The 115,343-nt window shown below is 62.3% G+C and carries 97 protein-coding genes (2 of these 97 only partly in view); 49 read left to right on the plus strand and 48 right to left on the minus strand.

The window, feature by feature from the left end; genetic code table 11:
- From ACEN42_RS25280 to ACEN42_RS25290, 3 genes are all read right to left on the minus strand, one after another.
- Window positions 1–23, minus strand: partial view of an amino acid permease gene (locus ACEN42_RS25280; protein ID WP_374191207.1) — the start only. Its footprint begins 1,384 nt before the window's first position; 23 of the gene's 1,407 nt are visible here — the first part of the coding sequence; its start codon is at window positions 21–23; its stop codon lies off the left edge, out of view.
- Window positions 24–89: 66 nt separating this feature from the next.
- Window positions 90–437 (minus strand): cupin domain-containing protein, encoded by a 348-nt coding sequence (locus tag ACEN42_RS25285; protein ID WP_371884718.1) that lies wholly within the window; start codon window positions 435–437, stop codon window positions 90–92.
- A 14-nt stretch (window positions 438–451) separates the two neighbouring features.
- Window positions 452–1,816: an NAD(P)/FAD-dependent oxidoreductase gene (locus ACEN42_RS25290; protein WP_371884719.1), complete on the minus strand. Its 1,365-nt coding sequence runs from the start codon at window positions 1,814–1,816 to the stop codon at window positions 452–454.
- Window positions 1,817–2,147: 331 nt separating this feature from the next.
- On the opposite strand from ACEN42_RS25290, the gene ACEN42_RS25295 reads away from it, so the two are divergent.
- Both ACEN42_RS25295 and ACEN42_RS25300 read left to right on the plus strand, forming a co-directional pair.
- Window positions 2,148–4,523: a penicillin-binding protein 1A gene (locus ACEN42_RS25295; protein ID WP_371884720.1), complete on the plus strand. Its 2,376-nt coding sequence runs from the start codon at window positions 2,148–2,150 to the stop codon at window positions 4,521–4,523.
- Between the two features lie 286 nt (window positions 4,524–4,809).
- A complete protein-coding gene (locus ACEN42_RS25300) occupies window positions 4,810–6,021 on the plus strand; it encodes a GDSL-type esterase/lipase family protein (RefSeq protein WP_238212427.1) in 1,212 nt (403 codons plus the stop codon).
- A gap of 70 nt (window positions 6,022–6,091) precedes the next feature.
- On the opposite strand, the gene ACEN42_RS25305 is transcribed toward ACEN42_RS25300, so the two are convergent.
- Entirely contained in the window at window positions 6,092–7,300 is a 1,209-nt protein-coding gene (locus tag ACEN42_RS25305) for a hypothetical protein (RefSeq protein ID WP_371884721.1), read from the minus strand.
- Between the two features lie 1,093 nt (window positions 7,301–8,393).
- Here ACEN42_RS25305 and ACEN42_RS25310 point away from each other — a divergent pair.
- Both ACEN42_RS25310 and murJ read left to right on the plus strand, forming a co-directional pair.
- On the plus strand, window positions 8,394–8,957 hold the full coding sequence (locus tag ACEN42_RS25310) for a serine O-acetyltransferase (protein WP_187606933.1): 564 nt from the start codon (window positions 8,394–8,396) through the stop codon (window positions 8,955–8,957).
- A 209-nt stretch (window positions 8,958–9,166) separates the two neighbouring features.
- Entirely contained in the window at window positions 9,167–10,552 is a 1,386-nt protein-coding gene (murJ, locus tag ACEN42_RS25315) for a murein biosynthesis integral membrane protein MurJ (protein WP_371884722.1), read from the plus strand.
- A gap of 49 nt (window positions 10,553–10,601) precedes the next feature.
- Here murJ and ACEN42_RS25320 read toward each other — a convergent pair whose 3' ends face one another.
- The 10 genes from ACEN42_RS25320 to ACEN42_RS25365 all read right to left on the minus strand — a co-directional run bounded on the left by ACEN42_RS25320 (window position 10,602) and on the right by ACEN42_RS25365 (window position 24,167).
- The gene (locus ACEN42_RS25320) at window positions 10,602–12,536 is read right to left on the minus strand and encodes an acyltransferase family protein (protein ID WP_371884723.1); all 1,935 of its coding nucleotides are present in this window, start codon (window positions 12,534–12,536) and stop codon (window positions 10,602–10,604) included.
- Between the two features lie 123 nt (window positions 12,537–12,659).
- Complete coding sequence (locus tag ACEN42_RS25325) at window positions 12,660–13,670, minus strand: polysaccharide deacetylase family protein (protein WP_371884724.1); 1,011 nt, start codon at window positions 13,668–13,670, stop codon at window positions 12,660–12,662.
- A 5-nt stretch (window positions 13,671–13,675) separates the two neighbouring features.
- On the minus strand, window positions 13,676–14,758 hold the full coding sequence (locus tag ACEN42_RS25330) for a hypothetical protein (protein ID WP_238212433.1): 1,083 nt from the start codon (window positions 14,756–14,758) through the stop codon (window positions 13,676–13,678).
- A gap of 47 nt (window positions 14,759–14,805) precedes the next feature.
- The gene (locus tag ACEN42_RS25335) at window positions 14,806–15,825 is read right to left on the minus strand and encodes a hypothetical protein (RefSeq protein ID WP_371884725.1); all 1,020 of its coding nucleotides are present in this window, start codon (window positions 15,823–15,825) and stop codon (window positions 14,806–14,808) included.
- Window positions 15,825–16,988: a glycosyltransferase family 4 protein gene (locus tag ACEN42_RS25340; protein ID WP_371884726.1), complete on the minus strand. Its 1,164-nt coding sequence runs from the start codon at window positions 16,986–16,988 to the stop codon at window positions 15,825–15,827. The genes ACEN42_RS25335 and ACEN42_RS25340 overlap by 1 nt, the downstream gene beginning before the upstream one ends.
- Window positions 16,989–16,998: 10 nt before the next feature.
- Window positions 16,999–18,165 carry a glycosyltransferase family 4 protein gene (locus tag ACEN42_RS25345; RefSeq protein WP_371884727.1) on the minus strand — a complete coding sequence of 389 codons (1,167 nt, stop codon included), beginning with the start codon at window positions 18,163–18,165 and terminating at the stop codon, window positions 16,999–17,001.
- Window positions 18,162–19,235, minus strand: coding sequence for an SDR family oxidoreductase (locus ACEN42_RS25350; RefSeq protein WP_187606940.1), 1,074 nt, complete (start codon window positions 19,233–19,235; stop codon window positions 18,162–18,164). Before ACEN42_RS25350 ends, ACEN42_RS25345 begins: the two co-directional genes overlap by 4 nt.
- Window positions 19,228–20,439 carry a glycosyltransferase family 4 protein gene (locus tag ACEN42_RS25355; RefSeq protein WP_250486440.1) on the minus strand — a complete coding sequence of 404 codons (1,212 nt, stop codon included), beginning with the start codon at window positions 20,437–20,439 and terminating at the stop codon, window positions 19,228–19,230. The genes ACEN42_RS25350 and ACEN42_RS25355 overlap by 8 nt, the downstream gene beginning before the upstream one ends.
- Window positions 20,440–20,554: 115 nt before the next feature.
- Window positions 20,555–21,832 (minus strand): Vi polysaccharide biosynthesis UDP-N-acetylglucosamine C-6 dehydrogenase TviB, encoded by a 1,278-nt coding sequence (gene tviB / locus ACEN42_RS25360; RefSeq protein WP_371884728.1) that lies wholly within the window; start codon window positions 21,830–21,832, stop codon window positions 20,555–20,557.
- Between the two features lie 94 nt (window positions 21,833–21,926).
- Complete coding sequence (locus ACEN42_RS25365; RefSeq protein WP_371884729.1) at window positions 21,927–24,167, minus strand: polysaccharide biosynthesis tyrosine autokinase; 2,241 nt, start codon at window positions 24,165–24,167, stop codon at window positions 21,927–21,929.
- A gap of 782 nt (window positions 24,168–24,949) precedes the next feature.
- Between ACEN42_RS25365 and ACEN42_RS25370 the strand changes: the two genes are divergently transcribed.
- Complete coding sequence (locus ACEN42_RS25370) at window positions 24,950–26,080, plus strand: glycosyltransferase (RefSeq protein WP_371884730.1); 1,131 nt, start codon at window positions 24,950–24,952, stop codon at window positions 26,078–26,080.
- 436 nt (window positions 26,081–26,516) lie between these two features.
- Here ACEN42_RS25370 and asnB read toward each other — a convergent pair whose 3' ends face one another.
- From asnB to ACEN42_RS25410, 8 genes are all read right to left on the minus strand, one after another.
- Window positions 26,517–28,538, minus strand: a complete 2,022-nt coding sequence (gene asnB / locus ACEN42_RS25375) for an asparagine synthase (glutamine-hydrolyzing) (RefSeq protein WP_371884731.1) — start codon at window positions 28,536–28,538, stop codon at window positions 26,517–26,519.
- Window positions 28,539–28,584: 46 nt separating this feature from the next.
- Window positions 28,585–29,718 carry a glycosyltransferase family 4 protein gene (locus ACEN42_RS25380; RefSeq protein WP_371884732.1) on the minus strand — a complete coding sequence of 378 codons (1,134 nt, stop codon included), beginning with the start codon at window positions 29,716–29,718 and terminating at the stop codon, window positions 28,585–28,587.
- A gap of 271 nt (window positions 29,719–29,989) precedes the next feature.
- Window positions 29,990–31,330: a hypothetical protein gene (locus ACEN42_RS25385; protein WP_238294869.1), complete on the minus strand. Its 1,341-nt coding sequence runs from the start codon at window positions 31,328–31,330 to the stop codon at window positions 29,990–29,992.
- 331 nt (window positions 31,331–31,661) lie between these two features.
- Window positions 31,662–31,850, minus strand: a complete 189-nt coding sequence (locus tag ACEN42_RS25390; protein ID WP_187606947.1) for a hypothetical protein — start codon at window positions 31,848–31,850, stop codon at window positions 31,662–31,664.
- A 459-nt stretch (window positions 31,851–32,309) separates the two neighbouring features.
- Window positions 32,310–32,438, minus strand: a complete 129-nt coding sequence (locus ACEN42_RS25395; RefSeq protein ID WP_255503871.1) for a hypothetical protein — start codon at window positions 32,436–32,438, stop codon at window positions 32,310–32,312.
- Window positions 32,439–32,646: 208 nt separating this feature from the next.
- A complete protein-coding gene (locus ACEN42_RS25400) occupies window positions 32,647–33,162 on the minus strand; it encodes an NUDIX domain-containing protein (RefSeq protein WP_371884733.1) in 516 nt (171 codons plus the stop codon).
- Window positions 33,163–33,426: 264 nt separating this feature from the next.
- Window positions 33,427–35,535 carry a phosphocholine-specific phospholipase C gene (locus tag ACEN42_RS25405; RefSeq protein WP_371884734.1) on the minus strand — a complete coding sequence of 703 codons (2,109 nt, stop codon included), beginning with the start codon at window positions 35,533–35,535 and terminating at the stop codon, window positions 33,427–33,429.
- A gap of 29 nt (window positions 35,536–35,564) precedes the next feature.
- Window positions 35,565–35,834, minus strand: a complete 270-nt coding sequence (locus tag ACEN42_RS25410) for a hypothetical protein (protein ID WP_371884735.1) — start codon at window positions 35,832–35,834, stop codon at window positions 35,565–35,567.
- 134 nt (window positions 35,835–35,968) lie between these two features.
- Here ACEN42_RS25410 and ACEN42_RS25415 point away from each other — a divergent pair, with 134 nt between their 5' ends.
- Window positions 35,969–37,237, plus strand: coding sequence for a YbfB/YjiJ family MFS transporter (locus ACEN42_RS25415; protein WP_371884736.1), 1,269 nt, complete (start codon window positions 35,969–35,971; stop codon window positions 37,235–37,237).
- Window positions 37,238–37,286: 49 nt separating this feature from the next.
- Here the strand turns inward: ACEN42_RS25415 and ACEN42_RS25420 are convergent, their stop codons facing one another.
- On the minus strand, window positions 37,287–38,693 hold the full coding sequence (locus ACEN42_RS25420) for a replication initiation protein (RefSeq protein ID WP_371884737.1): 1,407 nt from the start codon (window positions 38,691–38,693) through the stop codon (window positions 37,287–37,289).
- A 645-nt stretch (window positions 38,694–39,338) separates the two neighbouring features.
- On the opposite strand from ACEN42_RS25420, the gene ACEN42_RS25425 reads away from it, so the two are divergent.
- From ACEN42_RS25425 to ACEN42_RS25435, 3 genes are all read left to right on the plus strand, one after another.
- Complete coding sequence (locus ACEN42_RS25425) at window positions 39,339–40,550, plus strand: AAA family ATPase (RefSeq protein ID WP_371884738.1); 1,212 nt, start codon at window positions 39,339–39,341, stop codon at window positions 40,548–40,550.
- Window positions 40,547–41,524 (plus strand): ParB/RepB/Spo0J family partition protein, encoded by a 978-nt coding sequence (locus ACEN42_RS25430; protein ID WP_250486434.1) that lies wholly within the window; start codon window positions 40,547–40,549, stop codon window positions 41,522–41,524. Before ACEN42_RS25425 ends, ACEN42_RS25430 begins: the two co-directional genes overlap by 4 nt.
- 1,353 nt (window positions 41,525–42,877) lie before the next feature.
- Window positions 42,878–44,956, plus strand: a complete 2,079-nt coding sequence (locus tag ACEN42_RS25435; RefSeq protein ID WP_371884739.1) for a TonB-dependent receptor — start codon at window positions 42,878–42,880, stop codon at window positions 44,954–44,956.
- Between the two features lie 21 nt (window positions 44,957–44,977).
- On the opposite strand, the gene ACEN42_RS25440 is transcribed toward ACEN42_RS25435, so the two are convergent.
- Both ACEN42_RS25440 and ACEN42_RS25445 read right to left on the minus strand, forming a co-directional pair.
- The gene (locus ACEN42_RS25440) at window positions 44,978–45,451 is read right to left on the minus strand and encodes a hypothetical protein (RefSeq protein WP_371884740.1); all 474 of its coding nucleotides are present in this window, start codon (window positions 45,449–45,451) and stop codon (window positions 44,978–44,980) included.
- Window positions 45,452–45,479: 28 nt separating this feature from the next.
- Window positions 45,480–45,947 carry a zinc-finger-containing protein gene (locus tag ACEN42_RS25445; protein ID WP_187607133.1) on the minus strand — a complete coding sequence of 156 codons (468 nt, stop codon included), beginning with the start codon at window positions 45,945–45,947 and terminating at the stop codon, window positions 45,480–45,482.
- A gap of 426 nt (window positions 45,948–46,373) precedes the next feature.
- Here ACEN42_RS25445 and ACEN42_RS25450 point away from each other — a divergent pair, with 426 nt between their 5' ends.
- From ACEN42_RS25450 to ACEN42_RS25470, 5 genes are all read left to right on the plus strand, one after another.
- The gene (locus tag ACEN42_RS25450) at window positions 46,374–46,595 is read left to right on the plus strand and encodes a hypothetical protein (RefSeq protein ID WP_374191208.1); all 222 of its coding nucleotides are present in this window, start codon (window positions 46,374–46,376) and stop codon (window positions 46,593–46,595) included.
- A 377-nt stretch (window positions 46,596–46,972) separates the two neighbouring features.
- On the plus strand, window positions 46,973–47,377 hold the full coding sequence (locus ACEN42_RS25455) for a hypothetical protein (RefSeq protein WP_371884742.1): 405 nt from the start codon (window positions 46,973–46,975) through the stop codon (window positions 47,375–47,377).
- Window positions 47,378–47,386: 9 nt separating this feature from the next.
- Window positions 47,387–47,752: a cytochrome c gene (locus tag ACEN42_RS25460; protein WP_371884743.1), complete on the plus strand. Its 366-nt coding sequence runs from the start codon at window positions 47,387–47,389 to the stop codon at window positions 47,750–47,752.
- 59 nt (window positions 47,753–47,811) lie between these two features.
- Window positions 47,812–48,861, plus strand: coding sequence for a catalase (locus tag ACEN42_RS25465; RefSeq protein ID WP_371884744.1), 1,050 nt, complete (start codon window positions 47,812–47,814; stop codon window positions 48,859–48,861).
- Window positions 48,862–48,979: 118 nt separating this feature from the next.
- Window positions 48,980–49,900 (plus strand): AEC family transporter, encoded by a 921-nt coding sequence (locus ACEN42_RS25470; protein ID WP_238216943.1) that lies wholly within the window; start codon window positions 48,980–48,982, stop codon window positions 49,898–49,900.
- A 7-nt stretch (window positions 49,901–49,907) separates the two neighbouring features.
- Here the strand turns inward: ACEN42_RS25470 and ACEN42_RS25475 are convergent, their stop codons facing one another.
- Window positions 49,908–50,873, minus strand: coding sequence for a LysR family transcriptional regulator (locus ACEN42_RS25475; RefSeq protein WP_371884745.1), 966 nt, complete (start codon window positions 50,871–50,873; stop codon window positions 49,908–49,910).
- 20 nt (window positions 50,874–50,893) lie between these two features.
- Complete coding sequence (locus ACEN42_RS25480; RefSeq protein WP_371884746.1) at window positions 50,894–51,739, minus strand: helix-turn-helix domain-containing protein; 846 nt, start codon at window positions 51,737–51,739, stop codon at window positions 50,894–50,896.
- Between the two features lie 334 nt (window positions 51,740–52,073).
- Here ACEN42_RS25480 and ACEN42_RS25485 point away from each other — a divergent pair, with 334 nt between their 5' ends.
- From ACEN42_RS25485 to ACEN42_RS25530, 10 genes are all read left to right on the plus strand, one after another.
- Complete coding sequence (locus tag ACEN42_RS25485) at window positions 52,074–52,928, plus strand: transporter (protein ID WP_371884747.1); 855 nt, start codon at window positions 52,074–52,076, stop codon at window positions 52,926–52,928.
- 25 nt (window positions 52,929–52,953) lie between these two features.
- A complete protein-coding gene (locus tag ACEN42_RS25490) occupies window positions 52,954–54,678 on the plus strand; it encodes an FAD-dependent oxidoreductase (protein ID WP_371884748.1) in 1,725 nt (574 codons plus the stop codon).
- Window positions 54,675–55,052, plus strand: a complete 378-nt coding sequence (locus ACEN42_RS25495) for a cytochrome c family protein (RefSeq protein WP_371884749.1) — start codon at window positions 54,675–54,677, stop codon at window positions 55,050–55,052. Before ACEN42_RS25490 ends, ACEN42_RS25495 begins: the two co-directional genes overlap by 4 nt.
- A gap of 23 nt (window positions 55,053–55,075) precedes the next feature.
- Window positions 55,076–55,522 (plus strand): nuclear transport factor 2 family protein, encoded by a 447-nt coding sequence (locus ACEN42_RS25500; protein WP_371884750.1) that lies wholly within the window; start codon window positions 55,076–55,078, stop codon window positions 55,520–55,522.
- Between the two features lie 137 nt (window positions 55,523–55,659).
- Window positions 55,660–56,151, plus strand: coding sequence for a hydroxyquinol 1,2-dioxygenase (locus tag ACEN42_RS25505; protein ID WP_238216954.1), 492 nt, complete (start codon window positions 55,660–55,662; stop codon window positions 56,149–56,151).
- A gap of 44 nt (window positions 56,152–56,195) precedes the next feature.
- Complete coding sequence (locus tag ACEN42_RS25510; protein ID WP_062261360.1) at window positions 56,196–57,191, plus strand: hypothetical protein; 996 nt, start codon at window positions 56,196–56,198, stop codon at window positions 57,189–57,191.
- An 87-nt stretch (window positions 57,192–57,278) separates the two neighbouring features.
- Window positions 57,279–58,742, plus strand: coding sequence for an aldehyde dehydrogenase family protein (locus ACEN42_RS25515; RefSeq protein WP_035500291.1), 1,464 nt, complete (start codon window positions 57,279–57,281; stop codon window positions 58,740–58,742).
- A gap of 14 nt (window positions 58,743–58,756) precedes the next feature.
- Window positions 58,757–59,812 carry a maleylacetate reductase gene (locus tag ACEN42_RS25520; RefSeq protein WP_371884751.1) on the plus strand — a complete coding sequence of 352 codons (1,056 nt, stop codon included), beginning with the start codon at window positions 58,757–58,759 and terminating at the stop codon, window positions 59,810–59,812.
- Entirely contained in the window at window positions 59,809–60,627 is an 819-nt protein-coding gene (locus tag ACEN42_RS25525) for an intradiol ring-cleavage dioxygenase (protein WP_371884752.1), read from the plus strand. Before ACEN42_RS25520 ends, ACEN42_RS25525 begins: the two co-directional genes overlap by 4 nt.
- Window positions 60,624–60,959, plus strand: a complete 336-nt coding sequence (locus ACEN42_RS25530; protein ID WP_238294852.1) for a Rieske 2Fe-2S domain-containing protein — start codon at window positions 60,624–60,626, stop codon at window positions 60,957–60,959. The genes ACEN42_RS25525 and ACEN42_RS25530 overlap by 4 nt, the downstream gene beginning before the upstream one ends.
- Here the strand turns inward: ACEN42_RS25530 and ACEN42_RS25535 are convergent.
- The 5 genes from ACEN42_RS25535 to ACEN42_RS25555 form a co-directional block, all read right to left on the minus strand.
- Entirely contained in the window at window positions 60,952–62,217 is a 1,266-nt protein-coding gene (locus tag ACEN42_RS25535) for a hypothetical protein (protein ID WP_371884753.1), read from the minus strand. The genes ACEN42_RS25530 and ACEN42_RS25535 overlap by 8 nt on opposite strands.
- A 300-nt stretch (window positions 62,218–62,517) precedes the next feature.
- Window positions 62,518–63,261, minus strand: a complete 744-nt coding sequence (locus tag ACEN42_RS25540) for a FadR/GntR family transcriptional regulator (protein WP_187606967.1) — start codon at window positions 63,259–63,261, stop codon at window positions 62,518–62,520.
- A 19-nt stretch (window positions 63,262–63,280) separates the two neighbouring features.
- On the minus strand, window positions 63,281–64,087 hold the full coding sequence (locus ACEN42_RS25545; RefSeq protein ID WP_051626770.1) for an ATP-binding cassette domain-containing protein: 807 nt from the start codon (window positions 64,085–64,087) through the stop codon (window positions 63,281–63,283).
- On the minus strand, window positions 64,087–65,097 hold the full coding sequence (locus ACEN42_RS25550; RefSeq protein ID WP_371884754.1) for an ABC transporter permease: 1,011 nt from the start codon (window positions 65,095–65,097) through the stop codon (window positions 64,087–64,089). Before ACEN42_RS25550 ends, ACEN42_RS25545 begins: the two co-directional genes overlap by 1 nt.
- The gene (locus ACEN42_RS25555; protein WP_187606969.1) at window positions 65,097–66,203 is read right to left on the minus strand and encodes a sugar ABC transporter substrate-binding protein; all 1,107 of its coding nucleotides are present in this window, start codon (window positions 66,201–66,203) and stop codon (window positions 65,097–65,099) included. The genes ACEN42_RS25550 and ACEN42_RS25555 overlap by 1 nt, the downstream gene beginning before the upstream one ends.
- A gap of 329 nt (window positions 66,204–66,532) precedes the next feature.
- On the opposite strand from ACEN42_RS25555, the gene ACEN42_RS25560 reads away from it, so the two are divergent.
- Window positions 66,533–68,275, plus strand: a complete 1,743-nt coding sequence (locus ACEN42_RS25560) for an IlvD/Edd family dehydratase (protein WP_238216978.1) — start codon at window positions 66,533–66,535, stop codon at window positions 68,273–68,275.
- Between the two features lie 4 nt (window positions 68,276–68,279).
- On the opposite strand, the gene ACEN42_RS25565 is transcribed toward ACEN42_RS25560, so the two are convergent.
- The gene (locus tag ACEN42_RS25565) at window positions 68,280–69,203 is read right to left on the minus strand and encodes a DMT family transporter (RefSeq protein ID WP_187606971.1); all 924 of its coding nucleotides are present in this window, start codon (window positions 69,201–69,203) and stop codon (window positions 68,280–68,282) included.
- 116 nt (window positions 69,204–69,319) lie between these two features.
- On the opposite strand from ACEN42_RS25565, the gene ACEN42_RS25570 reads away from it, so the two are divergent.
- The 7 genes from ACEN42_RS25570 to ACEN42_RS25600 all read left to right on the plus strand — a co-directional run bounded on the left by ACEN42_RS25570 (window position 69,320) and on the right by ACEN42_RS25600 (window position 75,501).
- A complete protein-coding gene (locus ACEN42_RS25570) occupies window positions 69,320–70,180 on the plus strand; it encodes a class I SAM-dependent methyltransferase (protein WP_371884755.1) in 861 nt (286 codons plus the stop codon).
- Window positions 70,181–70,187: 7 nt separating this feature from the next.
- The gene (locus tag ACEN42_RS25575; RefSeq protein WP_371884756.1) at window positions 70,188–70,655 is read left to right on the plus strand and encodes a cupin domain-containing protein; all 468 of its coding nucleotides are present in this window, start codon (window positions 70,188–70,190) and stop codon (window positions 70,653–70,655) included.
- Between the two features lie 11 nt (window positions 70,656–70,666).
- Window positions 70,667–72,229, plus strand: coding sequence for an FAD-dependent oxidoreductase (locus tag ACEN42_RS25580; RefSeq protein WP_371884757.1), 1,563 nt, complete (start codon window positions 70,667–70,669; stop codon window positions 72,227–72,229).
- Window positions 72,230–72,351: 122 nt separating this feature from the next.
- Window positions 72,352–72,750, plus strand: coding sequence for a VOC family protein (locus ACEN42_RS25585; protein WP_187606975.1), 399 nt, complete (start codon window positions 72,352–72,354; stop codon window positions 72,748–72,750).
- 61 nt (window positions 72,751–72,811) lie between these two features.
- Window positions 72,812–73,462 carry a twin-arginine translocation signal domain-containing protein gene (locus tag ACEN42_RS25590; protein WP_187606976.1) on the plus strand — a complete coding sequence of 217 codons (651 nt, stop codon included), beginning with the start codon at window positions 72,812–72,814 and terminating at the stop codon, window positions 73,460–73,462.
- 36 nt (window positions 73,463–73,498) lie between these two features.
- Window positions 73,499–75,082, plus strand: a complete 1,584-nt coding sequence (locus tag ACEN42_RS25595) for a GMC family oxidoreductase (RefSeq protein WP_371884758.1) — start codon at window positions 73,499–73,501, stop codon at window positions 75,080–75,082.
- A gap of 89 nt (window positions 75,083–75,171) precedes the next feature.
- A complete protein-coding gene (locus ACEN42_RS25600; protein ID WP_035500266.1) occupies window positions 75,172–75,501 on the plus strand; it encodes a ribbon-helix-helix domain-containing protein in 330 nt (109 codons plus the stop codon).
- A gap of 46 nt (window positions 75,502–75,547) precedes the next feature.
- On the opposite strand, the gene ACEN42_RS25605 is transcribed toward ACEN42_RS25600, so the two are convergent.
- A complete protein-coding gene (locus tag ACEN42_RS25605) occupies window positions 75,548–76,276 on the minus strand; it encodes a class I SAM-dependent methyltransferase (protein ID WP_371884759.1) in 729 nt (242 codons plus the stop codon).
- A 111-nt stretch (window positions 76,277–76,387) separates the two neighbouring features.
- On the opposite strand from ACEN42_RS25605, the gene ACEN42_RS25610 reads away from it, so the two are divergent.
- On the plus strand, window positions 76,388–77,449 hold the full coding sequence (locus tag ACEN42_RS25610) for a catalase family peroxidase (protein WP_238294844.1): 1,062 nt from the start codon (window positions 76,388–76,390) through the stop codon (window positions 77,447–77,449).
- Window positions 77,446–77,979 carry a cytochrome b gene (locus ACEN42_RS25615; protein WP_309883089.1) on the plus strand — a complete coding sequence of 178 codons (534 nt, stop codon included), beginning with the start codon at window positions 77,446–77,448 and terminating at the stop codon, window positions 77,977–77,979. The genes ACEN42_RS25610 and ACEN42_RS25615 overlap by 4 nt, the downstream gene beginning before the upstream one ends.
- Window positions 77,980–77,989: 10 nt before the next feature.
- On the opposite strand, the gene ACEN42_RS25620 is transcribed toward ACEN42_RS25615, so the two are convergent.
- The 8 genes from ACEN42_RS25620 to ACEN42_RS25655 form a co-directional block, all read right to left on the minus strand.
- Window positions 77,990–79,507, minus strand: coding sequence for a PLP-dependent aminotransferase family protein (locus ACEN42_RS25620; RefSeq protein ID WP_187606981.1), 1,518 nt, complete (start codon window positions 79,505–79,507; stop codon window positions 77,990–77,992).
- A 129-nt stretch (window positions 79,508–79,636) separates the two neighbouring features.
- A complete protein-coding gene (locus tag ACEN42_RS25625) occupies window positions 79,637–80,950 on the minus strand; it encodes an MFS transporter (RefSeq protein WP_238216996.1) in 1,314 nt (437 codons plus the stop codon).
- Window positions 80,951–80,981: 31 nt separating this feature from the next.
- On the minus strand, window positions 80,982–82,655 hold the full coding sequence (locus tag ACEN42_RS25630; RefSeq protein WP_371884760.1) for a GMC family oxidoreductase: 1,674 nt from the start codon (window positions 82,653–82,655) through the stop codon (window positions 80,982–80,984).
- Between the two features lie 209 nt (window positions 82,656–82,864).
- The gene (locus tag ACEN42_RS25635; protein WP_250486411.1) at window positions 82,865–83,689 is read right to left on the minus strand and encodes an IclR family transcriptional regulator; all 825 of its coding nucleotides are present in this window, start codon (window positions 83,687–83,689) and stop codon (window positions 82,865–82,867) included.
- A gap of 9 nt (window positions 83,690–83,698) precedes the next feature.
- Window positions 83,699–84,712, minus strand: a complete 1,014-nt coding sequence (gene pta, locus ACEN42_RS25640) for a phosphate acetyltransferase (RefSeq protein ID WP_371884761.1) — start codon at window positions 84,710–84,712, stop codon at window positions 83,699–83,701.
- Between the two features lie 63 nt (window positions 84,713–84,775).
- On the minus strand, window positions 84,776–86,542 hold the full coding sequence (gene xsc / locus ACEN42_RS25645) for a sulfoacetaldehyde acetyltransferase (protein WP_374191212.1): 1,767 nt from the start codon (window positions 86,540–86,542) through the stop codon (window positions 84,776–84,778).
- A 281-nt stretch (window positions 86,543–86,823) separates the two neighbouring features.
- Window positions 86,824–87,672 carry an IclR family transcriptional regulator gene (locus ACEN42_RS25650; protein ID WP_371884763.1) on the minus strand — a complete coding sequence of 283 codons (849 nt, stop codon included), beginning with the start codon at window positions 87,670–87,672 and terminating at the stop codon, window positions 86,824–86,826.
- A gap of 113 nt (window positions 87,673–87,785) precedes the next feature.
- Window positions 87,786–88,541: an IclR family transcriptional regulator gene (locus ACEN42_RS25655; protein ID WP_187607137.1), complete on the minus strand. Its 756-nt coding sequence runs from the start codon at window positions 88,539–88,541 to the stop codon at window positions 87,786–87,788.
- A gap of 153 nt (window positions 88,542–88,694) precedes the next feature.
- On the opposite strand from ACEN42_RS25655, the gene ACEN42_RS25660 reads away from it, so the two are divergent.
- Both ACEN42_RS25660 and ACEN42_RS25665 read left to right on the plus strand, forming a co-directional pair.
- Window positions 88,695–89,681: an AAA family ATPase gene (locus ACEN42_RS25660; RefSeq protein ID WP_250486408.1), complete on the plus strand. Its 987-nt coding sequence runs from the start codon at window positions 88,695–88,697 to the stop codon at window positions 89,679–89,681.
- Window positions 89,678–91,411, plus strand: coding sequence for a cobaltochelatase CobT-related protein (locus ACEN42_RS25665; protein ID WP_371884764.1), 1,734 nt, complete (start codon window positions 89,678–89,680; stop codon window positions 91,409–91,411). Before ACEN42_RS25660 ends, ACEN42_RS25665 begins: the two co-directional genes overlap by 4 nt.
- On the opposite strand, the gene ACEN42_RS25670 is transcribed toward ACEN42_RS25665, so the two are convergent.
- Genes ACEN42_RS25670 through ACEN42_RS25685 form a run of 4 tightly spaced genes read right to left on the minus strand, consistent with a single transcriptional unit; the run spans window position 91,358 to window position 95,573 of the window.
- The gene (locus tag ACEN42_RS25670) at window positions 91,358–92,302 is read right to left on the minus strand and encodes a GTP-binding protein (protein WP_371884765.1); all 945 of its coding nucleotides are present in this window, start codon (window positions 92,300–92,302) and stop codon (window positions 91,358–91,360) included. The two genes, ACEN42_RS25665 and ACEN42_RS25670, sit on opposite strands and share 54 nt — an antisense overlap.
- Window positions 92,299–93,951 (minus strand): amidohydrolase, encoded by a 1,653-nt coding sequence (locus tag ACEN42_RS25675; protein ID WP_371884766.1) that lies wholly within the window; start codon window positions 93,949–93,951, stop codon window positions 92,299–92,301. The genes ACEN42_RS25670 and ACEN42_RS25675 overlap by 4 nt, the downstream gene beginning before the upstream one ends.
- Window positions 93,948–95,351, minus strand: coding sequence for a sodium:solute symporter (locus ACEN42_RS25680; protein ID WP_371884767.1), 1,404 nt, complete (start codon window positions 95,349–95,351; stop codon window positions 93,948–93,950). The genes ACEN42_RS25675 and ACEN42_RS25680 overlap by 4 nt, the downstream gene beginning before the upstream one ends.
- Before the next feature lie 12 nt (window positions 95,352–95,363).
- Window positions 95,364–95,573: a DUF3311 domain-containing protein gene (locus tag ACEN42_RS25685; RefSeq protein WP_106856302.1), complete on the minus strand. Its 210-nt coding sequence runs from the start codon at window positions 95,571–95,573 to the stop codon at window positions 95,364–95,366.
- A gap of 243 nt (window positions 95,574–95,816) precedes the next feature.
- Between ACEN42_RS25685 and ACEN42_RS25690 the strand changes: the two genes are divergently transcribed.
- From ACEN42_RS25690 to ACEN42_RS25700, 3 genes are all read left to right on the plus strand, one after another.
- Window positions 95,817–97,250, plus strand: coding sequence for an FAD-binding oxidoreductase (locus ACEN42_RS25690; RefSeq protein ID WP_035500242.1), 1,434 nt, complete (start codon window positions 95,817–95,819; stop codon window positions 97,248–97,250).
- 40 nt (window positions 97,251–97,290) lie between these two features.
- Window positions 97,291–97,680, plus strand: coding sequence for a nuclear transport factor 2 family protein (locus ACEN42_RS25695; RefSeq protein WP_035500240.1), 390 nt, complete (start codon window positions 97,291–97,293; stop codon window positions 97,678–97,680).
- Window positions 97,681–97,784: 104 nt separating this feature from the next.
- Window positions 97,785–99,224, plus strand: coding sequence for an amino acid permease (locus ACEN42_RS25700; RefSeq protein ID WP_035500237.1), 1,440 nt, complete (start codon window positions 97,785–97,787; stop codon window positions 99,222–99,224).
- 43 nt (window positions 99,225–99,267) lie between these two features.
- Here ACEN42_RS25700 and ACEN42_RS25705 read toward each other — a convergent pair whose 3' ends face one another.
- The gene (locus tag ACEN42_RS25705) at window positions 99,268–100,029 is read right to left on the minus strand and encodes an IclR family transcriptional regulator (protein ID WP_035500235.1); all 762 of its coding nucleotides are present in this window, start codon (window positions 100,027–100,029) and stop codon (window positions 99,268–99,270) included.
- A 211-nt stretch (window positions 100,030–100,240) separates the two neighbouring features.
- Between ACEN42_RS25705 and ACEN42_RS25710 the strand changes: the two genes are divergently transcribed.
- From ACEN42_RS25710 to ACEN42_RS25720, 3 genes are all read left to right on the plus strand, one after another.
- On the plus strand, window positions 100,241–101,704 hold the full coding sequence (locus ACEN42_RS25710; RefSeq protein ID WP_371884768.1) for an acylating sulfoacetaldehyde dehydrogenase: 1,464 nt from the start codon (window positions 100,241–100,243) through the stop codon (window positions 101,702–101,704).
- Complete coding sequence (locus ACEN42_RS25715; RefSeq protein ID WP_371884769.1) at window positions 101,701–103,335, plus strand: AMP-binding protein; 1,635 nt, start codon at window positions 101,701–101,703, stop codon at window positions 103,333–103,335. Before ACEN42_RS25710 ends, ACEN42_RS25715 begins: the two co-directional genes overlap by 4 nt.
- A 61-nt stretch (window positions 103,336–103,396) precedes the next feature.
- Window positions 103,397–104,737, plus strand: a complete 1,341-nt coding sequence (locus ACEN42_RS25720) for an MFS transporter (RefSeq protein WP_371884770.1) — start codon at window positions 103,397–103,399, stop codon at window positions 104,735–104,737.
- A gap of 319 nt (window positions 104,738–105,056) precedes the next feature.
- On the opposite strand, the gene ACEN42_RS25725 is transcribed toward ACEN42_RS25720, so the two are convergent.
- Window positions 105,057–105,284: a hypothetical protein gene (locus ACEN42_RS25725; protein WP_371884771.1), complete on the minus strand. Its 228-nt coding sequence runs from the start codon at window positions 105,282–105,284 to the stop codon at window positions 105,057–105,059.
- 287 nt (window positions 105,285–105,571) lie between these two features.
- Between ACEN42_RS25725 and tssF the strand changes: the two genes are divergently transcribed.
- From tssF to ACEN42_RS25760, 7 genes are all read left to right on the plus strand, one after another.
- A complete protein-coding gene (gene tssF / locus ACEN42_RS25730) occupies window positions 105,572–107,500 on the plus strand; it encodes a type VI secretion system baseplate subunit TssF (protein ID WP_371884772.1) in 1,929 nt (642 codons plus the stop codon).
- Complete coding sequence (locus ACEN42_RS25735; protein ID WP_371884773.1) at window positions 107,464–110,325, plus strand: type VI secretion system Vgr family protein; 2,862 nt, start codon at window positions 107,464–107,466, stop codon at window positions 110,323–110,325. Before tssF ends, ACEN42_RS25735 begins: the two co-directional genes overlap by 37 nt.
- A gap of 17 nt (window positions 110,326–110,342) precedes the next feature.
- On the plus strand, window positions 110,343–112,223 hold the full coding sequence (locus ACEN42_RS25740) for a phosphatidylserine/phosphatidylglycerophosphate/cardiolipin synthase family protein (protein WP_371884774.1): 1,881 nt from the start codon (window positions 110,343–110,345) through the stop codon (window positions 112,221–112,223).
- Window positions 112,224–112,225: 2 nt separating this feature from the next.
- Window positions 112,226–113,872, plus strand: coding sequence for a tetratricopeptide repeat protein (locus tag ACEN42_RS25745; RefSeq protein WP_371884775.1), 1,647 nt, complete (start codon window positions 112,226–112,228; stop codon window positions 113,870–113,872).
- Between the two features lie 149 nt (window positions 113,873–114,021).
- Window positions 114,022–114,441: an IS66 family insertion sequence element accessory protein TnpA gene (locus ACEN42_RS25750; protein ID WP_371882815.1), complete on the plus strand. Its 420-nt coding sequence runs from the start codon at window positions 114,022–114,024 to the stop codon at window positions 114,439–114,441.
- A gap of 44 nt (window positions 114,442–114,485) precedes the next feature.
- Complete coding sequence (gene tnpB / locus ACEN42_RS25755; RefSeq protein ID WP_371882816.1) at window positions 114,486–114,782, plus strand: IS66 family insertion sequence element accessory protein TnpB; 297 nt, start codon at window positions 114,486–114,488, stop codon at window positions 114,780–114,782.
- Between the two features lie 63 nt (window positions 114,783–114,845).
- Window positions 114,846–115,343, plus strand: the 5' end (the start) of a protein-coding gene (locus ACEN42_RS25760; protein ID WP_371882817.1) for an IS66 family transposase. Its footprint extends 1,026 nt past the window's final position; the window shows 498 of its 1,524 coding nt (coding positions 1–498); its start codon is at window positions 114,846–114,848; its stop codon lies beyond the right edge, outside the window.

Below are 115,343 nucleotides of genomic sequence, written 5' to 3' on the forward strand. Positions count from 1 at the left end.
GTTCCGTCATGGGAGTTAGACATGGTGTCTCCTTTTGTACTTCTAAATAACTGCGTTTCAAACCGATGCGTTGCCGATCGCCTTTGAAATCAGTCGATGATCAAATAGGATTTTCGGATGTCGTCGCGGATATCCCAGATTCCATTGCAGTTCGCAGGAAAATAGACACTGTCCCCCGCGCGCAACTCGATTGGCGCCTGGTCGTCCGGCGTGAAGAAGCAATGGCCGGCAAGAATATGGCTGAACTCGCGCTTCGTGACTTGCCGACGCCACACTCCACGGCTGCACTCCCAAACGCCGAATGCAACCCCCTCCTCCTCTGAACGCCCATCGTGCGCGGTTCTCGTTCGGGACACTGGGTCGCCAATGGGCGCGGCAACGTCCACCCAAGGTGAAAAGCGCGTGCTGTCTTTATATCGGTAAACAACGGGCTTCATATATTTCGACATCCTTATGATTTATCTTCCAATCCGGACGGGGCAAGCTTTGCCAGCGCGACGTCGAACGTCCTTGGCACCGCGCCCGCCGCTTCCCGGCATTCCTTTCTGCGCACCGCGCCGCGTACCAGCGACCCGCCGATGTATTTGATCGGCTCCGGCGGGAACGTCCGCGCCCGGCGCCCGACGAGCGCGCAGCCGCTCCATTCGTCTTTTCGCTCAAGCGCAAGACTGGCGAGAATCCTTCCGCCAATCCGGCTGGGTCCGACGCCATTACCGCTCCAGCCGACGCCATAGTGAATATGCTGCGTGCCGGAGAGCGTGCCGAACACCGGCAAGCTGTCGTAGGTTCGATCGATCGGTCCGGACCACCTGTGCGTGACGCGCACCCCGGCAAGCATCGGGTAGGTACGCCGGAAGTCCTGCTCCGTCATCGAACAACTCTCGGCGTGGTGGCTGAACGTTTCGTCGATAATCCCGCCTCTGGAGAGCGCCCCGGTTCCCTTGCCGAAGGCAATGCGCCCGTCACGAGTCGTCCGGTAGTAGTTCACCATCAGTTGCGAATCGGTGATCGCCTCGCCTCCCGTCCAGCCGATCGAACGCAGTTGTTCCGGGATCGGCTCGGTCACGACGATGGAACTGTTAACCGGCACGATCAAGCGTGCGATCTCGGGAATGGCCGTCGCCCATGCATTCGTTGCCAGTACAACGGCGTTCGCGCGCACCTGAGCTTTGTCGGTGCGCACGACGGACGGACAATCGCGGCTGATTTCCAGAACGGGCGTGTTCTCATAAATGCGGATGCCGCGTTTCAATGCGAGCCTGCGCATGCCTCGAACCAGCGCCGCTGGCTGTACGGTGCCATTGCTGCGCTCGAATACGCCGGCCCGATGAATACCGGAGCCCGTTCTGCGAGCGACTTCCTCTGAAGCGACCTGTTCGAAGGGACGCACGCCCAGTTTTGCGCAGGCCTCGACCGTCGCGGTCCACGAGTCGCCCTGCGCTTGCGAGGTCGACGTCCACAGCCAGCCGGCGCGCCGGAAATGCGCATCGATAGCGTGCTGCTCGCAAAAATCTCCGAGTTCCTCGATCGCACGCTCTGACGCACGGGCCAAAAACAGCGCCTGCTCGACATCCATGAACGCCAGCAGCGACGCGATTTTCGGCCACCACGACATCACGAAACCGCCGTTACGCCCGGACGCGCCGCCGCCGCAAACGTCACGCTCGAGCACGACGACCTTTGCCGCCGGACTCAGCTCGCGAATGGTCAGCGCCGTCCAGAGCCCGACGAACCCACCGCCCACAACGACGACATCGGCGTCCTCGGATGTGGACAGCGGCGCGGCCACGTCCAACTGCGGCTCGGCATCGAGCATCCAGAAGCTTCGTTGGAGAGACGTGATCTCCCGCCGCGAAGAGGTCGAAACTTTCATAACACCCTTAGTAATTTGTGTTTTTCCCGAGAGGACCGCAGACCGGCCCGATCCTTCTCGAACAAAAAGGCTACATGTTTTCTGTAGAACAGGACAATAGGGAAATGTTTGCGCTGAGAGAATCAGGGTTTTCCCGCGAGCGATCACGCCAGCGTAGCCGTGACGCATCGCGAGGCGCCCGCACGCCGTCACCCCGATGACAAATTTGCGAAAGACCTGCTGAAAAATTACGCTACGATTCAGGGTTTTCCATGTCCGGGCATCCCGTTTCTTTGTGACCGCGTCTGATTTCAAAGCCCTGGCCAAGGCGATTCTGGCTCGCCTCGCGTCGCGGCTGCGTCCGCATCTGCGGCCGCGCACGCTGCTTCTGCTGCCTGCCCTCTTCCTGCTCTACGTGCTGGTGCTGATTCCGTTCACGCCCGGTATCCGCGATATCCGTAAGGCAAAGGTCGACCAGCCCGCGCAGATCTATTCCGCCGATGGCAAGCTGCTCGCGGAGTTCAAGCCGACGCATCGCGAATGGGTGAGCCTCAAGGAAATCTCGCCGCAAGTGATCGACGCGCTCATCGCGACGGAAGACCGGCGTTTCTATCAGCATCACGGGATCGATTTCAGGCGCACCGCGGGCGCGGCGCTGCATACGTTCTCGGGCGACCGCCAGGGCGGCTCGACGCTCACGCAGCAGCTCGCGCGCAATCTGTATCCCGAGGAAATCGGCCGCTCGCAGACGCTCACGCGCAAGCTGAAGGAAGCGATCACCGCGTTCAAGATCGAAGCGCTCTATTCGAAGGACGAGATTCTCGAAACCTATCTGAACACGGTGCCGTTCCTCTACAACGCGTACGGCATCGAAATGGCCGCGCGCACTTACTTCGACAAATCCGCGGGCCAGCTCGACGTGCTCGAGAGCGCGACGCTCATCGGCATGTTGAAGGGCAACAGCTATTACAACCCGGTGATCAATCCCGAGCGCGCGCTCGACCGGCGCAACATCGTGCTCGGGCAGATGGTGAAGTTCGGCCACTTGCAAGCGGCGAAGCTCGACGCGCTCAAGAAGCGTCCGCTGCGCATCGACTTCGAGCGGCAGACGGAAGAACCCGGCCGCGCGCCGCACTTCGCGCAGCAGTTGCGCAAGTGGCTGATCGGCTGGGCCGACGACAACGACTACAACATCTATTCGGATGGCCTCGTCGTGCGCACGACCATCGATTCGCGTCTGCAGACGATGGCGACGAACGCGCTCGCGCTACAGGGCAATCAGTTGCAATCGATCGCGAATGCGGCGTGGGGCGCAGGGCGAGGACAAGGCGGTTGCGCGAACACGAACGCGGATCTCGCGCACGCGTTCATCCGCGAGACGGATCAGTATCGCGCGCTGCGCACGAGCGGCGCGAACGATGCCGATGCCCTCAAAAAATTCGGCTCGGACGGCGCGTTCATGCAGGCGCTGTGCGAAAACAAGACGCGCGTGCAGGCCGCGTTCCTCGCGCTCGATCCGCGCAACGGCCAGATCAAGGCGTGGGTCGGCAGCCGCGATTTCACGCAGGACCCGTTCGATCACGTCGCGCAGGCGCGCCGCCAGCCTGGCTCGACGTTCAAGCCCTTCGTCTACGGCGCGGCGTTCGAGCGGGGCGCGAAGCCGACCGACACGTTCATCGATCAGGCCGTGGAGATTCCGGTGCGCGGCGCCGAAACCTGGCGTCCGACCGACGATTCGCCGCCCTCCGGCCGCCCCGTGAGTCTGCGCGACGGCATCGCCTATTCGAAGAACCGCATCACCGCGCAACTGATGGAACAGGTCGGGCCCGGACGCGTCGCGCGGCTCGCACGCGACATGGGCGTGCGCGACAGTCATCTCGATGTGGTGCCGTCGCTCGCGCTCGGCACGAGCCCGGTCACGTTGAAGGAGATGGTGTCGGCATACGGCACCATCGCCAATGACGGTAGTTATATAGAGCCGCTGCTCGTCTCGCGCATCGAGAACAAGGACGGCGACGTGCTCGCGCAGTTCGAGAGCGCGCCCGAACGCGCGCTGTCCGTTGATGCGACGCGCAAGCTCGTCGATGTGATGCGCGACGTGATCAACCGCGGCACCGGCACGGCGATCCGCACGCGCTTCGGCATTCGCGCGGACGTCGCGGGCAAGACCGGCACGACGCAGGACAACGCGGACGGCTGGTTCATCCTGATGCATCCGCAACTCGTCGCGGGCGCGTGGGTCGGCTTCAACGACAGCCGCATCACGCTGCGCAGCGACTACTGGGGACAAGGCGCGCACAGCGCACTGCCGATCGTCGGCGATTTCGTGCAGCGCTCGTTGCGTTCGCATCTGATCGACGCACGCGCGCGCTTCGACACGCAGGAAACGCCGGGCCTATGGCAGACGATGACCACCCGCGTGCGGACCTGGTTCGACGAAACGTTCTCGAAAGCGCCGAAGCCGGGCAAGCCGAAGACCGCGCAGACGGCGGCGCAGCCTCCGGCGCGCACGAAGCGCGCGCCTTCGGAGCCGGTGGCCGAAGTGACCGAAGAGACGCCGCAACCGCCGGTGTTCACGACGATGCCGCCGATCCTGCCATCGCTGAACGAAAGCGCGAGCGACACGGCGGCGGCATCGGCGCCCGAGACCGCGTCCGGCGCGCAGCAATAACGCCCGGCGGGCGTCGACCGAAGCCGGTTAGTTGCGGCGCAATCGTTTCAAAATCGCCCTTCCGCCCTTATGCGCGGTCGCGCACAGAGCATGCGCGGAAATGGTGCTTCGATGCATCAAGGCGAAACAAGTCCACCGAAGATTTCGCCGCCACAATGGCGCGCTGTGGCCACACGCGCCAGCCAAACAGGAACGGAAACCTGGCCTTCCAGGGTTTCCCGCTCCACGGACGTCCCCATGTCACGCGATACGTCCTTTCTATGTCCGGCTGGTTTCGGAGAACGAGTTGAACAAGCAATTTCCCCGCGTCAAGCGAGCCCTCGTGGCCACCGCGCTCGCCCTGCCGCTTTCGTCGTCCAGTTTTGCCCAGAGCATCAGCGCGACCCTGCCGTGGACCGGCACGTGGAGCACCGCGCCGATGGCCACGCGCGACGGCGGCTTCAATAATCAGACGATCCGGCAGATCGTGCACACGAGCATCGGCGGGACCGCCGTCGGCGTGCAGTTCTCGAATCTGTATGGCAGCGATCCGCTCGTGATCGGCGATGTGCGTGTCGCGCTACGGGCGAGCGGCCAGCGCACCGTGCCCGGCACCGACAAGGCCGTCACCTTCGACGGGCAGCCCTTCGTCACGATCCCGCCGGGCCGCGTGATGATGAGCGATCCGGTCGCGTTTCAGGTGCCGGCGCTCACGGATATCGTCGTCAGCGCCTATCTGCCGCAGCAGACGCCGAGCGGAACGACCGGTCACGTGGACGCGCTTCAGGACGTGTACATCGCACCCGGCGACGTCAGCGCCGACCCGAACTTCACGGGCGGCGTCGTCAACGCACTCGGCGAGCAGTCTTATTACTACCTCACCGACGTCGTCGTGCAAAACGCCAGTGCGACGGGCGCCGTCGTCGCGTTCGGCGCATCGATCACAGAAGGCGTCGCGTCGCAGCCGAACACCAACGGCCGCTGGTCGAACCTGCTCGCCGCGCGCCTGCAGCAAGCCGGCATGACGGTCGGCGTGCTCAATCAGGGCATTTCCGGCAACGACTTCTTCACGAACGGTTCGGGCGAGGCCGGTCTTACGCGCTTCCAGCGCGACGTGCTCGACCAGTACAACGTGAAGTGGGTGATCATTTCCGACGACGCGGTCAACAATCTGATCGGTGGCGCGCCGCCGACAGCGGCCCGTCTGAACAGCGCGTTCAGCGAGCTCGCGCAGAGCGCGCACGCGGCGGGCGTCGGCGTGATCTGCTCGACGCTCACGCCGTTCGAGGGCGTGTCGTCGTGGACGCCGGACATCGAAGCGACGCGCGCAGCGGTCAACGCGTTCGTCGCCAGCGCCGACAGCGGCTGCGACGCCGTGCTCGATCAGGCCGCCGCGATCGGCGATCCTTCCAATCCGCCCGTCATGCTCGGCGCGTACGACAGCGGCGACAACCTGCATCCGAATCAGGCCGGGATGCAGGCCATCGCCAATTCCGTGAATCTGGGCTGGTTCAAGTAGGCGGCGCGAAAACGCAAAAACGCCATGCGAAAGATGCTCCTTTCGCATGGCGTTGTTCTTTCGCCGTCGATTACGACTTGACGATCGTCGGGTTCTGCACGTTGATGCGCGGACCCGCGTTGTCCCACTGCTCGACGATCAGCGGGTACTTCCACTTCGGATTCGTGCTGCTGATCTGGCCGTTCACGATGTAGCCATCGAGCGACAGACCCTGAACCGCGAACGAACCGCCCGGGCTCGTCGTGTCGACGTGGTTGTTGATCGCGATCGTGACCGTCTTGCTGATCGGACCCGGCAGCGAGCCTAACCACACGTTGATGCCGCCGCCCTTGCAGTTCGCCGTCGTCGGGCTGTTGATCGTGATGCTCTTGAACACGGCCGAGTTGTCGTTCGGTTCGAAATCGAGACCGCACGCCGGCGCCGTGCCGTTGATGTTCTGCCACACCGGGCTGTTGAACGTGATCGTGTCGCCCGAGATGATCGACACGCCCTGGCGACGGCAGCCGTCGGCCTTGTGGTTGTCGACCGTCAGGTTGTACGTCGGCGTGTTCTTCTTGGTCTGGCTATCGTTGATGTAGATGCCGTCGCCCCACGTGTTGATCGTGGTCGGCGCGACCAGATGCACGTTCGTCGCGCCCATGATCGTGAAGCCCATGCCATGCTCGCCGCCCGACGCCGAGTTCAGTTCCTTGCTGCCGTCGAGGTACGCGTTTTCGACGATGACGTTGCTCACGTCGACGATACGCATCATCTGATAGATGTCGGCGTTGTGCGCAAGCAGCTTGATGGAAGCGCCCGACGCGAAACGGATGTGGCTGTTCGTGCGCAGCGTGAGACCCGTCGTGTCGATGCGGACCTGGCCGGAGATCAGCAGGATCTGGCCGACCGAACCGTCGATGGCGGCTTGCAGCGCGGCGCGGTCGTTGGTCTTGCCATCGGCCTTCACGCCGAACGACGAAGCGGCGATGGTGCCGGCGGTGTTATCGGCCGCGGCGGACGTCGAGCTTGCCGGAGCGGCAGGGCTGGCGGGAGCCGCCGCGCTGGCGGGCGCCGCGGAAGAGGCCGAGCTCGCGGGCGTCGCCGTCGAGGCGCCACCGTTGTTGTTCCTTCTTCTCCAGCGATCGGCAACAGAATCAGCCGCGCCGCCGTCGCTGCCACCGCCGCATGCGGCGAGCACGAACGCGCCGCTGCCCGCGATGAGCGAGGTCAACAGCTTGCGACGGGTTGCGATACGGGTGTTGTCTGCCTGGTTGTCTGCCTGAGTGAGGTTCGGAAGCATTGTCTTTCCAATAGGTCGTACGTTATCTACGGGCGAACCGGTTCCTGCAACATCGGTCGCACGCAACGTTTCTTTATGGGCAATGAGATGACCGACGCGAATAGAGCAGGCGCAAACGATTGCGCCGCCCAGCGCTCGACAGCCGCACACGGCGACTCCGAAAGGCATCTCGGCGAAAAACAGTTTCGACTTCGGGATTGAGGAACCAGATATTCCGGAAAACCTGACCAGCCCATGCTCGAACGATCCGGGTACGGCCCGTCGAAGCACTGAAGTCTGACGGCAGTAATTACCGTCTTTTATTAATACTACAGATTGCTACAGAGTATTCCTACCCGTTACTTGTAACAGAATGTACGCTTGTAACTATTCCTTTTATTTTTTCGGCGCTTTATCGCGGCGTATTTTCTCTTTCATTCTTCCAGGAGTGAAATAAACTACGCCGGTTTTAATGTTAATACCGTATATGAATAACACCACTTTAATCCACATTCGATAAGACGATTAATATTCATATGAACATTCGATTTTAAGTACACGAACGTTCACGCAAAGACCCCGTGTCAGGTCCTCGCGGGAGGCCATACAAGGCCTGACGGAGCGCCTTTCGTATGCCGAAACGATCATCAATAGGCTGATTATTTCGCTTCATTTACCGCTCATGCCGCGGACAATTCTCATTTAGCGGCTTCGATTTACCGTCTTCACCACCCCGCATACGCAAAAATTACAAAATGAAAGTGGCTTTTTCTACTTTTCAACTGAGGAATCAGATTTTTGTAAGCGCGGGTTGCAAACTTTTTTTCGATTAAAAAACGAAAGACCCTACGGTGAATACCCCTATCGGGTTTATACCAAGTTACCCTGCTTCTTCTCGTTTTCCCATGTCGGCTGGGCTTGCGGCGGATCTCTAATAATCTGATTAAATAACATCGCGCTATTCAGCAGACAAAATAGATGAAATCGGAAATCCTTTCCGTTGCGAAACAGTCCAGTGTTTCATTGCGCACTGAACTCGATGGCCGCAATCCCTAGTCTTAAGGTCGGGTCGAAACCGCCCCAAGCGTCCACGCAACCAAAAAGACACGCTGCAATGAAGACCTTCGATCTGATCAAAAGCGATCTCTACCGCTACAGCGGCGAGTACAGCTTCATGCTCCTCCTCGAGCAACTAGTGTTGAACGAAGGGTTCAACTACATGTTCTGGCTGCGGCTGGCGAGCGCCGCCTCGTCCCGGCCGGTGCGGCTCGTGCTCAACCATGTCATCCGCCTGAAGCAGCGCAGGTTCGGCTTCGTGATCAGCCCGCGCACGAAGATCGGGCCGGGCTTCTACATCAGCCACGTCGGCTCGCTCGTGGTAAATCCGACCGCGGTCATCGGCGCGAACTGCAACATCTCGCAGGGCGTGACGATCGGATCGAACCACGGCAAGGCGGCGACGATCGGCAATAACGTGTATATCGGGCCGAACGTGTGCATCGTCGAGGACGTGACCATCGGCGATAACGTCACGATCGGCGCGGGCAGCGTCGTGACCCGCGACATTCCGCCGAACGTGACCGTGGCCGGTTGCCCGGCGCGGATTCTGACGGACGATGCATCGCTTCACCGCGCGGCGCGCTACATCATGCGACCCTGGGCGGAACACTCATCGTAAGAAATACCTCTTCCACGCGTTTTCCCTGAAGACAGCACGCGCCGCCATCGGCGTTGCCGGGTGCCTTGGCGAACAGTCGAGGCGCCCGTTTTCGTGCATGCTCGTCACTCTCACGCGAATGCCGCTGGCCTTCGCGCATCCGATCGCATGGCGATTTCGACCCGACGTCCGGCCACGCGACGAAAGGCTCCAACGCAGGAGGAGTACACGTGCTGAGCGCAGCTGTGCAATCGGTAAGACGACGTCTCGGCGGCGTGCATCAGGATCACAAGCGAATCGCGAGAAGCGCGGTCGTCCTGCTGATATTCGTGATCGCCGGGAAATGCATCGGCGCATCGAAGGAAATGGCGATCGCGTATCGCTACGGGATCAGCGGCACCGTCGACGCCTATCAGTTCGCGCTCACGCTCGTAACCTGGCTGCCTTCGATGCTCACGAACGTGCTCGCGGTGCTGCTCGTTCCCGCGCTCGTCTCGCTGAAGGAAGACAAGTCACAACGAGACGGCTTTCTCGGCGAGCTCGAAGGCATCGGGCTCGTCATCGGCCTCTCGTCCTCTCTCCTGCTCTGGCTGTTCTGGCCTTATCTCGCGGATGTCATCGCGGGCAGTCTCGCGGAATCGACGCGCGACATGTGCCGGGCGATGATCATCAGCATGACGCCGGTCGGCCTCTTGACCTTCACGATCTGCATTTCTTCCTCGCGCCTGCAGGCTTCGGGCAAGCACATCAATACGTTGCTGGAATGCGTGCCGGCCATCGGCCTCCTCGTCTTCGTGCTCGCCGCGCGCAACAACACGTCGATCACGCCGCTCGTGCTGGGCACGTCGCTCGGCTTCGTGGTGCAGGCCGCGTGGCTGCGCGTGCTCGCCAAACGCGCCGACGCGATGCCCGTGCTGCCACGCGTCTCGGCACGCGCGAAGCAATGGCCGTCGACGATCCGCTCGATGGGCATGCTCACGATCGGCTCGGTCGTGGCGAGTCTCTGGCTTCCCATCGATCAATATTTCATGGCGCAGCAAGGCGACGGCGCCATCGCGACGCTCGGCTACGCGAACCGGCTGCTCTCGCTCGTGCTCAGCATGGGCGCGCTCGCGATCACGCGGGCGACCTTGCCGATCCTCGCGGAGATTCTTCATCGCGGCGATCATGCGCGCGCGCGCAGCACCGCGTTGAAGTGGTCGGGCATCATGACGATGCTCGGTCTCGTCGGCGGACTCTTCGCTTACGCGCTCGCGCCGTATGTGGTCAAGCTGCTGTTCCAGAAGGGCGCCTTCACGCCCGAAGACACGATCGCGGTCACCACGCTCTTTCGCTACGGGCTGCTGCAGGTGCCGTTCTACTTCGGCATGTGCGTGCTCGTGCAGTTGTTCGCGAGCGAAACGCGCTATCGGGCCATCTCCGTCATTTCGCTGATCGGCTTCGCGACCAAGATCATCGGCAACGTCATTCTCGTGCGTCTCTACGGCGCTCAGGGCGTGCTGCTCGCAACCGGCATCGGCGCAATCTCCGTGCTCGCGTGCTACATCTTCTGGACGCGCTTCGCGCCGCCTTTCACCGGTAACGGTCCGACACCCGATACCGCTACGCCCCAATGAAAAACGGCCTCCCGAGGGAGGCCGCGCGCTTGCATCATCCTGCTGTCTCTCAGCCCTGCTCGAAGACCCGCCGGAACATCGGCACGAGGAAGCGATTGCCGTATTCGCTCATGTGGTGATAGTCGGAATAGAGCGGCCGGCCGTCGTGCGAGCCCATGCATTTGCCGTCCGGGCACAGGAACGGGCGCGGGTCGAGCAGATGGATGCCGCATTGGTCGTGCGCCTGACGCATCGCCTGCAGCAAGCCGCCGTTGCGCTGGGCGTAATCGGACAGCGTGATCGACAGATCGGGCGCGTGCGGGTCCTTCATCTTCTCGCGCGCGAGCATCAGCGGAACATTGAAGTCGAACTCGGGAATCGGCTCCACCAGATAGACCGGCCGGATCTTCGAGATGCGGCAGACCGTCGACAGCAAGTGCTCGCGATACAGCTCGGTGGAAAACGGCGCGGGCGTCTGCGCGGGCTGCTCGGGATTGACGAACGCAAACTCATCCATCGTCGGGCCCGACCAATACTGCGACCAGTGATTGGCGATGATCACGGGCGTCTTCGCGGTCTCGTCGCGGCTCAGGATGTCGATGTACTTGCGGTCCTGATCGAAGCAGTCGCCGTTGCCGCGACGGATGCCGTAGATCGTCGGACAGCCTTCGATCGTGATGAGCAGGACATCCTCCGGCTTGCCGTTGGGCACCGCATCGACGACCGCTTCGGCGATGGCCTCCGCGTGACTGTCGCCGAGGACCACCACGCGGCTATCCTTCTGCTTGTTCGCGACATCGCATGGATCGATCATCATGTGACACTTCGTCCGGTGCGGATTCGTGTCGTAGGTCTCGCTATCGGCGATGAACACGGAACGGTCGAAGCGATTCGGCACGCCCTGGCTCGCATAGATGCTGCCGCCGCCGGCCGCGAGCAGCAGCGTGAACGCGAGAATCGGACGCAGCGTGATGAACCTCGGGAACGCGCGCGCCTCGCCTCGCGACGGCTTTCTCGTCTTCGATTCGACGAGCGCATACGAGATATATCCCATCACGAAGCCGCCCGCGATGGCGCCCACGCGCCAGGGCAGCGAGCCGTCCTTGTCGAAGTACGTGAGCGCGACCACGAACGGCCAGTGCCAGAGATAGACCGAATACGAAATCTTGCCGATGAACTGCGCAAGCGGATTGCACGTGAAAATCGAATGCTTGCGCGCCGCAAGAAGCACGAGCGCCGTGCCGAGAACCGGCACGAGCGCGAGATAGCCGGGCCACGCGTTGCTTTCGTTGAAGGTGAGCGCGCCGTACACGATCATCGCGAGACCGGCGAATTCGATCGTCCGGCGAACGAACCTGCGCGGCGTCACCGGGAACAGGTACACGAGACCGCCCGCGAGCATCTCCCATGCGCGCGTCGGCAGCAGGAAGAACGCGGCCGTCGGCCATTTAGTCGGATCGGAGAGATAGACGCACACCGCAAGCGACGCGAGCGCGGCGCCGATCAGCGCGATCACCGTCCCGCGTTGCCCGAACAGCTTGCGCACGAGCAGAATGCCGAGCGGATACAGCAGATAGAACTGCCATTCGACGGAAAGCGACCACGTGTGCAACAGCCATTTCAGATGCGAGCGGACATCGAAGTAACCCGCCTCACGCCAATAAACGATATTGGAAAAGAACCCGAGGCTCGATCCCGCCGCCTTGCCGTAAGCGCGAAACTCGGAAGGCAGGAACACGAGCCAGCCGAGCACGCCGAGTGCGAAGCAGAGAAACGCGAGCGCCGGAATAATGCGCCGCGCGCGATCGGCATAGAACTCGAGCACCGAGAACCTGCCCTTCTCCATGCGCCTGAAGATGATGCTCGTCATCAGGTAGCCGGAAATCACAAAGAACACGTCGACGCCGAGAAAGCCGCCCTTGAAGCCGGGCACATCGAAGTGAAAAAGGACGACCGCGAGAACCGCGAACGCGCGCAAGCCGTTTATGTCGTTACGGAAATTCATCGCACTTCCCCCTTTGTTCTTATCCCGCGCACGCGCCGACGCACTGCAATGGCCATCGCCAATGCAGCGCACCCGCGGTCCGCGGTGATTTTCTAGTGTCTTGTTACCGTCTTTCGTACTTCGTCAAACGAACAGCCCGAACTCCATCTCCGCAAGCCTGCTCTCTTCCGATTGCGTCGCCCGCGCGACTTCTGCCATGGTCGCGGGCTGCACACCGTAGGTGTCTCTCAGATGCGCATGATGCTTGAGCACCGCTTCGAGCACCGCGAGGTTTTCAGCGAGATTCGCGCCGAAGTTATGCGGATGCCACCACAAGTGAAACGAGCGTCCCGTGCGCGCCGCCGAAGTCATCGACTGCTTGATCCGATGGATGCGCAGCCATTCGAGCGCCCGCTTGTTGCGCGCATATGGACGCAGGAAGCGGCTGGAGCGCACATCGACGAGCCCGCGCGAAGGGTGCGGATCGAAGGCGTGATCGCCTGAGAGATTGATATAGGCATCGGCGAGACGCGCGGCGCGGCGCAGCGCGGCTTCGTCGGCGCGCGATGTTTCGCGATACATCCAGTTGCGCTCGGTGCCCCGGTACGCGATCAGCCCCTCCTGCGCGCAGACCGATAGATACGCGTTGTTCACCTGATTGCGCGGAAACACGATGCTCGCGGGCGGATCGGCGAGACGCCGGATCGCCGCGACGGACGCGTGCATGTCGGCGGCGAATTGCGCCTTGTCCTGCCCCGCTTCGAGACAGTAGTAATGACAGAACGTGTGACTCGCGAGCTCGCTACCTTCGGTATCGACGATCTGCCGCGCGAGCGACAGACCGTAATGGTATGGATCGCTCTTTTCGTCCGCGCCGATCGAATCGAGATAACCGTTCGTGTAAGGGCTCAGTTTCGCGTCGGTATAAGTCGGCCGGACATCGGGCAGATTCGCGAGCAGGTCCTTCTTGTTATCGAAGAGCAGCATGCCGACGGTCGCCCATGTCGCCTTCACGCGATACTTCGTGAACATCGCGAGCATGGCCGGAATCGCCTCGCGCACGCCGAGGATGTTCTTTCCGTATGTAGCGATCGTGCGATGGTCGCGCACGCCCCACATCAATTCGAAATCGAGTGAAATCAGGAAGTAGGACATCGTCGTCAGGGCATCAGGAAGTAGTGATAGACGCCTTCGAAATAACTCTTCGTTGCGTCGGCGGCGACAGCCACGAACACGCCGAAGGTGATGACGAGAACGGCCGCGTTCTTGAACTTGATCTCCGGCGCGAGGAACGGCAGGAGCAAGGGCACGCAATACCAGACGCGGCCCTTCGCGAACGGAAACACGAAGAACGCGACGACGAGATAAACGAACAGGCCGAAATGCATGATCGACAGACGCGTGTAGTTGATCTCGCGCTTCGTTTCAGGCGAACGCCACGACGAGTACAGCACCATGATCGACGCCATCGTGTAGAAGAACAGCAGCGCCAGCAGCTTGATCGTGAAGTTTTCCTGATAGCCGGTGTATTCGTCGATGCGGCGTCCGCCGTAGGTCGCGAACAGGAACTTCGCCGCCGACGCCAGCACGATAGCCGTCACGCTGACCACGATGAGCGAGCGCTTCTTCTCGCCGCCGAACCCCGCGGCAAGGAGCAGCGCGGTCGGCACCGCGAAGGTCGTATGCACGAAGCTCGCGAGACCCATGCCGAGCGTCGGGCGGTTGAAGCGGCAGGCGAACAGCATCGCGATCGCGAGCCCGAAGCCCTGGCGGATCTGGAACAGTCCGACGGTCGCGAGCGCGTACGGAATGACGAGCCACAAGAGCAGGCCGATCAGCGGCCGCCGCGTCTGCAGCAGCGAATACATCACGATCAGATTGAGCAGCACCACCGTCGTGCGAATGCCGCCTTCGGGCGTCACGCCGAACGCGTTGAGCAGAATGACCCACGAGCGCCAGCCGAGCTCCTCGGTGATCAGGCTGATGAGAAAGCCCATGTCCGACTCGCGGTTCTGATAGAACTGCACGAGCCAGTGCCAGTCCGTCGAGCGGAAATACTGGATGTACGCTTCCTGGTCGAAGATCAGCCCGACGCTGCGCTCGCGGAACGCGACGATCGAAATCGCGGCGGTCGCCAGCACCAGGAACGCCCATCCGGAGGGCGTCATGAAGTACGCGAATCCGCGTATCCGCTTCGCGGGTGCAACTTGCTGCGCGGTGTTGTCCATTGTCGTTGATTGCATCGTATTGGCCTTGTTCCGCTTTAGTTATTGTCCTTGGGCGCGGGCTGTCATGGCACGAGCCTCAGGTTGGTGACGACGATCTTCGGTCCCGCCTTGTCGTAATCGATGCTCTCGACGGTGGAAAGCCGCGGGCTGACCCATGTCGGCGAATGGCTGGCGATCTGCCCGGATACCTTGCGCCCGTTCAGCTTGAGCGCCGACACCGCGAACGCCGCATCGCTCGCGCCTTCGTCGCGATGATTCGTGATGCCGATATCGATATGCTTGGGCATCGGCCCGACGATCTCCTCCAGCCAGACGATGATGCCGTACCGGCACTTGCGCGTCGTCGGATTGACGATGCGGATGTTCTCGAGAATATCCGCGTTGCTGTTCGGCTCCGCGTCCAGCCCCGCTTCCGGCTGCGTGCCGCCGATGTTCTCCCACAGCGGATTTTCGAACACGATATTGCGTCCGCTGATGATCGACACGCCCTGTCTGCGGCAGCGGTCCGCATGATGATTCACCACGCGAATGCCGCTGCTGTACTTGTATCCGACGTTGTAGCTGTTCGCGATATAGATGCCGTCGCCCCAGCATCCGACCGTCTTCGGCGAGATGAGCGTCACCTCGGTGCTGCCTGCGATCGAAAAGCCCATGCCGTGGCCGTTCTCGCGCAGCTCCGGCTTGGCGGCGTTCAGCTCCTTGCTGCCGTCGAGCACCGCGTTCTCGACGAGCACGTTGTTCACGTCCCAGATGCGGAAGATCGAATAGAACGACGTGTCGTGCGGCAACAGCTTGATCGACGCGCCCGGCGCGAAACGCACGTGACTGTTGCGACGCAGATCGAGCCCCTTCTCGTCGATGCGGCACCGGCCCGTGATCAACAGCGTCTGATCGACGGACCGGTCGATGGCCATTTGCAGCGCCACGCGATCATTGGTCTTGCCGTCGCCCTTCACGCCGAACGACTTGTCGGTGACGACGTCGCGCCGCTCGGCCGCGCGCGCGTTCAGGCCGAGCGCGCCCGACCCGCCGGCCACGGCGCCCATCAGCAGCGAATGGATCACGCGTCGCCGGTCGACCATTACGCTTTCTCTCCCGTGATCGTGCGTCGATAAGCCGTGCTCTTGCTTTCGTCGCCACGCGAGCGCGCGCCGAGTTGCGCGAAGATGGCGTCCCACTGGCGCAGGATCGCCGGCGACGAGTAGCGTTGCCGCACCGAAGCCGCCGCCTTGCGTCCGAGTTCGACGCGCAGCGCTTCGTCCGACATCACGCGCCGCAGCGCATCGATCAGCGCGGCCTTGTCGCCGGGCGGCACGAGCACGCCGTCCTGACCGTCGCGTGTGAGCTCGCGCGGACCGCTCTTGCAGTCGAACGCGACGGTCGCAAGTCCGAGCGCCATGCCTTCGAGCATCGCCATCGGCAGACCTTCATAACGCGACGACAGCACGAACGTATCCGAGCGCGCCATTTCTTCCCAGGGACTCGTGGTCTTGCCCGGCATCAGCACGCGTTCGCCCATCTGCAACTGCGCGACCTGCGCTTCGAGCACCGCGCGTTCCGGGCCTTCGCCCCAGATCCACAGGTCCCAGTCGGGAAACTCGGGCGCGAGCGTCGCGAACACGTCGATCAGCAAATCGAACTGCTTCTGCGTGTTCAGACGCCCAACCGCGACGAGCCGCTTGCGCGCGCTCTTTTCGACGGTTTCGGGCTGCAGCAGCAACAACTCGTCCGGCAGCGGATTGGGCACCACTTCGATGCGCTTCACGCGCGGCACCATTTTTCTGAACGATGCCTCCATGTTGTCCGTGAGCAGCGTGAGCAGATCGGCGCTCGGATAGACGAAGCGGCACATCTGACTCATGAGCTGCGAGCGGCCATCGGCGGAAGGATCGATGTGCTCGCACGCGATCACCGGAACGCCCAGCCCGCGCGTGGCGAGAATCGTCGTGATGTTCACGTTCGAGAGAAACGACACGACGACATCCGGCGCACTCTCGCGGATCAGCCCGCGCAACGCCCGAAAGCGCGCGGGATATTGCAGCATGCGCGCGCCGGCCTTCACGCGATCCGCGAGAAAGATGCAGCGCACGTTTTCGGCGAGCGGATAGAAGCACGCGCCGCGGCCGCTGTACGTGATCACGAGCGTCACGGTGTCGCCGCGCTGCGCCCACGCATTGACGAGCGAAGCCGCGACGCGCTCGGCGCCGCCGCTTCCCATCGAACTGACGACGAGCATGATTTTCATCGTCGGCTCCTCATCGTTCGACAACGGGCACGCGCAGGTCCGCGCGCAGCGGAACCTTCACGCCGGACTCTTCGAACACCTCCTGCCACAGCGCGATGGTCTTCGGCAGCGCGAAGGTGTCGTTGACCGAGGTCGCGCACAGCGCCATGCGATGACGCTCGGCGTCATCCCGCATCAGCGTTTCGAGCGACTTCGCGAGCGCATTGGAATCACCGACGGGATTCACGAGCAGGCCGTTCGTGCCGTGCGTGACGATCACGCGCGGCCCGGAATCGCAGTCGTAGCTCACGGCCGCGCAGCCGCTCGCCATCGCTTCGACGAGCGTCATCGAGAAGCCTTCGAAGTGCGAGCTCAGCACGTAGAGATCCGCGCGTTCGTACCAGTCCGCGACGTTGCCCGCGCGGCCCGGCAGAAACACGCGGCCGTGCAGCTTCGCCTCCTCGACGCGCCGTTCGAGGCTCGCGCGCGCAAGGCCTTCGCCGACGATCACGAGGTCCCATTGCGGCAGCGAGCCGGCAATTTTCCTGAACGCGTCGATGAGACTGTCGAAGCCCTTTTCCGGCGACAGCCGGCCGACTGCGAGCAACACACGCCGCTCGTCGCCGACGACGCTGCGCGGCTCGATCATCGGATTCGTTTTCGCGATCGGCAGCGTGAACGGCGGCGGAATCACTTTCACGTCGGTGCAGCGGCAATGCGTTTCGATCCATTCGCGGGTTTCGTCGGTGAGCGCGACGACCTTGTCCGCGAAGCGATACGTGAGAAGCCGCAGACGTTCCCAGAACGGCGTGAGCGGCGCTCTCGGCGGATGCGTGTGCTCGCTCGCGATGATCTTGTACGGCAAGCCGATGCCCGCGAGGACGGCGAGCACGTTGGCGGTCGCCATGACGCCGAGCGCGACCGTCGGCTTCGTCTCGCGCAGCACCTTGCGGAAGGCGAGCACGCGCTTCAGGTTCGACAGCGCCGTGCGCAGCACGCCGCCGCCTTCGACGCCGCCCGCAAGCCCCAGCTCGATGCGCTTCACGCCCGGATGGAACGGATAGACGTCGCCTTCACCGGCTGTCAGCGTGACGACGGTCACTTCCCAGCCGAGCGCCGCCCACTCGTTCGCGAGATTGGCGGTGACGCGCTCCGCGCCGCCGCCGTGCATCGAGTAGATGAAAACGACGATCTTCATGCGGTCCTCGTCGCCATTTCGGCTTCGGCCGGCTCGAGCCGCCGCCCGGAAAGGAAGCGGATGTACCAGGGCATCGCGATCGCGAGACCGTCGGCGAGCGCAATGGCGTTCGCGTAGCCGAGCAACTGCGCGGCCTTGTCGACGTTGGCCTGCGAATGGCGCACGTCGCCGGCGCGAAACGGCGCGTACACCGGGCTGCCGTCGTTCAGCACGCCGTTCTCGGCGAGCACGCGCTTCAGACCGTCATAGAGCTGATTGAGCGTCGTGCGATCGCCGACCGCGACGTTATAGACCTGGTTGCGCGCCTCGGCGTCCGACAGCGCCGCGAGGATGTTCATCTGCACGACGTTGTCGATGAAGCAGAAATCGCGGCTCGTTTCGCCGTCGCCGTTGATGGTCACCTGCTCGTCGTCGATGAGCGCGGCGGTCCACTTCGGAATCACGGCCGCATAGGCGCCGTCCGGGTCCTGGCGCTTGCCGAACACGTTGAAGTAACGCAAGCCGATGGCGTTCAGGCCATACGTGCGCGCGAATACCGATGCGTACAGTTCGTTCGCGTACTTCGTCACCGCGTAGGGCGAAAGCGGCTGGCCGATGCGATCCTCGACTTTCGGCAGGCCCGGATGATCGCCGTAGGTCGAGCTCGACGCCGCGTAGGTGAAGCTCTCCACCTTCGCGTCGCGCGCGGCGACGAGCATGTTCAGAAAACCGCTGATGTTCACTTCGTGCGTCGTGATCGGGTCGTTCACCGAGCGCGGTACCGAGCCGAGCGCCGCTTCGTGCAGCACGTGGGCGGCGCCCTTCACCGCGGCGCGGCAATCGTCGAGATTGCGGATGTCGCCTTCGATGAAGCTGAAACGGTCCCATTGCGCGGGCGTCACGAGCGAGCGCACTTCGTCGAGATTGCGCTGATGGCCCGTCGCGAAGTTGTCGAGCCCGACCACTTCCTGATCGAGCTTCAGAAGCGCTTCGAGCAGGTTCGAGCCGATGAACCCGGCGACGCCGGTGATCAGCCACTTGCGCGGGGTGCGCGTCAGTTGCTGGCGGATCGATTCGTAACGATCAGACATGAAAGTCTCCAAGATTACCGACGGGCGCGGCGTGTTCGCGGCGCTCGCCTTCTATCGCGATCGAGGGCACCAGCTCGCGATACACGGCCAGCGTCTTCTCGATGACGATGCGTTCGTCGAAATTCTTCAGTGCCTTTTCCCGCGCGGCGAGGCCCAGCTTTCTCGCGAGCGCGCGGTCGTCGTCGAGCTGGCGGATCGCGTCAGCGAGCGCGCTGGCATTGCGCACCGGGACCTGCAAGCCATCCACGCCCGACTCGCTGACCACTTCGCGGCAGCCCGGCGCATCCGTCGTGATCAGCGGCAGCGCGCAGCCAGCGGCCTCGATCAACGCTTTCGGCAAGCCTTCGCGATAGCTCGGCAGCACCATCACATCCACTTCGGCGAAGAGCTTCGGCATGTCGCTCACATGACCGAGCCATTCGACGAGCCCTTCCTTCACCCAGCCCTGCACCATCGCCGTGCTCACCGACGCCGGATTGCCGTCATCGGGCGAGCCCGCGAGGAGGAAGCGCACGGTGCGATTCTCGCGCCGCAGCATGCGCGCCGCCTCCACATATTCCTCGATGCCCTTGTCCCACACGAGCCGCGCCGCGAGCAGGATGCGCAGCGGCTTGACCGCGTCCTCGGGCGACTCTTCGCGCACCTTGAAGCGCGTCAGATCGACGCCCGATCCCTTGATGAGGCGGATCCCCTTCGACTCGACGATGCGCGCGGCTTCGAACAGCTTGATGTCGTCCGGATTCTGCAGGACGAGAATGCTGTCGCGGCCGTTCAGCGCCGTGCGCATCACCTGGCGTACGACCGGCTTCAGGATACGCGCCTTGAGGTCGCGGCTCGTGAAGACGTAGCCCATGCCCGCGACCGCGTTCACGCGCGCGGGGACGCCGGCGAGCTTGCTCGCGAACGAGCCGTACACCGCGCTCTTGATCGTGAAGCCGTGCACGAGCTGCGGCTTTTCGCGCCGGAAGAAGCGCGCGAGCCACAGCACGAGCGCCAGTTCGCGAAGCGGATTCAGGCTGCGACGGTTCATCGGCACCGCGTGCCAGCGAAAACCGAGATCGCGCAGCTTCGGGCCGTATTCGCCGTCCGGTGATAACAGAATGACTTCGAAACCCGCATCGCGCAGTTTGCGAGCGAACGAAAGGCGAAAGTTAAATAGATACCAATCGGTGTTGGCGTACAGAACTACCTTGGGCATCTTCATTGCGAACTCCGAAGGTCCGGTTGACATCGCCGCGGGCAACCCCCGAATTTTCGGGAGCCGAACCGCGGCGATGTTGTGCGACGGCCTGCATCGGCTGACCCGATGCCACCGAGCTTCAGAGACGCATGTCGCTCGCCTCGGGCGGCAGGATGTACTTGAGGTCGCACAGCACGTGCTTCGCCTTGCCGTAGGCGTGGATGCCATCCGCGCCTTCATCGGCGAACTGGCGGTGCGCCACGGCGAGCACGATCGCGTCGTAGACGCCCTTCGCCGGCTGGTCGATCGGATCGATGCCGTACTCGTGATGCGCCTCTTCCTTCGACACCCACGGGTCGTACACGTCGACCTGGACGCCGTATTCCTTGAGGTCGGCGATGATGTCGACCACGCGCGTGTTGCGCAGGTCCGGGCAGTTCTCCTTGAAGGTGAGGCCCATGATGAGCACGCGCGCGCCCGAGATGGCGATTTCGCGCTTGGTCATCGTCTTCACGAGTTGCGAGACGACGTAGTTGCCCATGCTGTCGTTCAGACGGCGCCCGGCAAGAATGATCTCCGGGTGATAGCCGATCGCCTGCGCCTTGTGCGTCAGGTAATACGGGTCCACGCCGATGCAGTGGCCGCCGACAAGGCCCGGGCGGAACGGGATGAAGTTCCACTTCGTGCCGGCCGCGAGCAGCACCGATTCGGTATCGATATTCATCTTGTTGAAGATGATCGAGAGTTCGTTGATGAGCGCGATATTGACGTCGCGCTGCGTGTTCTCGATCACCTTGGCCGCTTCAGCGACACGGATGCTGCTCGCCTTGTGCGTGCCCGCGGTGATGATCCCGCGATACAGCTCGTCGACGAAATCGGCCACTTCGGGCGTCGAGCCGGACGTGACCTTCTTGATGTCCGGCAGACGGTGCGATTTGTCGCCCGGATTGATCCGCTCCGGGCTGTAGCCCACGAAGAAGTCCTCGTTGAACTTCAGGCCCGACATCTTCTCGAGCACGGGCACGCATTCTTCCTCGGTCGCGCCGGGATAAACCGTCGATTCATAGATGACGACATCGCCCTTCTTCAGCACGCTGCCGATGGTCGTCGACGCACCGATCAGCGGCGAGAGGTCCGGACGCTTGTAGTGATCGATCGGCGTCGGCACGGTGGCGATGAAGACCGTGCAGTTGCGCAGATCTTCGACTTCGGCGCTGTACTGCATCAACGTCGCGGAGGCCAGCTCGGCATCGTCGACTTCGAGCGTCACATCGCGGCCTTCCTTCAGCGCGTTGATGCGCGCGCGGTTGATATCGAAGCCCACGACAGGATGACGCTTGCCAAATTCGACGGCTAGCGGCAGGCCGACATAACCCAGGCCCACGATGCCGAGTTTCAACTCTTGCGGCGAGAACATATTCACTTCTCCTCGTTATACGACTCAGGACGTTTATTTAGTACTACTTTTTGATTCGGGGTCCAGCACGAGTGTATGCCGGATGAGTCAGGCTCTAGCCTTCGTTGTCGGCCTTGTAGGCAGCGTAGGCGTAGCCGCCGTACTGACGCGCCTGGGCGTAGTTGCCGTAATGCACCTTGAAGCCGTTGAGCAGCACGCCGGTCACGCTTGCGCCCGACTGTTCAAGCCGCTTCACGGACTCCGAGATTTCCCCGGAGCGCGTATCCCCATAACGCGCAACCAGGAAGATCGAACCCGCGACGGGCGCCATGATCGCCGTGTCCGACACCGCCAGGATGGCCGGTGCGTCGAGCAGCACGATGTCGTAGTTCTCCGATGCGCGGCTCACCGATTCCGTGAACGCGTCCGACAGAAGCAGTTCGGCCGGGTCCGGCGGATAGAAGCCGCTCTGCACGAAGTCGAGGTTGTTCAGCACCGAGCGATGCACGGTTTCTTCGAGCGTGCTGGAGCCGTTGACGATATCCACGAGCCCCTTGCCGCGCGGCAGGCCGAAGTACTGGTTCAGGTGGCCGCGGCGCAGGTCGCAATCGACGAGCAGCACGCGCTTGCCGCCGGCGGCCAGGAGCGTCGCCAGATTCGCCGACACGAACGACTTGCCGATACCCGGCAGCGGACCCGCCAGCATCACGACGTTGTTCGGCGCATCCATCAGCGCATAGTGCAGGGACGAGCGCATCATGCGCAGGCCTTCCACGGCCGGGTCGGTCGGATAACGCGAGGCGAGCGCGAGCTGTTCCGGCCGCTTGTCGGCGATACGCTTCGCGAGTTCCTTCTGGCGCTCGCTGTCCGGAATGGTCGCGAATACCGAAAGACCCGTCTTCGATTCCAGTTCCTTCGGATCGAGCACGCCCTTGAACAGGAAGTCGCGAGCGAAAGCCAGCACGATGCCGATGAACAGTCCGATACCTGCCGCGATCACGAGCACCAGCGCCTTGACCGGCTTGACGGGACGCTCGGGCACTTCGGCGCGGTCGAGCAGTTCTACGGTCGGCACGCGGCCAGCCCGGATGAGGCGCATCGTTTCGATGTTGTTGCGCAACGCCGAATAGACATCGGTGCTCACACGCACGTCGCGTTGCAGGCGCAGCGCGCCCTGCTCGGCCGCCGGCATCGCCTTGACGCGCGCCGCGAGGTCGTTGATGTACTTCTCGGTCGCCGCGATCTGCTGATCGATCACCACCACGCTCGGATGCGACGGCGAGAAGTGAACGGCCAGGTCGGAACGGCGGCGCTTCAGGTCGAGCAACTGCGCGTCCGCCTGCGAAGCCTGCTGCATGACGATGCGGCCTTCTTCGTCCGGATTGAACATCGTCCGGCTGTTGCGATACGCGTTGTAGTTGTCCTCGGCCGATTCCATCTGACGTTTGGCGTCGGGAAGCTGCTGCTCGAGATATTCGAGCGACTTCTCGGCGTTGATCCCGCGACGATCGGCGTTCTGCCGGATGTACATCTGCGAGAGTTCGTTGATGGTCGCCGCGACGAGCACCGGGTCCTTGCCTTCCAGCGACGTGCTGATCACGCCCGACTTGTTGCCTTGCTCGGCGATCGTCAGCGAGTTCTGCAGGCGATTGATGGCGGACACGCGTGAATTACGGGTGAGATCGAATTCGACGCCCTTTTCGCCATGAATGAAACCGACGAGCAGCGAGATCGGACCTGCTTCCGTATCGAAGCGCTGCACGGTGCCGGTCTGGCCGCCGACGCCCGTTTCGATGCCCGGGCCGCGAACCTGATACTGGCCGTTGCCGAGATAGCGCAGCGTGTATTCCTGGCCTTCGAACTTCTTCGGCACGTCGAACGCGGACACGTCGATCGATTCGGCGCCCCACGCGTAACCGCCGCGACCGAACAGACCCGGCGTGGACGTTTCGTCGGTGGTGCGCGCGATCATCCCGCCAATCAGCGGGAAGCGATGCGGCGCGGCCTGGATATACAGCTTGAGCGCATCGACGACGGGACCGAGCACGAACTTCGAGCCGATGACCTGGATCTCGCCTTCGGCCGTCGCCCGCTGGTCGAACATCGAGGCCGCGGTCCTCACCATGTCGCGTGAGTCGGTCGGCGGCGCGCTGCTCGAGTCGTCGACCCGGACGAGCATGCCTGCCTGATAAATCGGCGCGGAGAAATACGCGTACACCACCCCGATGCTGAAGACGACCGCCACGGTCGTCGCGATCATCTTCCAGTGACGGCCCAGCGTTTCGAGAATCGACGTGAGCTCGATCTCTTTGTCGGTCTCGGCCGTTACGGCTGACGCCTGATTTTTAACTTTCATGGAACGTCTCGTTACAGGCTCTTATGGGACCGGCGCGCGGTATGCGCACCGGATGCGGATCGAAACACTTGCAGCGCACCCAAAAGGGCGCAAACACCATTTCCTTATTCTTGAATTCAGGCCGGCATTCAGGGCCGTTAATATCCCGCCCCGGCATTGCAGTCGTATTGAAACACACGACTCAAAAAAAGAGAAATTCCCAAAGACGATTTTTGTTGTTTATCGAACCTTTCAACGCGGCCGAGTGTTCTATAACCCACTTTTAAGAATTTATTGAGTATGCGGGCCATTTGAGCAAATCGAAAATTATCACAACGGGTCTTGTTGTATGCGCGGCACCGCACATATAATTGCTTTTAATCGAACTGCTAATTTTATGAAGAAAGCCGGTTTAGCCGGGGTTCGATTTCCGGACATTTTTTCGCCTACCGGTGAGGCTCCTTCCGGCCTATGCTAGGCATAGAGACAGCCCCACGCGCTCCCTCCGTGGCAAAACGTACCGACCCCCCAAAAATCTGCGTGCGAAGGTGGGCTTGCGCACCGACTACGCGCGATTCTTTTAAAACGGATTTTAAGTCCTTTATATGAAAATCGTGTTTTTATGGGATATTAAAATCGCGTTTGTATGAATAATCGGGGGAAGTCCCAATATAATCCCGGTAGGCTCGGTTTCACACATTAAAGCGCCATAAATGCGTGGACAATGACAGGGGTTGTACCTACCATACGCTTTCGGGTTTTGATATTCGAAAAGAGATGCGCCCTCTTCGTGAGTGAAAAAAATGTTAAACCTTGCGCTTGGCTTCATCAGTTCTTTCTGCATGACGCTACTTATAGTTCGATTCGCGGGGCGCTACGGGGCGCTCTCCCTGGATCATGATTTGAACGGGGTTCAGAAGAATCATTCTCATCCGGTCCCCAGGATCGGCGGCATCGCATTGATGGTCGCGGCTTGCGTGACCTTTCCCATCGCCGCGATTTTCGGGGGAAATCCTCGCGACGAATCCCTGCTGCTGCTGCTCTGTGCGGCGCCGGCATTCGGAAGTGGCGTAATCGAGGATTTGACGAAGCGCGTCAGCGTCCGTGCGCGGCTTCTGAGTGCGATGCTGGCGGCGCTCCTCGGCGCGTTCCTGCTCAACGGCGTGGTCGGCCGTGTGGATCTGCCGCTCGTCGATCCGATTCTTTCCGTCGCGCCCATCGCGATCGGCCTGACGGTGCTGGCGGTCGCGGGGCTCACCAACGCTGTCAATATCATCGATGGTTTCAACGGACTCGCTGCGGTCGTGTCGATTCTGATCTTCGGCTCGATCGGTTATGTCGCGCATGAAGTCGGCGATCTGCTCGTGATGAGCACTGCGCTCACGATGATCGGCGCGATCGGCGGCTTCGCGATCTGGAACTATCCGGCTGCGTCGATTTTCCTCGGTGACGGTGGCGCGTACTTCATCGGCTTCACGATCGCGGAGCTGCTCGTGCTGCTGGTCGCCCGGCACCCGACCGTCTGCGCGTGGTATGCGATGGTCGTCGCGATCTATCCGCTCTTCGAAACGCTGTTCTCGATCTACCGCCGCAGGATCGTACGCGGCAGGCCGGTCGGCGCGCCTGACGGCATCCACCTGCACACGCTGATCTTCAAGCGCATCGTGCGCAAAGGAAGCGATCCGCGACAGCGCCAGCGCAGAAACGCACGCACGTCGCCGTATCTGTGGGTGCTGAGCATGATCGGCATCGTGCCGGCCTCGCTCTTCTGGCACAACCCGGTGGTGCTCGCGGTGACGGCGGTCGTGTTCGTCGTCGCGTACGTCTGGCTGTACACCGCGATCGTGCGGTTCAAGACGCCGCGCTGGCTCGTGGGCAGCAGACAGGCCGTCGTTCCCGCCGCCGTGCCCGAGCAGACGACGCATCACAAGTAAATCGAAGTCACGCGATTCCGGCGCGATGCGCGCCGGAGATGGCAGAAAGACGAAAGGCCCTGGTCGATACGACCGGGGCCTTTTCGCGTTGGGCTTTGGGCTTTGGGCTTTGGGCTTTGGGCTTTGGGCTTTGGGCTTTGGGCTTTGGGCTTTGGGCTTTGGGCTTTGGGCTTTGGGCTTTGGGCTTTGGGCTTTGGGCTTTGGGCTTTGGGCTTTGGGCTTGCCGTCATGTGCCTTTATCGCTTTGGGGCGGCCGTTATGAGTCGCGCATCGGCATACTCTCTCCGCTCATATCCGACCGCCGTGAAACGCGATACGACTACGGCGCGTCGATCGCAGGAGTCCGCGCACAAAGAAAAAAGGCCCTGGTCCATTAGACCAGGGCCTTTCGCTATAAACATCGTCATGAGCGGCGCGTGAGCGCCGCCCGGCGATATCAGCCTGCCATGCCGGCGAGATCCGCCGTGGGGGACGTGAAGAGCGGGATCGACGAAGCGTTCTGATGCTCGAGCCACTGCTGGAACATCAGCACGTTCCACAACTGCCGATGCCAGTTCTGCTCGCCCGACAGATGCTGTTGCCATTTCGCCCGCACCATCTCCGGATCGAAGAAGCCCTCGCGACGCAGCCGCGATTCGTCGAGCAGCGCTTCAGCCCAGTCGCGCAGCTCGCCGCGCAGCCAGTGCGTGATCGGCACGCCGAAGCCCTGCTTGGGCCGCTCGATCATCGCGCGCGGCACATGACGATAGAGCACCTGGCGCAGCGCCCATTTGGTTTGCCCGTCGCGCACCTTCATCGATTGCGGCAGGCGCCACGCGAACTCCACGACACGATGATCGAGGAACGGCACGCGCGTTTCGAGCGAGACGCCCATCGCGGCGCGATCGACCTTCGTGAGAATGTCGTCGGGCAGATAGGTGATCATGTCGAGCGCCATCATGCGCTGCACGTCGTCGAGGCCGGTGAAGGCGGGCGCGTTGCCGGTCATCAGCGTGGGCGGCTGATGACCGCCGATCACGAGCGCTGCCGGGTCGTTCCATTGCGACATCAGATGCAGATACACCTCGTCGCGCGACTGGCACGACAGCAGTTGCGCGCCCTTGTGGAGCTTGTCGCCGACCTTCACGCCGCGCAGGGACGACGGCAGTATCGGTTCCATCAGCCCGGCCATGCTGTTCCAGCGCTTCGGCGAAATCCCGACGATGCCCGATGCCGCCAGCTTGCGCAACGACGCCGGCAGCACCGTCATCTTGTCCCACATGTCCGGCGCGGTGCGGTAGCGCTGATAGCCGCAGAAGAGCTCGTCGCCGGCGTCGCCGGATAGCGACACCGTCACGTGTTGCCGGGCGAGTTGCGATACGAGGAACGTCGGGATCTGCGATGAATCCGCGAACGGTTCGTCGTAGAGTTCGGGCAGACGCGGAATGACATCGAGCGCTTCACGCGCCGTCACGTACAGCTCGGTATGTTCGGTGCCGAGATGCGCGGAGACGGCCTTCGCGAGCTTGGCTTCGTCGAAGTCGCTTTCGTTGAAGCCGATCGTGAACGTCTTCACCGGACGCGACGACTGCTTCTGCATCAACGCGACGATCGTCGACGAGTCCACGCCGCCCGAGAGAAACGCGCCGAGCGGCACGTCGGAGAGCATCTGCTGGCGGATCGCATCGCTGAGCAAGTGCTCCAGCTCTTCGACGGCGTCCTCGGCAGTGCCCGCAAAACCGCGCGCGGCGCCATTCACGGCCGCCTCGACGCCCGACCAGTAAGCCCAGATGCGCGGCTCACGCCTTTCGAGCGACACGGTGAGCATCTTGCCCGGTTCGAGCTTGTAGATGCCTTCAAAGATGGAATACGGCGCGGGCACGCAGCCGTGGCGAATCTGCAGCGTCAGCGCGCCGCGATCGACGTTGTTCTCGAACGCGGGATGCTCGCGCAGCCCTTTGAGTTCGGAACCGAACACGAACGCGGCTTCTTCGCCCTGCCCCTGCCACCCATAATAAAGCGGCTTTTCTCCGATCCGGTCGCGCGCAAGCGTGAGCTGGCATTCCTGCCGGTCCCACACGGCGAACGCGAACATGCCGACAGCACGTTCGATGGTCGCCTGAATGCCCCATGCATCGAAGCCGGCCATCAATGTTTCGGTATCCGAACTTCCGCGCCAGAAGGGCGCACGCTGCGTGTCTTCGAGTTCCTCACGCAGATCGAGATGGTTATAGATCTCGCCATTGAAGACGATCACATAACGGCCGCTGCCCGACGACATCGGCTGATGCCCCGCCGCCGAGAGATCCAGAATCGCCAGCCGGCGATGACCGAGCGCGATGCCGCGCAGATCATCGGTCCAGTCGCCCGCGTCGTCGGGTCCGCGATAGGCGATGGCAAGCGCCATCTTCCGGACCGTTGTCTTCGAGTCGCCCGGGCCGAAGCCGCGACCACCCAGAAAGCCGACGATACCGCACATGTTCGTTCTCCTTCAGATGCGGCCAGAGGCCACGCTTATGCGATGCTCACTTTTCTTGGACGAGCCGCAGGTAGATATCTTCGAAACGCTCGCGCGCGCGCATCATCGTGAATTCGGCGTGGATGCGCGCCTTCGCCATCTGGCCGAGACGGATACGCTCGTCGGGCGTCATGTCGACGACGCGGGACAGTCCGGCCGCGAGCGCGTCGGTGTTTTCCTTCGCGACGACCACGCCCGTGTTCGCGACGAGCATGGCCGCATCGCCGACGTCGGTGACGACGCATGGCAGCGCCATCGCCATCGCCTCGCCGACCACGTTCGGGAAGCCTTCCGTGCGCGACGAAAGACAGAACACGTCCATCGCCGACAGACACGCGGGCACGTCGCGCCGCTCGCCGAGCAACACGAAGCGCGACGCGAATCCCGTCTTCGCGATCCAGTCCGCGAGCTCGCGATTGCTCGCGTCGAGATCGCGGCCGACCATCATGAAGCGCACGTCGGGATGGCGCGCGGCGAGCATGCCCGCCGCGCGCACGAAATTCTCATGATCCTTCACGGGGTGAAAGCGCCCGAGAATGCCGACCACGACCGTGCCGTCCTCGAATCCGCATTGCTGGCGGATCGTGGCGCGTTGCTCGGGCGTCGCGGAAAGGCGCGCGACATCGAACCCGTTCGGCACGACCATCATGCGGCTCGCGTCATAACCGACCGACACGTGCGCCCGGCGCGATGCCTCGGCCGCGCACACGATCGCCTGCGGCACGGAGTACGAAAGCCATGCGCAGACCTTGCGCAACAGCACGGTCACGCGCGAGCCGCCCGATTTCACGTCGGTGGTGCGCACGCCCCACACGATGCGCTTGTGCGCCGCGAGCCGTCCCGCGAGTCCGCCGAGAAAGTCGGCGTGGTACATCCACGTCTGAATGATGTCGGGGCGCACCTTGCGAATCAGCTTGACGAGCTGCCATAACGCGCGCGGAAAGCCGAGCGGCGAACGCATGCCGAGGCTATGCACGTCGATGCCGCGAGCGGCCAGTTCTTCACCGACCTTGCCGGTCGTCGTGAGCGAGCAGACGACGTGACGAAACCGCGGATCTTCGATGTGCGACTCGATGAGGCGCTGAAGCATGCGTTCAGCGCCGTCCGCATTGAGCGCAACGATGACATGGAGAAGCTTCATGGTCCCGGCTGCCGTTTTTCTGCGATGGGCCCGTCCCCAGGCAACCGGCGCGCGCGCTGCTGGCGGAGATGCTGGTGTTGACGGGTGTGTTTTATGACGATGGGCTGCCTCGCCGGATGACCTGTGTGACGCGCGCGCAAAATATTGCCCGATGCGGCTTCCAGTCTCCGATGAGTCATCAATGTAAGCCGGCGCCCGTGGCACGCACTGTGCGACGCGCCACACGCCGGTTGTCTTGCCCGCGCGCGACTGGCCGCGGGCGCCGTTTGCGTCATGCGCGCCTCATCGGGCCGCGCCACGGATTCCATTTGCGAAGCTGCGTCTTCAGATCGATGACCGTGATTCCGCCGACCGCATTCCACGTGTGAAGTCCCTGATGGCCGCGCGGCGGCGTGCGAATCGACACGGTCCGTTCGGCGTAGGTCGTCGTCGTGAGTTCGGTGATCTCGCGGAACGTCAGCGCGGCGCCGTATTCGCGCTCGCAATTCTGCGCGGGACGGATCAGGCGGTTCTGTCCATCCTTGAACAGGTTGCCGGCCATGCGCGCGAGACGGCAGTCGGAGACGACCGGGTTCATCGGATGCGCGGTCCATTCGCCGAACGGGCTGTCGGAGTGGAAGATCGACAGTTCGTCCCAGTTCGATCCGCCGTCTTCGGTCATGCTCGTGAACATCCACCACGTCTTGCCGTCGTGATAGAGCGTCGTGTCGGCCGCGACGACGTCGCGCATGATGACCTTGTGCAGCACCCAGTCGGTCGGAAACGAGGCGGCGCGGTACATTTCGATCGTACGATTGCCGCACGTCTCCGGGATCATGAAGACCTCGCCTTCATGCTCGAAGAGAAACGGGTACGACAGGTGATAGCTCTTGTCGAGCACGACGCGCGGCGTCTCCTGCCACCTTTGCGTGACTGGATCGAACGCGATATGGCTGATCGTGCCGCGGTTCGTGTCGTAGGGAAGGCTCTCGAAGAACAGGTGATAGTCGCCGTTCTTGCCGCGCCAAAGGAACGGATCGGCGTGAAACTGCGACGTCATGCCGGGAAGCGTGACCCAGTTGCGGCTTTCGTCTCCTTCGACGCTGTTCTCCGCGCCCGTGCGACGATACGCCAGAACCCAATGCCCGCGCTGAATCAGCAGCTTGAGCGGCTGGTTCAGCACCTTGCGTCCGAGATGCCTCAACGCGAAACACGCCGACGTGAAAGCCGACAGACGCGCCGTCCGCGCCTTCGCCTTGACGAGCGGAAGATCACGAGGCGACGAGGCCGCCTCCAGACGCTTCTGCGCCCGCTCGACGAGAACGGCGACGCGCCGCAGACTCGTCTGCAGCGACTTCAGGAAGAAGAGCTTTTCCGGTATCGCGACATACGATTCCGCCAGCAGACGCATCTCGTCCGATTCGGGCGACTTCCATACGACCTGGATATGCGGAGTTCGGCATTGGAGCAGCGCTTTCCACAGCGCCTCGATGTTCTCGCAGCCGTCGTACAGGACCACGAGCGGTGCACGGGCATGAGAGGGGATCCGCGGTGTCTCGTCGGAGTCACCGTAGATCCGCTTTTCGACGCGCGTCCACCACTCGAGCACGGAAGGATATGCGGGTTGCGCCATTTCTTTTCCCTCAGACAGCAGCGATTTGCCAGCCGATCGCAGTTCCATCTTTAGCTAAACGCTTAACTGTCTTTATATGTTTTGTGGTCCGGCATTTGAAATGATGAACAGTCCATTTCATGTTGATGCCGGCGAAGAAAGACTAGAGTCTGGGGAATGTGCGTGCGGTGCGCTATCGCACACTGTTGCGACAGCTAATTAATGCGAGGGATTTGAACGGCTGTGCAGGAAATGCGGCGTTGCGTGATGATCGGCGGCTTGGCGGGAGGCTGCTTCGCCGATGGCGGCGGAGATCCTACCTTGTTGGTGGAGCAGGAAAATTTTTCGTGAATCAAGGCTCATCACGGCGCACGGCGACTTCGCGCCTGCGAAACCAGGTCTGCCGCTTGTGACCCGGCTCGCTCGTTTCATCTGCCTTATGTCTGGAAGAAGGCGAAAAGATAATTTCGAACACGGCCAGCAATGCAAGACCGATTATTGCGAAAAAAACAATTGCGCCTATAACACCGACTACTGACATGCTTCCTCCGCGCTCATCCGCGATGAATCAAGCATTAGATAAAACCCGTGGCTGAAAGTTTGACCGAATGACTTTGATTTATTTCTGATTATATCACATGGCTAATCGGCCGATTTCCACCACGCGACCTGCAGCATGATTTTCCGACGCATCCGGTGCGCGCAAATCCCTGAACAAATGGGTGAAAGCACGTCTGTTCCGACGACCGGCGGCGCAAGGAGCCATGCCCGGCGCGCTCCGCGGGACGCAGGCGTCGTGCACGTCACCCCGCGCCGTGCGACGGACGCGACCGCGATTAATCGAATTTCGATACGCGGTGTATTAATTATTGCGGCCAATTTTCGAAAGACAGTATTCCGCCATTCGAATGTCTTCAACTGATATACGACGTTTCTTCGACAGTCGGCCGCCTATTTGACCGACAATTAACCGGTCATTCGGCGATAAGAAGGCCCAAACTCACGCGAGGCGTTCTTTCTCCGTGGGTTTGTCGGATGTTGTCAAGAGAATGTCCGCGACCGCCAACAATGAGAGGCCCACCACGGCCACGAATCCGACGGTCCCGGCGAACATGCTGACGAGCTTCATGGTTTCCTCCGCCAATCAAAGGGCGAATGCCTCCGTTGCTCAAGGCTGCAACGGGCGCTCGGCGATACACGCACGAGCGCCCGCAAGCGTTTCAAACGGTAGCATAGGCGTAACTTCGCCGAAAAAGTATTCATTTCGCAGCGAAATACGCGCCCGCGCGGTTTGCGCAGACAAGAAATATCGTCAGTCGAAGGGAAACCGGTCCGCGCTAGCGGCCACGTCGGCTAAAGCCAGCCGCCACCTCCGACTCCGCGCCACCGTGACTCCACGCATGCCTCGGGGAATCACGGCCGCCGCCCATCGCACGCGTCAGGATGGCCCTGGTGCCGGGCGTCGCACTGACGTTCGCAAGCTGGCGCGCGTCGATCCACAACAATTCGTGGAATCTGGCGTCGGCTTTCGGCCGCACATGCACGTCGTCCGGTATCGCAATGCGAAAGACATGATGCAGATGATGCGCCGATACCTGCTGAAACAGAAAAGCGGCAGCACTCGCCTGCACCCCGGTGTCTTCGTGCAGCGCTCGGATCGCCGCAATAATCGTCAATTCGTCGAATGCTACCGCTCCGCCTGGCAGCAACCACGGTCCGCCACGCTCCCGGACCAGCAGCACTGACTGGTGACGAACCAGCAGCACTGTTGCTCGTTCTCTCATCCCCGTCTCCGTGTTGCACCCCAATTCGTTGTTGGATTTGATGGTGCGATACGACGAGCGGCGTGCCATTTTGATTTCACCGTCGCCCCGATCTTAAGCATGAACTGGCGTGCACGCTCGATCTTCACAGGCTTCGTTGCGCTTCGCAATGCGTGATGTCCCACGTATGTGCGCTGCCTGACGAGGCGGAATCGGAAAAAACGTCCGAGATGGCAGGAATGTCAGGGAGTGTGGTCGGGAGAAGATGCGTCCAACGCGCGGCCGTGCGCAAGTTTGGAATGCGCACGGCCGGCGATACCTACTACGTTGAGCAAGCCATTCTTGCAGTCGATGTCATTCGCCTAGCGCCGGATCGCTCATGCTGTCGCGTCCGGTCTCGACGTGCCCCGCGAGGCGCCGCAAGAACGCGCGATCGGTGTCGACCTTGATTTCGATGTCGTACCAGCCGTGGGCGTCACGCAGATCGAGGTAGACCTGCGCAGTGTCGCCACCGCGCACGCGCCGCGTGATGGTCTTCGACGGATCGTACGCATTGGTCACGCTGAAGGTGCACGCGGCCGTTCCGCGATTCACGAGCCGCAGTTGCAGATTGCCGTTGGCGACGTCGTAACCTTCCGCGACTTCCGGCGCGGCCTGTTCGCGCGACCACCAGCCGGATGACGGAGCGTCCGCCGTGCCCGCGATCCGCCGCAGAAATCCGTTCGGGCCGTGCACGACGAAGTCGAAGCTGCCGTCCGGATTCGCCGCGACGCGGTCCGCGAGACGCTTGCGCGCCTCGACCGTGTAGGTGCGCGGCGCATCGGCGCTCGCGTTGCGATAGAGCAGAAACGCCGCGCCCACGCCGCCGGTGTTGACGAAATCGAACGACACGGCGCCCTTCGACGGACGTGTGCGCACGAACAGCTCGTACGGCAACGCGCGCGCGGCGCGCACGCCGGGCTCCTGCTTCGGGATCGCCTGCGTAGTCGGCGGAACGGGCACGTAGTCCTGATGGCGCAACTTGTCGGGCGGCACGTAGCCGCTCGTGCCGGGCAGCGTGGGCATCGCGGTGTTCGGATTGCGGAAGTCGAACGCGGACGTCAGGTCGCCGCAGATCGCCCGGCGCCACGGCGAAATGTTCGGCTCGGCCAGACCATGCGCGCGGCCGAAGCGCTTCTGGATGAAGCGGATCACGGAAGTATGGTCGAAGGTTTCGGAGCACACCCAGCCGCCTTTGGACCACGGCGACACGACGAGCATCGGCACGCGCGCGCCAAGGCCATACGGACCGCTCGCGTATTTCGCGCTGCCCGGAAAAATCTCGGCGGTCGTATCGACGGTCGAAAGGCCGTTTGCGCTCGAAGTCGGCGGGAACGGCGGAACGAGGTGGTCGAAGAAGCCGTCGTTTTCGTCGTAGTTGATGAGGAGCGCTGTCTTGCTCCATACCTCCGGGTTCGACGTCAGCACCTGCAAGACCTGATCGATATACCAGGCGCCGTAGTTCGCGGGCCAGTTCGGGTGTTCCGAGAACGCTTCCGGCGCGACGATCCACGAGACCTGCGGCAGCGTGTTCGCTTGCACATCGCGCTTCAGAATCGCGAAGTAATCGTCGCCGACGGCCGCGTTCGTGCCGCGACGCGCCTTTTCGTAGAGCGGACTGCCGGGCTGCGCGTTCTGATATTGCGTGAAGTAGAGCAGCGAGTTGTCGCCGTAGTTGCCGATGTACGCGTCGTCGGTCCAGCCCCACGAATGCTTCGCGTCGAGTCCGGTGCCGATGTCCTGATAGATCTTCCACGAGATGCCCGCGCGCTCGAGCACTTCGGGAAACGTGGACCAGCCGTAGCCCGCTTCCGCGTTGTCGACGACCGGACCGCCGCCGGCGCCATCGTTGCCGACGTAGCCGGTCCACATGTAGTAGCGGTTCGGATCGGTCGATGTGTTCGTCGAGCAGTGATAGGCGTCGCAGATCGTGAAGGCGTCAGCGAGCTGATAGTGGAACGGGATATCGTCGCGTTGCAGATACGCCATTGTCGTCGTGCCCTTGAACGGCACCCACTGATCGTACAGACCGCCGTGGAATGCGCCCTGCCCGCTCACCCAGTCGTGCGGCAGATCCTGCAGGAACTGCAGGCCGAGGTTCGACGCGCCGGGATGAAACGGCAGCACTTCGCCCGCGCCGGCCGCGATCGGCTGGTTGAAAACGGGCTTGCCGCCCGGCAGCGTCACCGCGCTCTTGTCACCGAAGCCGCGCACGCCGCGCAAGGTGCCGAAGTAATGATCGAACGAACGATTCTCCTGCATCAGCACGACGATATGCTCGATGTCCTCGATCGATCCATGACGGTTGTTCGCGGGAATCGCGAGCGCCTGGCGAATGCCGAGCGGCATCACGTTCAGCGCGGCGGTCGCGCCTGCGGCCTCGACGGCCGCGCGCAGAAAATCACGACGGTTCTTGTTTTTCATTCGTTTCGCGGGGAAGTGAATAGGAAAGGTCAGTCCACCGTGTGAATCACGGGTGTTGCGAGCGGCTCCGACGCAACCCGTGCGACGGCGGCTCGCGCGGCTGGATCGGATGCGCCTGCCGTGGCTTGCTTCGCCCAGTCCTGAAGCTCGCTCGTTGCTTCTGTCGCGTTCGTCGCGCTCATGGCGGGTGTCGCGGACGGCTCGCTGGCCGTTTCCTGCCTGCCGCATCCGCAAACGATTGCGCAGACGCAAACGGCAAAACACGCCACCACGGCGTGGCGGCTCGGGACGATCGACATTGGGATTCTCCGGCGGGGTCGCGCATATCGATACAGCGCTGCGAAGCTTAGCCACGGCTTGTGTAAGCAATGTGACCGGTCCGCGATACCATAGACATGACAAGACGAATCGCCATCCAAAGGACGACAAGAGCGTGATACAGCACGACGATGCGAGCGGAGACCTTCGCGAGAGCAAGCCAGCCCATCCCAGCGGGATCGTCCACGAAGCCGATCGCAAACACGCGCTCTTGCTCGCGGTGGCGTTGTCGCTCGGCAGCGCCATCGCACTCGGGCTCGCGCGTTTTTCCTACGCGCTTCTTCTTCCGCCGATGCGACTCGACCTCGCGTGGAACTTCGCCCAGGCCGGCGCGATGAATACGGCGAACGCGTTCGGCTATCTGCTCGGCGCGCTCGCGTTCTCCCGGTTGTCGAGGCGGGTCGCCTCCCGGACGCTTTTCATCGCCGGTTGCGCGCTCACGGCCTTGCTGATGGCGGCGAGCGGCGCAACGACCGATACCAACGCCCTGCTCGTGCTGCGCGTCGCGACGGGCATCGGCAGCGCGCTCATCTTCGTGAGCGGCGGTGTGCTCGCTGCACGGCTTGCATCGATGTCGCCGCGCGACGCGGGACTCGTGATCGGCCTCTACTACGGCGGCACGGGCTGGGGCATCGTGATTTCGTCGGTAGTCGTTCCGCTCACGGTTTTGCCGGTTGCGCACGGCTGGCGCTTCGCGTGGTTCGCGCTCGCCGCGGCCTGCGCCGCGTTTTCCGGCATTGCGGTCTGGGCCGCGCGGCGGATCGAATCAGCACACCCGCTTTCATCGGCGCGTCACGGTGCGGAGTCCATATCCGGCGCGCCGGTGCAACGTCGGCGCTTCGCGCTCGCGCTCGCCGGATATGGATGCTTCGGCATCGGCTATATCGGCTACATGACGTTCATCGTCGCCCTGCTTCGCAATGCGGGCATGAAGGCGGAGGTGGTGAGCGGCTTCTACGTCCTTCTGGGTGTGGCGACGGTGGTATCGGCGCGGATGTGGTCCGGGCTGCTCGATCGCATGCGTGGCGGTCAGGCACTGGCGATCCTGAACGGCCTGCTCGCCGCGGCAACGCTCATTCCTGCGATGCTCGTGCATCCGCTGGCGGCATTCGTTTCGGGCACGCTGTTCGGTGCGACGTTTCTGTCGGCGGTGGCATCGACGACGGCGTTCGTGCGGCACAACCTGCCAGCGAATCAATGGCCGACGGGCATCAACGCATTCACGATCGTGTTCGCGTTGGGGCAGATCGTCGGGCCGGTGGTGATCGGGCGGGTGTCGGATAGCGCGGGGCTCACTCGCGGCCTCGTGTATTCCGCGCTCGTGCTCGTGGCGGGCGCGGTGCTCGCGGCGTGTCAGAAGCCGCTGAATGGGCCTGCCAGATGAGGCTGAAGGATATTTCGGATTCCAGATGAATCCGCGGCGCTCGCGAGAATCAGATCCGGCTGCCCGCGCGCGCTTTTTTCATTTTCGCGTAGACATGGGCACAGAACGCGTCGGCGACCACGCGATTGACCGTGAGAATATTTTCGGCGCTCACGCTCTCGCGTGAAAGGCCCTGCTTTTCGATGAGCCGCTGCGGAATCAACTGGCTCACGAACGAGTGGCAAAGCTCCTTGCGCGCGGAAGCATCGACCGACTCGAAGTACTCGCGGCCGGCCTGGATCTCTTCGCTCATCTTGGCCTTGGCCGTGTCGTTCTGAACCTGGATGCTGGCCTGAAGATGCGCCTGCGCCGTATCGCGCGAGCGACGGTCCTTTTTGTCGTCCTCGAGTTGCTTCGCCTTCATCGACGCCATTCTCCGGTCCGCTTCGCCGATGCGGTAATTCCCCTCCAGCGCCTTGAAGAGATAGCCGCGCGGGCTGACCGTCACCTTGCCCTCGTTGAGCTTGAACCGCGTGTATTCGATAGCCTGCTCGAGCCGCTCGTCGGTCCAGACGTCGCGGCGCTTGGCGAGGCGCTCGAAGTCGGGCGTATCGAAGGCGAACTCGTTGTGCAACAGGAGATACATCGAATCCTGAATACCGGCGCGCGCTGCGTCCGCGCCCTGCTTCTTCGTGAAGCGGAAACGGATTTTCAGCTTTTCCGCCGGAACACGCTCGGCGTTGGGCTCCCAGCTGACATCGAAATCCGAGACGTCGTTGAGCTGGTCGATAGCGGGCTCGAGGAAGCGCTTCTTGAATTCCTTCACTTCCTTGCGCGACTCGCCGACCTTGCCCGGCCATTCCAGTACGTCTTCGAACGCGAACCACTCCGTCACGCCGTGGCCTTCGCACGGGATGAGGCGGTCGTAGATCGCGCGGGCGAGCGAAAGCGAGAAAGCCGTCGATGCGCGCAGGCTCAGCCAATGCGCCTTGTACGGGCTGATCAGATACTTGATGACGCGTCCCGCAAGCAGGATGCAAACGACGTTACGCTCGATGTAGCAATCGCCCAGCAGGCTGATGGTTCCCCACGAGTCCTTTTCGGTCAATTCCTCGATCGACGGCGCCGTCATGATTTCGACGCGCGCCCGGGCCGCGGAGCGCATCTGCGCGATGAGGTGGCTGTGGTTTCGGCTGTCGTAACGCATCAGCCACTTGAAGTAGTTGATGTCGGCCGTGAAGGTATAGACCTTGTCGTCGATGAGCTCTTCAGGCGCCTTGGTCGCGACGATGAAGTACGCGGCATCGAGCACGCGGCGCGCGGCGATGCCCAAGCCGCCGACCCGGGTGAAGATGTTGTTGCGCAGGAAACCAATGTCCCTTGTCGATTCGCAGATCGCCGAACCTTGCGCGGACATGTCTTCGTAAATGTCCAGCGCCAGTTGTTTCGGCGTGACGGTGAGGTCTTGGTTTTCCATGCTTCCGATTCGGCTTCGATCCCCGGCACTCTATCAGGCGAGCGAGGGGTGTCAACACAAAAACCACCCCGGGGATCCTCAGGATTATCCGCACAAAAACCGTCCCGATTGCCGGTAGCGATCACAATTTCCGCCCCGATCGCCACAAATACCGGCCCCACTTGCCCAATTTGCGGATCGTGCGTCACAAAAACCGTCCCACGCTTCACAAAAAGCGTCCCTATCCGCAGAGTTTGCGATTGATTTTTAAGGGAAATGGGTGGTTCTGTTTGTTGGTGGGTGGGTCTAGGTTTACAAAAAACATGACAGACGGTCCCGTGATGTTTACTTGCAACGACGCAGCAAACTCGTTAAGTCATTGAATATTTGACGGTATTTTTCAGGGCGGGACTTACACAAAAACCGCCACCGGGGTGGTTTTTGTGCGGCGGCAATGCGGGGTTGAGAAAACTGCGGAAGCAAGACGCAAAAGTGCGGTTGTAAAAGTGGTCGATTGAGTACGCGGCAGACCATAAAAAAGCCCGAAAAATCAATCGAATGCGGGCTTGGTACTGTCCGAATAGTCAATTCTCCGCGCAACACAACCTTGTTTACGCGTATTCGTGTATTCTGCGCTTCGGCGTCAATACTTGGAGAAAGCGCAGAATGGCAAACGTAGGCACCCTACCTATGGAAGACCGGAAAGTTACCCTTCGCGAAGTTGCGGAGTTCGCCGATAACCTCGAGCCCTTTTCGGACAACCTTCGGGAGCAAATTCTCGCTCCACGGCCGCGCAAGCTCGCGCCTTTCTACACGATCAGCGAGCTGGCTGAGATGTGCAATCTGACGCGGCAGCAGATTCAATATCTGGTGACAAAGGGCGAAGGAGGTTTGCCACCGGGAACACTCAACGGAAGCGGCCGGAGCCGAACGTTTACTCTGCCCGAAGTGCGCATGTGGGTGAAGATGGCTTCCGACATTTACCAGACGCGTCTCGGCGACAGCGATAGTGCTTTCCGCGGCAAGGTTCTGACGACTGCACAATTGAAGGGCGGTTCGGCAAAGACCACGACGACGGTTTGCCTGGCACAAGCGTTGACCCTTCTCGGCCGCAAGGTGTTGCTCGTTGACCTCGATCCGCAGGCTTCGGCGTCGGAGTTGTGTGGTCTCTACGCCGAGAAGGAAATATCCGGCGACGACACCGTGCTGCCCTATATCTACGATCAAAACGTCGAGGGTGGTCTCGGGGCAAGTGTGCAGTCGACGTACTGGGATGGCCTCGACATCATCCCGGGTCATACCTTCCTATATGGAGCGGAGTTCCTTCTGCCCGCTCGCCAAAAAACGATTCAGGGTTATCGATTCTGGGCGGTGTTGCGCGAGGGCCTGGAACCGCTGCGTTCGCAGTACGACTACATCTTGATCGACACGTCGCCGTCGCTGTCGTATATGAACCTTAACGCGTTGCTTGCCGCTGACGCGCTCGTCATGCCGATGATTCCCGAGAATCTCGACTTCATCAGTTCGCTCGCTTTCTGGCGATTGTTCTCCGACGTCGCGGAAGATTTTCTTCCATATGAAGAAGACAAAGTTTATGACTTCATTTCCATCCTGTTGTCAAAGGTGGACTATGGCAAGACATCGTCGGCGCCGGTCGTGCGTCAATGGGCCCAAAGCGCGTACGGTCGTTGGCTCGATCCGTTCGAAATTCCGGCGAGCTCTGTGATGAGCGGTGGAGCGCTTTCGTTCTCGACCGCACTTGACGTCGTCAGTACGCACTCCACGGCGAAGTCACTTCAGCGGGTGCGCCAGCCCATGATTCAATATGCCAAATGGCTGGATGATATGTTCGTCAAATCGTGGAAGGAGCCGGCATGAGTAATAACATCCGAGAACAGCTCATGGCCAAGACGGCCAACCTTCCGAAGCCAGCGGATTTCAAAGGCGAGAACAAAAAAGATAAGACGAACCGCGGTCCGCAGACGATGCCGGGCATCACGAGCGCTTTGGCCGCTGCCCAGCTTCGGATTCAGGAGCTCGAGGCGCGGGGTGTCGAAACCGAAATTTCCGTCGACATCATCGTGCCGAATCCATGGCAGCCGCGTCGTCAGTTCAGCGAGGCCAAGCTCGCGGAACTGGCGCGATCGATTGGCGAAGTCGGATTGCTGCAGGCGGTTACGGTTCGACGCGTCGGAGAGGCGTTTCAACTCGTCGCGGGAGAGCGACGTTGGCGCGCGCACAAGCTGATCAACAAGACGACGGTTCGTGCGGTTGTGATCGATTGCACGGATCAGGATATGGCGGCTCTCGCGCTGATGGAAAACGTCACGCGCGATGATCTTTCTGATTACGAAATCGCGATCGCGATTCGCCGGGCTGAAGCAGAGTTTCCCAATCGAACGCGGCTTGCGGAGGCAATGGGCATCACTCGAAGCGACCTTTATCGATTTCTTGCGTACGACTCGTTGCCGGACTTTGTGAAGCGAGATCTGGATTTGAATCCGTCAGTGCTTGGAGCATCGTCGGCACAGGATATCGTCAACGCGTTAAAGAAGACTGGCGAGCAGGGTATCAAGGCGTTGCGGGAGTTGTGGCCGCAGGTTCTTTCGGGCGATCTGGTGCAGACCAAGGTCGCGGCGAGTCTTAGCGCCCAGGCGAGTCGTGGAGAGCCGGCGACGGATGCAGGCGGCCGAAGCATTCTCAAGATATTCGCGGGAAAAGTTCAGGCCGGAAGCATCACGAAGGATGTGAAGGGGCTGACTTTTAAGTTCAAGGCGGGTGTTATGACGGAGGAGCAGGAAAATCAGCTGAGGGAACACATAGGAAAGATGTTCTCCATACAGTCTGAGTGATCGGATCCAAGACCCGCTTCGGCGGGTTTTTTTATCTCTGTTGGTGGTGGTTTGGACCGGTCTTTTCGACCCTGGACTTAGCAGCACTCAGATCGAGTGTCCGAATTCGGACACTCGAGACGGGGTTGGACAAGATGTTTGGCGCTCAGTGGGAAGGCCTTGGTTTTGATGGGGCATTAGTGTCCGAATTCGGACACTTTGATCGCTCCGTGGGAAGGGGTCTAGCCCTACGCCTGAGGCGCAACAGAATGCACGGGCGAACACGCCAATTCTCAGTCCGGGTCAGCGCTAACTTCATCCGCCCCGTTAAGGTAAGAGCAAGTGGTACGCAACCTTCTGCGGCCATAGGACCTCACGCACTGCGAAAACGACGCTCTACCATCCCCTAAGCTCAGCCGCCATGCCCCGGCGTTCAACACCTCCGCGTGCAGATTTACACGCTTGATGAATCGAAACGAGAATTCCGAGCGCGAGCCTTGAACTAGCCATTCTGGGCAGAGAACGCGTGATAGGGACCTCTCATCCAGTCAGACGGTTCGCTGACGGTCAGTCTGTCTAAGAGCGGCCCAGAACGGCGCTCACAGTGGGATCACTAGGCAGCGGTTTGGGAAATAAAAACAGCTCGAGCAGAAACCTTCTGCAGTCGCAGACTTGAATGCAGAGGCGATGATGAAACGTGGTCGGAGAACTCTTCGACCACTCTTGGACTGTTGCCGCTGCTTATGGAGTGTCGCCCAATAATCTGGGGAATCGTCCGGCACTTTATAGGCGCAACTCTCTACCATCCGCGCAACAGCCCTAACGCTCGTCGTCAAACGGCAGACCCCTGCGGATTTCAACGGTCCTACGACGGCGGAAGGAGTCCGTCGCCCGCGCTCGGCAGCGCAAGAATATACGCAGCGGTCGCGCAGCGCGACGAGAGGTCGAGAGCACGTGCTCCATCGCACTAAAGCATCTCGACGTCGCCTCTCACAGACCGATTTCGCCCCAGCGGACCATGCTCGTACCGTGAAACAGTCAGAATAAAATTCATCGCGAATTTATCAACTTAAAATCAACGAGTTATATCAGATTTCGGAACTTGTTTCACGGGTAACACTCCTTGTGCTGTGCGACGTGTTCATCTGCGCTCGAAGACGAAGGAGTCGCTGCTTGAACAGCCATCTAATTGGGCATCTGTAACGAACGATACTGATTGCGTATTGCTTGGATCAGGCAAATGAACCGTCGAATTTAGCTACTTCAAGCCTCAGTCGCCAAGACCAAACGATACGTTATATCATCACATTGCGTCCTCAGAGACGATAAGCAGGCGTCTTTAACTGACTTACACAAGAAACGTTATAACATTACATGACGACCAACGAAAACAAACGCAACCCATCCACCACGCCCGGCTCAAAGTTCATAGTCCTGACCGCACTCCTTCTCACAACACCCGCCCGAGCCCAATCGAACGCGATCGAAGACACCCCAATCCCCCCGATCTTCGTCACCGCCAACCCACTAGGCTCGAACACTGTGGTATCTCCGACGAGCTCGTTAGAAGGAAACGCACTTACCTTGCGACAGGCGAATTCCCTGGGCGAAACGCTCAACGGTCTACCCGGCGTCTCCACGACAACCTACGGCCCAATGGTCGGCCGACCGATTATCCGCGGCATGGACGGCGACCGAATCCGCCTGCTCCAAAACGGCGTCGCGGCTTTCGACGCATCGTCGCTGTCATACGACCACGCCGTGCCGCAAGAGACCTTGTCCGTGGAACGCGTGGAAATCGTGCGCGGACCAGCCGCCTTGCTCTACGGCGGCAACGCGATCGGCGGGGTAGTGAACACCATCGACAACCGCATTCCGCGGGAATCGATCGAAGGCGTAACGGGCCAGGTCGATGCCAGCTACGGCGGCGCCAACGATGCCCGCGCCGGAGCGGCGCAAGTCGAGGGCGGCAACGGACGTTTCGCGTTCCACGTCGATGCCTTCGACCGCGAAACGAGCAATGAACGCATCCCCGGATTCGCGCATTCCGACCGTCAGCGCGCGATCGACGGACCCGATGTCCCGCAACCCTACGGCAGCATTCCGAACAGCGACGGCCGCTGGCACGGCGGCGCCGTCGGTTCGTCGTACACGTGGGCGGACGGCTACGCGGGCATCAGCTACAACGGTTACGACGCGAACTACGGTTCGGTCGCCGAGGACGATGTGCGTCTGCGCATGCATCAGGACCACATCGCCGCGGCATCCGAGATTCGTAATCTGCAGGGCCCGTTCAGCCAGTTGAAGTTCAACTTCGCCTACACCGATTACGAGCACAAGGAAATCGACAACGGCGAGACCGGCACGACCTTCCGCAATCACGGCTACGAAGCGCGTATCGAGGCGCGGCACAAGAAAATTGGCCCGCTCGACGGCGCGATCGGCGTGCAACTGAGCCAGAACACGTTCTCGGCGCTCGGCGACGAAGCGCTCGTGCCCACGTCGCAAACGACCAATGCGGCGCTTTTTGGTCTCGAAGAATGGACCGTCACCGATGCGCTCAAGCTGAGCATCGGCGCACGCTACGAACACGTGAACATCGACCCGACGTCCGGCGGAAACGAAAAGTTCGCCGATTCGCCAAAGCGCGATTTCAACGCGGGCAGCATCTCCGCCGGCGCGCTGTTCAAACTGAACGCGGCCTGGAGCGTGGCCGGGAATATCGCGTACACGGAGCGCGCGCCCACCTACTACGAGCTCTACTCGAACGGCCCGCACGATGCGACAGGCCAATATCTGATCGGCAACCCCGACGCGCAGAAGGAAAAAGCGATATCGACCGATCTGTCGTTGCGTTTCGCGAGCGGCCCGAACAAGGCGAGCGCGGGCGTCTTCTACAGCCGCTTTCGCAACTACCTGACCGAGTTCAATACAGGCCGCCTCGTCAACGACGACGACGAACCCGTTGCGCCCGGCACCGACGACGCGCTCAACGAAGCTGTCTACCGCGGCGTGCGCGCGGAGTTCTACGGCGTGGAGCTGGACGGAACCTGGCGCGTCTTCGATAAGGGCGCGCAGCGTCTCGACGTCGAATTCGTCGCGGACTACACGCACGCGCGCAATCTCGATACCGGCGAGGCGTTGCCGCGCATCTCACCGCTGCGCGCGACGCTCGCGCTCGACTACGCCTACGGACCGTACGGCGCAAGAACCGAGCTGGTTCATGCGTGGGCGCAGCATCGCGTTCCCGAAAACGACCTGCCGACCGGCAGCTACACGACGATCGGCGTCATCCTGACGTACAAGTTCCGCTTCGGCTCGACGAACTGGCTCGCGTACGTGCGCGGCCAGAACCTGACGAATCAGGAAGTGCGCTACGCGAGCTCGGTCGTGCGCGACATCGCGCCCGAAGGCGGCCGCAGCGTGATGATCGGCTTGCGCACCGCCTTCTGACGACGAGGCGCGCGGGCGGCGTCAGAGCGGCGCCGACTTGCGCGCCGGAAGCGGCTGATAAGGTTCGCCCGCCTTGAAGCGTTCGAGCCGATCGCTCGCGACGGAAAGCGCACCCATCGACGCACGCCGCAACTGATGATCGTAAAGCGACACGATCGCGGCGAGCCGCTCGAAGTTCTCCGCCGCGAGCGTCCAGGAACCGGACGTGCGGCCGGCGTCGAACACGGCGGCCATCGTCTGATCCGCGCGAAGCAGTTCGTCGTGAGAGAAGTCGCCGTGGCCCGCTTCCGCGAGGAACTTGGCGAGATACATCGCCTCGGTGATGTGCTGCGCGGGCGCGATATCCGGCGAGCCGGAACGCAAGGCCGTCAGCGACATATGGGCCGCGAGCGCGAGCTCGTCTGCCACCGCGCGCGGAATGGGAAGCAGCTGCGCCTTGCTGAGCCGCGCGCGCGTCGCCTGAGGCGAGCGCTGGAAGGGAAGAGTGCGTGACATGCGAGCATCGATGGTTGACCTTCTCAGGTTAACGTTCATCGATCGCCGAATCTGAAGGGTGCTGACCGCGTTCCTGTGCGAAATGTTCGACCACCGCAATCGCGCGCTCGCACTGATCGGCGTCGAGCGTGTGGATGCTGCACTTGTCGGGCTCGACGCCGATCGTCTGCGCGAGCCACTTCATTCCCTTGGACCGCGCCTCGAAAACATTGCAGCCGTCGCGCCGGACCTTGGCCTGCACGAGCGGTTCGAGCGCCGCATGTAGTTTCACTTTCAGATCGCGCAATCGCGCATCGGCGAGACGGCCAAGCGGGACATTGCGCGTGCTGCGCGGAAAGATGCCGATCCACGCCTGACAATCGGCGCACATCCAAAGCGGGCCGTGATCGTCGCGATACGGATAGGCTTCGTCGCCCGCGCGCGTCAACGTCGCGGGCGCGCCGCAGTAATCGCAGTTCGGATGGGGAAGCGGTTTGACAGGTCGGCCGACACGCATTGCCAGAGACTCACGAGAGGGAAAACCAATATAGCAAAACTGGAAGTCCGCTTCGAAATGCATGCTCCCCGAAAGTTCCGGACATCGAGCGATATCGCAACCCGCTTAAAGCAAGCTCGTTCGCAAAGAGCTCGTCACGCGCGAGTGCAAAGGAGCCCTTCGATCGGGAATTTACTTTTCCGATCCACGGTATAGGGTAAGGAGTGCGTGCTGCAAGCCACGCGCTTCTTCGGAGCCTACAGGCCCCAACCCTCACGTTCGATCAGAAGCCTGGAAGGCGCACCGTCCTCGCGCCCGACCGGGTCCGTGCATGTATGCCCGCAAGCTCGTCGCAAGCTTGCAGTCCTCAATTGATTAATGATTCGAGAGGTGATGGCGATGAGAGCAAATTATTTATTGGCAGCAACGGCCGCTGGCATCTTCGCGATGAGCACTGTCGCTCAGGCGCAAGACATGCAGATGTCGCCGGCACAGGGCAGCGCCGCGCAGCAAAGCGCGCAAGACAGCGGCACCGCAACGAGCGATTCGAGCTACGGCGGAGCGATGTCGACGAGCAAGTCGGGCAGCACGTCGCGCGATGCCTGGACGGGCAGCACGACTCAGCTCTGCACGCCGGGACTGAGCTGCAATATCTATAGCGGTCAATAAGGCAGAGTTTCCGTAGCGGCGTGCCGAAGGCGGCGGGGACGCCTTCGATCTCATTTCTTCCTCCAGTCAGTTCTCTTCCATTTCGCAGTCCCCCAATGGCGGGGTGCAGCCCCTCCCGATGCGTGGTTTTTCCCGACGATCGTTCGGTCGATAGTAGAGCCCATCACAAGACGGCCACTCATCGGCCACGCGTGGGTTCTCCACACGACAGACTCCCATCTGCGGCGAAGCGGCGAGAACGCGCGGCATGCGCGACGCTCTGATATTGCCGACGCTCGCGGATTTCCTGGCTTCACATTCGTCGAGGCCACGTTCGTTCTCTATGCATGAGCCCATCTGGACAGCCGCCGTGACGCGGCCAGCAAGGAGGTACCGAAATGAGATCCCATCTGACGAAGTACGCGATGTTCCTCGCGATCACCCTGGCGGCGTTCGGCGCGACATGCGAAACGAGCCTCGCCGCGAACGGCACGGACGATGCCGATGCACGCCTTATCGCCGTCGACGGCGGTCCGCTCACGCTCACCGTTCAGACGCCGTCGGGTGGAACATCGCGCCTGATCTACGCCGATGAAGACGGCTGGCGGCTCGATGATCGCGACGCTCGTCTCAAGCCCACGGAAGCGCGCATTACGCCCGCGTCGGCGGAACCGCAAAAGGAAGCGTCCGCCAGCGAGCGTCCGATGACCGTATTCATCGACGGTCCGACGGGTTTCACCTACGTATGGATGCGCGATCAGGGCTGGAAGTACGTCGGCCGGCTGGCCGATCGCAAGCGTTGAGCGGTCCTCGTGACGCAACGCTCGCTTTCGTGCTTCATCGCGTGCATGGTCGGCGCGTCGCTGTCCGCGCATGCGCAGACGCAAGGTCCCGACGCCGCGCTCGCCGATGGCTGGCGCGCGGTGCGTGTCGCCGACTGCGCGCGTTGTCACGGCAAGGATCACGAGGGACTCGCCGCACCGTCGATCGTCGGCTTTGCGCGCACGCAGAGCCGCGAGCGCTTCATCGCCGCGATTCTCGACGGCAATCCGCAAATGGGCATGCCTGCATACCGCGGCAATCCGCTGATCGAGAATCATATCGACGATATCTACCGCTACTTCGCCGCACGCGCTGATGGCAGCCTCGCTGCCGGCGCGATGCCGGGTCGCGAGTGAGATAACGCAACTAGACTTTAAATGCGCGCTTTCAATCGAAGCGCGAACGGAGGTGAATCATGAGCTTCACTCAATCAATCAGCGACGGCACCGGCTGGTCCGACAAGCTCGACGATGCGACCACGCTCGCCATGCTAGTGACGGCGATCGGCACGCAGCAGACGAAGCTCGCCGCCAGCAGCCACACGGGCCTGAACGGGCTGATCGACCGCGCACAGCATCAGAAGCAACTGCTCGGTGCGTTCGGCACGCTTCGCATTGCAGACGACATTCCCGAGGCCGCGCGCTTCGGACCGTTCGCGTCGGCGGGGCCGGCCACGTATCGCGTCGCGTGCCGCATCTCCAACGGACAGCCGTGCCCGCAGGCTGAGACGTCATCCGATGTTCGCGGTATCGCGCTGAAGTTTTTCACGCGGGAGGGCGTCGAAACCGATCTGCTGATGACGAACGAAGGCGGGCGCTCGCATGCCCGCGATGCGGCGCAATTCATGGCGGTGGCCGATATCATCGTCGCGTTGCTTGCCGAGGGAACGGTCAGCGGCATCGCGCAGGGCTTGCGCGAGATGATGATGGCGCGGCTCGGGCCCGTCGAGGGCGCGCGCATTCTGGCGATCCTCTTCAAGGAAACCAAGGTGCATCACGTCGGCAGCGTGGCGACCGAACACTACTGGGGATCGGTCGTGCAGCTCGGCCGGGCCGCCATCAAATACTCGCTTCACCCGCACCCGTCGACGCCTGCCGGAACGAATGCCGAGCGTCATGGCGATAACTATCTGCGCGCCGACATATTCAATCGCCTGGAGCAACGTCCGGTGATGTGGCAGCTCGGCCTGCAATTCTTCATCGACGAAGCAACGACGCCGGTGAACGATGCATCCGTCGCATGGAAGTCGGACGTGGTCATGATCGGCGAGCTCGAAATCGATGCGCCGCCGTCGATCGACGAGGAAGCGCGCATCAGCCAGCTCGCGTTCAATCCGGCCAACGGCTTCGCGCCGCTCGGCATCACGCATGCGCGCAAGGATGTGTATGCGGCGAGCGCCGCGAATCGCAAGGGACGGGGCGTTCTTTCGAGCGACGAGGCGCGCACGCTCTTGAGCGGCCACTGAAGTTCGCCATCGCGCGACTGCGCAAGATGGCGAGTCGCGCGCCGCTTTTCTCCGATAATGGTGCGCATTCAGAAACGGGCCATCGTGCTCGGGCGCTTCACCTACATCGGAGCCCGCCATGCATCTTGCCGGCATGATTCTTCCGATCTTCGCCATCATCCTGACAGGATGGCTGGCGCGCGTCTCGGGCTACATGCCGCATGCGCTGGCGCCGTCGCTGATGCGCTTCGCCTACTATGTCGCGATGCCCGCGCTGGTCTTCCTGACCATCGCCGACGAGTCGCTGCACTCGCTGCTCGAGTGGCGCTTTCTCGCCGCGTTCGGCGGCGGCTCGATGATCTGTTTCGCGGCCGTGCTGCTCGTCGCGCGAATCGCACGCGGTGCGAGCCTTGCCGCGAGCGCGATGCTCGCCGCCGCCGTGTCGATGACCAATACCGGCTTCGTCGCGTTGCCGATCCTGAAGACGCTCTACGGCAAACCCGGCGTGCTCGCGGCGGCGGTCGCGACCGTCTTCGTCGGCGCGATCATGTTTCCCGTGCTTGTCGTGCTGATCGAAATCGGCCGTCTCGATGCGTCGCGCAAGATCGACGTGACGGCGCTCGTTCGCCAGATCGCGACCAATCCCGTGATTCTCGCGACGATCTGCGGACTGCTGTGGTCGATCGGCGGATTGACGCTGCCCGCGCCGGTCGTATCGTTTCTCACGATACTCGGCGAAGCGCTGACGCCGTGCGCGCTCTTCGCGATCGGTCTCGATCTGAGCTTGAACGAGTTGCGCGGGCGCGTGAATCTCTATGCGCTTCTGACCGTGCTCAAACTCGCGATCGTGCCGCTCGTCGTGTACGTCCTGTGCATCGCGAGCGGACTCGGCCACACCGCGACCATCGCCGCCGTCGTGTGCGCCGCCGTGCCGACTGCAAAGAGCGCTTACGTGCTTGCCTCGGAATACGACGTCGAGAAAAGCGTCGTCGGCGCGGTCATCTCGATGACCACGCTCTTTTCGATCGTCACATTGCTAGCTTGGCTTTACATTCTTTAGCGACGCTTCAAACGTCGCCCAGTTCTTCATCGACGTTGCGCTCTTCATCGTCGGGCGGCGAAATGCCGAGCGCCTTGTCCCATTGCGGCTCGCTCAGATAGCGCTCGCGCAGGAAATCGACGAAGGCCTTCACCTTCGTCGTCGATCGATGCGATGTCGGATACACCGCGCTCAACCACAGCGGCGGCGCCGCGTAGTCGGGCAGCACGCGCACGAGCCGGTGTTCGAGCAGATCGCTCGCGGCGACCATCGTCGGCAGATAGACGACACCCGCGCCCGCGCGCGCGAATTCGAGCAGCAGATGCACGCTGTTCGTTTTCAGCACGGCGTTGAGCGCGATTTCATAACACTCGTTGCCCTTCATGAGCGGCCAGTTGTCGCCCCACGGATAGTGCGCGTAACGGGCGAAATCATGACGCAGCAGATCGAGCGGCGTCTCGATTACGGGCTCTTCCTTGAGATACGCGGGCGTCGCGCACAACACGCCGCGCACTGGAAAGAGCTTGCGTTCGACGAGCAGATTCGACGCGGGCGGATAGATCTGCAGCGCGAGATCGAAGCCTTCCTGCACGGGATCGATCACGCGATCGTTCACCGTCACGACGAACTCGATGCGCGGATGCGCCTCGCGAAACGCGATCAGCGCCTGAGAAAAATGCCCGAGCGCGAAGCCAGGCAGCACATGAACATTGAGCGTGCCCGACAGCGATTGCGTCTGCTCGCTCGCGCGGCCCGACAGTTCGCCCACCTTCGAGACGAGCAGCAGGCAATCGCGATAGTACGTTTCGCCGACTTCCGACAACCTCACCGCACGCGTTGAGCGATGAAACAGCGCGACGCCGAAATGCTCTTCGAGTTGTTTCACGCGCGACGTGACGACCGATTTCGCCACGCCGAGCTGACGCGCCGCGCTCGCGAAGCTCTGCGCTTCGGCTGCGCGGACGAAGGCCTCCATCGACATGAAGAGGTCCATGCTTCCTCCTGTTTTCGTCGCTACGCCGCGCCGTTCCGGTAACGCAGCGGCGTCGTGCCGAGGCGCTCGGAAAAGAGCGCCGTCATGTGTTGCTGCGACGAGAATCCGCACGCGGCGGCGACATCGACGAGCGGTGCATCGCCTGAACGCAGCATGCGCGCCGCGGCGCCGATGCGCTTTTCCAGCACATACCGATACAGCGAATAACCGGTGCGCGCCTTCACGCCATCGAAGACGGCGCGCACGGGCAGTTCGAGTTCAGCGGCGACATCGGCGCAGGAAAGACTCTGATCGATGTTGTCCGCGACATACGTTTCGAGCGTGGCGAATCCGGCGTCCGTCAGCGCGGACTTGCGTTCGCGCGACGCGCGTTCGAGATGCCGCGTCGTTTCGATCCACGCGAGCGTGGCGACGCATTGCAACTCCCACGGATCGACCTTGCCCGATTCGCCGGGCGCTTTCTGGCGCGCATAGCGCACGAGATGCCGAATGGAATCGGCGCCGAGATTGCTGCGGCTGCCCGCGCGACGCAGCGGCTCCGCGCTGCGATCGGCGATGCGATTCACGAACGCATCCGCATAACGAAACGCGATGAAGCCATGCCGCACGTCGTGCGCATCGATGCGCATGCTGCCGCCGCGCGGATGATAGGCGGCCGTTTCGGCGCGGAACGTAAAAGGTGCGGCGGGGCCGTCGTCGTAGCGCGTATCGGAGACGATCGTGCCGAGCAAAAGGCAGATCATGTCCGACGAATTGCTCAGCTCCAGCGAATAGGGGCGCGGGCCGGAGATGCAGTATTCGAGTCCGGTAACGCCTGTGACCGCGCTGAAGCGGTCGATGCGAGCGGGCGCGGCGGTGGCGCTCATGATCGTGTCTCCGTGTTTTTCGCGGCTTGCCATTGACCATCGGACGCCGCTGTTCACGCGAGTATAGATGCGCGCGGGAAGCCCTTGCACGCGCGATGGGTCGCCGTTCGCGAACGCCGCGTGCGCGCTTTGCGTCCCGGTGTAAACCCGGATCCGTCAGCAAGCCGCCCGGAATCTGTAATCCGCAAAACCTGAAAGACCGGCGCGCCGCGTCTTCGTAACGTTCGCTCATACGACACGAACGACGGAGACGACGATGCAAAAGCGGCACACACGAAAGACGATTCGAAGGCGGAGCACTTGCGCACTCGCCCTGTTTGGCGCGGTTTGCTCGATGACGGCGCACGCTTCGGGCATTCCCTTCGCGACGGACCGGCCGCAAACCTGGCAGTTCAGCAGCGACTTCGAAGGCACGTACGATTCCTTCGGCCAGAACCTCGAATGGAATCACGACAACCGCGCATTCGATTCGCACGGCAATCAGGTCGCGGGTCCGGGCACGAACACGTTCGTCGGGCTCTCGACGTTCATTCACTACTGGAAAGTGCCGTCGCTGCCGCATGTCGGCTTCAACGCGAGCATCACGCTGCCCGAGATTCGCACGCAGGGCTCGCAGTTTTCCGCGAGCGGCATCGGCGATCCGCTCATCGGCGGTCTTGTCTGGTACAACCCCGCGCCCGCGACGACGCTCGGTTTTCAGGCCTACGTGCAGGTGCCGATCGGACAGAACGAAGTATCGACGAATACGTGGTCGTTCTGGCCATCCGTCTTCTACGACGACTGGTACGGGCATGTGAACGTCGATCTGCTGCTCGGCGGCATTTTGCGCGGACGCACGCTGCGTTCGGGTCAGGACGACCTGAGTCCGGGCAACACGTTTCATCTGAACCTGCGCGTCGGCTACAGCATCGCGCCGCCGGATAACCCCTTCGCGATTCCGTTCGTCGGTCTCGATTACCAGACGAGCGGCGGCACGTTCAACCAGACCGCATCGATGCCGCTCTCGAACAGCGCGAGCCGCGAAACGACCGTGGGACTGGGCGTCCTGTTCCAGTTCAAGCCGAACAGCCTGCCGTTCCTGCACCAGAAGATGTACGACCAGCTTTCCATCCAGTACCAGCACTCGGTTTCGGGGCGCAACACCACGCTCACCAACGGAATTCTCGTGCAGGCGTGGCACTACTGGTGAGCACATTCAAACGATGGAGACGAACATGAGTGAGACGAACAAGCTTCCCGCCGCATCACGGCGCAACTTCATCAAGGCCGCGAGCGCCGGAACGGCGGCTGCCGCGTTCGGCGCGGTGTCGCTGACTGCGCGCGCCGCGAGCGAGACCAGATTCGATGCGGAATACGACGTCGTCGTGTGCGGCGGCGGTGGCGGCGGCCTGCCGTGCGCGCTGTTCTCGCGCTGGCTCGGCAACCGCGTCGTGATTCTGGAGAAGGCCGGCAGCGTCGGTGGCACGGCTGCGAAGGCCGCGTTCTGGTACTGGGTGCCGAACAACGAGCCGATGCGCCGCGCGGGCATCGCCGATCCGAAGGTCGATTACATGCGCTATGTCGCGCGCCTGTCGCGGCCCGAGCAATACGATCCTTCATCGCCGAAGCTCGGCCTCTCGGACTGGGAGTACGAGATGTGCGAGGCGATCTACGACAGCGCGTCGCCGGCGGCGGAACTGCTCGCTAGCAAGGGCGCGCTGCCGTATCGGCATGAAGCGGCGGTGCCGGATTACTGGGCCGAACTGCCCGAAGACAAGGCGCCACGCGGCCGCGTGCTGTTTCCGAAAGACGGCTTGCCGAGCATGTCCGATGGCGGGCGCGTCGCGATCCGCACGATGAGCGCCGCGGCACGGCGCGATGGCATCGACATCAAGACGGGTTATCGCGTGCAGAAGGTGCTCGTCGATGAATCGGGTGCGGTGATCGGCGTCGAATCGCTGACGGAAGAGGGCGAGCTCTTTCGTGTGCGCGCCAAAAAGGCGGTGGTGTTCGCGACCGGCGGCTTCACGCACGATCCCGAACTGCGCAAGAACTTCCTGCATGGCGCGGTGTATGGCGGCTGCGCCGCGCCCACCAACGAAGGCGATTTCGTGCGCATTTCGAGCGCGCTCGACGTGCAGCTGCGCAACATGAACTACTCGTGGATGGCGCCGATCTCGCTCGACAAGGCCATCGCGAAAGACGGCTCGCTCTCCGGCATCTTCACGCCGACCGGCGATTCGATGCTCTACGTGAACAAGTACGGCAAGCGCGTCGTCAACGAAAAGCTCGCGTACAACGAGGTTTGCGCGACGTTCTCCGAATGGGACGGCGCGAAGGGCGAGTATCCGAATCTCACGCTCATTTCGATCTGGGACCAGCAGGCGCAGGACCACTGCGCGAGCGATGACTACGGCAGTCTCATCGTGCCGAAGGGCTCGAACGACCGTCACGTGCTGCGCGGCAATACGCTCGCGGAACTGGCGAACGCGATTCGCGAACGCATGGCGAAGTACAAGAGCGCGCTCGGCAACGCCGATCTCTCGGACGACTTCGTGCGCAATCTCGACGCGACGATCAAACGCTTCAACGGCTTCGCGAAGACGGGCGTGGATCAGGACTTTCATCGCGGCGAGCGCATCGTCGAGAAGCTGTTCAACGGGACCGTATCGAAGAAAGCGGATCAGAAGAACGAGACGATGTATCCGTTGAGCGCGAAAGGGCCGTACTACGCGGCGCTCATCGTGGCGGGCAATCTCGACACCAAGGGCGGCCCGAAAACCAATTCGCACGGACAGGTGCTCGATACACGCGGCGAGCCGATCAAGGGCCTGTACGGCGTCGGCAATTGCGTCGCGTCGGCGTCCGCGCGGGCTTACTGGGCGGGCGGCGGCACACTTGGACCGATCCTCGCATTTGCTTATCGTGCGGCGCAATCCGCAAGCGGAGTTCAATCATGATTCGGATAACTAATCTATTGGCGATGCTCGCGCTCGTCAGCGCAACGGCGCATGCACAGCAAGACCCCGTCGCGCTCGGCAAGAAACTCACGACGAACAATTGCGCCGTGTGCCACACCTTCGGCAAGGGCGAGCCGAACGGGCAAGGGCCGAATCTCTTCGGGATCGTCGGCAAGCCGATGGCGTCCGACCCGAGCTTCAAGTATTCGGCGGGCATGAAGGCGGCTGCATCGGGCAAGGTCTGGGACGACAAGCTGCTCGATGCGTGGCTCACCGATACGCAATCCGTCGCACCCGGCAACGCGATGACCTATTTCGAAGGCGATGAAGCGCGTCGCCAGAAGATCATCGCTTATCTGCGCACGCTGCATTGAACTGGACAACTGGAGACGAAAGCATGAATCCCATCACCATGACCGACGAACAGCGCAAGACCATCGCGCTCGAATATCTGCGCAGGCTAGATCGCGGCGCATCATTTTTCGATTTGTTCGACGACAACGCCGAAGTCTATTTCCCGAAGTGGGGCATCGCGACAGGCCGCGCGGCCTTCGAGCAACTCTTCGCGGATCTCGGTTCCGTCGTCGCGAAGTTCAAGCACGACCTCGCGTATCTGAACGTGATCCAGCAGGGCGATACGGTGGTTGTCGAAGGCACGAGCTACGGCGCGACGAAGAGCGGCGTCGAGTGGCGCGCGGGCGTCACGCACGCGGGCCGCTGGACGGACGTATTCGAAATCCGCGACTTCAAGATCCAGCGCTGCTTCATCTATCTCGATCCCGACTACGAAGGCGCGGACACGCAGCGCTATCCGTGGCTCGCGGATAAGCAGGCGCAGAAGTAAGTACTTTCCCTAGGGCCACGATCGAGGACGCATCGTTCGGCAAACGCGAACCTCGATTCATTGCCTCCCGCCGCTCGCGGCCCTAATCTTGATTCCAGCGCGACACCGCGAACGTGAACGCAGACATGGAGACAGACATGCAACAGACACAACTCGGCAGCCTCGATAACTATCGCAAGGGCACCATCGAAGTCATCAAGGGCAAGGCCTCGCACTACGTGATGTCCAACGTGTTCGAAGTCGCGAGCCACGCCGCGCCCTACGAAAAAGTGGTCGTCGGCAAGAACCTCAAATACGTGATCGAAACCTTGCGCGCGGAAGGCGTGTCGTCGTGGTTCAGCGCATCGCACGATGAATTCGTGGTCGCGCTCGATGGCGAAATCGACGTGCACTTCATCAAGCCTTCAGATGGCGCGCTGGTCAGCGAAGGCGTCGAAGGCACGGTGAAGCTCGAGGGCGAACCTTCGGGCCAGAAGATGGGCTTCGTGCGTCTGCGTCGCGGTCATCAGGCATTGCTGCCCGCGGGCGCGGCGTATCGCTTCGAAGCGCGAAAGACTGGCGTGCTGCTCGTGCAGACCATCATCGGTTCGGCATCGGTCGAGAAGTGGGCCGAGATCTGCATTCAGTGAACACGCATACGCCAACTTCTTTCAAACATCCGGAGCACACCATCATGGATCACGCAGCATTCCTTCAAAGCGTCGTCGCGACCGACCCCGATGCGAACACCGGCTACCGCACGTTCAAGCTGGGCGATTTCGAATTCAGCCGCGACGCGTACTTCGTCACCGTGAAATGGCCGGCGCAAGGACAGACGCGCTCGCATCAGATGCACGCCGACGACTTCCTGCGCGCGATGATGCGCGACGTCGCATGGGGCTTCTTCTACGGCTGGGTCAATTTCGACGAAGTGATCGGCACGCGCAATCACTACGGCAAGGTCGACATGTACGCCGGCGCGTATAACGCAAGCTTCCGCGAGGCGGGCGTCGATTACACGCAGCAGTTCGAAACGCCGATCATCATGGCGACCTTCAAGGCGATCCTGAAGGACTGGGTCAACGAAGGCTTCGATCCGTTCGCCGCGCCCGAGGAAACCGGCTCGGCATTCGGCGCGAAGCACGGCGACAACATCGCGGCGATCGATCGCACGCGTATCGCGACCAAGCGCATGCCCGGCCTCGAAGGCGACTCGCCGCTGCGCGACGACTTCCCGGTGAATCGCCAGTTCGCGGACGTATCGCAGGACGAGCCGGAGATTCACGCCGAGCCCGGATTCGAAGGTCAGTTGCACGCGTTCAGCCTGTTCAAGTATCTGTCGCGTTCGGACGTGACATGGAATCCGTCGGTCACGTCCGTGTGCAAGCAAAGCCTCTTTTGCCCGACGACCGAGGAATTCGTGCTGCCGGTCTTTCATGGCAACGATCGCGTCGAGTGGTTCCTGCAACTGTCGGATCAGATCATCTGGGACGTGGCCGACAAGGACACCGGCGAGCCGCGCGCGCGCATCACGATGAATGCCGGCGATATCGCCGCGATGCCCGCCGACATCCGCCACAAAGGCTATTCGCAGAAGCGCTCGATGCTGCTTGTCTGGGAGAACGCGACGCCTGATTTGCCCAAGCGCTACGAAAGCGGCGAACTGCCGCCGTATCCGGTCGCGCTTTAACACTCTCTGCGTTCCTCTTCGACACGCCGGCGCCTTCATCGGGCGTCGCGGGAATGTTTCGTCTTCAATTTTCGACACGAGCAAGACATGCAAACGCAACTCTTCATCGATGGCCGCTTCGTGCCCGCCCTTTCCGGCGAAACGCTCGCGACCCTGAATCCGCACGACAACAGCGAGATCGCGCAAGTCTCGATGGCCGGCCGCGAGGACGTCGATCGCGCAGTAGAAGCCGCGAAAAAAGCGTTTCCTAAGTGGAGCAACATGGCGGCCGCCGATCGCGGACGCCTGCTGCTGAAACTCGCCGACGCCATCGAAGCCAACGCCGATGCACTCGCGCGTCTCGAATCGATGGACACGGGCCATCCGATCCGCGACACGCTCAATCTCGACGTGCCTCGCACGGCGGCGACGTTCCGCTACTTCGGCGGCATGGCGGACAAGTTCGAAGGCTCGGTGATTCCGGTCGAAGCGGGCTTTCTCAACTATCTGACGCGCGAGCCGGTTGGTATCGTCGGACAAGTGGTGCCGTGGAATTTTCCGCTGATGTTCACGAGCTGGAAGATGGCGCCCGCGCTCGCGGCGGGCAATTGCGTCGTGATGAAGCCGGCTGAACTCACGCCCTTGTCGAGTCTCGCCATCGCCGAACTGATGGCCGAAGTCGGCTTTCCGGCGGGCGTCGTCAATGTGCTGCCGGGGCTCGGGCACGTTGCGGGGCAATATATCGCGGAGCATCCGGAGATCGGCAAGGTCGCGTTCACCGGATCGACGGCGGTGGGCCGCAAGATCGTGCAGGCATCGAGCGGCAATCTGAAGAAAGTGCAACTGGAACTCGGCGGCAAGGGCGCGAACGTCGTGTTCGGCGACGCCAACATCGATGCCGTCGTGCAAGGCTCCGCGTTCGGCATCTTCCATAACCAGGGACAGGCGTGCATTGCGGCATCGCGACTGATCGTGCACGAGTCGATCGCCGATGACCTGCTGGAGCGCTTCACGTCGCTGGCGCGCTCGATCCGCATCGGCGATCCGCTCGATCCGTCGACGGAGATGGGGCCGCTCACATCGCAGATGCATCGCGACCGCGTGCTGTCGTATGTCGATGTCGCGCGCGAGCAGGGCGGACGCGTGCTCGCGGGCGGCAAGGCGCCGGACGCCGCGGCGCTCGCGAACGGCTGCTATGTCGAGCCGACCATCGTGCAGGCCAAGCCGACCGATCGCGTCGCGCAGGAAGAAGTGTTCGGCCCGTTCGTCGCGGTCAGCACGTTCAAGAGCGATGAAGAAGCGCTCGCGATCGCCAACGGCACCGAATACGGCCTCGGCGCTGGCCTCTGGACACGCGATCTGCAACGCGCGCATCTCTTCGCGCGGCAATTGAAGAGCGGCATGGTGTGGATCAACTGCTACAAGCGCGTGAGTCCGGGATCGCCCTTCGGCGGTGTCGGCGCGAGCGGTTATGGCCGCGAGATGGGCTTCGAAGTGATGCGCGAATATACTCAGGCGAAGTCGGTGTGGGTGAATGTCGACGCCAATATTCCGCCTTACTATCCGCGCTGAGCGCATCGGGAATCATGCAATCGTTCATCTATCAGGGCATGCCGTCGCGCGTGGTGTTCGGCGCGGGCAGCATCGAACATGTCGAACGCGAGATCGAGCTTCTGGGCGCGCAGCGCGCGCTCATCCTCTCGACGCCGCCGCAGCGCGATCAGGCCGAAGCGCTCGCGGAACGCATCGGACATCGCGCGGCCGGCGTGTTCGCGAAAGCGGTGATGCATGTGCCGGTCGAAACGGCGCGCGAGGCGCGCGAGTACGCGGAGCGCATCGGCGCGGATTGCGCGTTTGCCATCGGCGGCGGCTCGACGACGGGCCTCGGCAAGGCGATCGCGCTGACATCGTCGCTGCCGATACTCGCCGTGCCGACCACGTATGCCGGCTCGGAAATGACGCCGATCTACGGCCTCACGGAAGCGGGCCTGAAGAAGACCGGCCGCGACATGCGCGTGCTGCCGAAGACCGTGATCTACGATCCACAACTCACGGTGTCGCTGCCCGCGTCGCTCTCGGTGACGAGCGGCATCAACGCGATTGCGCACGCCGCCGAAGGGCTCTATGCGCAAGACGCGAATCCCGTCGTGAGCCTGATGGCGGAAGAAGGCATTCGCGCGCTCGCGCAGGGCATCGGCAAGGTCGTCGCGAAGCCGGACGATCTCGATGCCCGCAGCGATTGCCTCTACGGTGCGTGGCTATGCGGCGCGGTGCTGGGCAGCGTGGGCATGTCGCTGCATCACAAGCTGTGTCATACGCTCGGCGGCACGTTCAATCTGCCGCATGCGGAGACGCATACCATCGTGCTGCCCCATGCGCTCGCCTATAACCGCGATGCCGCGCCCGACGCAATGAAACGCATCGCTCGCGCGCTCGGCTCGGACGATGCCGCCATCGGCGCATTCGAACTCGCGCGCGTGAACGGCGCGCCGACTGCGCTGAAGGACATCGGCATGAAGGAAAGCGATATCGATATCGCCGTCGATGTCGCGTTGAAAAGCCCGTACTGGAACCCGCGGCCGATCGAGCACGTACCGCTGCGCGCATTGCTGGAAGCGGCCTACGAAGGACGACGACCATGAACGAGTCACTCACGCAAAACGTCACGCAAGCCTTCGGTCAGTGCGCCGACGCGCGCACGAAGGAAATCGTCACCGCGCTCGTGCGTCATCTGCACGCGTTCGCGCGCGAAGTGAACCTCACGCACGACGAATGGCGGCGAGGCATCGAGTTCCTCACGGCCACGGGCAAGAAGTGCGACGGCATCCGGCAGGAGTTCATCCTGCTGTCGGACACGCTGGGGCTTTCGATCGTGCTCGACGACATCAACCAGCATCACGACGAAGGCGCGACCGAAAGCAGCCTGCTCGGCCCGTTCTATCGCGATGGCGTGAAGGAATCGGCGTTCGGCGCGAACATCGCGCAAAGCGATGGCGAGCCGGTGTTCTTTCATGGCGTCGTCAGCGATGTGAGCGGAAAGCCCGTCGCCGATGCGCTGATCGAAGTCTGGCAGACCGCGCCGAACGGCATGTATGAAGGCCAGGACCCGGATCAGCCCGAAGGCAATCTGCGCGGGCGTTTTCGCACGAATGCGGATGGCGCGTACGCATTTCATTCGATCAAGCCGACGAGCTATCCGATTCCGACAGACGGTCCCGTCGGCCAGATGCTGCTCGCGACGGGCCGTCATCCGATGCGTCCCGCGCATATCCACTTTCGCATCGACGCGCCCGGCTACGAGTCATTGACGACCGCGCTCTATTCGTCCGACGATCCCTACGTGCACTCCGATGCGGTGTTCGGCGTGAAGCCCTCGCTCGTCATGGAGTATGTGAGCAAGGACGGCGGATACGACGCGGCGCGCGATTTTGTGCTGATCCCGCGAGGACGAGCGTGAGCCATTCCACATCGAACGATGTCTGCGCGCTCCACGACGTGCCCGACGGCGGCGGCCTCGAAGCCGCGCCATCGGTTCTCGTGCTGCGTCGCGGCGGCGAAGCGTGGGCGTATCGCAACGTGTGCCCGCACTTCTCGATACCGCTCAACTACGAACCGGATGCGTTCTGGACTTACGAAGGCGGACTGCTGATGTGCGCGCATCACAGCGCGATGTTTCGCTTCGAAGACGGTATGTGCGTCGATGGTCCCTGTCTCGGCGCGAGCCTCAGGCGGATTCCGATCCGCATCGAGAATGGCCGCGTGATGATCGAAGCCACGGACATCACATAGGATGGGCCGCGACGAAGCTCTTGTATGCGGCGTAGGTGGGCTTTTGCGTGAAGCCATCGTTCTTGAGCAGGCCGAACGCGCCTTCTCCGCCTATCGGATCGTCGTATAGCTCGTAGCTCTGGATCGATTCGATATCGTATGTCGATGCAAGCGCGACGAACTGCGCCATCATGCGGTTGCCGACGAGATAGGCCGCGATCTGCTGATCGGTGCCGTAGTTCGGACGCACGCCGAACTCGTTGATCCAGATCGGCTTGCCAAGCGACTTGAGTTCGGCGAGCACGTTATGACAGCCGGTGCCGCCGCATGCGTTGGTGATATCGCCCTGCTCGGAGTACCAGTGCCACGCGGTGATATCCCAGTCGACAACCGCATGCCCGATGCTGCCGTCGGGTTCCATGCCGGCCCCGAGCATCTTCTGGAAGCCGTAGTGCAGCCACGTGCCGCCGCCCATGATGATCTTGCCCGACGCATCCACGGACTTGATGCCCGCGATCATCCCGCGAATCACGCCGCGCAGGATTCTGAACTTCACGACATCGAACTGCTGCGGATAAACGCCATCCACATTGCCGATGAGCAGTTCCGCTTCCATCTCGTTCGTGACTTCGTAATACGGGTAGCGGCGCGAGGTCGCCGTCTGCTGCCCGAGTGCGAAGCCCGCGTTGTAGCCTTCGGTTTCGTTGTTGAACGTATCGATGCCCATGAGCATCACCGGATACACGGTGACGCCGCCGGCCGCCATCAGTTGAGCGACGCCCGCGAGCTTGTTCGCGGTGCCCTGGCTATACACCTCGTTTCGATACAGCTTCGCGCCCAGGTCCTGCAACTGCGAAAGCTGCAGCGCGAAGCTGGAGAGATCGTAGGCGCCGCCCTCGTTGTTGTGGCCGTTCACGCCGTAGAAGGGCCGGACGGTCGGAAGCGGCGTCGTGGTATTGCCGGCGTTCGAGGCCGACTCGGGCGCGCCGATGGCGGGCAACGACGCGCCGCTCGCCGGAGCGATGCTTTCGGTGGCGCCGTTGGCGGAAGGAGGACTCGTCGTGAGCTTCGATGTCCCTGTGCCCGAGGCCGGAAGATCCGTTGCCGGAACAGACACCGCCGAAGCGCCGCTGCGCGAGGCGTCCGAGGATGAGGCAGGGCCGCCGCCGCCACCGCCGCCGCATGCCGCAAGCAGCACGCTTGCCGCAGCAGCGAGCGCGACGGCCTTGCATCGAATGAAGGGCGAAGCCGGAATACCGGATTGAACGAAGTTCGTCATGTCAGATACGCACTACTAAATGGTCAACATCCATGTCCACGAAGTAGGCGCACGTTCCGCGAGTCGTCCGGGCGAACGCGGACGGACCGATGACGGACCTTCATCCCGCGTCGGACGCGAGGGATGGTGGAATGCTCGTCTAATAGCCCCGATGAGCCGCCCGGAGGAGGGTGCTGCCGGAAGGGGGCAAAGAGGAGACCGCGTCGAAGCCGGTCTCAATAGGGTTTACGGCGGGGATGGACGAGACTTGAACGCGTTTCGCGAGAAGCGAACGCTACGACCGCGCGGAATCGGAAATTTTTAGCCCGACAGCGGCCGGTCCGGTTCGAGCGCCGCGCCGCCGAGGATCGACGTGGCGTCGGCGCGCGCATTGTCGAGCTGCACGACGCTCGCCTGACGCGCCGCGAGCGCATCGCGGTTCGCGATCGCGGTGAAGATCGCCTTGTGACGCGGCAGCGACAGCGCGTGCGTGTTCGGATGACGGCTCGTGAGCTTGATCGATTCGCTGAGCGCGAGCGACAGCATGTTGCCGATGTACGCGAGCATGTCGTTATGCGTCGCCGTCATGATCGCGCGATGAAAAGCCAGATCCGGATCGAGCAGATCGGCGGCGGTTTGCGCGCCTTCCATGCGCTCATACGCAGCGCCGATACGCGCGATGTCTTCATCGGTGGCGGAGATGGCCGCGAGCGCGGCGGCGGCGGGTTCAATGATCTGGCGCACCGTCATCAGCGAGCGGAAGAACTCGCCTTCGGGAAGATGACTGATGGTCCACACGAGCACGTCGGGGTCGAGCATGTGCCACTCGTCGCGCGGGCGCACGACGCTGCCCACGCGCGGCTTCGACACGACGAGCCCCTTCGCGACCAGCACGCGCGTCGCCTCGCGCAGCACCGGGCGGCTCACGCCATAGCTTTCGCACAGCGTGGGCTCGGCGGGCAGACGCTCGCCCGGCTTGATGCCGCCGCTCACGATCCGCATGCCGAGTTCCTGCACGATGCGTCCGTGCATGCTCTTGCGTTGCTTGGGGTTGCGGTAATCCATGATGCGGCGCGCGCGGGGTCTAACCAGCGGTCGTCGCGCGCATCGCCCGATATTCCCGCCTCACGATATCCATCAACTCCGCGACCGACGTATTCGCGCTGCGCTGCTCGTAGGTCACGCGTCCGCGCTGCATCAACATGATGCGATCCGCGATGTCCAGCGTCTGCGCATAGTTGTGCATGATCATGATGATCGAGAGCCCGCCTTTCTCCTTCAGGCGCATCACGAGATCGATGATGAGCGCGGCCTCGCGCGCGCCCATCGCGGCGAGAGGCTCGTCGAGCAGCAGGATTCTCGCGTTCGAATGCACCGCGCGCGCAACCGCGATAGCCTGACGCTGGCCGCCCGACAAACGCTCGACGGGCAGATCGACGGAAGGCACATGCACGCCGATATCCTCGAGGCATTGCGCCGCGCGCTCGCGCATCTGCTTGTGATCGACGAGGCGCAACAGACGAGCAGGCCCGCCCCGCACGATCTCGCGATTGAGGAACATGTTGTGATAGATCGACAGCGAATTCGCGAGCGCGAGATCCTGATACACGCATTCGATGCCGAGCGCGCGCGCATGATCGACGGACTTGAGCAGCGTCTCCTCGCCGTGTACGGAAAGCGTGCCGCTCGTCTGCTGATGAAAGCCCGTGAGAATTTTCACGAGCGTCGACTTGCCCGCGCCGTTGTCGCCGAGAATGCCGAGAATCTCGCCTTTGCCGAGCGAAAGCGACACGCCGTCGAGCGCAGTGACCGCGCCGAAGCGCTTGACGAGGTTGTCGCCGCGCAGCGCGAGATCGGCGGATGCGGCGGGAGCCGTTAGCGGTTCTGCCATCACCGTGCTCCCTTGCGGCGGATGCGTCCGACGTGAATATTGAAGATCATCGCGGCGAGAATCGCACCTCCGAGAATGATGTTGAAGGTGAACGCGTTGATGCCGATCAGCGTGAAGCCGTCGCTGAGGATGCCGAGCACCGCCGCGCCGAGCAGGCCGCCCACGATCGTGCCCGAGCCGCCTGTCAACGGCGTGCCGCCGATCACGGCAGCGGCGACCGCGAGAAACATGATCTGATTGCCGCCCGCTTGCGGATCGATCGACGTGATGCGGAAGCTTTCGAGGATGCCGGTGAAGCCCGCGAGCACGGCGGCGATCACGAAGTTGCCGAGCCGAAGCCGGTTCACGTGGATGCCCGCCTCGCTCGCGCCGAGCGCATTCGCGCCCGCCGCCTGCGTGTGCAGACCCCAGCGCGTATGCCGCAGCAGCACGTGCATGACGAACGCGATCGCCACGGTCCAGATGATCTCGCTATAGCCCCACGCGCCCATCACGGCGGCGAACGCGGGCGAGCCGGGCGTCGCGGCGGGCGTGCCGCGCGAAACGGTCAGCGTAATGCCGTTGATCAGAAAGAGCGTGCCGAGCGTCGTCACGAACGAAGGCAGGCGCAAAAAGACCGTTACCGCCCCGTTCACGAAGCCGATGATCGCGGCCGCGATGAGTCCCGCGATCACCGCGAGCCACATCGGTGCGCCCGCATCGTTCGCGAAGACCATCATGAACGGCGCGAACGCGAACACCATGCCCGCCGAGAGATCGATGTCGCCGCCGATCATCAGCATGATCTCGCCGAACGCAATGATCGCGACCGGCGCAACGTACTGCGAGAGATTGACGAGGCTCGCGTTGCTGAGCAGGAAGTCGTGATTGACGAACTGGAAATACGCCGCGAGCAGCACGGCGACGAGCAGGATGCGCAACTCGGGCGCCCAATGCGACGCCCACGCACCGCGCGGACTGGCAGTCTGCGCGGGCGTGGTTGCTTTACGAGGTTCGTTCACCGTGTTCATCAGGACTTGATCGCGCCTTTCATCGGCACGATTTGCGGCTTGGTGGTCTTGCCTTCATAACGCGTCGAGGTGTTGAGATAAGGCTCGACCGTGTCCTTCGTCACGAACTTGAGACCCGTGTTGATATTTGCCGGCCCGACGAGCCCGCCCGACGCGAGGAACACGAACGCTTCCATCACCGTGTAGAAGCCCTGCACGTACGGCTGCTGGTCGATGGTGAAATCGAGGAAGCCTTCGTGGATGAGCTGGATGGTCTGCGGCAACAGGTCGAAGCCGCCGCCATGCACGCCCTTCGACGGCAAATTCGATTCCTTCATCACCTGCGCGACGCCCTGCGTGCTGCCCGCATCGACGGCGAACATGCCTTTCAGATCCTGGTGGCCAAGATAGAACGACTTGATCTTCGAGAGCTCTTCGTTGACGGTCGCGCCGGTCGCGACGGTCTGAATGTCGATCTTCTTGCCGGACTTCTTGATCGCATCGCTTGCGCCGTCGAGACGCGGCTGGATGTTCAATTGCCCCGGCGTCGCGATGAAGAGCGCGACCATGCCGCTGTCGATCATGCTCGCGATGCGCTCGCCCATCTGATAGCCCGACAAATACAGATCCTGCCCGATATACGCGAGCCGCGGATTGCTCTTGCCGCGCGGCGCGTCGGCGTTGTAAGCGAACACGGGAATGCCGGCGTCGAGCGCGGCCTGAATGGGCTTGTCGAATGCGTTCGGATCGACGATCGGCACGGCGATAGCATCGGCTTTCGCGGCGATCGCGGAATTCACCGCGCGCACCATTTCGCCCGCATCGGACGTGGCCGAGCCGGTCCACTGATAGTCCATGCCGAACATGGCGCATGCGTCCTGAATGCCGTACTGCGTCGGCACGAAAAACGGATTCGTCGTCACATGATTGACGAACACGATCTTCCATTTCTTGTGCTGCGGGAACGCCGCTTCGGCCGCCTGCGCGCTCGAGATCAGCCCGCCGCCACCCGTCACGCCGCCGAGCAGCGACAGCGCCGCGCCGAGCCCCGCGCCCTGCATGATGCCGCGCCGGCCCGCGCTGATGAGGCTGCTGTCTTTTGCGTCGTCATCCCGATCTTGCGCCATGTCTTCCTCCGTTCTCTTCTTCGTTGGTCGATGGGTCGACTCATCGTCGATCACGTTCAGATACTGGGTTCCACGGCATGTCGACCGCACGCCGCTTTCATGAATGAAAGACGGCAGTGTTGCGGAAGACGATGCGAGCAGTGTGCGAGAGGGCGATTCGAAAGCGCGGCGTGTTTGAACTAGTAATTGGGATCTGCGAAGCCCGCGCGCCGACTTCAATAGACAAACTATATGCAGACTGTTTTGACGTTGCGATTAGCGTTTTCCCGGTGCGTGTCATCGATATAGTCATGCTATTTATACAACTTTCTCGCAGAGTGAGCACAGCCATGAGCGCCCCCAAAACCAAGCTCCGCTCGGCCGCGTGGTTCGGCACCGCCGACAAGAACGGCTTCATGTACCGGAGCTGGATGAAAAACCAGGGCATTCCGGATCACGAGTTCGCGGGCAAGCCGATCATCGGCATATGTAATACGTGGTCCGAACTAACGCCGTGCAACTCGCACTTTCGCAAGATCGCCGAGCACGTGAAGCGCGGGGTGTATGAAGCCGGCGGCTTTCCCGTCGAGTTTCCGGTGTTCTCGAACGGCGAATCGAACCTGCGGCCCACCGCGATGTTCACGCGCAATCTCGCGAGCATGGATGTCGAGGAAGCGATACGCGGCAATCCCGTCGATGCCGTCGTGCTGCTCGTCGGTTGCGACAAGACGACGCCCGCGCTCCTGATGGGCGCGGCGAGCTGCGACGTGCCCGCGATCGTCGTGTCCGGCGGCCCGATGTTGAACGGCAAGCACCACGGCCGCGACATCGGCTCGGGCACCGTCGTGTGGCAACTGAGCGAGCAGGTCAAGGCGGGCAAGATTTCGATCCACGAATTCATGTCGGCGGAAGCGGGCATGTCGCGCTCGACGGGTACCTGCAACACGATGGGCACCGCATCGACGATGGCGTGCATGGCCGAAGCGCTCGGCGTCACGCTGCCGCACAATGCGGCGATTCCGGCCGTCGATTCGCGGCGCTACGTGCTCGCGCATCTGTCGGGCATGCGCATCGTCGAGATGGCGCTGGAAGATTTGCGTCTCTCGAAGCTGCTCACGCGCGAGGCCTTCGAGAATGCGATCCGCGCGAATGCGGCGATCGGCGGCTCGACGAATGCCGCGATTCACCTGAAGGCGATCGCGGGACGCATCGGCGTGAAGCTCGAACTCGACGACTGGACGCGCATCGGCCGCGGCACGCCGACGCTCGTCGATCTGCAGCCTTCGGGGCGCTTCCTGATGGAAGAGTTTTACTACGCGGGCGGTTTGCCCGCGGTGTTGAGACGTCTCGGCGAAGCGAACCTGATTCCGCATCCCGATGCGCTCACCGCGAACGGCCGCACGCTCTGGGAGAACGTGAAGGAAGCGCCGCTCTACAACGACGAAGTGATCCGGCCGATCGAAAAGCCGCTCGTCGCGGATGGCGGATTGTGCGTGCTGCGCGGCAATCTCGCGCCGAACGGCGCGGTGCTGAAGCCATCGGCGGCGACGGCCGCGCTTCTGAAGCATCGCGGCCGCGCGGTCGTCTTCGAGAATTTCGACGACTACAAGCAGCGCATCGCCGATCCCGATCTCGATGTCACGGCGGACTCCGTGCTCGTGATGAAGAACTGCGGGCCGAAGGGCTATCCGGGCATGGCCGAAGTCGGCAACATGGGCTTGCCGCCGAAGCTGCTGGCGCAAGGCGTGACGGACATGGTGCGCGTATCGGATGCGCGCATGAGCGGCACGGCGTATGGCACGGTGGTGCTGCACGTCGCGCCCGAGGCGCGCGCGGGCGGGCCGCTTGCGATCGTGCGCGATGGCGACTGGATCGAACTCGATTGCGACAAGGGCGTGCTGCGCATCGATATCGACGACGATGAAATCCGCACGCGTCTCGATGCGTGGCTTGCGGCGAAGAGCGAGATTCCCGAGGATCGCAGCGGCTATCGCAAGCTATATGTGGAGCACGTGCTGCAAGCCGACGAAGGTTGCGACTTCGACTTTCTCGTCGGCTGCCGTGGCGCGGAAGTGCCGAAGCATTCGCATTGAGCGCTCACTTGCGCGGCGTCCATGTCGCAATCGCGACGCCGAGCACCGCGACGCCCATCGCCCACCATGCGGCTGCCGGCAGCACTTCGCCGAGGAAGAAGTAAGACAGCACGGCCGCCGCGGGCGGGATGAAGAAGAACAGCGACGCCACTTGCGATACCTTGCCCGCGCGGGTCATCGCGAGCAGCAGCGTGATCGCGATCAGCGAATTGCCTATCACGAGATAGGCGAGCGTCGCGATGAACGTGGGCGTCCATTGCACTTGCGTGTGCTCGAAGGCGAGCGCCATCGGCGCGCAGAACACGAAGCCGACGCTGTATTGCACGAGGTTCGACGTGATCGGATCCTGCGCCGTGCCGAGCCGCTTCTCGTACAGCATTGCGCCCGTGATGCCGATGAGCGCGCCGATCGCGAGCAGCACCGGTCCGAGCGAATCCGCATGCAGCGGCCCGCGTGCGGCGATCACGCCCGCCGCGCCTGCGAGCCCGAGCAGCAGGCCGATCCAGCGTCGCACGCCGATTCGTTCGCCGACGAACTTCGGCGCGAGCACGCCGACGAGAATCGGCTGCAGGGACACGATCAACGCGAGCACGGAGGTCGCGATGCCCGCCGTCATCGACAGATAGCTGAGCCCGAAGTACATGACCTGCACGAGAAAGCCGACGACGCCGAGATGCAGCCACGCGCGCGCATTGCTCGGCCATCGCGGCCGCTTGATCGCGCATACGGCGAGCAGCACGCCGACGCTCAACGCAAAGCGTATCGATAGAAACGTGAGCGGCGACGCGTAGTGCAGGCCGGTCTTCGCAATCGGAAATCCCGCGGACCAGAGAAGCAGAAAGAGGATGGGTCCGCCGATGGTGAGCCAGCGGCGTTCGTTCTGCGTGCTGCTTGCTTCATTCCGGTCGATGCGCGGCGCCTGCGCCATGTTCGCGTCCTTGTTCGTGTGCAGCGAAAGTACCGATTGTAGTGGTCGAGACGACGCCGTCGAAGTGTGAGACATTCTGTGCTTACAACCTCATCGATTCGATCGAACGCTGAACCATGAACGACAACATCAACGAGGCGCCCGACAGCACCGCCGCACGCGTCGCGATGTGGCGCGCGCTGCACGCCGAAGCCGATGCGCCGCCGCATGTGCTGGAAGACCCCATCGGCCTCGAACTGCTCGCGCCCAATGCGAACTGGCGCGAACGCGGCGACATGAACCCGCAGTTCACGCGGCCTTTTCGCGCGTCGATCGTGGCGCGTGCGCGCTTCATCGAAGATCTCGTCACGGAAGCGCTCGATCGCGATGTCGCGCAGTACGTCATCCTCGGCGCGGGTCTCGACAGCTTCGCGCAACGCCGGCCGGAGATCGCCGCGCGGCTGAATATTTTCGAAGTCGATCCGCCGGGACCGCAGGCGTGGAAGCGTCGGCGTCTGATCGAACTCGGCTACGGCGTGCCGGAGCGGCTGCATTTCGTGCCCGTGGATTTCGAAGCGGGAGAATCGTGGCGCGAGAAGCTCGTGCAGAACGGTTTCGATGAGAGCAGGCCCGCAATCGTCGTATCGACGGGCGTCAGCATGTATCTCACGAAGGAAGCGAACGCCGCCACGTTGCGCGAAGTCGCGGGCTTTGCATCGGGATCGACCTTCGCGATGACCTTCCTGCTGCCGATCGAACTCGCGGACCCCGACGTGCGTCCGGGTCTGGAGATGGCGGAAAAGGGCGCGCGTGCGAGCGGCACGCCGTTCATCAGCTTCTTCACGCCGGCTCAAATTAAGGCGCTGGCTCACGATGCGGGCTTCAAGGACGCGCGCCACGTTTCGGCCGAGGATCTGACACAGCGATACTTCGCGAACAGAACCGATGGCCTGCGTCCGCCGAACAATGCCGAAGAACTGCTGATCGCCAACACATAGGCTTGCCATGCCGAAGATCGATCTCGCCGCCGTGCCCCGGATAAAAGGCTCGGGATATCCGCCGCCCTTCGATGCGCCGTGCGCCGATCGCACCCGCCAGCGTCTCGGCGAGGCGGGCGGTCTCGGCGATTTCGGCGTGAATCTGATGCATCTGCCGCCGGGCGGATGGTCGAGCCAGCGTCACTGGCATTCGCACGAGGATGAGTTCGTTCATGTTCTCGAAGGCGAACTGGTGCTGATCGAAGACGAAGGCGAAACGACCTTGCGCGCGGGCGATTGCGCGGCGTTTCCGAAGGGCACGGGCAACGGCCATCACATGATCAACCGTTCGGACAGGGTGGCCGTGTATCTTGAGGTCGGCAGCCGCGTGTATGAAGACCTCACGACCTGCTCCGATATCGACATGATGAGCGCCAACGCCGATGGCCGCTTCGTGCACAAGGACGGCACGCCGATCGATCCCGCAAAGCGCTAGTACGACTACCAGTGACAGACACCAAGCCTTCCGACCGCGCATCGCTGCTGCGCGAACTCGACAAGACGCCCGTATTCGATGTCGTCGTGATCGGCGGCGGCGCGAGCGGTCTCGGCACGGCCGTCGATGCGGCCTCGCGCGGTTACCGGACCTTGCTGCTGGAGGCGCGCGACTTCGCCAAGGGCACGTCGAGCAAGGCGACGAAGCTCGTTCATGGCGGCGTGCGTTATCTCGCGCAGGGCAACATCCCGCTCGTGCGCGAGGCGCTGCGCGAGCGCGGCCTGCTCGCGCGCAACGCGCCGCATCTCGTGCATGCGCTCGGCTTCGTCGTTCCGGCGTATCGCTTCGGCGACAAGCTGATCTACGGCGCGGGACTGAAGATGTACGACTGGCTCGCGGGCGCGTCGAACCTCGGCGCGAGCCGCAGCCTAAGCCTCGGGGAAACGCGGGCGATATCGCCGATGCTCGCCGATTCCCTCGACGGTCACGCTCTGCGCGGCGGCACGCTCTACTGCGACGGCCAGTTCGACGACGCGCGTCTCGCCATCGCGCTGATGCGCACGCTGTTCGATCTCGGCGGGCTCGCGCTGAACAATGCGGCCGTGCGCGGCATCGGTTTCGATCGCGCGGCGGGGCATCATCGCGTGTCGGTGACGGACGTCGAAACGGGCGATAGCCTCGACGTCGGCGCGCGCTGCCTCGTCAACGCGACAGGCGTCTGGGTCGATTCGATCCGCGCGATGGCCGAGCCCGGCGTGCGCCCGATCGTGGCGCCGAGCCAGGGCGTTCATCTCACGTTGCCGGGCCGCTTCCTGCAAAGCAACGACGCGATTCTCGTGCCGAAGACGAAAGACGGACGCGTGCTTTTCATGGTGCCGTGGCACGGCCACACGATCGTCGGCACGACAGATACGCCGCGTCAGGACTTGCCGCTCGACCCGCGCGCGAGCGACGAGGACATCGACTTCATTCTCGCGACGGCGTCGGATTATCTGTCCGTGAAGCCTTCGCGCGACGATGTCCTGAGCGTATGGGCGGGCCTTCGTCCGCTCGTGAAGGCCGACTCGAACGCATCGACGGCGGCGCTCTCGCGCGAACATACGATCGAAATGAACGCGACGGGCATGATCACCGTGACGGGCGGCAAGTGGACGACGTATCGCCTGATGGCGCAGCAGGTTATCGATCTGGCCGTCGCGAAGCGGCTGTTGCCGGAGGCGCCATGCCGCACGGCGTCGTTGCCGCTGCATGGCGCGACGGCGGAGCAGCACGGCCATTACGGTTCCGATGCAGCCGCTATCGAACGTCTGCCCGGCGCGCATAACGTGCTGGTGAAGGCCAGCGGGCTGACCGAGGCGCAGACGCGCTTCGCGGTTCGGGCCGAACTCGCGCGCTGTGTCGAAGATGTGCTGGCGCGGCGCAATCGTGCGCTGTTTCTCGATGCCGCCGCCGCCCGCGACGCCGCGCCGGAAGTCGCCCGGATCATCGCGGAAGAGCTGGGACGAAGCGCGCAGTGGCGAGCCGAAGAGATCGCGCGTTTCGATGACTTCGCGCGCACCTGGATGTTGTCGTAGCGGCTCGATTTCCCCGGCCGGCGCGCGTGCGCCCTCGGGGAAACGCCTACTGCCCGATTTAACCCGCCATTACCCTTTGCGCGCGCCGCTTCCTACACTTGACTCACAAGGAGGAGGCGCCCATGTCGAAACTCATTCACACGATGATTCGCGTGCAGGATCTGCAACGCTCGCTCGATTTCTATCAGAAGGCTTTCAATCTCGGCGTTGCGCATCGGCTGGATTTTCCGGACTTCACGCTCGCCTATCTCCGCAACGATGAAACGCACGCCGAGCTCGAACTCACCTGGAACAAGGGGCGCGCCGAACCTTATACGCATGGCGACGGCTACGGCCATGTCGCGGTGAGCGTGCCGGATGTGAAGACGGAGCGCGAGCGTCTCATCGGCCTGGGGCTTACGCCCAACGACGTGCGCGAGTTCAAGAACGACGACGGCTCGCTGATCGCGCGATATTTCTTCATTCAGGATCCGGACGGTTACAAGATCGAAGTGCTGGAGCGTCACGGGCATTACGAGTAGTCACGGCGGCACCGCGGGACCACATACAAAAGTTGTTGCAGCACCCCACAAGGAGAGAGACATGCGAGACACGATCATTCCGATCGTCGCGCAGCGGCGCGCGCACGATGCTGGACATCATCACGATCACGATCACGATGAAATCGCCGCCGCCCCGCCGAAGATCGCACTGACACGACGCGAATTCCTGCGCGGCACCGGCGTGCTGGTCGGCACGATCGCCGCGACGTCGATTTTCGCGAGTCTCGCGCCGAGCCGCGTCTGGGCGCTCGAAATGCAGGGGCTCAGCACGCATCAGGGCGAGGTGCTGCTGCAGGTGACCCGGCAGATCTATCCGCACGCGACGCTCGATGACGCTGTCTACGCGCTCGTCGTCAAGGATCTCGATGCCAAGGCGAAAGCCGATCCCGCAGTGCGTCAACAACTCGCCGACGGCGTCGCGCAACTCGATGCGAAAGCCGGCGCCGACTGGACGAAGCGCGGCGCGAACGACAAGGCGCAGGACGTCGCCGCGCTCGCGGGCACGCCGTTCTTCAGCACGGTTCGCAGCACGGCCGTGGTTTCCCTGTACAGCAATCCGCTGGCCTACGAGCACTTCGGCTATGGGGCGTCGAAGGGCGATGGCGGCTATCTCTATCAGGGCTTCAATAACCTGACGTGGCTGCCCGATCCGCCCGCGGCCGACAGCGGCCCGATTCCGAAAGACAGCTAACCCATCAGAGCGATCCGACGGAAAACGGAGACAGACATGTATACGGACAACAAGGTGCAGTTCAGACACACCGACGATCACGTCGTGGTCATCATCGGATCCGGGGCGGGTGGCGGGACGCTCGCCAACGAACTCGCGCAGAAGGGCGTCGACGTGGTCGTACTCGAAGCGGGCGCGATGCACACGCAGGGTGATTTCGCGACGGAAGAGTGGAGCGCGTTCAAGCAGCTCTCGTGGCTCGACAATCGCACGACGTCGGGTAACTGGCGCGTCGCGAAGGACTTTCCGAACCTGCCCGCGTGGATCTGCAAGACGGTAGGCGGGACCACCGTTCACTGGGCGGGCGCGAGCCTGCGCATCCAGCCGCACGAGTTCAAGGCGAAGACGACCTACGGCGACGTGCAGGACGCCAATCTGCTCGACTGGCCGGTCACGCGCGCGGAACTCGATCCTTACTATGACCGCGCCGAGAAGAAGATGGGCGTGACGCGCACGAACGGCAATACGGGCCTGCCGGGGAACAACAATTTCAAGGTCATGTCGGCGGGTGCAACGAAGCTCGGCTACAAGGAGTGCAACACCGGCCACATGGCGATCAACAGCACGGTGCGCGACGATCGCACGCACTGCTTCCAGCGCGGTTTCTGCTTTCAGGGCTGCCGCACGGGCGCGAAGTGGTCGACGCTCTACACCGAGCTGCCGCGCGCGCAGGCGACGGGCCGCATGGAACTGCGCCCGCAGTCGCATGTCGTCAAGATCGAGCACGATGCGCGCGGCAAGGCGACAGGCGTCGTCTACTACGACAAGGACGGCAAGCTGCAGCGGCAGAAGGCGCGCGTCGTCGCCGTGGCGGGCAATGCGATCGAGACGCCGCGCCTGTTGCTCAACTCGCATTCGAGCAAGTTCCCCGATGGCCTCGCGAACGGCTCGGGCCAGGTGGGCCGCAACTACATGCGGCACACCACAGGCTCGGTCTATGGCGTGTTCAACGACAAGGTCGAGATGTACAAGGGCACGACGATGGCCGGCATCATCGAGGACGAATCCGTGTTCGATCCGAAGCGCGGCTTCGCGGGCGGCTATCACCTGGAGACGCTTTCGCTCGGGCTGCCGTTCTACGCGGCGTTTCTCGATCCGGGCTCCTGGGGGCCGAACTTCGCGGCAGCGATGGATCAGTATCAGTACACGGCGGGCATGTGGATCGTCGGCGAGGACATGCCGCGCGAATCGAACCGCATCACGCTCAATACCGACGTGAAGGATCAGTACGGCCTGCCGGTGCCGAACGTTCACTTCGACGATCATCCGAACGACGAAGCGATGCGCGAGCACGCGTACAAGCAGGGCAGCGCGGTGTACGAAGCGGCGGGCGCGAAGGCGACGTATCTCGTGCCGCCGTATCCATCGACGCACAATCTCGGCACGGTCCGCATGAGCGCGAAAGCCAGCGATGGCGTCTGCAATTCGCACGGCCAGACGCACGAAGTGGCGAACCTGTTCATCTCCGATGGCAGCCAGTTCACGACGGGCGCCGCGGAAAACCCGACGCTCACGATCGTCACGCTGGCGATCCGGCAGGCGGATTACATCGCCGGGCAGATGAAGCAGCGCAGGGTTTGACGCGATTGCCGGTCGACACGTAGCGGAGTAGCTTTTTCAGTTGGCCGTCGTGCGCGCGCGCGGCGGCCCGTTTTGTGGAGGCTTTCGTCATGTGTGGGGTGTATATCAACGCCGACCCGATCCTCTATGAATCGCGCACGCGTTCGCTGCGCATTCATGGCGTGATCACGACGGTCCGGCTCGAAAATCTGTTCTGGGACGTGCTGCAGGAAATTGCCGGGCGCGAAAATCTGACGACGAGCCAGTTCGCCGTCAAGCTCTACGACGAATTGATCGCGTTGCGCGGCGAGGTGCCGACCAACTTCGCGTCGTTTCTGCGCGTGTGCTGTCTGCGCTATCTGTCGATGCGAGAGGCGAAGCAGAATGCGGAGAGCGAGGCGGCGGGGGCGGTTGCGTTGCGGGTTTTGAAAACCGGGTAGGGTTGGCGCGTTCGAACGCGGATGGGACGCGGGGTCGCTGCGCCCCTCACCGTTCCACCGCGACAATCGCCATCATCGGCCGCTCGACCTCTTCCTCCAGCGCGGGCATCGCGCTGAGCTGCTCTTGCGTCGGTCCCCACTCGATCAACCGTCTGAGCCTAAATCCGCAATCGATGAGCGTATTGACGAGCGTCCCCATCGTCCGATGCTGCTTCACGACGCCTTCCGCGAGCCAGTTCGTCACGCGCGCGCCTTCGTTCTGGTAACCGTCGAGCGGCCAGATCTTGCGTCCATCGCGGTCCACATCGAACGCGGGATTGCGCGGCGCCATATAAATCGGATGCTCGATCGAGAAAACGAGCCTGCCGCCCGGCACGAGCGCCCGACGAATCGCAAGCATCAGGCGCCGCAGATTCTCTATGTAATGAAACGCGAGCGAGCTATACACAAGCTCGAAACTCGAATCGGCCAATTCGATGCTTTCCAGATCGCCGAGCCGATACACAACCGCCGGATGCGCATTCAACGCTCCGGCCCGTTCGAGCATCTTCTCCGACACATCCACACCCGACACATGCGCCGCGCCATGTTCGGCCGCCCATCTACAGAACCATCCATATCCGCATCCCAGATCGAGCACGCGGAGCCCGCGCATCTCCGGCAAGAGCGCGCGCAGCGCGGGCCATTCCGGCGCGCCATCGAGCCCGTGAATCGATCGATTCAGCCGGCTATAACCCGAAAAGAAATCCGGGTCGTCGTAAATGTTCTGCGTCATGCGGGCAACTCCAGGCAAACAGGGGTATCTGCGAATTTTGCGCGTTGCTGGCACGATTCCCCTCACGCTGCTAGATTACCGTGCAACAGAATCGTTGATCGAGAGACTACGATGGCTGACAAACCCGCTTCCCCCCGTTCGCCCCTTCCCGCGCTGATCCTCATCGCGGCCGTCGTCGTCGTGCTGGTCGCGGCCTTCGCCTACACGGGAGGTTGGCTCACGCCGAATCGCCTCACGCCGGCGAAGATCGTCGGCAGCCTGGCGCCGCCCGGCGGCGCGGTGCCGGGGTTCAGGCGCAATCACGCGAAGGGCATCTGCTTCACCGGCGATTTCGAATCGAACGGTTCGGGCGCGGCGCTCTCCAAAGCGAAAATGTTCATGCCGGGCACGTATCCCGTCACGGGCCGGTTCAATCTCGCGACGCCGGACCCGAAAGCATCCGACGCAATGGCCCGTGTGCGCGGCCTGAGCCTGCGCATCGTGATGCCCGATGCAAGCGAGTGGCGCTCCGCGATGATCGACGCTCCGTTCTTCCCCGTCGCGACCCCGCAGGCCTTCTACGACCTGCAGCGTGCGCTCGCGAACAAGAACGACCCCGAGTCCATGCAGAAATTCGCCGCCGCGCATCCGGAAATCGGCGCGTTCGGCGCCTGGGCGGGCAGCGCGCCGTGGACGGCCTCGTATGCGGACGAGCGCTACAACAGCCTGAACAGCTTCGTCTTCACGAATGCGGAAGGACAGGATCAGACGGTGCGCTGGTCCTTCATTCCCGCCGCAAAGCCCGAGAACCTGACACCGGACGAGCTGAAGCAGAAGGGCGCAAATTTCCTCGATGCCGAGATCACGCAGCGCGTGCAGAGCGGGCCGCAACGCTGGGCGATGGTCGTCACCGTCGCCAATCCCGGCGATCCCACCGCCGACCCGAGCAAGGCGTGGCCCGAAGACCGGCACACGGTGGAAGTGGGCACGCTCGTCGTCAAGGCCATCGAGCCCGAGCCCGACGGTGCGTGCCGCGATATCAACTTCGACCCGACCGTGCTGCCATCCGGCATGCGCGTGTCCGACGATCCCTTCCCCGCCGCGCGCTCGGCCGCGTATTCCGTATCGTTCAATCGACGCACCGCCGAGGACAAGGACTACCCGCACACGCCCGCGCAAGGAGCCAAGCCATGAACGCGATCAACGAGCGGTTCTCGCCGCTGCAACGCGCCCTGCACTGGATCATGGCGATATGCATTCTCGCGATGCTGTTCATCGGCGTTGGCATGGTGTCGACAGTGAAGCCGGACTATCTGACGCTCGTGTCCATCCACAAGCCGCTCGGCATCGCGATACTCGTGCTCGCGCTGATTCGTCTCGCGGTGCGAATTGCGCGCGGTGCGCCGCCGCTGCCCGCGAACATGCCCGAGCCGATGAAGCTCGCCGCGCATCTCTCGCACTACGCTTTTTATGCGCTGATGATTGCGTTGCCGCTGCTCGGCTACGGGATGCTGTCGGCGGCTGACTATCCCGTCGTGATCTGCGGCTGGCGCTTGCCGTCGCTTCTTCCTCATAGCAATTCATTGCACACGCTGCTCTGGAACGCGCATCGCTTTCTCGCGCTGTGCTTCTTCGCGTTGATCGTCGTGCATCTCGCGGCCGCGCTGTTTCATGCGCTCGTGCGACGCGACGGCGTGTTTCATGCGATGGCCCCGTGGAAGTGAGCGCGCAGGCTCAAGGGCGCCGCTGCTGCACGACCTGAGCCAGCGCCCGCACGCCCGGCTCGATCAGCTCCGCGCGTATCGCTGAAAAGCCCATGCGGAAGCATCGCTGACCATCGGCGGGATCGGCGAAGAACACGCTGCCCGGTTCGATCAGCACGCCGAGCGCTTGCGCGTCTTTCGCGAGGCGCGTCGCGTCGAGCCACGGCGGACCTTCGACCCAGCACGATGCGCCGCCCGTCACCTTCGATGCACGCAACTCCGGCAGATGCGTGGCGAGCGCATCCATCAGCACTTCGGCGCGCTCCTTGTAGACGCGCCCGAGCTTGCGCAACAGCGTGTCGTGATGACCGAGCGCGAGAAAAGTCGCGAAGGCGCGCTGAATGTAGGCGGCCGGATGCCGGATCATCAGTCGGCGCAGCGCGCGCAATTCGCGTATCAAGGTGCGCGGCGCGACGATATACCCGAGCCGCAACCCCGGCGCGAGCGTCTTCGACAACGAACCGATATACACGACGCGCTCCGCCGTATCGAGGCTCTTCAACGCCGGATGCGGCGTGCCGGAAAACGTGTTCTCGCTCTCGTAGTCATCCTCGATGACGATGAAATCGTGCTTCACCGAAAGATCCAGCAGCCTGCGCCGCCGCTCGATCGGCATCGTCACCGTAGTGGGGCATTGATGGCTCGGCGTGACATACACGTAATCGCACTGGGCGATCACGCTTTCATCGTCGATGACCACGCCGTCTTCATCGACCTCCAGCGGAACGATTTGCGCGTTGTGATGCTGGAAGATATTGCGCGCATCGGGATAGCCGGGGTTCTCCATGCCGACTTTCGTTTGCGTCGCGCAAAGCAGATCGCCCATCAGATACAGCGCCTGTTGACAGCCGTTCGTGACGACGATCTCGTCGGGCATCGCGAACACGCCGCGGCGCGGCAGCACGCGCGTGCGAATTTGTTCGACGAGCGTCTCGTCGTCGCGTTCGATCAGATCGGGCGCCCAGTTGCGGATCTCCATCACCGACAGCCCGTGCATGCAGCTCTCGCGCCAGTCGCTCGTCGGAAACAGTTCGGTATCGAATTGCCCGTAAATGAAGGGATATTCGTAGCTCTGCCAGTTCGACGGCTTGACGATATTGCGCTGATGCGAGGGCGCGTGCCGGATGCGCGCGCTCCAGTCGGGATGACCTTGCTGTGCATCGATGGCCGTCGTGTCGGCGACGCCCGTCGCGGTGAAGCCGCGCTGCAATTCATCGGTCGCGGGATTCACGAAATGGCCGCTGCGTTCGCGCGACACGAGATAGCCTTCTTCGACGAGTTGCTGATACGCGAGCACGACGGTATTGCGCGACACGTTGAGCTGATCGGCGAGTTCTCGGCTCGAAGGCAACGCGGAATCGGGCGCGATATGACCGCTCAGGATCGCATTGACGATCATCTGACGGATCTGGTTCTGCAGGCTCATCCCCGAGACCCGCGAACGTTCGAAAAGCTGCGCCCAAAGCGTGGCGGCTGGGCGGGTGGGCATGCATGTCTCCTGCGAAATGTTCTGGTGATATCCAGATATTACGTGCGGCTTGCACCGCTTGCCAGTGCAACAAAAAGCCGCCGCGCCGATGGTCCGGCGCAGCGGCTGTCGATGTTCACGCGAGAAGGATCAGCCCACGGAAAACGCCATCTCACGCCGCTGCCTCAATCCGACCCATGCCGCCGACAGCGCACTGATGATGCCCGCCGCGAGGCAATATCCCGCGATCATCCACGGATCGCCGCCGTTGCGCTGCAAGAGCCAGGTCGCGACGATCGGGCTGATGCCGCTCGCGAAGATGCCCGAGAACTGATACACGAACGATATGCCCGAATAGCGCACCTTCGCATCGAAGAGTTCGGAGAAGAGCGCGGCTTCCGGACCATAGATCGATGCATACACCACGCCCAGCGGAATCACGACCGCGAGCCACGCGAGCATCGTGTTGCCGCCGCTGTTTTTCATCAGCCAGAAGCCGAAGAACGCGGAGAGTCCCGTCGCGAGCGAGCCCCAAAAGTAGATGCGTGCACGCCCGACGCGGTCCGAAAGGCGCCCGAAGAACGGAATCGTGAAGATCATCACGAACGCGGCGACCATCACGCCGAGCAGCGCATCGGTGCGTTGCAGATGCAGCGTCCCCGTGAGATACGAAATCGAGAACACGCCGAACACATTGAAGAACACGCCGTCGATGAAACGTGCGCCCATGCCCGCGATCGTGTTGCCGGGATACTTCGAGATCACTTCGAGGATAGGCATGCGCACTTCGCTGCCCGTCTTCTGGATGCGCGCGAATTCCGGCGTTTCCATCACGTTCAGGCGGATATACATGCCGATGACCACGAGCGCGAACGACAGGAAGAACGCGACGCGCCAGCCCCACGCAAGGAACTGCGCATCGGTCAGCGTGAGCGACAGCCCCGCGACGACACCCGACGAAAGACACAGCCCGAGCGCGAGACCGATCTGCGGAATGCTCGCGTAAAAGCCGCGCTTGTTCTCGGGCGCATATTCGAAGGCCATCAGCACCGCACCGCCCCATTCACCGCCGAGTCCGATGCCTTGCAGCACGCGCAGGAACAGCAGCAGCGAAGGCGCCCAGATGCCGATCTGCGCATACGTCGGCACCATGCCGATCAACACCGTCGCGACGCCCATGATCGTCAGCGTCATCACGAGCATGCTCTTTCTGCCGACGCGATCGCCGAAATGGCCGAAGATCACGCCGCCCAACGGCCGGCTCAGAAAGCCGACGGCGAACGTGCCGTAGGCGAGCATCGTCGAGATGAGCGGATCGCTGCTCGGGAAATACAGCTTGTTGAAGACGATGCCGGCGACCACGCCGTATAGAAAAAAATCGTACCACTCGATTGTCGCGCCGATGAGGCTGGCGACGACGACCTTTCTCATCTGCTTGCCATCGGTTCGGGGCAGTGCGTTCATGGTTGTCTCCTGATGTGTTTGAGACTTGTGTTCAGTCTCTCTGGCCTGCGTGGGCCACGGGTTTTTCCACAACGACTTCGGGTACGTCTTCCACGCGCGTGACGTGCTGATAGCGCCGGTCTTCGAGAATCATGTCGGCGGCTTTCTCCGCGATCATGATGACGGGGGCGTTCGTGTTGCCCGACACCAGCTCCGGCATGATCGACGCATCGACCACGCGCAGGCGTCCGATGCCGCGCAGCTTCAGGCGTTCGTCGACGACCGCGAGCGCGTCGCTGCCCATCTTGCAGGTGCCCGCCGGGTGATAGATCGACTGGCTGAACTTGCGCGCGACATCGAGCAGCTCGGCATCCGTCTGGTACTGCGAACCGGGAATGAACTCCGACACGATGTGCTTCGCGAGCGAAGGCGCGGCGGCGATGCGGCGCGCCACCTTGATGCCGCCGATCACGACGGGATGATCGCGTTCGTCGGAAAGATAGTTCGCGTGAATCGCCGGATAGTTCAGCGGATCGTTCGAGCGGATCTCGACGCTGCCGCGGCTGTGCGGCCGCAACTGACACACCGACGACGTGAACGCCGAGAACGGATGCGCGCCCTGGCCGGGTTTGTCGGCGGAAAGGGGCTGCATGTGAAACTGGATGTCGGGACGCGCGACGTCCGGCGACGAGCGCGTGAAGATCGCGACCTGACTCGCCGCGAGCGTGAGCGGCCCGGTGCGCGATAGCGCGTATTGCAGACCGACCAGCGCCTTCTTCAGCGGATTGTTGACCTCGTCGTTGAGCGTGCGCTCGCGCGTCTTGAAGACGAGCCGCACTTGCAGATGATCCTGGAGATTGCGGCCGACGCCGGGCAGCTCGTGCCTGACCTGTACGCCCGCATTGTTCAGCACGCTCGCGGGACCGATGCCCGAGTTCTGCAGAATCTGCGGCGAGCCGATTGCGCCGGCCGCGAGAATCACTTCGACGCGTGCACGAACCGTCTTCACGACGCCTTCATGCACGTACTCGATGCCCGTCGCTTCCTTGCCGTTGAACACTACCTTGCGGGTCTGCGCACGCGTCTGCACGATGAGATTGCGGCGATCGCGCACCGGCTTGAGAAAGCCCTTCGCGGTGCTCCAGCGAAGACCCTTATAAGCGGTCTGCTGAAAATAGCCGACGCCTTCCTGCGTCGCGCCGTTGTAGTCCGTGTTGAACGGGATGCCGATCTCCTGCGCCGCCGCGATGAAGTGATCCGCGATCGGGCGACGCAAACGCAGGTCCGATACCTTCAATGGCCCGCCCGCGCCGTGATACTCGCTCGCGCCGTGCTCCTGATCTTCCGACTTCTTGAAGTAGGGCAGCACGTCCCTATAACTCCATCCGGCGTTGCCGAGCTCGGCCCAGCGGTCGTAGTCTTCACGCTGGCCGCGCACATAGAGCAGCCCGTTGAGCGAGCTGGAGCCGCCGAGCACCTTGCCACGCGGCCAGTCGATGCTGCGTCCGGCGACCGCATCGTCCGCTTCGGTGCGATAACACCAGTCGAGCTCGGGATCGTGCATCGTCTTGAAGTAGCCGACGGGAATATGAATCCACGGGCTCGTGTCTGGGCCGCCCGCTTCTAGCAACATGACGACGTTGGACGGGTCGGCGCTCAGACGGTTGGCCAGCACGCAACCCGCTGAGCCCGCACCGACGATGACGTAATCGACTTCCTGCTGCATGACACCTGTCTCCTGAAGTCTTCTTTTGGAACGAATCGTTTCGTTTGCGTTTCGTTCAATGTGGAAGAAGCGGGCAAGGAAGCCAAGAGAAAAGCGCGGAAGCTCGCGAAAGTGAAACGGAAAATGCGAAATCCGATTCAGAAGCAGGAGGGCGGTTCGGGTTGTCCCTGAGATTAATTCGCCATCCGAAATATCGATGCTGCGGCGCGTCAGAAGGTCGCCGTGAGATCGGCAGCGGCTTCCTGAAGACGCGGCACGAAGGTCAGCGCGCGCGACAGCGCCATGCGCGACACCGGACCATGCACGGCGATGGCCGCGATGCATTTGCCGCGCGAATCGAACACCGGCACGGCGACGCACGCGATGCCCAGCACGAACTCCTCGTTATCGACAGCGATGCCCTTGTGCGCGATGCGATCCAGTTCCGCTTCGAGCAGGTTCGGATCGTCGAGGGTGTTCGGTGTGAAGCGTTCGAGCCGCATCGCGCGGATGAGCGCGGCGCGTTCGTCGCGCGGCATCGTCGAAAGAAGGAGCTTGCCGCTCGCGCTGCAATGCGCGGGCACGTGCGAGCCGGGCTTGAGTTCGAGCCGCAGCGCCCACGGCGATTCGCAGCGGTCGAGATAGAGCACCTGCGTGTCGTGCAGCGTGCTCAGGTTGCAGGTCTCGCCGAGATCGGCGACGAGACGCTCCAGAATCGCGTGGCGCTGACGCCTGGCGCCGCTGTGCATCATCACGTCGACGCCGAGCCGTTCGAGGCGCGGGCCGATCACGTACGCATTCTTTTGTCCCGGCTCACGCGCGACGAAGCCGCCCGCTTCGAGCGATTGCAACATGCGATGCAGCGAGGCCTTCGGCTGCCCGATGATGTTCGCGAGTTCCGCGAGCGACAGCGCGCCCTTCGCCGCGACGAGATGTTCGAGCACGCTGAACGCGCGCAGCGTAGGCGTGTCCGTGCGCGCGGCGTGGTCGATGAGCGCCGCGCTTTCCGTCGATTCAGGTTGAACGAACGCTTCGGTATCGGCTCGCGTATCCATGATGCGCACTCACGCCGTCTGATGCCGCGCGGCCTGCGCCTGCACGCAGGTCACGGCGATCACGTGATAGATATCGTCGGCGCTGCAGCCGCGCGACAGATCGTTGGCAGGTTTGGCGAGCCCTTGCAGCAAGGGTCCGATAGCCTTCGCGCCGCCGATGCGCTCCGCGAGCTTGTAGCCGATGTTGCCCGCTTCGAGACTCGGGAAGATCAGCGTATTCGCGTGGCCTTCGATCTGCGAGTGATGCACCTTGCGCATTGCGATCTCCGCGACGATCGCCGCATCGAGCTGCACGTCGCCGTCGATGGCGAGGACGGGGCGCGCTTCCTTCACGCGCCGCGTCGCATCGATAACCTTGTCGACGGCTGCATGGTGCGCGCTGCCGCTCGTCGAGAACGACAGCATTGCGACGCGCGCATCTTCCATCAGGAGGCTGCGCGCACTGTCGGCGGCGGCCAGCGCGATTTCGGCGAGCTGCTCTGCATTCGGCTCGACGACGAGCGCGCAATCGGAAAAGATGAGGCCGCCTTTCATCGTATGGAAAGGCTCGCACAGCATCATCAGAAAGAAACTCGAAACAAGCTTGAACGAAGGCCGCACGCCGATGATCTGTATCGCGTTGCGCACGACGTCCGCCGTCGTGTTGACCGCGCCGGACACGGAGCCGTCCGCCTCGCCCGTGCGCACCATCAGGTTCGCGAAGCAGAGCGGATCGAGCACGGCGGCGCGCGCCTGATCGGGCGTCATGCCTTTCTTCTCGCGCAGCGCGAAAAGCTCCTCCGCGAAGCGTTCGGTATGTGAGGAATGAGAAGGATCGATCACGTCGATGCCTTCGAGATCGATGCCCGCGCCATCCGCAATCTGAAACGCACGCGCTCGCGCGCCCACGAGCACGATGCGCGCGATGCCTTCCTTGTGCGCGCGTTCCGCCGCCTGAAGCACGCGCGTGTCTTCGGCTTCGGAGAGGACGATACGCATCGGCAGGTCGCGAGCCTGATCGATGATGCGATGCATGGCTTTCATGTCGGGCTCACTGTCATGGTTAAGAAAACGCCGCTCCGGGCGCGGAGCGGCGTGGCGCAGGACTTAGACGTAGTCCTTGTACTTGTCGAGCGTGCGCACCGGCTTCGAGAGTGCGTCGCGGCGGAACGGATCGCCGAGTTCGCGCGTGCACATGATCTCGATGATCGTCGTCTTGCCGTGATTCATCTGCAGATCGATGGCCTTCTTCAGCGCAGGCCCGACATCCTCCAGCTTGTCGACGACGATGCCTTCCGCGCCCATCGCCTTCGCGATCTCGGCGAAGCTCTGGTTGTCGAGCTCGCCCGCAACGAAGCGGCGATTGTAGAAGTCCACCTGATTCTTCTTCTCCGCGCCCCACTGACGGTTATGGAACACGACAGCCGTCACCGGAATGTTATGGCGCACGCAGGTCATGGTTTCCATCAGGCTCATGCCCCAGGCGCCATCGCCTGCATACGAGACGGCCGGACGATGCGGTGCCGCAACCTTCGCGCCGATGATCGTCGGGAACGCATAGCCGCAGTTGCCCCAGCTCATCGCCGCGAAGAAGCTGCGCGGCTTGTTGAAGCGCAGATAGCTGTTCGCGACCGAGTTGATGTTGCCGATATCGGTCGACACCATCACGTCTTCCGGCATCGCCTTTTCGAGCTCGCGCAACACCTGACGCGGATGCAGATACTGGCCGCCGCTGAAGGGCTTCTCGCTCTTCTGCTCTTCGATCATGTCGAGGCTGTACGGATCGCGCTCGTGCGTCCATTCGTCGAGTTCCTTCTCCCATGCGGCCTTTTCCGTGGCGATGGTCTTCGCGCGGGCGTCCTTCGTCGCATCGCAATCGAGCTTGCGATCGGCGAGCCGCTGCGTGAGCGCGATGGCCGTCGCCTTCGCATCGCCGCAAATACCGACGGAAATCTTCTTCACGAGGCCGAGCATCTTGTGGTCCGCGTCGATCTGGATGACCTTCGCTTCCTTCGGCCAATAGTCGAGGCCGTGCTGCGGCAGCGTGCCGAACGGTCCGAGCCGCGAGCCGAGCGCGATCACGACATCGGCCTGGCTCAGCAGCTTCATCGCGGCCTTCGAGCCTTGATAACCGAGCGGGCCGCACCACAGCGGATGATTCGCCGGGAACGAGTCGTTGTGCAGATAGCTGTTGACCACCGGCGCGCCGAGACGCTCGGCGAGCGCTTTACATTCCTCGATGGCATCGGACATCACCACGCCGCCGCCCGAGATGATGACGGGGAATTTCGCTTCGGCGAGCAGATCGGCGGCTTCGTTCAGGCTCTGATCGCCGCCGGGGCCGCGATCGAGACGCTGCGGCTTCGGAATCTCGACCTTGACCTGGCCGTAGAAGTAGTCGCGCGGAATGTTGAGTTGCGTCGGGCCCATCTCCGACATCGCGCGGTCGAAGCAGCGTGCCGTGAACTCGGCCATGCGCGCCGGGTGCGTCACGTGGCCCTGATACTTCGTGAATTCCTGGAACATCGGCAATTGCTTCGCTTCCTGGAAGCCGCCGAGGCCGATGCCCATCGTGCCCGCTTCCGGCGTGACGATCACGACCGGGCTGTGCGCCCAGTACGCCGCCGCGATCGCCGTCACGCAATTGCTGATGCCGGGGCCGTTCTGACCGATCACGACGCCGTGACGGCCCGACACGCGCGAATAGCCGTCAGCCATGTGGCCCGCGCCCTGTTCATGCACGACCGGGATCAGGCGGATGCCGGCGGGCGCGAAGATGTCCATCGCGTCCATGAAGGCCGAACCCATGATGCCGAACATCTCGGTCACGCCGTTGGCGGCGAGCGTTTCGACGAATGCTTCGGAAGGGGTCATCGACTGCGGACCGGCGGGCGTCGCGCTGGCGGCGGCGAGAGTGGTCTGGGAAGGACGGGCTTGGTCGTGCTCGCTCATGAGTGTCTCCGGGTGAAATAAATCGGAACGTTTGGTTCCGGAATATGTATCGTGAAGACATCGTAGGACGAGCCGATTTCCGCGTCAACCAGTTTTTCAAATAAATGGAATGTTTTGTCTCTAAAAAATTCGGAATTTTTAGCGATGGTGAGCGGGAAGCGCCGCCGGGGCCCGCGCGGCGGGCGTCTCGGCGGGAGAGTGGACTAGCGCGCTGCGGGGCGCTGGCGCGCCATGAGCGTCAGTCCATCGGAGGAATCAACGAGCGTTGCGAGCTTCACGGCGGTCTCGCGCAACTGCGGAACCGCCTGGAGCAGGTCGTTGAGATTGGCGCGGGCGGTCGGGGCGTGCGCGGCGAGGCACGCGAGCACGCGTCCGGTCGCGGCATCGGTGATGGGCACCGCGACGGCCACCATCCCCAGCACGAACTCCTCGTTGTCGATGCCGATGCCACGCGCGGCGAGCCGGTCGAGCTCGGCTTCGAGCAGCGTCCGATCGGTCAGCGTGCGATGCGTTTTCTTCGTGAGGGTGAGACGGCCGAGGATCTGGCGACGCTCGGCGAGCGGCATCTGCGAGAGAAACAGCTTGCCGCTCGCGGTGCAATGCAGCGGCACCCGCATGCCGGCCTGCATATGCAGGCGCAGCGGTTCGGCCGTCTCGACGCGCTCGATATAGAGGACCGTATCGCCATCGAGTGCGGTGAGATTGCAGCTTTCACCGATGACGTCGACGAGCGAGCGCAGGATCGAACGGCAGGCGCGAGTGAACGAGTTGTTGGCAAGCGTGGCGAGCGCAAGCTGGGCGGCGCGGGGTCCGAGCGCGATGCCGCGGTCCGTGCCGCGCGAGTCGGGCATATGCGTGACATAGCCCTGCGCTTCGAGCGAATCGATCAGTCGCAGCAAGGTCGCCTTGGGAATGCGCACGCGCGCCGCGAGTTGCGACAGCGTGTAAGCGTGACCGGCCGCAGCCAGTTGTTCGAGCACGGCGAGCGGACGGAGCGTCCGCGATTCATCGCCGGCATGCTCGGCAGAATCGAGATGTGTGACGTTGCGCATGGGCCGGAAACGGAACGTTTGGTTTCGAATTACGGCTACTTTACGCGCGTGTCCCGTCGCCGCGCCACAATTTTCGGAATGCTGGGTTGCGTTTTTATTACTTGGAGACCCTGTCAACCGAACGTCTTGCCCAGCTCCGCGGCGGCTTCCTTGAGACGAGGGACCATTTCCAGCGCCCGCGAGAGCGGCGTGCGCGACACCGGCGCGTGAACCGCGATCGCCGCGATGCATGTGCCGCCCGCATCGGCGATGGGCGCCGCCGCGCACACGATGCCCTGCACGAACTCCTCGTTGTCGATCGCGACGCCCTTCTTCGCGATGCGGTCGAGTTCCGCTTCGAGCATTTCCGTGTCGGTGATCGTGTTGGCGGTGTAGCGCTCTAGCTTCATCGCGCGCACGAGCGCATTGCGTTCGTCGCGCGGCTGAAGCGCGAGCAGCAGCTTGCCGCTCGCGCTGCACCAGACGGGCACGTGCGAACCGGGCTTCAGATCGAGCCGCAGCGGCCACGGCGCTTCCACGCGGTCGAGATAGAGCACTTCGTTCTCGTGCAGCATCGTGAGATTGCAGGTTTCGCCGAGATCGGAGACGAGCCGCGTGAGGATCGCGTGCCGCAGCCGTCGCGCGCCCGCGTGCGTCATCACATTGAGGCCGAGTTGCGCGAGGCGCGGGCCGACCACATACGCGTTCTTGTCGCCCGGCTCGCGGATCACGAGCCCGCCCGCTTCCAGCGACGCAAGCATGCGGTGCAGCGAAGGCTTCGGCATGCCCATGTCGTCGGCCATGTCCGTCAGCGACACGGGGCTGCCCGCCTGGACCAGGTATTCCAGCAACGCGAAGGCGCGCAGCGTGGGCGTGTCGGGCTTGTCCATCGGCATGGTTTCCATGTGAATTCGTTCGACATTATTTTAAATGAGGTGCCGATCGGCGCCGTATAGGCCGTTTGGATAAAAATAAACGAAATGAATTGTTCCGAAAAAAGATAGTTGATATGCTGGAGCCTCTGTCACGGGAGACGAAGCCTCATGATGCGCGACACATGGTTGGACGAGCCGGACCGGAAAGTGTCCGTGCGCACGCTTTTCGGCATCGATACGGACTTGCAAGTGCCGGCGTTCAGCACGCGCGATCCGCACGTTCCGGAAATCGACGAGGCGTATCGCTTCAATCCCGAGGTCACGCTGGCGATTCTCGCAGGCTTCGCGTGCAACCGGCGCGTGATGGTGCAGGGTCTGCACGGCACCGGAAAATCGACGCATATCGAGCAGGTGGCGGCGCGGCTCAACTGGCCGTGCATGCGCGTGAATCTGGATGGCCACGTGAGCCGGCTCGATCTCGTCGGCAAGGATGCAATCGTCGTACGTGATGACGTGCAGGTCACCGAGTTTCAGGAAGGTATCGTGCCGTGGGCGCTGCAACGGCCTGTCGCGCTCGTGTTCGACGAATACGACGCCGGCCGCCCCGATGTGATGTTCGTGATCCAGCGTATTCTCGAACGCGACGGCAGTTTCACGCTGCTCGACCAGAACCGCGTGATCCAGCCGCATCGCTTTTTTCGCCTGTTCGCGACGACCAATACGATCGGCCTCGGCAATCTGAACGGCATGTATCACGGCACGCAGATGTTGAATCACGCGCAGATCGACCGCTGGAACGTGGTCGCGACGCTGAACTACCTCTCGCGCGAGGAAGAGGCGCGCATCGTGCTCGCGCGCGTGCCGCATCTGGATGACGACGCGGGCCGGGCGCTCGTCGATTCGATGGTGAGCATGGCCGGACTCACGCGGCGCGGCTTCGCGGCGGGCGATCTGTCGACGTTGATGTCGCCGCGCACTGTCATCAACTGGGCCGAGAACTGCGAGGTTTTCCACGACGTGAAGCTGGCGCTGCGTCTCACGTTCCTGAACAAGTGCGACGAGGCGGAACGGCCCATCGTCGCGGAATATTTTCAGCGCGCGTTCGGCGATGAGCTGAACACGCTATCGCAGTGGCACGACGAGTCGGCGAAATGAACGGGCCGCGTGAACTCGCGCGACGCGACGCGTTATGCGCGGCCACCGTGCGGGCTTTGACGGGCGATGAAGCGCTGCACTATCGCGGCGGCAGGCTGTACCGTCACTTGCGGCCGGTGCCGTTGCATGCGCCGCATTTGCGCGGCGAACGCAGGGACGATGAAGACCTGGATTCGACACGCGGCGCCGCCGATGCGTCCGCGTTGCGCATCGCGTATTCGGACGCCGCGCTGCATCGGGACATGACGCCTGATGAGCCGGTCGAACGCATGGTCTTCGACATGCTGGAGCAGTTGCGCTGCGAAGCGTGCGTGCCTGCGGGCATGGAAGGCGTGAGGCGCAATGTGCGGCATCGCTTCGATGCGTGGTCGCACGCGTGCCATGAGACAGGTTTGCTCGACAGCGATATCGGCCTGTTGATCTACACCGTCGCGCAGATGGCCGAATCGCGGCTATCCGGGCGCGCCGTGTTCGAAGCGACCGAGGGCATCATCGAAGCCACGCGCGCGGCGCTCGCGCCATCGCTCGGACATGCGCTTGCGGGCATGCGGCGGCATCGCGCGGATCAACGCGCCTATGCGGTTCATGCGCTCGCCATCGCGCGGAACCTTGGCGAAATGATTCGCGACGTGCAGCACGCGTTCGTCGAAAGTAACCCTTCATCCGACGATGACAAGCAAGAGGCCGCGCGCACGATGCTCGGCGCGTGGTTCGACATCGACGATGAAGAGGGCAGCATCGAACGGCTCGCGCTCGCCGCGAGTGGCGATAGCACCGCTCGTGAGGCGTCGGGCGAGCACTATCGCGTGTTCAGCACGCGCTATGACAAGACCATTCGCCCGGCGACGCTGATTCGCGCCGCGTTGCTGCGTGAATATCGCGAGCGTCTCGACGATCTGATCGCCGCGCGGCATATCAACGTGCCGCGTCTCGCGCGCATGTTGCAATCGGCGCTCACCGTGCCGCGTCGCGACGGCTGGTCGTTCGGCGAAGAAGAAGGGCGCATCGATGGGCGTCGGCTTGCGCAAGTGGTGGCATCGCCGAATGAGCGGCGCGTCTTCAGGCGCGAGCGCGAACGTCCGCACGCGGATTGCGCGGTGAGTTTTCTGATCGATTGCTCGGGCTCGATGAAGGCGAGCATCGAGCCTGTCGCGGTGATGATCGACGTGCTCGTGCGCGCGCTCGGCATGGCGGGCGTCGCGACCGAAGTGCTCGGCTTCACGACCTGCGCATGGAACGGCGGCCGCGCGAAGCTCGACTGGCTCGCGAAGGGCAGGCCGAAGTATCCGGGCCGGCTCAACGAAGCGTGCAACATGATCTTCAAGGAAGGCGATGCGAGCTGGCGCGCGGCACGCGGCGACATCGCGGCGCTGTTCAAGGCCGATCTGTTTCGCGAGGGCATCGACGGCGAAGCGGTGGAATGGGCGTGTTCGCGGCTCGTCGCGCGTGGCGAAGCGCGGCGCATTGTCGTCGTGCTATCGGATGGCAGCCCGATGGACAGCGCAACCGCGCAGGCGAACGATCCGAACTATCTCGATCAGCATTTGCGCGAAGTCGTCGCGAAGCACGAAGCGGCGCGCACCGTTGAAGTGCTCGGGCTCGGCGTCGGGCTCGATCTCAGCCCATACTATCGGCATCACTTCGCGGTCGATCTGTCCGTGCCGCCGGATATGACCTTATTCGCGAAGCTCGCTGCATGGCTCGGTGCGCGGCACAGACACAGCACTTAGCGCGCGATGAATGTCGTCGGATGCGAAGAGACCGATGAAGACGATTCGAGTTTCTTCGACATCAGCGCATCGCGTGATATGCCAGCGTTTGCCGACGACATGAATCTCCGCACAGGTGCCATCCTGAAGGCGCACAAAGCCTTTGGCGCGCAAGAGCCGATCGCTGAACGACGCGCATGCGGCCTTGAGTTGCCGGCGCTCGAAGCGCTCATCCGAGCGAAACGTGACGCTGCGCAGATCGGCGGGAAGGTGGTTCGATGACGTGAATGCACGCGGTGCGATGCGTTCGCGCAAGGACGGTTCATCGCTGAAGAAAAGCGTATTCGGCACCTTGCCGCGATCGGCTTCGAACAGGATGCGCGTATGCGCGATCTCCATCAAGCGCGCACGCACGGCACATAGATCATCGGCGGAAGTCAGATCGGTCTTCGTCAGCACAATGGAACTCGCGCCTTCGATCTGCCGTCGCGCGATATCGCCGATATACGCATCGGCGAGCGTCTCTTCGATGCGCTCCGCATCCACCGCAACCACGATGCCCTGAAGCCGGAACGCACGATCGAGCATGCCGACCTGCGCGATGCGCACCGGGTCCGACACGCCGCTCGCTTCGATCACGAGCAGATCGGGCCGCAACTCACGCGCGCTGATGTCGATCAGCGTCTCCATCAGCTTGCCGCCGATAGAGCAACACACGCAGCCGTTTTCCAGCCCGATCACATCGTCGCTACGCTCGCGGATCAGCGCCGCATCGATATTGACCGAACCGAAATCGTTGACGAGCACGGTGATGCGCCGGCCATCGGTGTTGGTCAGCAGCGCGTTGATCATCGTGGTCTTGCCCGCGCCGAGATAGCCGCCGATGACGGCAAGAGGAATCGGCGTCATCATGCAGGCGCCTGATGTGCGCGGCCGCCGAGAATGGTGCCCCACACGCGCAGTTGGCCGAGGCGCTCCGACGGCACCTCGCTCGGGTCTTCATCGAGCACGGCGAAATCCGCGAACTTGCCGATTTCTATACTGCCGATGACGTCGTTCATGCCGATCGTGAAGGCAGCACCGAGCGTGATCGCGCGCAGCGCATCGGCGACGCTCAGCCGTTCCGCTTCGCCCAGCACGCGTCCGGATGCGGTCTGACGTTGCACGGCGCACCACGCGGTGAAAAGCGGATTGAGCTGCGTGATCGGCGCATCCGAATGCAGACCGAACGTGATGCCGAGTTCGCTCGCGGTGCCTGCGGCGTCCATGCGGTTTGCGCGGTCGGCGCCCATCGTTTGCTTGTAGTGCGCGTCGCCCCAATAGTAGATGTGATTCGAGAAGAAATTAACGCACATGCCGAGCCGCGCGGCGCGTTCGAGTTGCCTTCTGTCGGCCATCTGACAATGCTGCAACGTGTGCCGATGATCCGATCTCGGATGCCGATTCAGGATCGTTTCGATTGCATCCAGCACGAGTTCGGTGGCTTCATCGCCATTCGTGTGGATGTGCAATTGCAAGCCTGCCAGATGGAACGGCAGGAACGTTTCGACGAACTGTTCCGGCGGAATCAGCCATAAACCGTTGGGCCGTCCGTTCACGTAACCGGGCCAGCGCAGGCGTGCGGTAAAGCCCTGGATCGAGCCATCGACAATGAATTTCACCGGCCCGAAGCGCAGTTTGTCCGAGTTGAGCTTCACGGCTTCCAGCACGCGATCCGGTCCGCCTTCGGGGTTACGTTGCGGCCCGAATGCGGGCACGAGACGAATCGGAAAGCGCGCGTCGCGCGTGACTTCGACGAGATTGCGCATGCCCTTGTCGGACAGATCGTTGAGCAGGTCGGTGGCCGTCGTCACGCCGGCGAGTTGCGCGACCTTGCCGAAAGCGCGGATCGCATCGGGGTTGTCGCTGGCCGACAGCGACAGCTTCGCACCGATCACACGATACACCGGGAACATCGCCGCGAACTCCTGTAATTCGCCGGTGAGTTGGCCGCTTTTGTCTTTCACGATGCCATCGACGTCGGTATCTTCATCGATGCCCGAGAGTTCGAGCATCGGCGAATTCACGTTCATCAGATGCACGCTCGCATGCAGGATCGCGATGGGACGCGTCGCCGATACGCGTTCGAGCTGCGTCACCGTCAGACGCTCGCTGCCGAAGAAGATCGGATCGAAGCCCCATGCAAGCAGCGGCGCATCGGCATCATCGAGTTGACGCTCGGTTTCCCGCAATCGCGCGATCACCGCATCGAGCGATTGCAGGCCGGGCCAGCGCGTGCCATCGGGTCCGCGCCGCTCGTAGTACCCGACATAGACCGCGCTCCACATCGCGCCTTCCATCAGATGCGAATGGCCTTCTACGAGACCGGGCATCAGCACCTTGTCGCTGAAGCTCGTGTCCGGTTCTGCATCGATCCATTGGCGCATGTCGTCGCGCGTGCCGACCGAGAGGATCTTGCCGTCGCGGATCGCCACGTGCGTCGCGACGGGCTGACGCGGATTCATCGTCAGAATCTTGCGTGCCACAAGTACTTTTACTGCGTTGTTGTCGGTTCGATTCATGAGTCGTTCGAGTGGATCAGGTCAGCGTGAACATGCTTGCGGCCCGCGCTCGGATTGGCGAGAAACACGACGAGCACATTCACCGCGAGACAGATGAGGCCGATATTGATGCCGGCGATATCGACATGGAACACATACAGGACGACCGCAAGCAACTGGCCCACGAGCAGCCCCGATGCGATCGCGCGCGCACCCACGCGCAGCCCGAGCACGATCGCGATCACGCCGGGGAAATACTGCGTGACGCCGTAATACGTCATGTTGATGAGCGTGAGCATGAGGTTCGGCGTCGCGAGCGTCATGCCGATGGAAAGCAGCAGATAAACGCCGATCACCACTTTGGCGCTGGCCTTCTGACGCGTCTCCGGCATGTTCGGCAGCAGATTGCGCGTGACTACCGGCCCGATTGCGAGACAGATGCCCGCGAGCACGAGCAGGCCCGACAGCGACGCGCCCGCCGCGACCAGGCCCACGAGCCACGGCGGCAACAGATGCACCACAGCGGTGAAGAACGCCTCGTTGGGCGAGGCGAGCGGCACGTTCTGCGCGATCGCGTAGTACGACGCGACCACGAGGAACGGGTACATCAGCATGTAGAGCGGCATCACCACTTGCGAGCGGCGAATCGCGTTCGCGCTTTTCGCGGTGAAGAAGTTCTGGATCGCAAACGGCATCACGTAGAAACCGAGCGACTGGAACAGCATCGTGCTCATCGAGAACGTGAGTTGATGCGCGGACATCGCGTTCGATACGTGCTGGCTCGCGGCCCTGAACACCGGTTCGACGCCCGCTTCCCACGCAACCGCAATGCCCGTGATGACGATCGCCGCGACCATCAGAATGTCTTTCAGAATGGCGATATACGCCGATGCCCGCACGCCTGCGATCGCGATATACGCGAACGCGAGCAGCGCGGAGATCATGATGAGCAGCACCGGATTGAGGTTCCAGCCGAGACCCTTGAGCGCGGCGACGAGCCCGGTGAACTGCAACTGGCCCCACGGCAGCAGAAAGATCAGCGCGGAAATCGCAACGATCAGTTCGAGCGCGCGGCTTCCGAAATGCCCCTTGAACAGATCGGGCAGCGTGATCGCGTTATAGCGCTTGCCCGCTTCCCAGATTTTCGGACCGACGAAATAGCCGATCGGATAGGCAAGCAGGATATAGCCGAGAAACCAGACGCCATACGTCGGGCCCTTCGCATAGATGCCGCCTGGAAAGCCGACCATCGTACCGATGCTGTAGATCTCGCCCGCCGCGAGAAAGAACACGAGCCACGCGCCGAACTGACGCGACGCGACAAAGAAGTCGTGCACGCTTTGCGAGCCGCGCCCCTTGCCCGCACGCAGCGCGAGCCACAACGACAGCGCGATGAAGCCCAGAAATACCGTGGAAGCCATGCCGATGTCTCCTTATGCGCCGCGCGCTTCGCGCTGTTCCGTTTTTTTGTCGAACAAAACCCAGCAAAGCTGGAGACACACCGACGTCAGCACGAACCAGCCGAAAATCCATGCATAAATAAACGGAACGCCGAGTACGTAGAAATCGTTCGACGCAGCCCACGGCAACAAGCCGATGACCCCGACAAACGGCAAACCGATTCCGATCAGGAACTTGAGCATGGACCACTCCGTATGATCATTGGCCCGCGCGAGGCATTCGATGCGCGAGAGAAAGAGGATTCGGTCCAGTATGACCAGACAAAATTGGACGGTCGTAGTACCAGAAAGGACCAATCGCTGGGGCCAGCGCCGCGCGGCATCGCCCGTCTGGAGAGCGTCCTGGCACTAACGATGATTCCGGCGTGGCTCTAAGCGGGGCGTGAAGTTCGGTGCAGTATGAGGGTACTTTCCAAGGAGTTATCGGTGGCTACTCTCGATTACGTTGCGCCGGCCCTTCGAGGCGCGTGCGCCCCATACGATCCGCTCTACGACCCGCTCGTCTCGCCCATCGGCCGTCAGGCGATGGACTATGCGCCGACCTACTGGGTCGCGACCGCCGGCGAGCCGCCCGAAGACGACGGACCCTTGCCCGGCGATGCCGACGTCGATGTGCTGATCGTCGGCGCGGGATTCACCGGCCTTTCCACCGCGCTCTTTCTGGCGCGGGAGCATGGCATCCGCGCTACCGTCGTCGATGCCAACCGCACCGCGTGGGGCTGCACGAGCCGCAACGGCGGGCAGGGGCAGAACGCGAGCGGCCGTCTCTACCGCTCGCAATGGATCGAGCGATGGGGCAAGCAGACGGCGCTCAAGCTCGACGCGGAAATCCGCGAAGGCTTCGATACCTTCAAGAAGCTGATCGGCGAATTCGCGTGCGATCCGCAGCCGGGCGGGCATCTGTATATCGCGCATCGGGCGCGAAAAATGGATTTTCTGACGAATGAATGCAAGGTGATGCGCGATGTCTTCGGCTACGACGCGCGCATGCTGAGCGCGAAGGAAGTCGCGCAATCGTATGTCGATGACCGCGAAAATTGTGGTGCGCTGCACGAACCCGATGGCATCGGCGTGCATCCGCTCAAGCTCGCTTTCGGTTATATGCGCATGGCGCGCTCGCTCGGAGTGAAGGTGCATACGAGCACGCCCGTGGTCGACGTAGAGACGATTCGCGGCGTGCATCACGTGCGCACGCCGCGCGGCGTGATTCGCGCGAAAGCGGTTGCGTTCGCGACCGGCGGCTACACGCGCAACGACATGCATCGCACGCTGTCCGCGAAAATCATGCCGATTCTTTCGAACTCGCTCGTCACGCGGCCGCTCACGCAGGAAGAAATCGCATCGACCAACTTCCGCACGCATGAGGTCATCACCGATACGCGCACGCTGCGCTTTTACTATCGCTTGCTGCCGGACAATCGCGTGCAGATCGGCAGCCGCAGCGCGATCACGGGCGCGGATGCCGCGAACCCGCGGCACATGGATGTGCTCATCGAAGGCCTGCATCGCAAGTTCCCTTCGTTGAAGGGCATTCGCATCGATTATTCGTGGTGGGGCTGGGTCGATGTGAGTCACGACATGATGCCGCGCGTCGCGCAGCCCGATCCGCAGGAAAGCATCTTTTATGCGGTCGGATACGGCGGCAACGGCGTGTCGTTTTCCGCGCATGCGGGGCGGCGCATGGCCGAGCGCGTCGCGGGCAAATGGCAGCACAGCCGCGACGATCTGCCGATCTACGACTCCGCGCTCGAATATCCGAACGTGATGGGCATGGTGCGATGGAAAGGCTTCGCGCCGTTCCGCCGCGTCGGTCAACGATTCCTTTATCACAAGTATCTGGCGCAGGACGAGAAGTGCTGAATCCCGCCGAACCCTTTCGCAACGCACTGAAAATATCGACATGAGCACTCAAACGAATCAGGATTACATTCGGCTGCTGGAGACATTCAACGATGCGTGGAATCGCCACGACATCGATGCATTGATGAACTGCATGGCTGAAGAATGCGTCTTTCACGGCGTGGCCGGACCCGATGCGCTCGGACGCACCTTCAAGGGCCGCGACGAGGTACGCAAGGGCTTTGCGCTCGCGTGGGAAACCTTCCCCGACGCATCGTGGAAAGAGGGCGAGCATTTCGTGAGCGGCGAGCGCGGCGTATCGGAATCGACGTTTCGCGGCACGAAAGCGGACGGCTCGCGCGTCGAGGCCCGCATGGTGGATGTGTTCACCTTCAGCGACGGCAGGATCGCTGTGAAGAACGCGTATCGCAAGGACCGCCCGGCGCTTTGAAGAATGAAGGAGACCGGCATCGCATGACTGAATGAATGACTCGACTCGCTGGCAATGAACCGGCGAGCGAGCCTCGAATCGATACAAGCAAAGCAGGAGACGACATGCAATCGAACACGGATCAAGGCGATCTCAAGTGTGGCCTCAAGCAGCGCCACATGACGATGATCGCGCTGGGCGGCGTCATAGGCGCCGGACTTTTCGTCGGTAGCGGTGTGGTGATCCAGCAGGCCGGGCCCGCCGCGATTCTCTCCTTTCTCATCACGGGCGGCCTCGTGGTTCTCGTCATGCGCATGCTCGGCGAGATGGCCTGCGCGATGCCCACCGTCGGCTCGTTCTACGAATATGCGCGCCTCGCGTTCAGGACGCAGCGCGGGCCGGGGCGCCTCGCGGGCTTTCTGACGGGCTGGATGTACTGGTACTTCTGGGTCATCGTGATCGCGCTGGAAGCGGTCGCGGGCGCGAAGCTCGTGCAGTTCTGGATACCCGATGTGCCTGCGTGGATCATCAGCCTCGTGCTGCTCGTCGTGCTCACGCTGACCAACCTCATTTCAGTGGGCAGTTATGGCGAGTTCGAGTTCTGGTTCTCGTCGATCAAGGTCGGCGCGATCATCGTGTTCCTGTTCCTCGGCGGCTTGTACGTATGCGGTTTCTGGCCCGCCGCGATGCACACGACCGATGTCGCCACGACCTTCCTCGGCCACGGCGGTTTCATGCCCAAGGGCATCGGACCGGTGATGACGGGCGCTGTCGCCGCGACAGGCTTCTATTTCGGCGCGGAGATCGTCACGATCGCGGCGGCCGAAGCGAAGGAGCCCGCGAAGGCCGTCGCGAAGGCGACCAATTCGGTCATCACGCGCGTGCTCGTGTTCTATGTCGGATCGGTGGCGCTCGTCGTCGCGCTGGTGCCGTGGAATTCGCATCAGATGGCGACGCCCTACGTGAGCGCGCTCGAAGTGATGGGCATGCCGGCCGCGGCCAATGTGATGAACGCGATCGTCCTCACCGCCGTATTGTCCGCGCTCAATTCGGGCCTGTACGCCGCGTCGCGCATGCTGTTCGCGTTGACGCGTCACGGCGATGCGCCGCTCGGCCTCGCGAAGGTCAACAAGCGCGGCGTGCCGGTGCGCGCGATCCTGCTCGGCACGGTGTTCGGCTACGTGTCCGTGGTGATGTCGTATATCTCGCCGGATACGGTGTTCGCGTTCCTCGTCAATTCGTACGGCACGGTGGCGATCTTCGTGTACCTGCTGATCGCGTTCTCGCAACTGCGTCTGCGTGCCCGCATGACGAGCTTCGAGGCGAACGACCTGCGCGTGCGCATGTGGGGATTTCCCTATCTCACGTGGCTCGCGATCTTCGGGATGACCGCGATTCTCGTCGCGATGGCCTTCATCCCTGATCAGCGCAAGCCGTTGTGGCTGGGCGTCGCGAGCCTCGGCATTCTGATCGTCGCGTATATGGTGTTCAAGCGCGGCCGCAAGGAAACCGAGATCGAAGACGATGCGCATTCGACCCGGCATCTGCAAACCGTCGAACGATAAGCACTGAGACGGCGGCCGGTTTGCTGCATCGCAAACCGGCTTTTTATTCCCTGAATGTCTTGGCGGTTTCTTCGGCGGCGCGGCGCAGATCGGGCTCGAAGGCGAGCAGTTGATCGAGCGCGACGCGTCCCACAGGCGCCTGAATGGCGATCGCGGCGCACGCGCGATTGCGATCGAGCATCACCGGCACCGCAATCGCAACGAGTCCCTGCAAATGCTCCTGATTGTTGATGGCGAGCATGCGGCGGCGCGTCAATGCGAGTTCGCGCCGCAACGCATCGCGATCGGTGATCGTGCGCTCCGAATACGAGCGTAGCGGCAGGCGCTCGATCATGCGCTCGCGCCGTTCCTTCGGCAGAAAACTCAGCAGCAGCTTGCCGCTTGCCGAGCAATGCAGCGGCACATGCGAGCCTGGCTGCAAGTGCATGCGCAGCGGCCAGCCGGTTTCAACGCGATCGACATAGACGACGTCGTTACCCGCGAGCATCGTCAGATTGCAGGTTTCACCGACGCGTGCGACGAGCTGTTCGAGGAGCGCATGACGCGCCGCAGCGGGGCCGGCGTGCATCAGCACGTTGATGGCGAGCGTGCGCACGCGCGCCGAGCATTCGTAGAGCTTGTCGCTCGCGCCGCGCGTCACGAGCCATGCGTCCATCAGTTGAACGAGGATGCGATGCACGGTCTGCTTGGGCAGGCCCAACGCATCGACGAGCTCGGTCATCGAGAGCGGGCGATTCGCTTCGGCGAGCGTTTCGAGCACGCGGAACGCGCGCACGGCGGCGGCATTCGATTGATTCGACGTCACGTTGCCTTGTCTCCATCTGCGTGGTTTGCGTTTCTATTTCATTGTGCGTCGAAAACACCGGTTTTCGGGACTCGTGAAAGTCCCGAAAAGTTGAATTTCCGATGCTCGCGATTTCGCTGCATGCGTTAGTCCAGAAAACGGGACCGCGCGACGAACGCGGCTGACTAGATTGGGAAGCATCGCCAATCTTCCAACAGCCGAGGTTTATCGCATGAATCACATGGCAAGCGGCGCAACGCTCGCGCGTCCCAGCGAGAACGCGCAGAACACACAGGAACCCGATGTGGAGCGTGCCGTCGGCGCGCTCGTGGCGCGAGCGCGCGACGCGCAACGACGCTTCGAGCAGGCGGGACAGGAGACCCTCGACATCGCCGCCGCGGCTGCCGCGTGGGCGATCATGGAACCGCAGCGCAACCGGCTGCTCGCCGAGCAGGCCGTGCGCGATACGGGCCTCGGCAACGCCGACGACAAGTTCCGCAAGAACCATCGCAAGACGCTCGGGCTGCTGCGCGACCTTCACGGTGTCGCGACGACCGGCGTGATCGCGCGCGACGAGGAACACGGCATCGTCGAGATCGCGCGCGCGGTCGGCGTGGTGGCGGCGATCACGCCATCGACGAATCCGGCCGCGACGCCCGCGAACAAGATCATCAACGCGCTCAAGTGCGGCAACGCGGTTATCGTCGCGCCTTCGCCGAAGGGCTATTCGTCGTGCGCGACGCTCATCGGCTTCATTCATGCGGAGTTCGCGAAGGCCGGTCTCGATCCCGATCTCGTGCAGATGTTGCCGCATCCGATCGGCAAGGCAGCGACCGCCGCGCTGATGCGCCTCGCCGATCTGGTCGTCGCGACCGGCTCGCAGGCCAACGTGCGCATGGCGTATACGAGCGGCACGCCGGCTTTCGGCGTGGGCGCGGGCAATGTCGCATCGATCGTCACGGCGCACGCGAATCCCGATGATGCGGCGCGCAAGATCGCCGTGTCCAAGACGTTCGACAACGCGACGAGCTGTTCATCGGAGAACAGTGTCGTGATCGAGGAGGCCATTTACGCGCGCATGCTCGATGCGCTGACGAAGCAGGGCGGCGTGATGCTCGACGCCGCGCAGAAGGCGCAATTGCAGGCGGCGATGTGGCACGACGGCAAGCTCTCGGCGCGTTGCACCGCGCGTTCTGCGACCGCGATCGCGCGCGAAGCGGGCCTCGACGATATCGCCGCGCGCGAGCCGAAGTTCCTGATGGTCGAAGAGACCGGCTACGGAGCGGATCATCCGTTCTCAGGCGAGAAGCTCTCGCCCGTGTTGACGGTTTATCGCGCGCGGGACATCGGCGCGGCGATCGATATCGTGCGCGGCATCTACGGCTACATGGGCGCGGGCCATTCGGTCGGCGTGCACGGCGCGGACGATGCACTCGCAATCACGCTCGGCACGCAATTGCCGGTGGCGCGCGTGATCGTCGATCAGGCGCATTGCATCGCGACCGGCGGCAACTTCGACAACGGCCTGCCGTTCTCGCTCTCGATGGGATGCGGCACATGGGGCGGCAATAATTTCTCGTCGAATCTCGGCTATCGGCAATACCTGAACGTCACGCGCGTCGCGTACCAGATAGCGGAGCGCGTGCCGGAAGTCGACGCGCTTCTCGGCGATTACTTCCGGAGGGTCGGACGATGAGCGCGCTGCCGGATCGAATCGTTGCGTCTGATCGGATGCCGCTCGATGCGCCGACGTTACGCGCGTTGATCGATGCACGCGCGCAAAGCGCGCCCGACAAGCCGTTCCTGCTTTCCACCGCTCACGACGACGTGCTGACGTTCGGCGCATTGCGCGAGGATTGCGTCGCACTCGAAGCACGTTTCAAGGCGGCCGGCCTGCTTCCGGGCGATGTCGTCTCCGTCTTCATGGGCAACGGCATCCAGACCGCGCGCCTGCTGCTCGCGACGATGTACAGCGGCCTTGTCGCCAATCCGCTGAATCTGCTGTGCCAGCCTTCGCAAGTGAGCTATATCGTCGAGCATTCGGATACGCGCGTGATCTTCGTCGCGGACGATACGCACGACACGATCGTCCAGGCGATCGACGCGTTGCGCAGCGAAGGCACGGATCGCGAGATCGCGGTGGTGCGCACCTCGCCAGTGGCGACGGAGTTGCCGGACATACCCGCGCTTTCATCGCGCGCGATTCCGCTGGTGCGCGACGAAACGCCTGGCACACAGATCGTCGCGAGCGACGCGGGCACAACGAATCCCGGCGATACCGCGCTGCTCATGTACACGTCGGGCACCACGGGCGCACCCAAAGGCGTGCTGCTGAGTCATCGCAGCCTGCTCGCGAACATGCGCAATATCAGCGCGGAGCATCGCCTTACCGACGATGATCGCGTGCTCGTGTCGCTGCCGCTGTATCACATCAACGGCCTCGTCGTCGCGCTGCTGACGCCGCTCTGGCACGGCGGCTCGGCGGTGCTGACGCCGCGCTTTTCCGCGCGCACGTTCTGGAGCGAAGCCTCGCATTCCGGATGCACGTGGATCAACGTGGTGCCGACCATCGTCGCTTATCTGTTGAATGCGGAAGACGCGCAAGACTGCGATATCTCCGCGCTGAAGTTCTGCCGCAGCGCATCGGCGGCGCTGCCGGCGGATCATCATCGCGCATTCGAGGAGCGCTTCGGCATCGGCGTCATCGAAACGATGGGCATGACGGAGACCGCCGCGCCGATGTTCAGTAATCCATATGATGAAACGATGAGGAGACTCGGCAGCATCGGACTGCCTTCGGGCGGCGAAGCGAAGATCGTCGATCTCGACGGGCGCGAATGCGCTTCCAATGAAACCGGCGAACTCGTGCTGCGCGGCGAGCAACTGATGAGCGGCTATTACAAGCGCCCGGAAGAGACGCGCAACGCATTCACCACGGACGGCTGGTTGCGCACCGGCGATCTCGGCTATCGCGACGAGGCGGGCTTCTTCTATATCAACGGGCGCGCGAAGGAACTGATCATCAAGGGCGGCGAGAACATCGCGCCGCGCGAGATCGACGAAGCGCTGCTGCGTCATCCCGGCGTGCTCGAAGCGGCCGCGGTCGGTGTCCCCGATGCGGCGTATGGGCAGGACATCGTCGCGTACATCGTGCCGAGCGGAGGCGCGGCTTCGCTCGATGTCGCGGAGCTGCGCGCGTACTGCTTGCGCGAACTGGGCCGCTACAAGACACCGCGTGAATTCCGCTTTACCGACGCATTGCCGCGCGGCCCGTCGGGCAAGGTGCAGCGCCTCAAGCTCGTTGAGAGTCCGCAGACCGCATCATAAGACGACGCGGATTGATTCGCACGACTGTACATTCCACATCAGATGGACTGAAGGAGACAACGTGAACAAGCAACGTCAGCGCGTGAAGACGCGCCATATCATTCTCGGCGTGATGTGCCTGATGTACTTCATCTCTTACATCGACCGGGTGAATATCGCCGTGGCGGGACCGTTGATCCGGCAGGAGATGGGTCTGACGTCCGTGCAACTCGGGCTCGTGTTCTCCGCGTTCGCCTATCCGTATGCGGTGATGCAGATCGTCGGCGGATGGCTCGCCGATCGTTTCGGGCCGAAGCTCGTCTTGACCGTGCTCTCGCTGATCTGGGGCGCGGCGACGCTCGCGACGGGCTTCGCGGGCAGCATCGGCATGCTGGTGCTGTTGCGTCTCGCGCTTGGCATCGGCGAGGGCGGCGCGTTCCCGACCGCGACGCGCGCATTCACGTTCTGGATGCCGGTGCACGAACGCGGTTTCGCGCAAGGCATCACGCATAGCTTCGCGCGGCTCGGCGGCGCGGTGACGCCGCCGCTCGTGCTCGCGGTGGTCGCGGCGAGCGGCTGGCGCGAGGCGTTCATTCTGCTCGGTATCGCGAGTCTCGCGTGGACGGTGCTGTATCTCTTCGTCTTCACCAATTCGCCCGACGAAAACCGCCGTGTGACGCCCGAGGAGACCGCTGAAATCGGCTATCGCGCGGGTGAATGCGCGCGTGCGAGAAAGAACCCGACGCCGTGGCGCAAGCTGATTCACCGCATGTGGCTCGTGACGCTGGTGGACTTCTGCTACGGCTGGCTGCTGTGGGTGTATCTGACGTGGCTGCCTTCGTATCTGAAGGAATCGCGCGGCTTCGATCTGAAGCAGCTCGCGCTCTTCACCGCATTGCCGCTGCTCGCGGGCGTGATCGGCGATACGCTCGGCGGCGTGCTGTCGGACCGCATCTTCAGGATGACCGGACGGCTGCGTCTCGCGCGTTGCAGCATTCTGGTCGTCGGCATGGGCGGTTCGCTCGCGTTCCTCATCCCGATGGTCAATGCGCCGAGTCCGATCGCGGCGGTGTGGTTCCTGACGGGATCGTTCTTCTTCCTGGAGATCACGAATCCCGTGTTGTGGACCTTGCCGCTCGATATCGCGGGCAAGTATGCAGGCACGGCGGGCGGCATGATGAACACGGGCTTCGGTCTCGCGGGGATGGCGTCGCCGGTTGCGTTCGGGTATCTGATTCAGGAGACGGGCAGCTACAACGTGCCGTTCACGATCTCGGCGGGGCTGCTCGCGGTCGGCGCGTTCGCGGCGCTTTTCATCGATACGAGCAAGACTGTTGAGGCCGATGAGGCGCGGGAGGCGCAGAGTCGCGGTGAGATGGGCGTGCCGGCGTTCGCGGGAGGGGCGGGGCAGTGGCATGAGTAGGGTGGGCTGGCGGTGGGGAGATAAGCTTTTCCCCCCGCTATCGTGAGACACTCAAAAAAATCCCGCAGCGTCGATGACTTGCGGGATTTTCGGTTTGGCGACCTACAACGCGGTACGCACGCCTCAGGACTGTCTCCGTTTGCCGGCTTCGCCGAGCGTGTCGGGCGATTTACGGCGTCCGCATTGACTTGATAGTTGCACGTTCGTGTCGACTACAGCAACTTGCGCCTGTATCAGCGGGCGGTCCGCCGTTTCTCGGCCTGGCGGTTGACACCCTTGAGAGACGCGGCTCGTGCATCCATTGCAACAGGCGATCCGATCACGTGTGGGCGGGTCTCACCAAGGTCATCGCCGCGAGCACGCAGACGCCGCTTATGGTTCGGGGACGCTTGTCGCTCACCAAAATCGCATAACGCGCTCGGTTATGAATTGGCTCGTGCGCGCGTACATACTCGCGGCGCTGCTCACATTCGACGCGTGCATCGTCGTGCATATCGAGGACGCACATGACTCCGCGAGCGATGTCGGCCGACATGGCGATGGGCATTCATCTTCCCGACCGACCCCTGGCGCTGCGCAAGCCCGGTGACCGTTTCCACGCAAACCGTGACCAAAGTCGACAACGTAAGCGATACAGCCTGTGGTCGAATCGATTCTAGGAAGATTCCCATATCTGTATTGGGGTCGGACTGATAGTTTTTGAGATCTAGGAATTTTCGGGCGACTTAGGAATGCATAGCAAGCGTCGAGATCTCACGCTTTCAGTACGGGTATCCGAGGCCACGGCGTCTGCCGGTACGTGCCATCTCGCTCGCCTTGCCTGACGTGAGTCGCATGGACCCGCGCCTGCTCGACGCTTACCTCAGCGAACTGCGCTTCAACCAAGCGCTGGTCGAGGAGTTTGCTCGCGATCATCCCAAGATCGCGGCGCGCCTGGGCATGGTCGCGGGAAGCATCGGCGATCCCTACGTCAATCGTCTGCTCGAATCGTCCGCCTTCGTCAACGCGCGCATGCAATTGCGTTTCGATGACGAATTCACGCTATTTACACAAGCGCTGCTGTCGTCAGCGTATCCGGGTTATCTGTCTTCCACGCCTTCGATCGCCATCGCGAGGCTTTATCCGGGAGGCAAGGCGGGCGGCTTCGCGACAGGCTATAGGCTCGAACGCGGCACCGAGTTGAGTTCCCTGAATCTGCCCAGTGGTGAAACGACAGCGTGCACATTTCGTACGACGCAGGATGTCTCGTTTTATCCGGTCGTCATGCACGATGGACGCCTCACGCATGTCCCGCCCGACCTCCAGGGGCAGAGCCGTTACGTGCCGCCTGATCGGCAGGTACGCGGTGCTTTGCGGCTGCGCTTGCGCACGATCGAGCGCGTACCGTTCTCGGCGCTGCGCGGGCTGGATCGACTGCAGGTCTATCTGGCGGGCGATGAGCGCATCGCCTCGCATCTGCATGAACTGATTCACACCGGCGCGGTGGTGTCGGTGATCGGCGAGCCGGGGCGCTTCAGCGAAGCCGGCTATACGCCGCACGTCGTGAAAGCGGGCGCGGTCGTCCAGGACGGGCTTGGGCCAGATCAGGCCGTGTTGCCGCTGGTGGCGCGCAAGTTCCTGGGACATAACCTCGTGCAGGAATACTTCGCCTGTCCGGCCAGATTCTACTTTTTCACGCTGACGGGGCTCGAAGCCGGACTCGCGCGCATTGACGGGGACGAGGCCGAGATCATCGTGCTGCTGGACCGCGCCACGAGTGAACTGGCGCCGTACGTGGATGCCTCGACGTTCGCCTTGTTCTGCGTTCCTGTGGTGAATCTGTTCAAGGTCCGCACCGCGCCCGCGAAGCTTAAGCAGGGTGACGGCCAAGTGCGGCTCGTGCCGGTCGAGAACAAGCCGCTGGATTACGAAGTTCATTCGGTGGAAGTGGCCATTGGTCAGGCTGATATCGAAGAGGACTCGGAGGAACTGCCCTTCTATCCGCTTCATGATGCGCAGTTGCGCGACGAAGCAGGGCATGGGCGCTATTTCACGGTGCGTCGCGAGCAGCACCTCAGCACGGCAAAGGGGCGTTCCTACGATACGCGCGCGCCGTACATCAGCACCGATTCGTACCTGTCGCTGGTCGGCCGTGACGGACTGCCCTACGCGCCGGATGCATCCAGCCATAACGGCGAGGATGGCCGGATCAACTATCTGTCGCTCGATGCGTGGCTGACCAACCGGGATCTTCCGGGGCGCCTGCAGTGCAACGGCGTGAACGATCTGAGTCTGCCGGAATCGGCGCCGTTCTCCAGCGTGGGATTGGTGCGTGTTCCCAGTCGATCGATGCCGCCGCTCGCCGCGGGGCGCAAGGCGTGGCAGATGTATGCCCAGTTGAACATCGAATATGCGCACTTCGACGATCCCTACGACGAGCCGAATCCGGGCGAGGGCTTGCGCAGCTTGCTGCGGCTTTACGCGCCCGAGGATCGGGCTGCCCTCGCGCGTCAAGTCGAAAGCCTGACGGCTGCCACGCTTACGCCGGTCAATTGCGTGATGGCAGGCAGCGTGCCGCCCGTGGTACGCGCGCTCGAATGTGCGCTCACCTTCGACGAAGACGGCTTCGACGGCGTGAGCCCTTATGCGCTGGGGCTGGTACTGGAGCATTACCTGGCCCGGCATGTGTCCGGCCACTCGTACACCAGGACGCTGCTGCAGTCGACCCGGCGCGGCCGGATCGCCGAATGGCCGCCCCGAGCGGGCGCGCGTGGAGCGATTTGACGCGACGGCTCAAATCCTTCCGCCCACATCGTGAATTCAAACAAAAAATCAGGAAGAAGAATCAGATGTTCAATCCGCTGCAAAGCCGCACACTGAACGTGGCGTGCAAGGCGTTGCCCACTTGGGGCGGCGCGGATGTGCTGATCGCGCAGCGCGTGAGCGGCGTCGAGGCGCTCGGCAAACTCTTCAAATACACGGTGGAGTTTGCCACGCTGGACAGTCCCACGTTTCGCATCTACAAGGCGCGCGAGCTGATCAAGCCCGATGAATTGATCGGCAAAACGATCGAAATTTCGATTGAATTCGAGGGCAAGGGTGCCTTCATTCCAGGACTGCCTGGCAATCTGGGAGCGGGCAATGTCGGTGCGGGCGTGCGCACCATCAACGGCATCATCACCGAAGTCCGGCAGACCGGCAGCGACGAGCGGCGCGCGTATTACCAGTTCACGGTGAGACCTTGGCTCTGGCTTGCTTCGAAGAATCGAGATAGCCGGGTGTTCCAGGATATGAATGTCCTGCAAGTCACCGAGGCGGTGCTCAAGAGCGGAAACTACAAGTTCCCGTGGCAGATGCGCCTGGCGGCGGTCTCGCTGTACAACAACGTCTTTCCGCCGCGCGACTTCATCCGGCAGTTCTGGCAGAGCGACTTTGAATTTCTGAGCCAGATCTGGAGCGAGTGGGGCATCTATTATCACTTCGATGGCATGACGCTGGTGCTGTGCGACTCGCCCGGCTCGCACAAAAAGCACGCCAATGCCTACGATACCGTGCTGTATCACGCGCCCGAAGGCAAGCGCATCGACGAGGAGCATATTTACGCGCTGAGTGTCTCGCGCAAGATCACCGCGGGCGAGATCACGCTCAACGACTACGACTACACGCGCTCGAACGGCCGCTTCGATATGAATCAGAGCCGTTACAGCGAGGCGTCCTTCGACAACGCCGCGCAGTATCACTGGGGCAATTACACGCAGCCGATGGCGGGTGCGATGGGGCTGGACGGCAAGCCCAACGATCTGCGTAATGAGGGCGATTATCTGGCGCGCGTGCGCGTGGAGGCACTGCGCTGCGAGGGCTTGCGTCTGCACGGCACAGGCAACCTGCGCGGGCTGACCACGGGCAGGAAGTTTCGTCTCGAAGGCCATCCGCAGAAAGAGCTCAACACGCGATATCTGGTGGTCTCGACCACGATCGATGTGAGCAATCCGGACGAACTGACCGTCACGGCAGGCAGCGACGCGCAGTATCACTGCAAGACAGATTTCGTGCTGCAGCCGGACGATACGTTCTTCAAGACGATGCCTCGGGAGAAGCCGCGTGCGCATCCGGAGACCGCGGTGGTGGTGGGGCCGGAGAACCAGCCGATCTGGCTCGATGGCTACGCGCGCACGCGGGTTCAATTCAAATGGGACAGGCTGGGCAAGCTTGACCAGAATTCGAGTTGCTGGGTACGGGTGTCGCAACCGTGGCATGGCGGGCCGCACAGCTTCATCGCGGTGCCGCGCATCGGGGACGAGGTGACGATCGGCTATCACGAGGGCGATCCGGACAAGCCGTTCATCATGGCCAGCAAGGTCAATCAGTTCAATCCGCCGCCGTTCGAGTTGCCGAGGAACATGGCGCTCACGGGGCTGGTGAGTCACGCATTGGAAGGGCAAGGCCACAACTATGTGGTCACCGATGACACGCCCGGCCAGCAGCAGGTTCAGGTGGCGAGCGACCAGGCCAATTCGCGGCTGGTGCTGGGGTACAACACGCGGATCGAGTATCGCGCGGGTCGTCAGCAGGCGCGTGGGCTGGGGTGGGAACTCGCGACGGACGCGTGGGGTGTGCTTCGGGCGAATCGGGGCATGCTTATTACGACCGAGACGCGCAGTGGTGCGAACTCACCTGCGAAAGAAATGGGCGAGACGGTGCAGCGGCTCACCGAAGCGCGCGATACGCATGAGAACCTCGTCGGCATGGCGCAGCAGAATCAGGCGCAAGACGCGGGCGCGGACCAGAGAGAGGTAACAGCGGCGCTGAAGGCGCAGAACGCGACGGTGAAGGGCGGACCAAAATCAGGCCCGAACGCTTTCCCGGAACTTGCCGAAGCGCATCTAACCTTCGCGAGCCCGAACGGCATCCAGGCAACAACAGCCGGCACGACTCATCTTGCTAGCGGTGAGCATCTAGCGCTGACTACAGGTGGTCACATTGGTATTGCAGCAGATGCTTCTCTCTTCGCGACGGTGCGCTCGAAGCTGCGACTGTTCGTACAGCAAGCCGGTATGCGACTGGTTGCTGCGGGCGGTGATATCGATATAAAGGCTCTAAAAGACAGTATCAATCTGCTGGCGAAGCTTAATGTGACTGTGACGGCGAATCGCATCACGATCTCCGCGAAGGAGGAGGTAGAGATAGTTGGTGGGGGCAGCTACACGCGCTGGAGTCTTGGAGGCGTGCGAACCGGCACATCGGCTAGCTTCGAGGTCCATTCTGCGAGTCGCAACTTTAGTGGGCCTGATTCGGAGCGCTTGCCAACTTTGCCTGAATCGCGGCCGAGCAAGGAGGATCTGCACTTCATACTCGGTGCCTTGGCGCACGACGAAGCCCACCGCTATGTGGACGAGCCATATGAGCTATTCAAGGGTAGCGCAAAAATTGCACAAGGCGTGACTGACGAATTCGGTCGCGTAATTGTGCCGGACCATCAACCCGGGACGTCGACTTACCGGGTGAAGTTGAGTAACGGCGGTCAATTCGATTTGAACGTCAAAGATGCACTCAACGCTGATTTTGCACACATTGAACATCGAACCAACCGCGGCGAGCGAATGAGCTGAAAGCGGAGAACGAAAACATGAGCAACCTGAAAACTCAAAACACGGCAGACGTTCATATTGATGAAGTTGTACGTCAGGCAATGGGTTCTGCGCAGTGGTTTCTGGAAAACGAGCCGGAAGTCAAGAAATACTACGGCAACAAGTTAAAGTTCATGATCTGTGGTCAAGAGGGCTTTGCTTCGATTGCAGAAGATATTGCGAAAGCGAAGGGCACTGTCGAACTGGTCTGCTGGGGTTTCGATCCGGGAATGGAACTCGTGCGCGGTGGCGACACATGGCCTCGTGGTCAGACTTATGGCGACGTGCTGGAGAAAGCGGCGCAACGAGGGGTGAAGGTACGGATGCTGGTCTGGCACAACACACTTGCCTCGGAGTTTCAGAACAATATGCCGGGCTACACGGATGTGCCGAAGGCCAACAGTCCGATATCGAACTTCGTGCAGTCATTGAACTCTCCGTATGAGAGTGCAGAGAGGCAGAAGTACTGCACCGCCTGGTGGCAGCGCAATCTCGCAAATCGAAACGGACCAGCAGACGAAACGAATCTTCAAATAGTTTTCCGAAGCGCTAGCCCGGGAGATGCATACGCAGGCCTGAAGGACGAAGACGACGTGCCCGCGCTGCCGGGCGAGGGCGCTGCATTGAGCTTCGCTACTCACCATCAGAAGCCTGTTTTGATCGACTATGCACACAATGATGGCACCGGTGCGGTGGGCTATGTCATGGGGCTGAACTCAGTGACGGATTACTGGGACACGCAGAACCATGCAATCGACGATCCGCTGCGAGAGGAAATGAGATTGCCATATAAATTGTGGGGCGGAGTTGCGCCGGGCGAGTTGGATCATGAGTCCGCAATCGAAAATCACGCCGTGTCTTATCAGTACCGTTACGGTAAGCCGTACCAGGACTACGCGTGTCGTGTCGAGGGACCGGCGTTACAGCGACTTCATCAGAACTTTGTACGAGGCTGGAACCGGTCAGCGCCGACGAATTGGCAACTCAAGGAAATCTCGGGAATTCCGCCAAAGATCAAGACCGTGACGGTTGATCCTACGCAAGCCGTGCAGATCGTGCGCACGCAGCCACATGAAAACGAGAAAACGATCAAGAAGCTGTATTTGCAGGCCACAAGTTGGGCGCGCAATTACATCTATATGGAGAATCAGTATTTCTTTTATCCGACGTTCGCGCGCACGCTCAAGGAACATCGGATGGCGTACTGCCAGTCGTGGAGCAGCAAGTCCGGAAAGTCCGTCGCGGAATTACCGAAGCTGCACGTCTTCATCGTGATTCCAAACCCGGAGCGCGATCAGATGATCCCGCGCACGGCTGACGTACTGACTGAGTTGGGCCACGGCGGGGACGTGCCGGAACAGATCAAGTTGATCGATAGCGGTAAGTACAGCCAGAAATACTCGGACAGTCACAAGGGCAAAAACGGTACTCAAGTGCTAAACCGGCCGAGTTTGCAACAACTCTCCGACTCGATGGGGTTGGAGGTGAGCCTCGCGCGACTGCGCACGAGCGGTCTGGATGCGAGTAAGAAGATGGCGTACCGGGAAATCTATATTCACTCGAAGCTGATGTTGATCGACGATGTTTTCGTGACGCTCGGCAGCGCGAATATGAACCAAAGAAGCATGGCGGTGGATAGTGAGATCAATATCGCGGCGACGGGAAAGGAACCGGTCAGTAAGTTGCGGGAGCGGATTTTTACACTGCATTCGGGTGGGGAGATTCGGGGGAGTGGGGATAGGAAGGAGTTGCCGGACGTCTTTGATCATTGGAAAAAGCGCATGAAGCAGAATCAAACTGCCAAGAAAGCGGGAAAAGCGCTAAAGGGCTTTTTGCTTCCATTCGAGGATCATCGTTCGACGACCTCAATGCAAGGATGACGATGAAGCATCCACGTCGCCTGCTTGTATTTATCTTCTTTGCCATATGCCTGCTCGGTTTATCAGCCTGGGTGGGATGCACCACGCCGCTATTCAATCGTATGACTGCTCGACTATCCGATTTTCCCCGCTACACGAAACTGCCGCTGTTCGATCCGCACCGCCAGACGTTCACTTGCGTTTATCAGGATCAGCACATTCCGCCCGTCGATCCCCAGGCCGAGTTATGGTACGAGCAAGCGCTCGAACTGAACGACCCGAACGTATGGTTCGAGAAGCGAAACTGGAACCGCATCTACCAACTGTATGTGCAGGCGGCCGAGCGCAATCATTGGAAAGCGATGTTGAATCTTGCCTCGCTGATTCTCAGTGGTTATCCAATTCCGGAACATGATCCTGAGCTTGCCATTCGCTGGGTCGAGAAGGCGATGAAACTAGGGGTGGCAGATGCGTGGGACCGCATGGGCACGTATCACCAAAACGGGCTGATCAAAGGGAGCGACGCGACCAGCGCCTATGCATTCTTGCAGAAAGCGGCAGACATGGGCAGCCCGGCAGCGTTGACATTCTTAGGGGATAAGCTGGGTGGAACGTACGACGATCCTGAAGGAGATTTTTGGGGGAACCGTCCGATCGCTTTGCAAATGCTGAAATGTGCGATGGCACAGGGGTATGGAGAGGCAGCTTATGAGCTGTCTTTTTATCAAGCGGATGCCAACACGCCTGAAGCGAAAGCGCTCGCATTGCGGACGCTTCAAGAGGGAACCAAGCTAGGAAGTGCGAATTGCGCAAAGTCTCTCGGAAGTGAATTCGACGGATTTGACTTAACAGATGGCACCAATCTGATTGGCTATGTCGACAAAGAACGACATGACCGTTATCGCGTTTTGGCCGACGCGCTCGAATTCTGGCAAGGCCGCTTGAAACTCCCCAACCTTGACAAGGTACTTCCGCTGCCACCCGCGCCGCTTCCAAAATGGAACGGCGATAAGCAGACATTGATCGACGCGGCAAAGGCCGTTACGCCTCCGCCCAAGTCTGCGCAGACGGCCCTACGTAGCGGTCGCGAAGCAGTTCCCGAAGGTTATGCTGTACCGTTACTGAAGAAAGATGCGCACTCGATATCCGGCGACCAGCGCGTGCCCCGGACCGGTTACTGGCTAGCGCTGCATCGCGATATGTCGACATCTCTCGACGCGCGGCCGATTGCAGTCGGCAGTGCCTATCCGCAATATTACAGGGCGGCCGAACCCTTCGAGTCGCCACGCGGCAAATCGATTGCCCTTCGCGATGTTCGTTGGCACTACTTGGGCGAAGCATACAAGCTTGCGACGCAGCCTCATGAGATCCTCGAGATACGGGTCAAGGCTGGCAAAGTAAGGCAACTCACCGATGAACCTCAGTCCCTGCAATGCAGCGGTGAGAAGCGTTGCGCGCAGACTGGCATATGGGAAGCTCGTGTGGCGGCAGACCATCCGTTAGCGGCGCTCTTTAATCGCTGGGACCGACAGGCATTCGTGGAAACTGGGCACGCGTTTCCTGATGTACGTCAGCAGCATCTAGATGTTGCAGCCGGGGAGGTTCGGTGGACGTACCTGGGCAGTCCCAACACGTTGCGCGTGCCGGGCGTGTTTGACATTAGCTTGTAGGCACAGCAACCATCACCGTACGAGTTGGCCGCGCCGGTTGCTTCATATTTGATCGACTATGCACACAATGTATCCGTCAGCGCAACCCGTCTTGAGTGTCCGAGTGCACGATGCGAAGGTTTCGGCATCGTGGTGATTGGAGTGGTGCGATGGACGACGACGTGATGGGGAGAACTGCCGTGCGAACGGGCGCTCGGCGCCCCCGCCAAGGCGAGGCGTTCTGGCGAGAGATGGTGGCAGCATGGAAGATGAGCGGCGTTGGCACTCGGCGCTTCTGCCGCGAACAAGGCCTGGCCGTCAGCACTTTCGGGTTGTGGCGCAAGAAGTTTACGGGCGAGACGCCTGCAACGATTCCGCTGGCTGTGACGGCCGACGCCGCGTTTGTCGTCGCTCGCCTCGAAGGTGAGCCTGCGGCGACACCATCAACTGCGTCGGCCGATACGTCATCGTTGTCAACGCGTGATCGCGTCACCTTATCGATCGCCGGCGTTCGCATCGAAATGAGCGGCGTGCATGCGGAGCGCATTGTGCGCTTCGTGCTCGGACAGCTTGGCGGTACACGGTGCTGATCGCCGCTGACGTTCGAGCTTACATATGCCGCGAGCCGGTCGACATGCGCAAGTCGATCGACACACTGTCGTATCTGGTCGAACCGCTGCTTGCGCAGAAGCCAAGTTCAGGCAACTTGTTCGTGTTCGTCGGCCGTGACCGCAAGAAGGTGAAGTGTCTCTATTGGGACCGTACCGGCTTCGCGCTTTGGTACAAGCGGCTCGAACTTGGGCATTTTCCATCGCCCGCGGCATTGGCACAGCGCGGTTTCACGCTCGCAGAGCTCAATGCATGGCTTGAAGGTATAGAGATTCCGGCGCGCGAACCTCATCGCGCCGTCGCCGTGACGCGCGTTGCGTAAGCGCCTGAATCGCGCGTAATTCAGGGCTGGCGACGCTTGTAAACGTCGCAAGAGTTGGGCATCATGGTTGACATGTTGCCCGCCGCCGTCACTGCCGGGGATCTGCCACTGGAGCTCGAGGCGCTGCAAGCCTTCGCACTCGAACAGAACCGGCTCGCATGCGTGTTGTGGGAGCAACTGGAGAGCCTTCAGCATCAGATCGCACAACTCAATCGCGCACGCTTCGGCGCGAGTTCTGAGCGCCTGGCGGGTCAGGCCGAGTTGTTTGACGCTGCCTTAGATATTCCCGTTCCTCCCGAGCCGGCGAAGGTTCAAGTCACGGGGCACACCCGGAAGGGACGCCCCGCGTTGCCAAAGGACTTGCCACGCACGCGCATCGAATATGACTTGAGCGACGAGCAGAAGGCCGCATTCGACGCGCTTGAGCGCATCGGCGAAGAGCGTAGCGAGACGCTGCACTACGAGCCATCAAGGCTCACGGTCATCGAACATATCCGTTTCAAGTATGCAGCGAAGAAGGATGGCGAGTCGACCATCGTGACGGCGAGCGCTCAACCTTCG

Source organism: Caballeronia sp. S22, from assembly GCF_964261745.1.
Lineage (GTDB): Bacteria > Pseudomonadota > Gammaproteobacteria > Burkholderiales > Burkholderiaceae > Caballeronia > Caballeronia jiangsuensis.

Coding starts and splice junctions, on each gene's coding strand:
- ACEN42_RS25520 (WP_371884751.1), top strand. CDS start 58,757: ATGCAATCGTTCATCTATCAGGGCATGCCGTCGCGCGTGGTGTTCGGC.
- ACEN42_RS25480 (WP_371884746.1), bottom strand. CDS start 51,739: ATGAGCGCCACCGCCGCGCCCGCTCGCATCGACCGCTTCAGCGCGGTC.
- ACEN42_RS25365 (WP_371884729.1), bottom strand. CDS start 24,167: ATGAAAGTTAAAAATCAGGCGTCAGCCGTAACGGCCGAGACCGACAAA.
- ACEN42_RS25660 (WP_250486408.1), top strand. CDS start 88,695: ATGATGCGCGACACATGGTTGGACGAGCCGGACCGGAAAGTGTCCGTG.
- ACEN42_RS25545 (WP_051626770.1), bottom strand. CDS start 64,087: ATGGCAGAACCGCTAACGGCTCCCGCCGCATCCGCCGATCTCGCGCTG.
- ACEN42_RS25435 (WP_371884739.1), top strand. CDS start 42,878: ATGACGACCAACGAAAACAAACGCAACCCATCCACCACGCCCGGCTCA.
- tviB (WP_371884728.1), bottom strand. CDS start 21,832: ATGTTCTCGCCGCAAGAGTTGAAACTCGGCATCGTGGGCCTGGGTTAT.
- ACEN42_RS25510 (WP_062261360.1), top strand. CDS start 56,196: ATGGATCACGCAGCATTCCTTCAAAGCGTCGTCGCGACCGACCCCGAT.
- ACEN42_RS25670 (WP_371884765.1), bottom strand. CDS start 92,302: ATGATGACGCCGATTCCTCTTGCCGTCATCGGCGGCTATCTCGGCGCG.
- ACEN42_RS25695 (WP_035500240.1), top strand. CDS start 97,291: ATGAGCACTCAAACGAATCAGGATTACATTCGGCTGCTGGAGACATTC.
- ACEN42_RS25540 (WP_187606967.1), bottom strand. CDS start 63,261: ATGGATTACCGCAACCCCAAGCAACGCAAGAGCATGCACGGACGCATC.
- ACEN42_RS25735 (WP_371884773.1), top strand. CDS start 107,464: ATGGCCGCCCCGAGCGGGCGCGCGTGGAGCGATTTGACGCGACGGCTC.
- ACEN42_RS25700 (WP_035500237.1), top strand. CDS start 97,785: ATGCAATCGAACACGGATCAAGGCGATCTCAAGTGTGGCCTCAAGCAG.
- ACEN42_RS25495 (WP_371884749.1), top strand. CDS start 54,675: ATGATTCGGATAACTAATCTATTGGCGATGCTCGCGCTCGTCAGCGCA.
- ACEN42_RS25740 (WP_371884774.1), top strand. CDS start 110,343: ATGAGCAACCTGAAAACTCAAAACACGGCAGACGTTCATATTGATGAA.
- ACEN42_RS25430 (WP_250486434.1), top strand. CDS start 40,547: ATGAGTAATAACATCCGAGAACAGCTCATGGCCAAGACGGCCAACCTT.
- ACEN42_RS25590 (WP_187606976.1), top strand. CDS start 72,812: ATGCGAGACACGATCATTCCGATCGTCGCGCAGCGGCGCGCGCACGAT.
- ACEN42_RS25310 (WP_187606933.1), top strand. CDS start 8,394: ATGAAGACCTTCGATCTGATCAAAAGCGATCTCTACCGCTACAGCGGC.
- ACEN42_RS25595 (WP_371884758.1), top strand. CDS start 73,499: ATGTATACGGACAACAAGGTGCAGTTCAGACACACCGACGATCACGTC.
- ACEN42_RS25555 (WP_187606969.1), bottom strand. CDS start 66,203: ATGGCGCAAGATCGGGATGACGACGCAAAAGACAGCAGCCTCATCAGC.
- ACEN42_RS25335 (WP_371884725.1), bottom strand. CDS start 15,825: ATGGTCGACCGGCGACGCGTGATCCATTCGCTGCTGATGGGCGCCGTG.
- ACEN42_RS25320 (WP_371884723.1), bottom strand. CDS start 12,536: ATGAATTTCCGTAACGACATAAACGGCTTGCGCGCGTTCGCGGTTCTC.
- ACEN42_RS25575 (WP_371884756.1), top strand. CDS start 70,188: ATGCCGAAGATCGATCTCGCCGCCGTGCCCCGGATAAAAGGCTCGGGA.
- ACEN42_RS25630 (WP_371884760.1), bottom strand. CDS start 82,655: ATGCAGCAGGAAGTCGATTACGTCATCGTCGGTGCGGGCTCAGCGGGT.
- ACEN42_RS25585 (WP_187606975.1), top strand. CDS start 72,352: ATGTCGAAACTCATTCACACGATGATTCGCGTGCAGGATCTGCAACGC.
- ACEN42_RS25475 (WP_371884745.1), bottom strand. CDS start 50,873: ATGGACCTCTTCATGTCGATGGAGGCCTTCGTCCGCGCAGCCGAAGCG.
- ACEN42_RS25425 (WP_371884738.1), top strand. CDS start 39,339: ATGGCAAACGTAGGCACCCTACCTATGGAAGACCGGAAAGTTACCCTT.
- ACEN42_RS25505 (WP_238216954.1), top strand. CDS start 55,660: ATGCAACAGACACAACTCGGCAGCCTCGATAACTATCGCAAGGGCACC.
- tssF (WP_371884772.1), top strand. CDS start 105,572: ATGGACCCGCGCCTGCTCGACGCTTACCTCAGCGAACTGCGCTTCAAC.
- ACEN42_RS25400 (WP_371884733.1), bottom strand. CDS start 33,162: ATGGCACGCCGCTCGTCGTATCGCACCATCAAATCCAACAACGAATTG.
- ACEN42_RS25715 (WP_371884769.1), top strand. CDS start 101,701: ATGAGCGCGCTGCCGGATCGAATCGTTGCGTCTGATCGGATGCCGCTC.
- ACEN42_RS25675 (WP_371884766.1), bottom strand. CDS start 93,951: ATGAATCGAACCGACAACAACGCAGTAAAAGTACTTGTGGCACGCAAG.
- ACEN42_RS25500 (WP_371884750.1), top strand. CDS start 55,076: ATGAATCCCATCACCATGACCGACGAACAGCGCAAGACCATCGCGCTC.
- ACEN42_RS25550 (WP_371884754.1), bottom strand. CDS start 65,097: ATGAACACGGTGAACGAACCTCGTAAAGCAACCACGCCCGCGCAGACT.
- ACEN42_RS25535 (WP_371884753.1), bottom strand. CDS start 62,217: ATGACGAACTTCGTTCAATCCGGTATTCCGGCTTCGCCCTTCATTCGA.
- ACEN42_RS25370 (WP_371884730.1), top strand. CDS start 24,950: ATGTTAAACCTTGCGCTTGGCTTCATCAGTTCTTTCTGCATGACGCTA.
- ACEN42_RS25600 (WP_035500266.1), top strand. CDS start 75,172: ATGTGTGGGGTGTATATCAACGCCGACCCGATCCTCTATGAATCGCGC.
- ACEN42_RS25725 (WP_371884771.1), bottom strand. CDS start 105,284: ATGCCCATCGCCATGTCGGCCGACATCGCTCGCGGAGTCATGTGCGTC.
- ACEN42_RS25685 (WP_106856302.1), bottom strand. CDS start 95,573: ATGCTCAAGTTCCTGATCGGAATCGGTTTGCCGTTTGTCGGGGTCATC.
- tnpB (WP_371882816.1), top strand. CDS start 114,486: ATGCGCAAGTCGATCGACACACTGTCGTATCTGGTCGAACCGCTGCTT.
- ACEN42_RS25615 (WP_309883089.1), top strand. CDS start 77,446: ATGAACGCGATCAACGAGCGGTTCTCGCCGCTGCAACGCGCCCTGCAC.
- ACEN42_RS25750 (WP_371882815.1), top strand. CDS start 114,022: ATGGACGACGACGTGATGGGGAGAACTGCCGTGCGAACGGGCGCTCGG.
- ACEN42_RS25390 (WP_187606947.1), bottom strand. CDS start 31,850: ATGTCAGTAGTCGGTGTTATAGGCGCAATTGTTTTTTTCGCAATAATC.
- asnB (WP_371884731.1), bottom strand. CDS start 28,538: ATGTGCGGTATCGTCGGCTTTCTGGGTGGTCGCGGCTTCGGCCCGGGC.
- pta (WP_371884761.1), bottom strand. CDS start 84,712: ATGAAAGCCATGCATCGCATCATCGATCAGGCTCGCGACCTGCCGATG.
- ACEN42_RS25290 (WP_371884719.1), bottom strand. CDS start 1,816: ATGCTCGATGCCGAGCCGCAGTTGGACGTGGCCGCGCCGCTGTCCACA.
- ACEN42_RS25635 (WP_250486411.1), bottom strand. CDS start 83,689: ATGGATACGCGAGCCGATACCGAAGCGTTCGTTCAACCTGAATCGACG.
- ACEN42_RS25305 (WP_371884721.1), bottom strand. CDS start 7,300: ATGCTTCCGAACCTCACTCAGGCAGACAACCAGGCAGACAACACCCGT.
- ACEN42_RS25610 (WP_238294844.1), top strand. CDS start 76,388: ATGGCTGACAAACCCGCTTCCCCCCGTTCGCCCCTTCCCGCGCTGATC.
- ACEN42_RS25455 (WP_371884742.1), top strand. CDS start 46,973: ATGAGATCCCATCTGACGAAGTACGCGATGTTCCTCGCGATCACCCTG.
- ACEN42_RS25405 (WP_371884734.1), bottom strand. CDS start 35,535: ATGAAAAACAAGAACCGTCGTGATTTTCTGCGCGCGGCCGTCGAGGCC.
- ACEN42_RS25565 (WP_187606971.1), bottom strand. CDS start 69,203: ATGGCGCAGGCGCCGCGCATCGACCGGAATGAAGCAAGCAGCACGCAG.
- ACEN42_RS25745 (WP_371884775.1), top strand. CDS start 112,226: ATGAAGCATCCACGTCGCCTGCTTGTATTTATCTTCTTTGCCATATGC.
- ACEN42_RS25470 (WP_238216943.1), top strand. CDS start 48,980: ATGCATCTTGCCGGCATGATTCTTCCGATCTTCGCCATCATCCTGACA.
- ACEN42_RS25325 (WP_371884724.1), bottom strand. CDS start 13,670: ATGTCCTACTTCCTGATTTCACTCGATTTCGAATTGATGTGGGGCGTG.
- ACEN42_RS25680 (WP_371884767.1), bottom strand. CDS start 95,351: ATGGCTTCCACGGTATTTCTGGGCTTCATCGCGCTGTCGTTGTGGCTC.
- ACEN42_RS25380 (WP_371884732.1), bottom strand. CDS start 29,718: ATGAAGCTTCTCCATGTCATCGTTGCGCTCAATGCGGACGGCGCTGAA.
- ACEN42_RS25440 (WP_371884740.1), bottom strand. CDS start 45,451: ATGTCACGCACTCTTCCCTTCCAGCGCTCGCCTCAGGCGACGCGCGCG.
- ACEN42_RS25445 (WP_187607133.1), bottom strand. CDS start 45,947: ATGCGTGTCGGCCGACCTGTCAAACCGCTTCCCCATCCGAACTGCGAT.
- ACEN42_RS25490 (WP_371884748.1), top strand. CDS start 52,954: ATGAGTGAGACGAACAAGCTTCCCGCCGCATCACGGCGCAACTTCATC.
- ACEN42_RS25330 (WP_238212433.1), bottom strand. CDS start 14,758: ATGCAATCAACGACAATGGACAACACCGCGCAGCAAGTTGCACCCGCG.
- ACEN42_RS25410 (WP_371884735.1), bottom strand. CDS start 35,834: ATGTCGATCGTCCCGAGCCGCCACGCCGTGGTGGCGTGTTTTGCCGTT.
- ACEN42_RS25620 (WP_187606981.1), bottom strand. CDS start 79,507: ATGCCCACCCGCCCAGCCGCCACGCTTTGGGCGCAGCTTTTCGAACGT.
- ACEN42_RS25655 (WP_187607137.1), bottom strand. CDS start 88,541: ATGGACAAGCCCGACACGCCCACGCTGCGCGCCTTCGCGTTGCTGGAA.
- ACEN42_RS25485 (WP_371884747.1), top strand. CDS start 52,074: ATGACGGCGCACGCTTCGGGCATTCCCTTCGCGACGGACCGGCCGCAA.
- ACEN42_RS25395 (WP_255503871.1), bottom strand. CDS start 32,438: ATGAAGCTCGTCAGCATGTTCGCCGGGACCGTCGGATTCGTGGCCGTG.
- ACEN42_RS25625 (WP_238216996.1), bottom strand. CDS start 80,950: ATGAACGCACTGCCCCGAACCGATGGCAAGCAGATGAGAAAGGTCGTC.
- ACEN42_RS25385 (WP_238294869.1), bottom strand. CDS start 31,330: ATGGCGCAACCCGCATATCCTTCCGTGCTCGAGTGGTGGACGCGCGTC.
- ACEN42_RS25650 (WP_371884763.1), bottom strand. CDS start 87,672: ATGCGCAACGTCACACATCTCGATTCTGCCGAGCATGCCGGCGATGAA.
- ACEN42_RS25355 (WP_250486440.1), bottom strand. CDS start 20,439: ATGAAGATGCCCAAGGTAGTTCTGTACGCCAACACCGATTGGTATCTA.
- ACEN42_RS25570 (WP_371884755.1), top strand. CDS start 69,320: ATGAACGACAACATCAACGAGGCGCCCGACAGCACCGCCGCACGCGTC.
- ACEN42_RS25450 (WP_374191208.1), top strand. CDS start 46,374: ATGAGCACTGTCGCTCAGGCGCAAGACATGCAGATGTCGCCGGCACAG.
- xsc (WP_374191212.1), bottom strand. CDS start 86,542: ATGACCCCTTCCGAAGCATTCGTCGAAACGCTCGCCGCCAACGGCGTG.
- ACEN42_RS25560 (WP_238216978.1), top strand. CDS start 66,533: ATGAGCGCCCCCAAAACCAAGCTCCGCTCGGCCGCGTGGTTCGGCACC.
- ACEN42_RS25340 (WP_371884726.1), bottom strand. CDS start 16,988: ATGAAAATCATGCTCGTCGTCAGTTCGATGGGAAGCGGCGGCGCCGAG.
- ACEN42_RS25345 (WP_371884727.1), bottom strand. CDS start 18,165: ATGAAGATCGTCGTTTTCATCTACTCGATGCACGGCGGCGGCGCGGAG.
- ACEN42_RS25525 (WP_371884752.1), top strand. CDS start 59,809: ATGAACGAGTCACTCACGCAAAACGTCACGCAAGCCTTCGGTCAGTGC.
- ACEN42_RS25420 (WP_371884737.1), bottom strand. CDS start 38,693: ATGGAAAACCAAGACCTCACCGTCACGCCGAAACAACTGGCGCTGGAC.
- ACEN42_RS25350 (WP_187606940.1), bottom strand. CDS start 19,235: ATGTCTGATCGTTACGAATCGATCCGCCAGCAACTGACGCGCACCCCG.
- ACEN42_RS25605 (WP_371884759.1), bottom strand. CDS start 76,276: ATGACGCAGAACATTTACGACGACCCGGATTTCTTTTCGGGTTATAGC.
- ACEN42_RS25285 (WP_371884718.1), bottom strand. CDS start 437: ATGAAGCCCGTTGTTTACCGATATAAAGACAGCACGCGCTTTTCACCT.
- ACEN42_RS25710 (WP_371884768.1), top strand. CDS start 100,241: ATGAATCACATGGCAAGCGGCGCAACGCTCGCGCGTCCCAGCGAGAAC.
- ACEN42_RS25465 (WP_371884744.1), top strand. CDS start 47,812: ATGAGCTTCACTCAATCAATCAGCGACGGCACCGGCTGGTCCGACAAG.
- ACEN42_RS25665 (WP_371884764.1), top strand. CDS start 89,678: ATGAACGGGCCGCGTGAACTCGCGCGACGCGACGCGTTATGCGCGGCC.
- ACEN42_RS25515 (WP_035500291.1), top strand. CDS start 57,279: ATGCAAACGCAACTCTTCATCGATGGCCGCTTCGTGCCCGCCCTTTCC.